Genomic DNA, 102,470 nt, shown 5'->3' on the forward strand with positions numbered 1-102,470 from the left:
GACCGCAGCAGCCAAACCACCTACCCCCCACCGCAATCACGACCCCGCCGCCACCCGCCCACCTGCCGCCCGCAGCCGCCCCAGCGGCCCGGCCACCTGCGGGCGGCATTCGGAGGGTCCCCCGTGCACCACCACCGCCCGCACCACCCCCCACCACGCCGCCTCCGGCAACAACCAACCCCCGCAATCAAGCCCCCGCCTCCACCGCCGCCACCCGCAGGGCCTCCGCCACCCGCCCGGCTGCCTCCGGCTGCGGCCCCGGCATCCGGGCCAGCTGCAGGCGGCGCTGTTCCGACGGTCCGCCGCGCACCGGCAGCACCCGCACGCCCGCCGGCGCCACCGGGGCGAGTGAGGCGGGCGCCGTCGTGATGCCGCATCCCGCCGCGACCAGCTGCAGCTTCGCCAGCCAGTCGCGCGCGGTGTGGGCGATTTCGGGGCGCTCGTCCAGCCCCGGCCAGACCCCCATCACCCGATCGTCGCCCGTGCCCGCGATCCATCGCTGCCCGTGCAGGTCCGCGATGTCCACGAACTCCCCGCGCGCCAGCGGGTGCGCCGCGGGCACGGCGACGCACAGGCCGCGCTCGACGAGCGTCCGCACCACCAGCGCCGGGGTTTCGCTGTCCGGCGGGCGGAACGGCGGCGCGGCCGCGATCACCGCGAGGTCCAGCGTCCCGGCGCGCAGCGCCCGCACCAGCGCCGGTGTGCTGCCCTCCCTGGTCACCACGCTGATCGCCGGGTGCGTCTCCCGCAACGCGGCCAGCGCCCGCGGCACCAGTCCGGCCCCGGCGCTGGCGAACCACCCCAGCCGCACCACGGCGTGCTCGTCCGGCAGTCCGGCCAGCTCGCGTGCGGTGGCGTCGATCTGGTCGATGACGCTCGCCGCGCGGCGCACCACCACCCGCCCGGCCGGGGTGAGCCGCACGCCGTCGTGGCGGCGCTCCAGCAGCGGCGCCCCCGCGGCGCGTTCGAGTGCCGCGATCTGCCGGGACACCGCGGACTGGGTGTAGCCGAGCGCGGTCGCCGCGGCGGTGAGCGTCCCCCGCTCGGCCACCTCGCGGAAGACCCGCAGCGCGGTGAGCGAAGCATCGGTGAAGGCCATGACGAACAGGAATACCCGTAGTGATCTTCTTTCGCTACCCGGATGGCCGCGGCGAGCCTAGCGTCGGGCCCATGAGCAGAGTCGCGGTAGTCACCGGAGCCACCCAGGGGCTCGGCCTCGCACTGGCCGAAGGCCTCGCCCAGCGTCTGTCCACAGCGGACACCGTGTACCTGACCGGTCGCGACGCCGACCGGGTCCGGCAGGCCGTGGACGCCATGCCGGCCGGCGGCGCGCGCGTCCGCGGCGAGATCTTCGACGTGGGCGAGCCGGATTCCGCCGCCCGCTTCGCCGGCCTGGTGCGGGAACGCCACGGCGGGGTCGACATCGTGTTCGGCAACGCCGTCATGCGCGTCGGCCCCGACGACGACCCGCGCGCGATCATCCGGCCCTACACCGAGGTGAACAACTTCGGCACGACGCGGCTGCTGCGGGCGTTCGCGCCGCTGGTGCGCGACCACGGCAGCCTCATCGTGGTCGCCAGTTCGCTGGGCACGCTGCACCACCTCGCCCCGGTGCTGCACCGCCGCTTCGACGGCCTCACCACGCTCGACGAGGTGGACGAGCAGGTCGCCGCGTGGCGGGACGCGGTCGAGGACGGCAGCGCCCGAGCCGGCGCGTGGCCGGGTTTCGTGAACATCCCGTCCAAGATCGCGCAGGTCGCGGCCGTGCGTGCCCTCGCCACACAACGCCGGGACACCGATCTCGCACGGGGGATCCTGCTGGCCGCGGTGTGCCCGGGGATGATCAACACCCCGACCTCCGCGCTGTGGTGGGACGTGCGCGACGCCCCGTCGCCCGCCCAGGCCGCGACGGCCCTGCTGGACCTCGTGCTGGAACCGGTGAAGCCCGAGCACTACGGCGAACTCGTGCGGTTCGGGCAGGTGGTGCCGTTCAATCCGGAAACTGGGCATCCCTAAAGTGCCCCGCATGAACGAGCACGTGCCGCTGGGCGGCTGACCACGGCCACGGCCCGGGACCGCGACGGGCGTGGCGAGCAGTACGCCGTCGTGTTCGCCGCGCCGGACGCGCAATGGCCGCAGGCGATGCTCGAAATCGCCTGGGCCCACCACTTCGCGCGGTTCTGGCGCTTCGACCAGACCGGCAGGCGGGACCGCGAGATCGAGTTCCGCCTCCTGCCTGACCGGCGGTTGTCCTGCCTGCGCTCCACCGCCTGGCACTACGCCGACCCGGACCAGGCCGAGTTCGACGAACGGCACGTCCACCACAGCGCGTCCGCGTTCCGCCCGGACGGCACGGTCCGCACCACCACCCGCATCCCCGGCGGCAGCACGAGCGAGACCATCGAGCGGAAACCGGCCGACGGCCTGCACATGCCCGCTCCCCCGTTCGGCGAGTGGGCGGACTTCCTCGGCCGGCCGGGACACGCGAGCACCACGGCCCGGACGAACCGGCCGACCCGCCATGGCGTCCCGCGGTCCCGCTCCGGCCGCGCCACGCGGACCTGCTCTTCCGGCCAGGACGCTGGTCGCTGCCGGACCGGGAGGTCGAGACCGAAGTACGCCGCGCCGGCACCGTCCGGCTGACCAGCGGCCGGGTGGTCGCCGCGGACCCGGGGTGGCTGGACGGCCGGGTCGAACCGTTCACCGCCACCGTCGCGCCGGGCGAGTACCCCGTGGACCTGGCGGTGGTGCGGTTCGCCGGCGATCCCGGCCACGAGCGCGTGGCCGCGGCCCGGCCGGCCGTCTCCGCGGAGCCCGTCGTGTCGTGGGAACCGGCGCTCGGACCGGGGCAGGATCCGCTGCTGCTCGGCGACGGGCGGTTCTACGGGTTCAGTGTGGACGCGGGCCTGGGGTGCTTCGTCGACGCCGACGCCCTCGGCGCGATGGAGGGCATCCTCCGGGAGTCGGTCAAGGACACCTTCGCCGGGCTCAGCGGCGGCTCGGCGGCGCAGGTGGCCGATCCGGCGTCGGGCGCCACGCTCGTCGGGTTCCCCAGCGGCTGGGGCGACGGCTCGTACCCGACCTGGATCGGCCGCACCGCCGGGGGCGCGATCGCCTGCTTCGTCGCGGACTTCCTCGTCCTGCGCGACGCGGAACCGGCCCCGGCGGCCGCCGTTCAGTAGCGGTAGGCGGTCGCCTTGCCGGTGGCGAAGGAGAACACGATGTAGCCGCCCTGGAAGTCGCTGCGCCGTCCGCCCGCGACGCCGTACTCGTCGCTCGTCGGGTAGCCCAGCCAGGACGTCTCCCAGCCCAGCGAGGCCCAGTGCGAGCGGATCACGCCGTAGATCGCGTGCGCGCCGGTGCCGGGCGACCAGTAGACGGATCCGCCGCCGCTGCCGTTGAAGTGGTTGTACCGCCCCACTCCGTCGGGGGTCACCAGCTCGTTCGTCGTCGGGTAGCCGAGCGGGCCCGCTTCCCATCCGAGCGCGCTCCACCGCGCCCGGATGGCGCCGTAGATCGCGCGGGCGCCGGTCCCCGGCGTCCAGTAGATCGAGCCGCCGCCGCTGCCGTTGAAGTGGTTGTACCGGCCCACTCCGTCCGGCGTGGCGCGCTCGTCGGTCGTCGGGTAGGCCAGCGGGCTGGTTTCCCACCCCAGCGCCGACCAGGTGTCGCGGATCGCGCCCTGGACCGCCTGCGCGCCGGTGTCCGCCGTCCAGTAGATCGACGAGTTCCCGGTGAAGTGGTTGTAGCGGCCCACGCCGTCGGGCGTCACCTTCTGGTCCGTGCGCGGATATCCGAGTCCGCTCTCCCAGCCGCGCGCGGCCCACTTGTCGCGGATCGGCCCGTGGATGCCGTGGGCGCCGGTGTCCGGGGTGAAGTAGATCGAGGCGTTGTCGCTGAAGTGGTTGTACCGGCCCACCCCGTCGGGCGTGCCGCGCTCGTCCGTCGTCGGGTAGCCGAACAGCGACGGCCCGCCCAGCGCGGTGAACGTGCCGTGGATCGCGCCGCGCACCCAGTACGCGCCCAGGTCCGAGCGCCACGCGATCGTCGAACCGCCGGCGCCGAAGGTCGTCGCCCGGCCGCCGCCCGGCCAGTCCGCCTCGACCGCGTACACCGGGCCCGCCGCGGCCGTGCCGACCGCGACCCACTTCTGGTGCACCGGGCTGGACCGCCAGTCCCCGGCCAGCTCCGTGGCGCGCGTGCGCAGCGCGGGCAGCTGGGCGTACCCGGCGTCGCCGGGGCACTCGGTGGCGCCGACGTCCCGGTGCCCGAACACGGTCGGCAGCGTCACCTCGGTGCCTGCCGGGTACTTCGACGTGCCGCCGCCCCGGCTGATCAGCGTGGTCGACCCGGACGGGTCGGTGTAGCCGTTGCCCAGCTTCCACGCCGTCAGGCGCGCCACCGCGTCCAGCGTCGCCTCGGTCGGTACGACCGTGGTGTACGTGCCGAGCATCGAGATACCGAAGGTGGAGGTGTTGAACCCGCCCGCGTGCGCGCCGATCGTGGGCAGGTTCAGCCCGCCCGCGCGGCCCTCGAACACGGTGCCGCACTTGTCCACCAGGGCGTTGTAGCCGATGTCGCCCCAGCCGTTGGTGACCGCGTGGTAGTAGTAGATGCCGCGCACCAGCTCCGCCGACTGGTCGCAGGTGTAGTCGTTGCTGTTGTCGGTGTGGTGCAGCGTCACCGCCTTGACGGTGGGCGCGTACTCCGGCGGCCAGGTCATCAGCGATTCGTCGGCGCCCCACTGCGCCCTGGTCACGACGGCCGGCATCGACGGCACGCCCGTGGCCTGCGCGACCATCGCGTCCGCCGGGGACGTCCCGGGGTCGACCAGCACGGCGGACAGCTCGGCGGTCACCGGGGCGCCGCCGCGTTCGGCGCGCACCTGCAGCCGGTCCGCCGGACCGGTCCAGATCGGCTCGGTGGTGGACGGCGCCGGTGCGCCGTCACGGCCGGAGTCCTGCCGGTCGACCGCGCGCCAGTCGCTCCACCCGCCCACCGCGGACCGCCACCGCACCGACACCGTGTCCGGCGCCGCGCCCCGCCAGGTGAGCCCGGCCAGCGAAAACTCCTCCTGCGCAGGCACTTCCCGCGCGCCCGGCGCCACCTCGGGCGCGTTCGCGAGCGCGACCGTCGACGCCTTCGGCGCGACCGGCCGGGCCGCGGGCTGCGCGGCGGCAGGCGCGGACAGCACGGCGACAGCCGCTGTCAGCACGCACAACAGGGATCCCCAGTGACGAGGGCGCACGCGAACTCCTTGGTGCAGGCCATCAACACAAACGCGAGGAGCCTACGCGACGAAACGGATCACCGGGACACAAAGATCCACGAATCTTTCACACCGGATCGCGCTGATCACGGTTGGGAAATCTCCGGCGTTTGTGTCCATAGTGGACAATTCCAGCCGGCCCGGGCGTCCCGCTCGCGACTCCCCGCCCTGACCGGGGTGCAGCCTGCCTGGGGACGCGGTGAGCGGTATGAACAATCACCCGAAGGGGCGGGAATCATTTCCGGGCCCCCGTTCCCGCAATTTCCCTACCCGCGCCCACCTGCGGAAACCTTCGCGTCCAGGCTAGCCTCACCTAATTCCGCCGAATTGCCGCGCGCACCGCCCGGTGGCATTGTCCTGGGTACCGAACGATATCCCACCACCTGTCGTGAGGAGCGGTAATGACCACCAGCACCGAGATGCCCGCCGTGGCCGAGTGCACCGTCACCGGGTGCTCGTACAACCACGACGGATGCCACGCCTACGCGATCACCGTCAGCGGCGAGAACGGCTCGGCGGACTGCGGCACCTTCGTGCCGCTCAACACCAAGGGCGGCCTGGACCGGGTCGTCGCGCAGGTCGGCGCGTGCTCGCGCGCGGACTGCACCTACAACTCCTCGCTCGAGTGCACGGCCTCGGGCGTCCGGGTGGGGCCCGGTTCCGGCGGTCACGCCGCGAACTGCCTGACCTACACCCCGCGCTGACCGCCCGGGGCGACGAGGGCACGGCCGCACGACGCGGCCGTGCCCTCGTGCATTTCCGGCGCACCAGGGCGAGAATCTCCCGGCGGGCTGTCGAGTCGCGGGCATCCCGTTCGTCATCCGGGAATGAGGACGACCGGGAGGACCGATGCGCTACCTGCTGATGATCTACAACTGCGAGCGGCCGGAACCGTCGGATCCGGGGTTCGCGGAGGCTCTGGCCAGGGTGAACGCCTTCGCCGACGAGTTGCGGCGGCGAGCGGTCCTGGTCGCGGGCGATCCGGTGCAGGACGTGCACACCGCCACGACGGTCGCCGTGCGGGACGGGCGGACGCTCATCACCGACGGGCCGTTCGTGGAGACCCACGAGCACCTCGGCGGGTACTACGTGCTGGACTGCCGCGACCTCGACGAGGCGCTGGAGCTCGCCGCGCTGTGCCCGCTGGCCGAGACCGGCACCATCGAGGTCCGGCCGCTGGCGCACGTGCCCGGCGTCGACCACAGCCCCGCCGGTGCCGTCTGACGTCGTCGGGCGCGTCTACCGGGAGCATCGCGCCCGGATGCTCGCCGCGCTCGTGCGGGTGCTCGGCGACTTCGAGCTGGCCGAGGACGCGCTGCAGGACGCGTGCGCGCTCGCGTTGCGCGCCTGGCGGGACACGGTCCCCGACGATCCGGTCGCGTGGCTGCTCACCGCCGCCCGCAACCGCGCCGTCGACCGGCTGCGGCGCGACCAGGTGGGCCGGGAGAAGGAAGAACGGGCCGGCTCGGGGCGGCCCGCGGTGAGCGAGCTGGGCGAAGACCGGCTGCTCGCCGTCGGCGACGAGCGGCTGAGCCTGATCTTCACCTGCTGCCACCCGGCGCTCGCCCCCGAGGCCAGGGTGGCGCTCACGTTGCAGGCGGTCGCCGGGCTGACCGCGGCGCAGATCGCGCGGATGTTCCTGGTGCCCGAGGCGACGATGGCGCAGCGGCTGGTGCGGGCGAAGCGGAAGATCCGCGACGCCGGGATCAGGTTCGCCGTGCCCGCCGACCACCTGCTGCCGGAGCGGCTGTCCGGGGTGCTGTCGGTGGTGTACCTGATCTTCACGCAGGGCTACACGGCGGGGCAGGCAGGCACGTTGCGGGCCGAGGCCATCCGGCTCGCCAAACTGGTCGCGGCCCTGATGCCGGACGAGCCGGAAGCGCTGGGACTGGTGGCGCTGCTCCTGCTGCACGACTCGCGGGCGGCCGCCCGCCACTCCCCCGCCGGCGAGGTGGTGCTGCTGGCCGACCAGGACCGAAGGCGCTGGGACCGGGCCGCGATCGCCGAGGGGGTCGGGGTGCTGGACCGCGCGCTGCGGCTCGGGGCGCCCGGCCCTTACCAGCTGCAGGCGGCGATCGCCGCGCTGCACGCGCAGGCGCCGTCCGCCGAGGACACCGACTGGCCGCGGATCGCCGCGTTGTACGCGGAGCTGCTGCGGATCGCGCCGTCGCCGGTGGTGGCGCTCAACCACGCGGTGGCCGTCGCCATGACCGACGGGCCCGCTGCCGGGCTGGCACTGCTGGACCGGATCGAGGGGCTCGACCACTACCACCTGCACCACGCCGCGCGGGCGGACCTGCTGCGGCGGCTCGGCCGCCCCGCGGAGGCCGCCGCGGCGTACCGGCGGGCGCACGACCTGGCGGCGAACCCGGCCGACCGGGCGTTCCTGGCCGCGCGGCTGACCGAGCTCGGCACGCTTCGATCCACAGAGGACTGACGCCGCCTGGATTGTCCCGCCGGGGAGGCGCCGCTACTCTCGCGGCCATGCATCCGTTCCGGGAAGCCGTGGAAGCACGCGACCAGACCCGCATGGCGGCCCTGCTCGCCGACGATGTCGTGTTCACCAGTCCGGTGGCCTTCAAGCCGTACCACGGCAAGACCGTCACCGCCGCGATCCTGCGCGCCGTGATGCGGGTGTTCGAGGACTTCCGCTACGTGCGGGAGATCGCGGGCGGGCGCGACCACGCGCTCGTCTTCGAGGCGACGGTCGACGGCAGGCAGCTCACCGGCTGCGACTTCCTGCACCTCGACGAGCAGGGCCGGATCGACGACTTCATGGTGATGGTGCGGCCGCTGTCGGCGGCCACCGCGCTGGCCGCCCGGATGGGCGAGCAGTTCGAGCGGATCAACGCGGAGGTCGCCGCCGAGCTCGGCGCCGGGTGAGCCCACCGGAGTGATGCGGGTGTGCGGTGGGACCGCCCGTACCGCCCCATGCGAGGTTCAGACCAAGTGCGGCAGCGTCAGCCGAGCCGGCGGGTCGTGATGTGCCCGCCGCGGTCGCGGCGAGGCAGGACCCGCTACTCGTAGGGCGCGCCGACGCTGAGCCGGATCACCTCCTCGGCCGGCGGCTCTTCGGCCGCCGCGCGCAGTTGCCTTTCTACCCGCTGGACAGCCTCGCGATCCACCACGGCGGGCCGGGCTGAGCCTGGTTGAACCGAGCCCAGCCGGGAAGCCCGAGTGGGAAACCCGATCGGGAGGCACCATGTCGCACACCCCCATCGCCGCCGGCACCGCCCGCACCGTCACCCAGACCGTCGCCGCGGTCGTCGCCGTCGTGTTCCTGCTCGCCGGGATCGCCGGGTTCATCCCGGGCCTGTCCACGCACTACGACCAGCTCACCGTCGCCGGCCACCACTCGGGCGCGATGCTGCTCGGCGTGTTCGCCGTGTCGGTGCTGCACAACCTGGTGCACCTCGCGTTCGGCATCGCGGGCCTGGCACTCGCCCGCACCGGGCGGGGCGCCCGCGCCTTCCTCGTCGGCGGCGGCGTCGTGTACCTGGTCCTGTGGCTGTACGGCCTGCTGGTCGACCACGGCTCGGGCGCCAACTTCGTGCCGGTCAACGACGCCGACAACTGGCTGCACCTCGGACTGGGGATCGGGATGATCGTGCTCGGGCTGCTCCCGCTGTCGGCGGGCCGCCCCCGCGCCGACACCCGCTGAGCCCCGGCCCGCCGCCGCCGACGGGTGGCAGGATGAACCCATGAGCAACGTCGAGGCGGACCCCGCCGAACTGGTGTGCGGCGACCTGCCCGCGCCCGCGCGCACCGTGACCGTGCTGACGCCCCGGGACGTCCCGCTGGGCGGACCGCGCGCGATGCGAGTGCGCCGCACCCTGCCGCAGCGGCAGCGATCCCTCATCGGCGCGTGGTGCTTCGCCGACCACTACGGCCCGGAGGACGTCGCCGCCACCGGCGGGATGGACGTCGCCCCGCATCCGCACACCGGGCTGCAGACCGCGAGCTGGCTGTTCACCGGCGAGGTCGAGCACCGGGACAGCCTCGGCACGCACGCCTTCGTCCGCCCCGGCGAGCTGAACCTGATGACCGGCGGGCACGGCATCGCGCACTCGGAGGTGTCCACACCGGACACCACCACGTTGCACGGTGTCCAGCTGTGGATCGCGCTGCCGGACGAGCACCGGCACACCGCGCGCGACTTCCGGCACTACGCGCCCCCAGTCGTCGAGGTGCCGGGCGCGACCGTCCGCGTCTTCCTGGGCAGCCTCGCCGGCAGCACCTCGCCGGTGCCGACCTTCACGCCGCTGCTCGGCGCCGAGCTGACCGTGGCGCCCGGCGCGCGCTTGGAGCTGGACGTGGACCCCGGCTTCGAGCACGGCGTGCTGCAGGATGCCGGCCGCGTGACCGTCGCGGGCACGAAGCTGACCAGTGGCGACCTCGCCTACCTCGCGCCCGGTGCGGCCGGCCTGGAACTGGTCAACGACGGCACCGGCCCGGCGCGGGTCCTCCTGCTCGGTGGCACGCCGTTCACCGAGGAGATCGTGATGTGGTGGAACTTCGTGGGCCGCACCCACGACGAGATCGCCGCCTACCGCGAGGCCTGGCAGGCAGGGTCCGACCAGTTCGGCCGCGTCGAGGGCTACCGGGGCGCGGTGTCCTGGCTGCCCGCGCCCGAGTTGCCGCACGCGCGCATCAAGCCGCGCCGGAACCCGACGGCGTAGCGCCGCTGCGGGTTTTCGGCTGGCCGCCGCAGGGTAGACAGCACCAGCCGCCTTGAGCACACAGGGCGGAGAGGGGTGGCGGCACGTGGACATGACGGATCCGGACCGCGCCGCGCTGGTGCTCGACTTCGAGCCCGACGCCGTGCCCCCGCTGGTCGCGGTGCGGCGCTGGGCGGCGTCGGCGCTGGCGGACCTGGGCGAAGACCACCTGACAGCGGTGCTCCTGGCCGCGACTGAGCTGGTCACCAACGCCTACGACCACGGCGGCGGTCCACGGCGGCTGCGGCTGCACCGGGACGAGGACCCCTGCCGGATCCACCTCGAGGTCGACGACGACTCCGCGCTGAAGCCGGTGCTGACGGACAGCACCCCGGGGGACCGGCGCGGGCGCGGCCTGCGCATCGTGAACGCGGTCGCCCACGACTGGGGCAGCAGGCACTCCCCGGACGGCGGGAAGACCGTGTGGGCGACCATCAACTGCGCCGTCTACGGCTGGGACCCCTGCCCCACCCCGCCGTCGCCCGAGGTGTGAGCAGCCCCGCTCGCGCCCGCCCGGATAACCTGGGTGCCATGACGGAAGCCGCGGTCACCCCGGACCCCGAGGTCGTCCGCGCGCTGCGGGCGCTGTCGAACCCGGTGCGCCTGCAGCTGCTGACCTGGCTGCGCGAGCCCGAGCGGCACTTCCCCGTCGACCAGGCGATCGCCGATCCGGCCGAGGTCGGCGTGTGCGTGAGCCACATCCAGGCCAAGGCCGGGCTGGCGCAGTCGACGGTGTCGGCGTACCTGGCCGAGCTGCAGCGCGCCGGCCTCGTGCGCGCCACCCGGGTCGGCAAGTGGACCCACTACAAGCGCGACGAGCAGCGCATCGCCGAGCTGGTCGCCGTCCTCGGCGAGACCCTGTAGCGCTCCGCTGCTCCCTCGTGCCGGAGCCCACACGCGATCATATCGAGAATCTGCGATACTTCGATCCATGGATGATCTGGGCACATTCGGCATCTACACCTTCGACTTCGAACACCAGCCCGCCGGACTGATGCGCGAGTCGGTGCGAGAACTGGAAGAGCAGGGCTGGCGCGCGGTCTGGTTCCCCGAGGTGGGCGGGCGCGAGGCCTTCACGCAGGCTGCCGTCCTGCTCGCGGCCACCGAGCGACTGCGGGTCGTCAACGGCATCGCGCAGATCTGGTCGCACCCGGCCCACTCCGCGCACGGCGCGGCCGCTCTGCTGGCCGACGCCTACCCCGGCCGGCATGTCCTCGGCCTCGGGTTCGGCGGCGAGCCGCACCCCGGCGTCAAGCCCCTCACGGCCATGCGCGAGTACCTCGACGAGTTCGACGCGCGGAAGCCCGCGGCGCCGATCCGCCGCATCCTGGCCGCCTACGGCCCGAAGATGCTCGAACTCGCCCGGGACCGCACCGCGGGCGCGCAGACCTACCACGTCAACGTCGAGCACACCGCGCGCGCCCGTGAGACCCTCGGCCCGGACGCGTTCCTGGCCGTCGAGCACGCCGTGCTGTTCGAGACGGATCCCGCGGTCGCCCGCGCCGTCGCGCGGGAACACCTGCACACCTACCTGACCACGCCGTACAACATCGCGAAGTTCCGGCGCCTCGGCTACACCGAGGACGACCTCGCCCACGGCGGCAGCGACCGGATCGTCGACGACCTCGTCTTCTGGGGCGACCTGGAGACCGTCACGGGCAAGCTGCGCCGGCACGTCGAGGCGGGCGCGGACCACGTCGCCGTGCAGGTCATCGGCATCGAACCGGGCGCGACCGCGCGGCCGTTCTGGCGCGAACTCGGCGAGGCGCTCCTCCGTTAGCGCGATTCCTGTGGACTTCCTCAGGATGGATAGCGTAGCTTCCCGTAGTGGATAGTGGAGCTATCCGATTGGGAGGAGACACGATGACAACCCTGCTCGGCCGGGTCTCGGCCTGGCACCGCCCGATGACGTGGACCGCCGGGATCATGGCCGGCATGACCGTCGTGTCGCTGGGCGGCCTCGCCCTCGACGACCGGGTCCTGCTCGGCGCGCCGATCTGGCTCAAGCCGCTCAAGTTCGCCGTCTCGATCGCGCTGTACTGCGTGACGTGGGCGTGGATGCTCACGCTCCTGCGGCGCGGGCAGCGGCTGGCCGCGCGCGTGTCGACCGCGATCGCCGTGATCGTGCTGGTCGAGTACGCGATCATCGTGCTGCAGGTGGTCCGCGGCCGGGCGAGCCACTTCAACGCCGCCACCGCGTTCGACGCCACGCTGTTCACGGTCATGGGCATCTCGATCGCGGCGCTGTGGACGGGCACACTCGTGCTCACGATCCTGTTGCTGCGCACCGAGATCACCGATGCGGCCGCCCGCTGGGCCATCCGGCTCGGCGCGGTCGTGTCGCTGGCCGGGCTCGGCCTCGGCGGGCTGATGATCGGCCCCACGGACGAGCAGCTGCGCTCGATGCGGGACGGCACGTTCGAAGGTCTCGTCGGCGCGCACAGCGTGGGCGTCGCCGACGGCGGGCCGGGCATGCCGCTCACCGGCTGGAGCACGACCGGCGGCGACCTGCGGATCCCGCACTTCGTCGGCATGCACGCGCTGCAGGTGCTGCCGCTGTTCGCGCTCCTGCTGGCCGTGCTGGCCCGCCGGGTGGCGCGCCTGCGGTCCGAGGCCGTGCGGGCGCGGCTGGTGGCGGTGGCCGGGTTCGGCTACGCGGGCCTGGTCGCGCTCGTGACGTGGCAGGCCCTGCGCGGGCAGCCGCTGATCCACCCCGACGCCCGGACCCTGGCCGCGCTCGCCGGGATCGTGGTCGCCGTGGCGGCCGGCGCGGCCTGGTCGCTGGCCGGCGGTTCCCGTCGTCCGGAAGTGAGCGTGGCATGAGCACGACGACCCTGTTCCAGATCACGTTCTACCTGGCCGCGCCGTTCTGGGCGCTGATGATCCTCGCGCCGGGGTGGTCGTTGACGCGTCGGATCATCGCGTCTCCGTGGATCGTCCTCCCGCCCCTGGTGGTCTACACCGTGTTCGCGGTCGGCGACTTCGGCACGCTGTGGTCGCTGGTGAGCAGGCCGGACCTGGAGACGCTGCGGGCGTTCCTGGGCACGCCGGACGGCGCGGCGGCGATCTGGGCGCACCTGATCGCCTTCGACCTGTTCATCGGCCGGTGGATGTACTCCGACGCGCGGGAGCGCGGCGTACCCCACGCAGTCCTGGCGCCGATCCTGGTGCTGACGATTCTGTTGTCGCCCTTCGGGTTACTGACCTACCTGGCGGTTCGCGCGGTCGCCGCCCGGCGTGCCACGATCGGCTCGTGGCACGTGTCGTCGCCGTCGACTGGTCCGGGCGAGCCGGCCCCGCACAGCGGCGGGTGATCTGGGTCGCCGAGGTGGCCGGCGGTGAGCTGGTGCGGCTGGAGAACGGGCGCAGCCGCGAGGAGGTCGTCGACTGGCTGATCGGGACCGCGACGCCCGATCTCGTGGTGGGGTTGGACTTCGCGTTCTCGCTGCCCGCCTGGTACCTGCGGGAACGCGGGCTGACCGCGCGCGGGTTGTGGGCCGCCCTCGCGGAGGAGTCGCTGACGCCCCTGATGCGGGAGCGCGGCCTGGCGCGGTGGCTCGCCGCGCCGGAGTGGCCGTTCTGGACCACCGGCAAGGCGGGACTGCTGCCGTCGCAGGAGTTCCGGCGCACCGAGGAAGCCGCGCGCGCCGCCGGGTTCCCGGCGAAGTCGGTGTTCCAGCTCGTCGGCGCGGGGCAGGTGGGTCGCGGGTCGCTGCACGGGATGCGGGCGCTGCACCGGCTGGCGGACGCCGGGTTCCGAGTCTGGCCGTTCGACCCGCCGCGGCCGCCGTTCGTGGCCGAGGTGTACCCGCGGATGTTCACCGGCGGCGTCACCAAGAGCGACCCGGCGGCCCGCGCCCGCGCCGTCGCCGGGCTTCCCCCGGCGTTCCGGGAGATCGCAGCGTCCACAGAGGACGCTTTCGACGCGGCGATGACGGCGCTCGGCATGGCGGCGGGCCGTCCGGGCGGCGCCGGGGACGAGCTGGAAGGCGGCATCTGGGGCTGCTAGCTTCGCGGGAGTGGCCACGTTCGCGGAGATCACCCGGCACCACGACCCCGACCCGGACGAGAACCCGTGGGTGCACGGCCCGCCCGCGCCGGCGCCCGTGCGGATCGTGCCGTACGACCCGGACTGGCCGCGCCGCTACCGGGACCTGGCGGCGGGGATCCGCACGGCGCTGGGCTCGGCGGCGCTGGACCTGGAGCACGTCGGCTCGACCTCCGTGGCCGGCCTCGCCGCGAAGGACGTCATCGACATCGACCTGACCGTCGCCGACCCGCGGGCGGAGCACACGTACGTGCCACCGCTGGAGCGGCTGGGGTACGTGCTGACGATCCGGGAGCCGTCCTTCCACGAGCACCGGTGCCTGACACTGGCCGAGCCGCGGGTGAACCTGCACGTGTACGGGCCGGACTGCCCGGAGGCCATCCGGCACCGCCTCTTCCGCGACTGGCTGCGCACGCACCCGGACGACCGCGAGCGCTACCAGAAGGCGAAGCTGGCCGCGGTCCCCGGCGGCGGCACCGTGATGGACTACAACGCCCGCAAGCAGCAGACGATCCGCGACATCTACGACCGGATGTTCCGCGCGGCCGGCATGCTCTAGGCGCGGGCCGTCCGCGGGAGCGGACAAGTGAGCCGGAGCAACCGCATTTCACCCGACCGGCGCGCCGCCGAAGCCGATCTCGTTGCCGTCCGCGTCGCGGTAGGTGATCTTGCGGACGCCGTTGTCGTAGGTCTCCCGCTGGGCCGGTTCCAGGCCCCGGTCGGCGATTCCGGCGACCACCGCGTCCAGGTCCTCCACGAAGATCGTGTGCTGGGCGTGGCCCGCGTGCGCCGGGCGGTGCTCGATGTAGACGTACCGGTGCTCCGCCAGCTCCCACACCGCCTCGACGTCGTTCGGCTCGAAGGCGATGGGGCCGAACAACCGCTCGTACCACTCGCGGGCGGCCGGGTAGTCGCTGACCGGGATGCCGGCGAAGAGATCCATCGGCCCAGCGTAAAACCGGGTGCGCGGCGGCGGCGCGGTGGTGTCTGATCGACGGTGTGGGGACCATGCTGGACGAGGCCGTGCGCGCGCTGCGGACTTGGCAGCACGACGCGGCGCCGGTGCAGCTGCATCCGGGCGACCTCGGCTGGTTCTGGCGCTTCGGCGCGCACGCGACAGCGGAGGCGGTCCGGACGTGGAGCCGGGACGGGCGGATCGTCGCGGTGGGGCTGCTGGACGAGCCCGGCCTGCTGCGCCTCACGGTCGCGCCGGACCTCCGCCGGGACGAGGAACTGGCGCGTCGGCTGGCCGACGACCTGACGCGGCCCGAGCGCGGCGTCCTGCCCGCGGGCGAAGTGTTCCTGGAAACGCCGCCGGGCGCGCTGGTCCGGGACCTGCTGCGGGGCGACGGCTGGCACGACGGCGACGCCTGGACACCGCTGGTCCGCGACCTCGCCGCGCCGGTCGGCGACCCGGGCCTGCGGATCGAGGTGACCGGGCCGGAGCGGGCGCACGTGCGCGCCGCCGTGCAACGGGCCGCCTTCGACGGATCGGCGTTCACCACTGAGCAATGGCGCGACATGGCGTCCGCGCCGTCGTACGCCGACGCGCGGTGCCTCGTCGGCCACGACCAGGACACCCCGGTGGCGGCGGTGACCGTGTGGTCCGCCGGTCCCGGCAGGCCCGGCCTGCTGGAACCGATGGGCGTGCACCGGGACCACCGCGGCTGCGGTCACGGCAGAGCCATCACCCTCGCCGCGGCGGCCGCGCTGCGCGAACTCGGCTCCTCGTGTGCGTTCGTTTGCACCCCGAGCACCAACGCCGCCGCCGTCGCCACCTACCGCTCCGCCGGGTTCCGGCCGCTCCCCGAGCGCCTCGACCTGCGCCGGGCCGCCTAGGCCCGGCGCAGCCCCCAGGCCACGAGGTCCGCCGCCAGCGACAGGAGTTCCGCCAGCCCCTCCTCGTCCTCACGCAGTTCGTCGGGGCGCCAGGCGAGGCTGATGACGCCGTTCCAGCTCGCCCAGAGCACCTTCGCGGCCTTGCGTGCGTCCAGCGGCCGGATCAGCCCGGCCGCGATGCCCCGTTCGATCGCGTCGATCATGCGCGCGTTCTGTTCGTCCACCCGGTGCGCGAGCCGGGCGGCGGTCTCGGCGGCGGCGGAGTAGTTCCCCAGCGGCGCGGGGAAGGCGAGCATCCGGAAGAACTCCGGCTGCTCGAGGTAGAAGCGCAGGTACTGCTCGGCGGCGGCTTCGAGCTGCTCGACCGGCGAGCGGTCCGGCGTGTAGGCGCGGTCCATGTACTCGCGGTCCACGTCCAGCGCCCGCTCCACGACCGCGGCGTGCAGGCCTGCCTTGGACCCGAAGTTGTTGTAGATCGAGCCGACCGCGACCCCGGCGCGCTCGGCGATCTCCTCGACCGTCGCCTCGTCGACCGGGCGGCGGGCGAAGACCTGTTCGGCCGCCGCGAGCAGGGCGTCGATCGTCCGCTGCTTCCGCGGATCGCGCGCCTTGACGTCCCCGGTGGTCATGCCGGACACCCTACGCGTTCCTGCATTCGTTGTAAGAACTCCCCGGGCCTGCTACCGTGAACCCGCTCTTGCAACGATTGCAAGAACAGGGAGGCAACCCATGTCCCAGCGCGCTGAGATGCAGTCAGTGCGGGTCGACGGCGCCCGGATCGCCTACGTGGATCTCGGTGACCCCGCCGCCGAGCCCGTCGTGCTGCTGCACGGCTATCCCGCGAACCACCGCGCCTGGCGCCACCAGATCCCGGCGCTCGCCGAGCACCACCGCGTCCTCGCCCTCGACTGGCTCGGCTGGGGCGTCTCGGAACGGCCGACCGATCTGCGGTTCGACTACGACACCGAGGTCGCCCGCCTCCGGCGCGTCCTGGACGCCCTCGGGATCGGCGACGGCAACCTGTTCGGCCACGACTACGGCGGCTTCCTCGCCCTCGGCTTCGCCCAGCGCCACCCCGAGCGCGTGCGGCGGCTCGCGATCCTCAACAGCCGCGCCCACCGCACCTTCGTGCCCGCCTGGTACGCCGTGTTCTCCCTGGTGGGCCTGCTCGGCCGCAGCCCGCTCGCGAACGCGTTCGCGAAAGTCCTGCCAGTGGCCGGAATCAACTACGCGGCCCTGCGGAAACCGGTGCGGGACGGCGTCTTCGACCGCGAGACCCTGGACGACTACCTCGGCTGGATGCGCGATCCCGAAGGCGCCCGCTGGGTGCTGCACTACTTCAGCCAGTACCGCGTGTCCGCCCGCGCCGACCTCGCCGCGGGGCTGGGCGGCATCCCGTGCCCCACGGCGATCGTGTGGGGCACCGGCGACGACTACCTGCGCACCACGATCGCCGAGGAGCTCGCCGCCGGGATCCCCCGCGCCGAACTCACCCTGATCCCGGGCGGCGGGCATTTCGTCATGGAGAAGGCGCCCGACGAGGTCCTCACCGCCCTGCGCCGGCTCCTGGCCCGCGAGCGCACCGGCGCCCAGGTCTCCAGCGAGTGACCCCTAGGGTTCAGGGCAGCACCGCGACCACGTCGCCGACCGCGCGCTCCCCCGCCGCGTCCGATGGCTTGTTCACCACCGCTCCGGCGACGACCATCGCGCTGGAGCCGCCGCCGTCGAGGTTCAGCGCGTCCACCGCGCCGAGCGACCGCATCAGCCGCGCGCCCTCCACCAGCGTCACGCCCTCGCTCACCCCGGGCTGCCGCCCGTCGACGGTCACCAGGAGCAGACGGCCACGCGCGTCGATGCCGGCCATCGTGCGCGGCTGGCGCTGCTGCGACCACGCGTAGCCGAACGACAGGTCCCGCGGGTCGAGCACGCCTTCGGTCGCGGCGTCGACCGCGAGCCGGCCGTCGCGGAGCAGCAGCGGCGCGGCGCTGACCACCGAGCGCGGCGTCACCGTGGGGAAGCCCGAGGCCTCCCGCACCCGCGAGTCCACCAGCAGCCGCTGTCCCACCACGGCGTGCGCGGCCAGCCAGTCCGCCGACGCCCCGATGCCCTGCACCGCGGACTGCCCGGGCAGCAGCACGCCGCCCCGCGCCCCCGCCGAGACCACCACGCCCGAGGCGTCGAGCACGACCTGCGTGCCCGCCCCGGCAGGCAGGGCCGCGCCGAACGCGTCGGTGAACAGCACCAGCTCGTCCGCGCTGGTGCAGGTGAAGTCCTGGCGCGGCGCGGTCGTCGGCACCGCGCCGGGCCGCCCGCAGTTGCGCAGCACGCCGGGCTTGCGGTTGACGCCCTCCACGGCGTGCGCGGCCCCGCCGGACCGGACGGTGACCGTGGAGGTCAGGTTCGCGATCCGCGCCGGCCCCGGTCCCAGCACGAGCGCCGCCCGCGATCCCGCCGACAGTGACTCCAGCCGCCCGTCATAGGCCGCCAGCCCGGCAGGCACGCCCTGGTACCCGTCGGCGTCGGAGGTCACGAAGAACCCGCCGTTGACCGCCACCAGCGCACCGAGTTTCGAGGCCAGGGTGGAGGTCTTCTCCCGCGTCGCGACCGTTTCGCCGTGGGAGGCCTCGACCGAACCCCGGAACGCCCGCGGGTCGACGACGGCGACGTGCACCCGCTCGGCGTCCGCGGCCTGGTCCACGTCGTAACCGGTCCAGGCCGCCGTCGCGGTCGGGAAGCCCGCCGCCCGCAGCGCCGTCACCGTCGTCTGCGCCTCGGCCTGCGTGGCGAACTTCCCGGTCCGCACCCGCACGCCCGCGACCCCGCGGGGCGTGTCGGTGTAGGACGGCCAGCGCACGACCTCCTGCCGGGCCGGGAATCCCGCTGCCGCAAGGCGATCCGCCATCGCCGAAGCCCACTCCGCGCTGCCCACGTCGGCGACCGTCGCGGCGCCCGTGAGCACGTTCGTCGCGGGCGCGGAGACGGTGACAGTCCAGTACGGCGCGGTCGGCCGCTGCAGCACGCCCGAGCGCACCTCGACGCCCGGCGCGACCGCGGTCGTGGTCCAGGCCAGGCCGTCCCCGTCCCAGCCGGGTTCGGGCGCGGCCTGCGCCGGGGCGGGCAGGGTCGCGGCGACGAGCGCCAGGCAGGCCGCGGCCTTGATCTTCAACGCGAGCACGCGGGGCAGTCCAGCCGCGCCACCCGACCGGCAGCCGACCGCGAGCCGTAGCGCGGGTGAACGTCAGCGGAAGGATCAGCGCGCCGGAGTTGTCACACCCGTGATGGCCAGGATCGCGAAGTCTTGGCGCGACCGCACGAGGGAGCCGGAAAGCCCCTGTCCGGCGCCTTGACAAGCGTTTCGCGGATGCCGGACGATCGCTTACCTACTCGCCAGTAGATTACGGCACCCGCCAACGACGCCCGGGAGACCAGCCATGCCCCGCCGACTCGCCGCGACCCTCGCCGCGGCCACCGCGACCGCCACCCTCGCCGCCGCACCCGCCGCCCACGCAGATTCCCTCGACTACGTGGCGCTGGGCGACTCCTACAGCGCCGCCTCCGGCGTGCAACCGTCCGATCCGGACGCTTCCCCGCTGTGCCTGCGCTCGAGCCGCAACTACCCGCACGTCCTCGCGGACGAGATCGGCGCGAACCTCACCGACGTCACCTGCGGCGCCGCCGAGACCAGGCACTTCACCGCCGCCCAGTACCCGGGCGTGCCCCCGCAGCTGGACGCCGTCGACGCGGGCGCCGATCTGATCACGATGACCATCGGCGGCAACGACAGCGGCGTGTTCATCGGCGCGCTGCTGGCCTGCGGCTCGACCGGCATCCTCGCCGGCGGCAAGGGCAGCCCCTGCAAGGACACCTTCGGGACCAGCTTCGAGGACACCGTGCGGAACAAGACCTACCCGGCGCTCGTGGAGGCGCTGCGAGCCGTTCGGGACAAGGCTCCCGAGGCCGAGGTCGCGATCCTCGGCTACCCGTGGATCCTGCCGGCGACCGGCGGCTGCTTCGACAAGATGCCCGTCGCGGAGGGCGATGTGGCGTACCTGCGCAGCCTCCAGGCCACGCTCAACGACGCGGTCGGCCGCGCCGCCGAAGAAACCGGCGTGACCTACGTGGACTTCTCCGTCGCCTCCGAAGGGCACGACGCGTGCCGGCCCGCGGGCGTCCGCTGGATCGAGCCCTTCCTGCAGGGCACCAACCCGGTGGTGGTGCACCCGAACGCCCTCGGCGAGGCCGAAATGGCCGCCGAGACGCTCGAGGCGCTCGGACTCGACTGACCCGCGATCCGGCCACCCGGGCGCGGGCCCGGGTGGCCGTGGCGGATCAGGTCCGGCGGGCGCGCAGGCGACGGCGCCTGCGCTCGTCGCCGGTGCGCTCCTCGTGGATCTCGGCCAGCGAGCGCAGCATCTCGCGTTCCCGGATCACCATCGGATCGCTGCGCAGGTCCCGGTACAGGGACACGCACAGCCCGATCATCACGACGACGAACGGCACCGCGACCAGGATGGTGAGGTTCTGCAGGCCGGTCAGCCCGTCCTCGCCGCCGACGAGCAGCATCACCGCCGCGACCGCACCGGTCAGCACACCCCAGAAGATCACCGCGTTGCGGTGCGGGTTGACCGATCCCTTCTGCGACAACGTGCCCATCACCACCGACGCGGCGTCCGCGCCGGAGACGAAGAAGATCGACACCAGGATCATCACCAGGATCGCCATGGGCACGAACCACGGCAGGTGCTCGAGCAGCGTGAAGGTGGCGGACTCGGAACTGCCCGCGCCCGCGATGTCCACACCGGACCGTTGCTTCTGGATCGCCGCGCCGCCGAAGATCGCGAACCAGACGAGGCTGACCACGCTCGGCACCGCGATGACGCCGAGGACGAATTGGCGGATGGTGCGGCCGCGGGAGATCCGGGCGATGAACATGCCGACGAACGGGGTCCAGGAGATCCACCAGGCCCAGTAGAAGACCGTCCAGCCGGACAGCCAGGTCTGCATCTCCGCGCCGCCGGTCACGCCGGAGCGACCGGACATCTCGGCCAGCTCGCGGAAGTAGTCGCCGATCGCGCTGGGCACCAGGTTCAGGATCAGCACCGTCGGGCCGACGACGAGCACGAACACCGCGAGCAGCGCGGCCAGCACCATGTTGATGTTGGACAGCCACTGGATGCCCTTGGCGATGCCGGAAACCGCCGAGGCGATGAACGCGACGGTGAGGATCGCGATGATGCCGACCAGCAGGCCGGTGCCCGGGCTGTCGATCCAGCCGACCGACGCCATGCCGCCGCCGACCTGCAGCGCGCCGAGGCCCAGCGAGGCGGCCGAACCGAACAGGGTCGCGAAGATCGCCATCACGTCGATCGCCTTGCCCAGCGGCCCTTCGGTGCGGGGCTTGCCGAGCAGCGGCGCGAACACCGAGCTGATCAGCTGGCTGCGGCCGCGGCGGAACGTGCTGTAGGCGATGGCGAGGCCGACGACCGCGTAGATCGCCCACGGGTGGACGGTCCAGTGGAACAGGGTCGTGGCCATCGCGGTGTGCACGGCCTCGTCGGAACCGGCGGCCGCGGTGCCCGGCGGCGGGCTGGCCAGATGCGACACCGGTTCGTACACGCCGAAGAACATCAGGCCGATGCCCATGCCGGCGCTGAACATCATCGCGATCCACGACGCGGTGCGGAACTCGGGCTTCTCGTCGTCCCGGCCCAGCCGGATGCGCCCGTAGCGGCTGACCGCCAGCGCGACGACGAAGACCACGAAACCGCTCGCGGCGAGGACGAACGCCCAGCCGCCGTACGGGATGACCGCGTCGTTGAGCACGGTGTCCGCGATGTTCGCCAGGCTGCTCGGCGAGGCGACCCCCCAGACGATGATCGCCAGCGCCAGTGCCGCGGCGACCCCGAACACCGTGCGGTCGGTACGCGGCGGGCCCGCCGCGTCGCCGACCGGAGGCACGTGCTCGTCCGGGAGGTGCCCGGCGATACCGGTCTCCTCGGGAACTCTTGCGCGGGCCTCGGTTTCAGAGTCAGCAGACATACGCACGCGCCGTCGCGAGGGGCGCGGCCTCCTTTCGCAAGCGGTAACCCGAACGGGTCAAACCTAAATCATTGGTCGACCTACCGTTACCGATGGGGAGGAAATGGGCAACCTCAAGGCCCGGTTTCCGGGTGCTCTTTGGCGGCACTACCTGCGGAATGGCAGGTTCGACACAGTTCGGACACGACCGGGGTGGGAACGATGTTCAAGAGCACGCGAATGTGATCAATATCACGTTGCGAACGGTCGCTGCGCCGGACGGGTGACGGAGGCGTCGATCAGCACCGTCCGGTGTTGCGCGCCGGGCCCTCCGCCCGACATCGTGAACAACCTGGGGGCCTCCAGGAGAGGAGGAGCCGTTGACGCGCGACAGTTCACCCGCCGCTGATCGAACCCGCAACGCCCTCTCCGGCACCGTGCACAACGCCCTGCAGTTCCGCGACGTCCAGGGCAGCGTCTACATCAACACCGACGCCGCCGCCACTCCGGAAGCGGCGTCACACGGCGGGTTGCACGTGATGGCCGTCGACGACGAACCGCACGGGCTCGACGAACTGGTGCACCTGCTCCAGGAGGACCACCGGATCGCCAAGGTCACGCCCTTCACCGACACCGTGGACGCCGTGCGTTACCTGGGGCGCCCCGACGATGACGAGCCACTGGACGGCGTGTTCCTCGATGTGCGGATGCCCGGACTCGACGGCCTCCACCTGGCTCGCCTGGTCTCCCGGTTCGCCGTCCGGCCGGGCGTCGTCCTGGTCACGGCGTACGAAAGCCACGCGGTCGACGCGTTCGACTTCGAAGCCGCGCACTACCTCCTGAAGCCGGTGGCGCGGGCGAAGGTGGCCCAGGCCGTCGACCGCCTGCTCAAGTGGCGGCCGTCCCGCTGACGGCGCGATCGGCCTTCAAGATCCCTCCGCCGCCACCCCGTCGATCTCCGCCATGTGCGTCTCCGCCCAGTCGCGTACCACCGCGAGCGCCGACTCCAGTGACAGGCCCAGGTCGGTGAGCCGGTAGTGCACGCTGGGCGGCACTGTCGGCTCCACGCGCCGCTCCGCGAGGCCGTCCCGCACGAGGCTCTGCAGCGTCGCGGACAGCATCTTCTGCGACACCCCGGGCATGCGCCGCCGGAGTTCGGCGAAGCGCACCTCGCCCGGGGCGGCCTCGGCGAGGACCTTCACCGCCATCGACGTCCACTTCGTGCCGATCCGGTCCAGCAGCCTGCGCGTCGGGCAGGCCGGGTCGAACAGGTCACCCCTGGACCCCTTGGTCACCTCGAACTCACCACCTGTGCGAGAAGTGCCGTCTTCCCGGCTCACCACCGGTTACCTACGTTGACGTGGTCACCAATGGTAACCAACACGAGGAGCACCATGCCCGTCGCCCTGAGCAGGGTCCGCACCAACGGCATCGAGACCACCGTCGCCACCGCGGGCAGCGGCCCCGCCGTCCTGCTGCTGCACGGCTTCCCCCACACCTGGCAGCTGTGGCGCGAGGTGCTGCCCACACTGGCGCGCACCCACCGCGTCATCGCCCCGGACCAGCGCTGGACCGGCAGCGACGCCACCGGCGGCTACGACGCCGGAACGCTCGCCGCCGATGCGCTGGGCATCCTGGACGCCCTCGGCGAACCGTCGGCGACCGTCGTGGGCATCGACGCCGGCACCCCGCCCGCGGCCCTGCTCGCCCTGCGGCACCCCGGCCGGGTCCGCCGCCTGGTCGTGATGGAGTCGCTGCTGGGCACGCTGCCCGGCGGCGAGGACTTCCTCGCGGCCGGGCCGCCGTGGTGGTTCGGGTTCCACGCGGTGCCCGGCCTCGCCGAGGAGGTCCTCGCCGGTCACGAAGCCGCCTTCCTGGACTTCTTCCTCGCCGCGGGCACCCGAGGGCGGGGCGTCCCGGCCGGCGTCCGGGACGCCTTCGTCTCCGCCTACACCGGCACCGCCGCCCTGCGCCGCGCCTTTTCCTTCTACCGGGAGCTGCCGCGCACCGCCGGGCAGCTCGAGGCGACGGTGCGCGAGCACCGCCTGACCGTCCCCACCCTGGCGGTCGGCGCGCACCCCGTCGGCGACGCGCTCGCCCGCCAGCTGCGGCCGGTCACCGACGACCTGACCAGCCGGCTCATCCCGGACTGCGGGCACATCATCCCGCTCGACCGGCCCGCCGAGCTGCTGTCAGTGCTGGAGCCCTTCTTGCGCGGGTGACGCCGGCGCCACCGCAGCCGCCTCGCGCTTGCCCGAGCCCAGCAGCAGGATCGCGCACAGGCCGAGCGCCGCGACGACCGCGAAGAAGTAGAAGCCCCACGGGTAGGCCACGCCGGCGGTCACCAGCGCGCCGGTCACGAACGGGCCGAGGATCGACCCCAGCCGTCCGATAGCCGACGTCATCCCGAGCGCGGTGCCCCGCGCCTGCGCCGGGAAGGCGTGCGCGACGTAGCCGTAGATCAGCACCTGCGCGGAGAACACGAACACGCCGGTCAGCAGCACCAACGCGTTGAGCACGAAGCTGTTGCCGATCTTCAGGCTCAGCAGCGCCAGCAGCACCGCACCGGCGCCGAACCAGATCCGCGCGATCGGCCGGATCCCGAACCGGTCGGCGATCGTCCCGGCGAGCACCAGCCCGATGACCGCGCCGATGTTGAGGACCAGCAGCAGGGTGATCGACGTGGACAGCGGGTAGCCCGCGGTGCGCATCAGCTGCGGCAGCCAGGTGTTCAGGCCGTACACCAGCAGCAGGCCCATGAACGAGCCCGTCCACACGGCGATGCTGATGCGCCGGAACTTCGGCCCGATCAGGTCGCGGACGCTGAACTTCTGCGCGTCCTGCTTCGCCTCCAGGTAGGCGGCCGACTCCGGCAGCTTCCACCACATGATCGGCACCACGAGCAGGCCGGCGATGCCGCCGCCGTAGAACAGCACGTGCCAGTTCTCCACCGCGGCCAGCGCGAGCAGCGAGGTGAGCACCGCGCCGACGTGGTAGCCGGTCATCGTGAAAGTGGAGGCGCTGGCCCGGCGCCGCGCGGGCAGGTTCTCCGACATCACGGTCAGCGCGACCGGCATGCACGCGCCGAGGCCCAGCCCGGCGACGAAGCGGAACACGCCGAAGGTGGCGACGTTCGGCGCCAGCGGCAGCACCAGCGTGAACACCGAGAACAGCAGCACCGAGCCGATGAGCATGATGCGCCGTCCGAAGCGGTCGGTCAGCGGGCCGAGCGCGGCGGCGCCGACCGCGACGCCGATCAGCGACACGGTGGCCACGGCGGTCGCGCCGGCCGCGGTGAACCCGAGGTGCCCGGTCTTGAGCAGGGTCGGGATCGTGGCGCCGAGCGCGACCAGGTCGTAACCCTCGAGCAGGACGGTCAGCCAGCACAGCACCGCCGTCCAGGCCGAGCGGGTGGGAGACGTCGTCATTGCCGTTCTCCTTGTGGGGTGTGGGGACTAGGGCGTGGTCAGTTCGGTGTCCACCTGGATCAGGCGGGGTCCGGCGGGCGTGGTCTTCAGCTGGGCGCGCAGGTCGTCCACATCGGACACCGTGGTGGCAGGCACGCCGTAGCCGGCGGCGATCGCGGCGAAGTCCAGGCCGGGGATCTCGGTGCCCGGCACGTCCGTGGTGCCCAGCAGGTCCGCGAACCAGCGCAGCGCGCCGTAGGTGCCGTTGCGCAGGATCACGAACGTCACCGGCACCCGGTACCTGGCCGCGGTCCACAGCGCGGTGATGCCGTAGTTCGCGGAGCCGTCGCCGATGACGCCGACCACCGGGCGGCCGGGCAGGCCCATGGCGACCCCGACCGCGGCGGGCATGCCGAACCCGAGGCCGCCTGCGGCGGGCCAGAAGTAGGAGCCGGGGCGGCGCAGGTCCATCTGCCGCCACCACGCCGAGTTGGTCGACGTGGACTCCACCACGTAGGCGGTGTCGGCGGGCTGGGTCTCGCGCAGCGCGGCGAACACCTGCTCCGGGTGCAGCGCCCGCTCCCCGGTGGCCGCCGCCGGGTTCGGCACGAACGCCGTCTCCCCCGGCTCCCGGGCGGGCAGCCGGGCGAGCAGGCCGTCCAGGACCGCGCCCGCGCTCGCGACGAGCGACTCCCCCATCGGCGCGCGGGCCGCCTCGCCCGGGTCGTCGGTGACCTGGACCAGCGTGGCCCCCTCGGGCAGGAACGGGCCGGGCACGTGCTGGTGGTAGCGGAACACCGGCGCGCCCAGCACGAGGACCAGGTCGTGGCCGTCGAGTTCGGCCGACACCGAGCCGATCCCGGCGGGCAGGACGCCGCGGAACAGCGGGTGCCGGTTGGGGAACGGCAGCCGGTGCGGCGACGGCGCCACCCACACCGGCAGGGCGCGGTGCTCGGCGAAGGCCACCGCGCGGTCGAAGAGCCCGAGTGCGTCGATGTCGCCGCCGAGCACCAGCACCGGGTTGCGTGCGGTGTCGAGCCGTCGCGCGAGGTCGTCGAGCTGGCCGTCGTCCGGCGACAGGCCGCGGCGGACCGTGCGGTCGAGGACCGGGTTGTCGTCGATCTCGGCGGCCCAGTCGTCGTAGGGCACCGACAGGTAGGTGGGGCGGCGCTGCAGTTCGGCCTCGAACACGGCATGCGCCAGCGAGCGCGGCACGTCGCCGGGGCAGCTGGGCTCACCGGACCAGCCGACCAGCGGGCGCATCAGCTGGGTGGCGTCGACGTTGGCGAGCATCGCCTCCAGCCCGATCGCCGAGCGGACCTGCTGGCCCGCGGTCAGGACCAGCGGCGATCGGGAGTAGACGGCGTTGGTGAGGGCGCCCATCGCGTTGCCGGAGCCGGCGGCGGCGTGCAGGTTGACCAGCACCGGGCGGCCGGTGGCCTGGGCGTACCCGTCGGCCATCCCGACCACGACGCCCTCGTGCAGGCCGAGGACGTAGGTGAAGCCGTCCGGCAGCCCGGCCAGGAACGGCAGCTCGTTCGAGCCGGGGTTGCCGAAGATCGTGGTGAGGCCACGGCGTTCCAGGAACTCGTGGGCGACCTTCCGGACTGTCGGCATGCGCGGTGTCCTCCTCGGCACTGGGGTTGCCCCGAGGGTGGCAGATCATCCGCCCGTGCTCCAATCAATGTTGCCGACGGCCCTCATAGACGGGATCGATGATGCGCGACTTCGACCTCAACCTCGTGCGGACGTTCGTGCTGCTCTACGAGACGCGCAGCGTCACCGCGACCGCGGAGTCGTTGCACGTCACACAGCCGACGGTGAGCTACAGCCTGCAGAAGCTGCGCCGTCGCTTCTCCGACGAGCTGTTCCGGCGCACCGGCGGCGGCCTGGCCCCGACGACGACCGCGCAGGCCCTGTACCCGTCGCTGCACCACGCGCTGGCCGAGATCGAGTCCACGCTCAGCGGCGCGCACACGTTCGACCCGGCGACGGCGCGCGCCCGGTTCACGCTGTGCCTGTCGGACCTCGGCGAGGTGTCGCTGCTCCCCCGGCTGATGGCGGCACTGCCGTCGCGGGCGCCCGGGGTCACGCTGACCGTGCGGCCGCTGGACGTGGACAGCGCGGTGGACCAGCTCGGCCGCGGCGAGATCGACGCGTTCGTGGCGTCCCCGCTGATCAGCTCGCAGCGGGTGGCGCGGATCCCGCTGTTCGCGGAGGGCTACGTCGGCATGGTGGCCGCCGGCCACCCCCGGCTGCGCGGCACCTCGGCGACGCTCGCCGACCTGACGCGGGAGCAGCACATCGCGGTGTTCGGTCCCACCGGGCACCACGGCCCGCGCCGGGCGCTGGAGGCGCGTGGCCTGCTGGACCGGGTGGTGCTGGAGGTGACGCGGTTTTCGACGCTGCCGTACCTGGTGCAGGACAGCGAACTGGTCGCGATGGTCCCGCGTCTGGTCGCGGACGTCTTCGCGGCCGACCACCGCGTGCGGCTGCTGGAGCTGCCGTTCGACATCGAGCCCGCACAGGTCTCGGTGTACGCGCGGCACGGCCACGCCCGCACCCCGGCGCAGCACTGGCTGACCGGGTTCATGCACGAGGTCCTGTCCGAACCGGCCATCCGGGAATCACTCCGGTCGTGACCGCGTTGCCCGCGGAAAGCGATCTTGACCGGAAGGACCCCGCGGATGCCGCTGACAGGTGAGTACGAGCCCGGCACGATGACGATGTCCCGCAACCAGGTCGAGCAGATCGAGAGCTCGGGCGGCACGCAGGGCGTCGCGATGCACGGGATGCGGGTGATCGTGCTGACGACGATCGGCCGGAAGTCCGGGAAGCTGCGCAAGGCGCCGCTGATGCGCGTCGAACACGACGGGGTCTACGCGGCCGTCGCGTCGCTGGGCGGGGCGCCGAAGAACCCGGTCTGGTACCTCAACGCCCTGGCCGACCCGCGGGTCGAGGTGCGCGACGGCGAGCAGGTGCTCGACATGATCGCGCGCGAGGCGGCGGGCGCGGAACGCGAAGTGTGGTGGCAGCGCGCGGTCGAGGTGTTCCCGCAGTACGCCAAGTACCAGGAGTCGACGGAACGGCGGATCCCGGTGCTGCTGCTGGAACCCGCGGCCGCGCCGCACTGACGACAACCGGCACCGGATCACGTGCCGAAGGCGGTCAGGAACCGGTCCCGGAACGCGCTCATCGGCCACACCGGCGCGTCCGGGGCCGGGCGGAGCCCGTCCTGCCAGCCCCATCCGGTGATGCGATCGAGCACAGCGGGATCGCGCGCCACCAGCGTCACCGGCACGTCGCGGCTCGCGCCCTCGCCGGTCACCGAGGTGTTCGGCTGGTGGTCGCCGAGGAACACCAGGACCAGGTTGTCGTCGCCGAAGGTCTCCACGTAGGAGATCAGCGCGGACAACGAATACTCGACGGCGTCGCCGTAGGCGGCCCGCACACGCGCCGGATCGGACCACACCTCGTCCACCGACGGACCGGTGTGCGTGAACGTCGAGCCGTCGCCGACGGCGCCCCAGTCCACCATCCTCGGCAGCGGCGCCCACGGCCAGTGGCTGGACACCAGGTCGAGCTCCGCCATCAACGGCGCGTGCCCGGGCGTCATCTCGTCGCGGTGGAACGCCGACAGCGTGAACTGGTCGGGCATCGCCGCGTAGGAGTAGTTCGGGCCGCGGTAACCGATGTTGCGCCCGTCGTAGAGCCGGCCGAACCGGTAGACCGCGCCCTCCGGCCAGTCCGCGCCGTTCTCCGGCTGCACGTTGACCGTGCGCCAGCCCGCCCGCGCGAACGCGCCGGACAGGGTCAGCCGGTCGCTGCCCACGAAGGTGCGGTAGCGCTGCTGGTTGTCCACCCACAGCCCGGACTCCATCGTGGAGTGCGCGAGCCAGCTGCCCCCGCCGCTGGTCGAGGACGTGAGGAACGCGCTACGTGCGATGAACCCGGCGGCCCGCAACCGGTCGGAGCCGGAGTCGAGCAACGCGGCCACCCCGGGGTCGTCCAGCGCGACCCGGCCGTAGCTCTCCACGAAGGTGAGCAGGAAGTCCTTGCCCCGCAACGAGGTCAGCAACCGCTCCGGCGGCGTGTCGCGGAAGGCGTCGGTGGCCATCTCGGCCGCGAACTCCTGCTGGTCGGCCAGATCCGAAGCGACGGCGCGCACCTCGCGGTAGGCCAGCGCCGCGGTCGTGCGGGACGCCAGCGGCAACCCGGTCAGCGCGGCCGCGATCCAGACGACCGCCAGCACAGCGACCACCCGCGCCGACACCGTGCGGTGGTCCGCGGCGAGCCGCGCCAGCCGCGTCGCCGCCCACGTCGTCAGCAGCACCAGCGCGACGGCGGCCAGCACCGCGCCGGCCACTGCGGCGACTCGCGCGAACCCGCCGAGCAGGCTCAGCGCCGGACCGGCGAAGCTCCAGTCGAACACCAGGCTGAACGGGCGGTCGAACGCGCGGTGGAACCCGATGTCGGCGATCTTGAACAGCACCAGCACCCCGAGAACCGCACCGGCCACGGCGGCCACGATCCGCCGTCCCCGCGGCGGCAGGACCAGCACCAGCGCGACGCCGGCCACCGCCTCCACCGGGATCCGCAGCAGCGTGGCGGGCCCGAACAGCGCCAGGTTGTTCGGCACGACCAGGGCGGCGACGACGAGCACGCACGCGAGCACGTCCGCCGCCACCCGGCGCGCGGTCACCGGTTCCGCCACAGCGTCCCCACATCCCGGCCGAACGACCACACCAGCGCCGCCAGCGCGCCCCCGGCCACGACCACCGCCGCGGGCCGGGGCAGCACCCCGGCGACCACCACGACCAGGGCGATGCCCTGCGCCGCCGCGACCGCCTTGCGCGCCAGGTTCGGCGCCAGCGACCCGCGCATCCACGGCGCGAGCCACCCGGCCACCACGAACGCGTAGCGCATCGCGCCGATGAGCAGCACCCACGGCCCCAGCGCGAGCGCGACCGGCACGCACAGCACGAGGATCAGGAACGCGTCCACCTCCATGTCGAACCGCGCGCCCAGCGGCGACACGGTCCCGGTGCGGCGGGCGACCCGGCCGTCGACCGCGTCCAGCGCGAGCGCGACCGCCGCCAGCACGACCAGCACCGGCCCGGACAGCCCGGCGGCGACCAGCGCGACGACGCCGCCGACGAGCGTCGCGCGGGCCAGCGTGACCCGGTCCGCGGGCCCCAGCACCTGCCGGCCGGACCGGCGCAGCGCGGCGCCGAGCAGGCCGAGCAACGCCGCGCCGTAGGCGGCGCCGGCGAGCCAGCCCAGCACGCCCAGGCCGAGGGTCATCGCGAGCACGTTCAGCAGCACGATCAGGCCGCACGCCGCCAGGGCCTGTTCCTGGCCGGCGGCAACCGTGCCACGCTGGGTCTGGACGATCATGGTGATCGTGTCCCTTCGCCGGAGGTGTGCCCATGACACGTGCCGCACGGGCCTTCTGGTTCAACCCGCCGGGTCCGGGTGAGGTCCGGACGGTCCCGCTGCCCGCGCGCGGGCCGGACGAGGTCGAGGTCCGGACGCTGTTCTCGGGTGTGAGCCGGGGCACCGAGACGCTCGTCTTCCGCGGCGCGGTCCCGGCGAGCCAGCACGAGCTGATGCGTGCGCCGTTCCAGGAGGGCGGGTTCCCGGGACCGGTGAAGTACGGCTACCTCAACGTCGGCGTGGTCGAGGACGGGCCGCCGGAGCTGGCCGGCCGCACGGTGTTCACGCTCTACCCGCACCAGACCCGGTTCGTCGTCCCGGCGAGCGCGGTCACGCCGGTGCCGGACGCGGTGCCCGCGGGCCGGGCGATCCTGGCCGGCACGGTGGAGACGGCGGTGAACGCGCTGTGGGACGCCGCGCCGCTGCTCGGCGACCGGGTGGCCGTGGTCGGCGGCGGCATGGTCGGCTGCGCGGTCGCGGCGCTGCTGGCGCGGTTCCCGGCGGTGCGGGCGCAGTTGGTCGACGTGGATCCGGCGCGGGCCGCGGTGGGGGCGGCGCTGGGCGTCGAGTTCGCCCTGCCCGATGACGCCGCCGACGGCTGCGACCTCGTGGTGCACACGAGCGGAACGGACGCGGGCCTGGCCAGGGCGCTGGAGCTGGTCGCGCCGGAGGGTGAGGTCGTCGAGCTGAGCTGGTACGGCGACCGGCGGGTCAGCGTGCCGCTCGGCGAGTTCTTCCACTCGCGGCGGCTGACGATCCGCGGCAGCCAGGTCGGCATGGTGTCCCCGGCCCGGCGGTCGCGGCGCGGCTTCGGCGACCGGCTCGCGCTCGCGCTGGAGCTGCTCGCCGATCCCGTCTTCGACACCCTGATCACCGGGGAGTGCGCCTTCGAGGACCTGCCTTCGGTCATGCCGGAGCTGGCCTCGGGCACGATCCCCGCGCTGTGCCACCGCGTCGTCTACCCGTAGGAGGGCCCTTGTTCAGCGTCACCGTCCGCGACCACGTGATGGTCGCCCACAGCTTCCGCGGCGAGGTGTTCGGCCCCGCGCAGCGCCTGCACGGCGCGACGTTCGTGGTGGACGCGACGTTCCGCCGCGCCGAACTGGACGCGGACAACATCGTCGTCGACATCGGGCTGGCGGCCCAGCAGCTGGGCGCCGTGCTGGCCGACCTCAACTACCGCAACCTGGACGAGGTGCCGGAGTTCGCCGGGACCAACACGTCCACGGAGTTCCTGGCGAAGGTGATCGCCGACCGGCTCGCCGACCGCGTGCACTCGGGCGCGCTCGGCGCGGGCGCGCACGGGCTGGCGGGGATTACGGTGACACTGCGCGAATCGCACGTGGCGTGGGCGAGCTACGACCGTGATCTTCATCCTGCCGGGTGACGTCGACGATCCGGAGCTGCCCAGCGGCGGCGACGTCTACGACCGGCGGATCAGCCGCGAGCTGACCGCGCTGGGCAGGCCGGTCCGCGAGGTCGCGATCGCCGGGTCGTGGCCGCGCCCCTCCCCGGCGGCGCGCGCCGCGCTGGACCGCGCGCTGGCGGCCGCCGAGCCGGGGTCGCTCGTGGTGATCGACGGGCTGGTGGCGTGCGGCGTACCGGACGTCGTGGTGCCGCACGCCGCGCGGCTGCGGCTGGTGGTGCTGGTGCACATGCCGCTGGCCGACGAGACCGGGGCGCACGCGGAGCTGGACGCCTTGGAGCGGTCGACGTTGCGGGCGGCGTCGGCGGTGGTCACGCCCAGCGCGCGGACGGCCGCGCGGCTGGTGCGCCACCACGGGCTGCCCCGGGACCGGGTGCACGTGGTCACGCCCGGCACGGATCCCGCGCCGCTGTCGTCGGGTGAGGAACTGCTGTGTGTGGCGTCGCTGACCCCGCACAAGGGGCAGGACGTGCTGGTCGAGGCCTTGGCCGCGGTGGCGGACCTGGACTGGGTGTGCCGGCTGGTCGGGCCGGCGCACCGCTCCCCCGCCTTCGCCGCGCGGGTGCGGGACCTGGTGGCGCGGCACGGGCTGACGGCGCGCGTGACGATCACCGGGCCGCTGACCGGGACGGCGCTGGAGGACGCCTACGCGCGGGCCGGGCTGCTGGTGCTGCCGTCGCGGTCGGAGACCTACGGGATGGTGGTGACGGAGGCGCTGGCGCGCGGGATCCCGGTGCTGACGTCGGTGGAGACCGAGGCGCTCGGCCGGGCGGCGGACGGGTCGCCGCCCGGGATCGTGGTGCCGCCCGGTGACGTGGACGCCCTCGCCGGCGCCCTGCGCTCGTGGCTGACCTCGGCGGGAACGCGGTCGGCCCTGCGCCGGGCGGCGCGGTCCCGGCGCGACGGGTTGTTGCCATGGGGAACCACCGCGCGGGTGATGGACCGGATCCTGTTTGAACCGGAACCGGGTGCGCGCCCGTGACAAGGGTGTGGCACACGACCGATGGGACGGCGCCGGACCCGGCGCACCCGGCAGCACGGACCCGACCCGCTGCGCACCGGACTGGCTGGCGCTGCGCGAACCCGCCGACGCGGCCGCGCGGGCGCCGGAACTGCTCACCCCGCTGCGGCGGTGGCTGACCGGCCGTCCCGCCCCGCTGGTCGTCCGGGACATCGGCACCGGCACCGGGTCGATGGGCCGCTGGCTCGCGCCGCGGCTGGGCGTCCCGCAGCACTGGGTCCTGCACGACCGCGACCCCGCCCTGCTCGTCCGCGCCTCGGTCCGCGGGGCGACGTTCGAGACCCGCTGCGGGGAGCTCGCCGGCCTGGACCTGACCGGCACCTCGCTGCTCACCGCGTCCGCGCTGCTGGACCTGCTCACACCGTCCGATGTGGACACCATCGCCGACGCGTGCGCCGCGGCGGGCTGCGCGGCCCTGCTGACGTTGTCGGTCGCCGGGCGGGTCGAGCTGACCCCCGCGGACCCGCTCGACGCCGACCTCGCCGCGGCCTTCAACGCCCACCAGCGGCGCGGCGCGCTGCTCGGCCCGGACGCGGTCGCGGTGGCGACCTGGGCGTTCGAGCGGCGCGGCGCGACGGTGCACCGCGCGCCCAGCCCATGGCGGCTCGGGCCGGACCAGCGTGAGCTGACCGAGCAGTGGTTGCGGGGCTGGGTCGCCGCCGCCCGGCTGCAGGAACCGTGGCTGGACACCGAGGCCTACACCCGGCGGCGGCTGGCCGCCTGCGCCGCGGGCGAACTGGAGGTGGTCGTGCACCACACCGACCTGCTGGCGATCGGAGCCCGATGACGACCCGCACCCCCGGGATGGCGGCTGTGGCCGTGGCTACGCCCGCTCGCGCCGACGCTCGGAGCCCGATGACCACCCCCACCATCGGGACGGCGGCCCGCCTCTGGCGCCGCCACCACCCTCGCAGGGAAGACCGGCACCGCCGCATCCCTCACCGGGCCGCGGCCCATCGACACTCGGCCGATCGTGCCCACGCCGACGATCAGAGCCCGATGACCACCCGCACCGCCGGGACGGTGACCCGCCTGTGGCCGTGGCTGCGCCTGCTCGCCGCGGCCGGCATCCTCGCCACCCTGATCTGGAAAGTCGGCACCGGCGCGTTTGTCACCGGGCTGGGGCTCATCAACGCGGAATCGGTCGTGCTCGCGCTGGCGATCGGGCTGCTGACCACCGTCACCGCCGCCGGGCGATGGGTCCTCGTCACCCGCGGCCTCGGCCTGCCGCTGCGGCTGCCCGCCGCGGTCGCCGCCTACTACCGCTCCACCCTGCTCAACTCGGTGCTGCCCGCCGGGGTGCTCGGCGACGTCGACCGCGCGGTCAGCCACGGCCGCGACTCCGGCGACGTGGGCCGCGGCGTCCGCGCCGTGGTGCTCGAACGGTTCGCCGGGCAGGCCGTGCTGCTCGTCGCCGGCGTCACCGCGCTGACGCTCCACCCGGACCTGCTGCCGGGCCTGTCCACCGGCCCCGGGCTGCTGGTGCTGCTGGGCGCCGCGCTCGCGGTCGGCGGGCTGCTCGCCGCGAAACCGCCCTGGCGCGGCGCGGCCACCCGGACCCTCACCGACGCCCGCGGCCTGCTCGGCGGGCGTACCGCGGCGGGCATCGTGGCGCTGTCGGCGCTCACCATCGCCGGGCACGTCGCGATGTTCGTCCTCGCCGCCCGGCTGGCCGGGGTGACCGCGCCGGTGACCACCCTCGCCCCGCTGGTGGTGCTCGCGCTGGTCGTGATGGCGCTGCCGCTCAACATCGGCGGCTGGGGGCCGCGCGAGGGGTTCACCGCGGTCGCATTCGGAGCCACCGGCCTCGGCGCGGGCGCGGGCATCACCACCGCAGTCGTCTACGGGGTGCTCTCACTCGTCGCGGCGCTGCCGGGCGTCCTGGCGCTCAGGAGCCGAGAACCGGCAGGTGCGCCCGGAACGCGCGGGCCAGCGCGTCCAGCACCGCCCGGCCTTTTTCCGGCGAAGCCAGTGACGGATGACCGGCCACGCCCGATTCCGTGTAGGGGGCCAGTCCCAGTGAAAGGAGGTGGCGCAGATCGCCGGGTGCCGAGTCCGCCGTCTCGTAGCCCGGTCTGACCACCTCCGGGGCGGTGCAGAGCAGGATCGAGGTCTCCAGTTCGCCGGCGTGCATGTCCTCGTCGTTGGAGGTGCGCACGCCCGCCGCCGCGCGCGCCTCCTGCCACTCGCCGTAGGTGGGGAACAGGACCATCGAGCCGCCGGCCTGCTGCACGACGTTGGCCAGGACGTGGTTGCCGCCGTGCCCGTTGACCAGCACGAGCCTGCCGACCCCGGACGCCCGCAGCGACGCGGCGATGTCCTCGACCACCGCGACCAGCGTGGTGACCGAAATGCTCACCGTGCCCGGCCACGCGGCGTGCTCGTGCGAGCAGGACACCGTGACCGGCGGCAGCAGCCAGAAGCCGTGGTCCTGCGCGATCCGCGACGCGACCGCGCAGGCGATCAGGGTGTCGGTGGTCAGCGGCAGGTGCGGGCCGTGCTGTTCCAGGCTCCCGACGGGCAGCACCGCCACGGCGGCCCCGCGCACGTCGTCGGTGGTGTCCGGCGGCAGCGGATTCATCAGATCAGGTATACCGGGTAGGGCAAGTTCCCGGTCGACGACGAGGGGAACCCATGGAGATCGCCGAATCGACGCTGGTCACCCGGCGCGGCAAGTTCCGCAGCGTGGCGTTCCGGGACGGCGCCGAGCACCTGGCGCTCGCCCACGGACGGCTGCGCCGCGACGACGTGCTGGTGCGGGTGCATTCGGAGTGCCTCACCGGCGACGTGTTCGGCGCGGTGCGCTGCGAGTGCGGTGAACAGCTGGACGCCGCGCTGGACGCGATCGTGCGCGAGGGCAGCGGGGTGCTGGTGTACCTGCGCGGGCACGAGGGCCGCGGGATCGGGCTGGTGGCGAAGGTGCGCACGCACGTGCTGCAGGACGAAGGGCTGGACACGGTCGACTCGGCCACCAGCCTCGGGCTGCCGGTCGACGTGCGCGACTACAGCCCCGCCGCGCGGGTGCTGCGTCACCTGGGCGTGCGGTCGGTGCGGCTGATGTCCAACAACCCGGACAAGATCGCGGCGCTGGAGTCGAACGGGATCCGCGTGTCGGCGCGGGTCCCGCTGCTGGCGCCGGCCAGCCCGGACAACATCCGGTACCTGACCGCCAAGCGCGACCGCCTCGGGCACGTCCTGCCGCAGGTGGACGCCTTCGACGTCGCGGAGCACTGACGTGGACCACCTGAGCCTGCTGCCCGTCGCCAGGGAAGCCGTCGCCATCGGGCGGCGCATCGTCACCTCCCGCGCGCCGCGGTCGGTGACCGCGAAGAGCGAGCGCGACCTGGTGACCGACATCGACGTGGCGGTCGAGGAGGCGGTGCGGGAGTTCCTCGCGCGGGAGACGCCGGACATCGGGCTCGTCGGCGAGGAGCACGGCGGCGAGCGGGGCGCGCTGTGGTGGGTGCTGGACCCGGTCGACGGGACGGCGAACTTCGCCCGCGGCATCCCGCTCACCGGGATCTCGCTGGCCCTGGTGTCCGGCGAGCGCAGCGTCGTGGCGGCGATCGACCTGCCGTTCCTGGACACGGTCTACACCGCGGTCGAGGACTACGGCGCCTTCGCCGGGGACACGCGGATCGGGGTGTCCGGGGCGTCGGCGCTGGCCGAGGCGATGGTGTCGCTGGGCGACTTCGCCGTGGGCGCGGACGCCGGGCCGAAGAACCGGCTGCGGCTGGCGTTGCTGGAGCAGCTGGGCGCGCGGGCGGAGCGGGTGCGGATGATCGGCACCGCCGCGGCCGACCTGGCGTGGGTCGCGCACGGCCGCCTCGACGCGACGATCATCCTGTCGAACCTGCCGTGGGACACGATGGCGGGCGTGCTGCTGGTCCGGGAGGCCGGCGGGCTGGTCCTGGACGCCGACGGCAGCGACCACACGGTGTCCTCGGCGTCGACGATCGCACTGGCGCCGGGGCTGCGGGACGTGGTTCTGGAACTGCTGTGCTGACGACGCGCCTGGACACCGACCGGATCCGGGCCGTCCGCCGGGTGATCGACCCGGTGTTCCTCGATTCGCCGCTGTACCGCTGCGACGCGCTGGAACCCGTCCTCGGGTGCGCGGTCAGCGTCAAGCTCGAAACGGCCAACCCGGTGCGCTGCTTCAAGGGCCGCGGGACCGAGGTGATCGCCGACGGGCTCGGCTCGGGTGCGGTGGTGTGCGCGAGCGCGGGCAACCTCGGGCAGGCGCTGGCCTGGTCCGGCGGCCGGCGGGGGCTCGACGTCACCGTGGTGGCCGCGCGGTCCGCGCCGGCGGCGAAGCTCGACCGGATCCGGGCGCTGGGTGGGCGGCTGGAGCTGGTGGACGGCGACTTCGAGCAGGCGCGGGAGCGGGCGGCGGACATCGCGCGGCACGACGGCATCCGGCTGGTGGAGGACAGCCTGGACCTCGAAACGTGCGAGGGCGCGGCGACGATCGGATTGGAACTGGTGGAGCAGGCGCCGTCGGCCGACGCCGTCCTGATCGCCCTGGGCGGCGGGGCGATGGCAACCGGGGTGGGGCACGTGCTGAAGTCGCTCGCGCCCGGGGTCGAGGTGATCTGCGTGCAGCCGCTGGGCGCGCCCGCGATGACCTTGTCCTGGCGGCAGCGGCGGGTCGTGACGACGGAGTCGATGAACACGATCGCCGACGGAGTCGCCGGGCGCTTCCCGATCCCGGAGGTGCTGGACGACCTGCTGCAGGTGGCCGACGACGCGGTCCTGGTGCGCGAGGAGTCGATCACCACGGGGATGCGGCTGCTGCTCGACCACGCCGGCCTGGTGGCCGAGCCGTCGGCGGCGCTCGGGGTGGCCGCGGTGCTGGAGGACCGCGAGCGCTTCGCCGGGCGGCACGTGGTCACGATCATCTGCGGGAGCAACGTGGACCCGGAGGCGTATCGGCGCTGGACCAGCCGCTAACCGCACCGCCGAGGGGCCGGCCGCCGCATGAATTGCCCACCGGGGCGGCCGGCCACGGGCACCCCTTCGCCGGGCGGCGGTGATCACCATCTGCGGGGAGCAACCTGGCCCCGGACGCACCCACGCCGGACCAGCCGACAACCGCACCGACGAGCGGCCCGGCCCGGCGCGCGAACTGCCCACCGGCAGCTGGCCACGGGCGCCGCTTCGCCGGGCCGCAGTGATCGCGATCTGCCGGAGCAACGTGGACCCCGAGGCGTATCGCGCTGGACCAGCCGCCAACCACACCGGCGAGGGAGCCCTGGCCGCCGCACGAGCTGCCCACCGGCAGCCGGCCACGGGCACCCCTTCGCCGGGCCGCAGTGATCACCACCTGCGCAAGCAACCTAGACCCGGACACGCACCCACGCCGGACCAGCCGCCAACCGCACCGGCGAGCCTCCCTCCCCAGAGCGACGCCGTGAGTCACCAGACTTCGGCGCGGCCCCCTGATAGTCTCGCCAGGAATATTCTTCCGCGCGAGACGTTTTACCGGCCGAACACCAGATCAGCAGGAGGCTGTCATGCAGTTCGGGATCTTCTCCGTCAGCGACGTGACCACGGATCCGACGACCGGCGAAACTCCGGACGACACCCAGCGCGTGCGGTCGATGCTGACCATCGCCCAGCACGCCGACCAGGCCGGGCTCGACGTCTTCGCCACCGGCGAGCACCACAACCCGCCGTTCGTCGCGTCCTCGCCCACCACCATGCTCGGCTACCTGGCCGGCGTGACCAAGGACATCATCCTGTCCACCTCGACGACTCTCATCACCACCAACGACCCGGTGAAGATCGCCGAGGACTACGCCATGCTGCAGGTCATCTCGGGCGGCCGGATGGACCTGATGATGGGCCGCGGCAACACCGGCCCGGTCTACCCGTGGTTCGGCCAGGACATCCGCCAGGGCATCCCGCTGGCGATCGAGAACTACGCCCTGCTGCGCCGCCTCTGGGAGGAGGACGTGGTCGACTGGGAGGGCAACTTCCGCACCCCCCTGCGCGGCTTCACCGCCACCCCGCGCCCGCTCGACGGCGTCCCGCCGTTCGTCTGGCACGGCTCGATCCGCAGCCCGGAGATCGCCGAGCAGGCCGCCTACTACGGCGACGGCTTCTTCCACAACAACATCTTCTGGCCCATGTCGCACACCAAGCAGATGGTGCGCTTCTACCGCCAGCGCTTCGAGCACTACGGGCACGGCCCGGCCGACACCGCGATCGTCGGCCTCGGCGGGCAGGTCTTCATGCGCAAGAACTCGCAGGACGCGTGGAACGAGTTCCGCCCCTACTTCGACAACGCCCCGGTCTACGGCCACGGCCCGTCGATGGAGGACTTCACCGCGACGACCCCGCTGACGGTCGGCAGCCCGCAGCAGGTGATCGACCGGTACGCGAGCATGCGCGAGGACGTCGGCGACTACCAGCGCCAGCTGTTCCTCATCGACCACGCCGGCCTGCCCCTGAAGACGGTGCTGGAGCAGATCGACCTGCTCGCCGAGGAGGTCGTTCCGGTGCTGCGCAAGGAGATGGAGGCCAAGCGCCCCGAGCACGTGCCGGCGAACCCGCCCAGCCACGCCGAGCGGGTCGCGGCCGCGCGGGCCAAGGCCGCCGAGGACAAGACCGAGGCCACGGCCGTCAACTGACCCGCCGGGCAACCGGCCCCGGCGCGGCGACGCCCGCCGGGGCCGGTCCGGTCCTCACGAACTCGGCTGCGCCCGGTGGCGGGCCACGGCGGGCACGGCGTCCCGGCGCCCGGCCACCGGCTGGGCGGCCCACCGCCGCGCCGCCAGCTTGCCCAGCTCCCACAGCACCAGCAGCACCACCGGCGGCACCAGCGCCCAGCCGAACTGCAGCGCCGTCAGCTCGGTGGTGCCCAGCAGGCGCTGGAAGCCGTCCACCTGCGTGACCAGCACCGCGAGCACGAACTCGGCGAACACCGCCCAGTTCAGCTGCTTGCTGTCGAACGTCGAGGTGGTCAGCACCGACGCCGTCTCGTTGCGGCACTCCAGCCCGGCCACGATCAGGCACAACGCGAACGTGGTGAAGGCGATCGAGTTGGCCACCGCCGGGTCGAACCGGTCCGCACCCAGGTGCAGCACGGCCAGCAGCATCGCGCTGATCACCAGCCCGGAGAACCCGACGGTGACCACCACGCCACGGCTGAGCACCGACGAGCCCCGCGGTCGCGGCGTGCGGTTCATCAGCCCCGGGCTCTCCCGGTCGAAGCCCAGCGCGAAGCCGAACGCCGCGTTGACGAAGAAGTGGATCCACAGCACCTGCGCCGGGTTGAACGGCTCCCCGGCGGCGATGCCGAACAGCGCCGCGCCGAGGAAGGTCAGCACGAACACGACCAGCAGGACGAGCACGAACCGGATGTACTTGGTCAGGTTGTCGTAGATCTTGCGGCCCTGTTCGACCGCGAACACGATGGTGGCGAAGTTGTCGTCGGAGAGCACCATCCGGCCCGCGTTCTTCGCCACCTCGGTGCCGCTGCCCATCGCGATGCCGATGTCCGCGGCCTTGATGGCGGGCGCGTCGTTGACCCCGTCCCCGGTCATCGCCACCACGTCGCCCTTCTTCTTCAGGGTTTCGGCGAGCAGCACCTTGTGCTCGGGCGCGACCCGGCCCAGCACTCCGATGTCGTCGATGCGGCTCATCCGTTCCGCTTCGGGCAGCGCCGCGAAGTCCGCGCCCAGCATGGCCTGTCCGGGGATGCCGAGCCGCGCGGCGATCGCCGCGCCGGTGATCACGTCGTCACCGGTGACCATGCGCACCCGGATGTGGGCCGCCCGGGCGCTCGCGACCGCCTCCGCCGACGTGTCCCGCGGCGGGTCCACCATCCCGACCAGGCTCGTCACCTGCAGGCCGGTGACGTGGCCGAGCAGATCGCCGTGCGGGTCGAACCGGGCGGGGTCGATGTCCCGCGTCGCGGCGGCCATCACCCGCATGCCCTGGCCCTCCATCCGTTCCAGGTGCGCCTGCGCCCGCGCGGACAGGTCCGCGTCCCAGGCCAGCGGGCCCGAAGCGGACAGCGCGCTGCCGGCGCGGGACAGCACCGCGGGCGCGGCACCCTTGACGTAGCACCGGACCACCGGTTCGCCTGCCGCGTCGCGTGCCCGGTGGAAGGTCGCCATCAGCTTGTAGGCCGGGTCGAAGGGCAGCGTGGCCAGCCGGGGAAGCGCTTCCCGGGTGCCTTCCACGTCGATCCCCGCCTTGTGCCCCAGCACGAGCAGCGCGCCCTCGGTGGGATCGCCGACGACCTTGCCGTCGACCAGCCGCGCGTCGCTGGCGACCAGGTAGGGCAGGATGGCCTCGCCGATGCCGTCCGCGGCGCCCGCCACCCGGTGGATGCGGCCGTCCAGGTCGTACCCGCTGCCCGAGACGGTGTAGCGGTCGCCGGGGTCCACCACCTCCACCGCGGTCATCTGGTTCATCGTGAGCGTGCCGGTCTTGTCCGAGTTGATCGCCGAGGTGAAGCCCAGGGTCTCGACCGAGGGCAGGTCCTTCACGATCGCGTTGCGCTTGGCCAGGTCCACACCACCGAGCGACAGGATCGTCTGCGTCACCGTCGGCAGCGCCTCCGGGATCGCCGCGATCGCGAGCGACACCGCGCTGACGAACAACGCGTCCCACGCCTGCCCCCGGTTGTGCCCGAGCACGAACATCACGATCATGGTCAGCCCGGCGGCCCCGGCGATCCACAGCGTGAGCCGGTTCAGCTCCCTGGTCAGCGGCGACTGCTCCGGCGCGGTGGCCGACAGCATCCCGGAGATCCGGCCCAGCTCGGTGGCCGCGCCGGTCGCGGTCACCACCACGGTCCCGCTGCCGTGGGTCACCGGCGTGTGCATGAACGCCATGTTCGCCTGGTCCCCCGGTCCCAAGTGGTCACCGGCGAGCACCTCCGCGCTCTTCACCGCCGGCACGCTCTCCCCCGTCAGCGCGGACTCGTCGATCTGCAGCGCGGCGGCCCGCACGATCCGGCCGTCCGCGGGCACCTCGTCGCCCGCCGTGATCAGCACGACGTCGCCGACGACGAGTTCCTCGGCGGGCACGACCGCCTCCTGCCCGTCGCGGCGGACCCGGGCCGTCGCCTTCATCATCGACTTGAGCGCGTTCATCGCGCTGTCGGCCTTGCCCTGCTGCCGCAGCCCGACGACCGCGTTCAGCACGGTCAGGACCACCAGCAGGACCGCCGTCGTCCACTGCTGGATCGCCAGCGACACCGCCGCCGCGGCGACCAGGATCATCTGCATGTAGCTGCGGTACTCCGCGAGGAATCGCAGCCAACCCGGGCGGGGTTTCTCCTCGGGGAGCGCGTTGGGACCGTTCGCGCGCAGCAACTCCGCCGCGCGCGTGGCGCTCAGGCCGCGGTCCGGGTCGACGCCGAAGAACGCGGTGGTGTCCTCGGCCGTGCGGGTGTACCACGATCCGGCGGGCGCGGCCCGCGTGCCGGAGCTCTGCACCATGTCGCCACCTCCGTTCAGGCCCGGCCGGCCGCGGCACGCCCGTGCCGTGCCGGTGCCGGTTCGGTTTCGGCCACGAGTTTCGCCCGCGCGTCCCGCAGCTGGTCGCGGGCTTCGCTGCTCACCCGCGGGTACTGGGGATCGAGCTCGATCAGCGTGTGCGCCAGCACCGCGCCCGCGCACAGCCGCGCGAACCACTTGCGGTCCGCCGGGACGACGTACCACGGCGCCCACGTCGTGCTCGTCGCCGACAGCATCTCGGAGAACGCGTGCTGGTAGTCGGTCCAGTACGCCCGCTCCCGGATGTCGGCCGCGGAGAACTTCCAGTTCCGCTCGGGCACGTCGATGCGCTTGAGGAACCGCGCCCGTTGTTCGGACCAGGACAGGTTGAGGAAGAGCTTCACCACGGCGAACCCGTTGTCGCTCAGGTACCGCTCCCAGTCGTTGATCTCGCGGTAGCGCCGGGCCCAGAGGTCCTTGCCCAGCGACCTGGCGGGCAGGCGCTGCCGGTCCAGGTGCTCCGGGTGCACGCGCACCACGAGGACCTCCTCGTAGTGCGAGCGGTTGAAGATCCCGATCTCGCCGCGCGCGGGCAGACGGCAGGCGTAGCGCCACAGGTAGTCGTGCCCCAGTTCGGCCGCGGACGGCACCTTGAAGCTGCTCACCGCCACGCCCTGCGGGTTCACCCCGCTCATCACGTGCCGGATCGTGCCGTCCTTGCCGCCGGCGTCGAGAGCCTGCAGGCACAGCAGGACACCGTGCGTGCCCTGGGCCGCGAGCCTGCGCTGGTACTCGGCCAGCAGTTCGACACCGGTCCGCAACAGCTCGCGCCCCTCCCGCTTCTTCGTGACCCCGGCCTTGAACGCCGGGTCGAAGTCCCTGTCCAGCTTCACCTTCGAGCCCGGCTCGACGCGGAAGGGCTCGATGAACTTCGCGATCCGCTTCGCCCGTACGTCGTTCATGTCGGTGGCTCCTGTTCCGTCAAGGGTCTTTCGTCTCCTCCGGTGAGGACCGAGGCCCCGGTTCGCCGAACCCGTGTCCGGTTACCATCGGCCGGGGAAGGATTTCCGTCATGTCCCACTGGGTTCCCGGCCTGCGGCAGATCAGGTCGTACGAACGCCGCTGGCTGGCGAAGGATCTCGTCGCCGGTGTCGTTCTCACGACCCTGCTGGTGCCGCAGGGCATGGCGTACGCCGAACTGGCCGGCCTGCCCGCCATCACCGGGCTGTACACGTCGATCCTGTGCCTGCTCGGGTACGCCGTGTTCGGGCCGTCGCGGATCCTCGTGCTGGGGCCGGATTCCTCGCTGGGGCCGATGATCGCCGCGACGATCCTGCCGCTCGTCGCGGCCGACGGCGACCCCGGGCGTGCCGTCGCGCTCGCCTCGATGCTCGCGATCCTGGTCGCCGCCATCATGATCGTCGCATCGGTGGCCAAGCTGGGGTTCATCGCGGACCTCATCTCCAAGCCGACGATGATCGGCTACCTCAACGGGCTCGCGCTCACCATCGTCGTGGGGCAGCTGCCGAAGCTGTGCGGGTTCAGCGTCGACGCCGACGGCCTCGTCGCCGAGATCGGCGCCGTGGCGCGGGGGATCTCCGGCGGCGACGTCAACGGCGCCGCGGCCGCGGTCGGGATCTGCGGCGTCGCCGCGATCCTGGTGCTGCAACGCTGGCTGCCCAAGATCCCCGCCGTGCTGGTCGTGGTGGTGCTGGCGATCGCCGCGGTCCCGCTGTTCGACCTGGCCGCGCGCGGCGTGGACCTGGTCGGCGTGCTGCCGAAGGGCTTCCCGCCGCTGTCCATTCCGGACGTCGGCCTGTCCGACCTCGCTCCGCTGTTCGCCGGGGCGCTGGGCATCGCGCTGGTCTCGCTGGCCGACACGATCTCCACGGCGTCGGCGTTCGCCGCCCGCACCGGGCAGGAGGTCCACGGCAACCGGGAGATGGCGGGCATCGGCGTGGCGAACCTGGCGGCCGGGCTGTTCCAGGGGTTCCCCGTCAGCACCAGCGGATCCCGCACCGCGGTCGCCCAGCAGGCCGGCGCGCGCACCCAGCTGACCGGCGTCGTCGGCGCCGTCCTGATCACGGTCATGATCCTGGTCGCGCCCGGCCTGTTCCGGAACCTGCCGCAGCCGGTGCTCGCCGCGATCGTGATCACCGCGGCGTTGTCGCTCGCCGACGTCCGGGGCACCGTGCGGCTCTGGCGCCAACGGCGGACCGAGTTCCTCCTGTCGGCCGCGGCCCTGCTCGGCGTCGCGCTGCTGGGCGTGCTGCCCGGCATCGCGGTCGCGGTGGTGCTGTCGATCCTCAACGTGTTCCGGCACGCGTGGCTGCCGTACCAGACGGAACTGGGCAAGGCCGACGGGGTGCCCGGCTACCACGACGTCCGGTCCTACCCGGACGCGCGGCGGCCCGCCGGCCTGGTCATCTTCCGGTTCGACGCGCCGCTGATCTTCGCCAACGCCAAGACCTTCCGGGAGGCGGTGCGCCGTCTCGCGGCTCGCGACCCGGCGCCGCACTGGATCGTCGTCGCCGCCGAGCCGGTGACCGATGTGGACACCACGGCGGCGGACATGCTGCGGGACCTCGACGACGAGCTCAACGCACTCGGCACGCACCTCGTGCTCGCCGAGCTGAAGGACCCGGTGCGGCGCAAGATCGACCGCTACGAGCTGACCCGCACGCTGGATCCGGACCATTTCTACCCCACCGTCTCCTCCGCCGTGGACGCGTTCCGCCGCCGCACCGGGAACGGCTGGGTCCCGGTCAGTGCAGGTGCAGCAGAACCAGGTTCTTCATCACGATCATGACCACCCCGAGCAGTGCGGCCGCGCAGGTCGTCACCACGAGCGGAACCCCGCGCAGCCGCGCCGCCCGCGCCGCCGACCAGGCGTGGGCGACCAGGAGGACCACCGCGGTCACGAGCCCGACGTTCGCCGCCGTGAGCGGTGTGGCGCCGGCCAGCCGGGCCAGCAGGAGCGCGGCGAGCGGACCGTAGGAGGCGGTCACCATCGGCCAGGTGGCCCGCAGCTCCGCCCACACCTGGGCCCGGGTCGGCAGCCTCCCGCCGGAGGTCTGCTCCCCCAGGATCTCCGCGAATTCCTCGGCGGACCAGTAGACCAGGAGCGTGACCACGACGGCGACCGCCAGTGCCGCGGTGGGCAGCTGCTCGCCGACGGCGGTCAGGATCGCCGCGGTGACGATCGCCCCGTAGATGCCGGCCGCGCGCCGCCTGCCCGCCGTCCGGACGGTGGTCCGGTCAGCCGGTCCGCCGATCACCGTCCACCTCCGCCCGGTGTCCGAATCGGACGGACAACAGCAGGTCTTCGGTGCGCCGGACCGCCGCCGCCCGCTCCTCGCCGTTGTCGGCCAGCGCGCGCACGACGGGATCGTCCGGGCTGCGGCGCGCCCGCAGTTCCAGCAGCCGCGTGCGGTAGGACACCGGCAGGCCGTCCGGGCTGGTGGTCAGATCGCAGTACCACAGGGCGTCCCGGACCGGTCCGCGTTCGTCGGGGAACTCCGCGAGCCGCGGCCCGAGACCGACCAGCGCGGCCACCGCGTCCGCGCCGGAGTGGTGGGCCACGAGCGCGCACACGCGTGGCGGCACACCCAGACGGCGGAGGTAGCGCGCGCCGTCGAGCTGGTGGAACCCGACGCCCCCGACTGCCGCGGCGTACCCGATGTCGTGCAGCCAGGCCGCGGCGACCAGAACCGGACGGTCGGCGGGCGCCAGCGCGAGCGCCGTGCCTTCGGCCTTGCGCCCGACTCCCTGGCTGTGGGCCCACCGCCGCGGCTGTTCGTCGGCGAGCAGACGGCCTGCCGTGACCCGCGCCCACCGGTCCAGCGGGATGCCGTCGTGGTACCCGGCCACCACGCCGGATCCAGGCCCCATTGACACGCGCGCCATCGCTACTCCTTCCGTCCGGCTGCCGCGCGGTGCGGCCACCGCGAGAACAGCGCCTCCCGGCGCCGGGAATCCGGCGGCCTGCGCGGCCCGGACCGCAGCAGCACGTCCGCCCAGCGGGCGCGCGGATCGAGGTCCACCAGCAGCGCCTTGGCCAGCAGGGTCATCGGGATCGCCAGGATCGCGCCGAGCGGCCCCAGCAGCCACGCCCAGAAGACCAGCGCCACGAACGTCACGGTCACCGACAACCCGACCGCGTCGCCGACGAACCGCGGCTGGATCAGCGACTGCAGCACGAAGTTGATGACGCCGTAGCAGACGATCACCACCACCATCCGGTCGACGCCGCCGGTCAGCAGGCCGAGGATCGCGGGCGGGGCCAGCCCGATCAGGAACCCCACGTTCGGGATGTAGTTGGTGATGAACGACAGCAGCCCCCAGGTCAGGGCCAGCGGGATGCCGATCACCGCGAGCACCAGCGCGTCCAGGGCCGCCACGACCAGCCCGAACACCGTCGTGACCAGGAGGTAGCGCCGAGTGCCGCCGGTGAACCCGTGCAGCGCGGTGCTCACCGCCGGGCGGTCGGTGGCGATCGCGGCGAACCGCTGCCCCGCCCCGCCCGCTTCGACGCTCAGGAACAGCAGCAACGCGAGCAGGAACGCCAGGTTCGACACCAGGCCCGCGACGTCGGCGAGCAGGGCCGTCAGCAGGCCGCTGAGCTTGCCCAGATCGAGGGATTCGGCGGCGGCGCGCAGCTGGTCCGGGCCGATGCCGAGCCGGGACAGCCCCGCCGAGGCGTCGCCGACGACCTCGGCGGCCTGTTCCGTGTACTGCGGCACCAGGCCGGCCAGCCGCCCGAGGGAGACGACGATGCCCAGCGTCAGCAGCGCGAGGACCCCGTAGACCAGGACGACGAGCACGGTCGTCGTCAGCCAGGCGGGCCACCCCCGGCGGCGGAGCCAGTCCTGCACCGGCGACACGGCGATCACGATCACCAGCGCCGTGAACACCGGGGCGACCAGCCAGCCCGCGGCGCGGACCCCGGCGACGACCACGACCACCGCGGCCGCGCCGAGCAGCACCACCAGCGCCCGCGGCAGCAGATCGCGGGACGGCGCGAGGCCGTCGGGCGACAGCCGCGGGTTCCGCTCCTCCATCCGCCGGAGGCTAGAGCGGCGGCACCGGGTGCTGCTCATCCCGGCCGGGCGATCCGGCTCCCGGCGGAGCGGCGAGCCCGCCGGCTCGCGTGCCGCCGTCAGCGCCACCGCTGTGCCCGCCCGGACCGCTGGGGCGGCTGTCCTCACCCGCGCCGGGTGACCCGCCCGGCTGCTCCTCCGGGATGCGGCGGGTGAAGAACACCGCGACGACCGCGGCGAGCGCGAGCACCGCGATCGCGGCGCGCAGGCCCTGGATGCGGGCGTCCCGGTTGGACTCCACGATGCCCTGCGCCGTCGGGGCCGGAACCCCCGCCGCGGCCAGGTTCGCCTCGAGCGCCGCGTCCGAGACGAACGGCGCGCCACCGGCCAGCTGCACCTCGGCCTGCGCGGTCACCTGGGGCGGCACGGCCGGGTTGTCGCGGATGCCGTCGAGGAACGACGACGTGAGGACCGCGATGAGGACCGATCCGGCCAGCGCGGTGCCCAGCGAGGCGCCGAGGTTGGTGAAGGTGTTCTGCAGCCCGCCGACCTCGCTGCTGCGCTCGTCGGGCACCGCCGACACCGTCACGCTGCCCAGCTGGGAGGCCAGTGCGCCGATGCCCAGCCCGGCGAGCAGCATCGGGACGGTGGTGACCTCCGGCCCGGCGCCGGCGTCCAGGGCGGCGAAGAAGGCCACGAGCGCCACGAACAACGTCACCAGCCCGGCCCGCACCACCCGGCGCGGCGAGATGTGCGGCCACAGCCTCGGGATCCCGGCCGCCGCGGCCAGCAACGTGATCGACAGCGGCAGCAACCGCAATCCGGTCTCCACTGTGGACAGACCGAGCGAGATGGACAGGAACAGCGGGACGACGAAGAACAACCCGGCCTGGATCAGGTACTGGCCGGAGAAGACCGTGAGGCCGGCGCGCAACCGCCGGTTGCCCAGCATCGCCGGGTCCACCAGCGGCTCCCGGCCGCGCGCGACCCGCCGGTGCTCCCACAGCAGGAACAACCACAGCACGATCCCGCCGGCCAGCACCAGCCACAGGACCAGGGACAGCCCGAGCAGCGCCGGCGCGCCCGGCCGGGGCAGGATCCAGCCCCACGTCCCCGACCGGAGCACGCCGAACACCACCAGGCCCAGTCCGAGAGCGGACAGGGCCGTCCCGGAGAGGTCGAGCGCGGGCCGTTCGCCGCGCTCGGGATCGGCCATCCGGCGCGCCAGCACCAGGATGACGAGCACGATCAGCACCTCGCCCGCGAACACCCAGCGCCAGGAGAAGTAGGTGGTCACCAGCCCGCCGACGAGCGGGCCGACGGCGACCGCGATCGCGCCGGCGGAGGCGACCAGCCCGTAGGCCCGCGGCCGTTGCGCCTGCTCGAAGTTCGACGCGACCAGGGCCACGATCGCGGGCATGATCAGCACGGCGCCGAGCCCCTCCAGCACCGACCAGCCCACGATGAGCACCCCCAGCCCGGGGGCGAGCGAGGTGGTCAGCGAGCCGCAGCCGTAGACCACGCACCCGATCGCGAACGCCCGGCGGCGCCCGATCAGCGCCCCGATCTTGCCGCCGGTGACCATCAGCATCGCCATCACCAGCGTGTACAGGGTGATCGCGGTCTGGATCCCGGTGACGGTCGTGCCCAGGTCGTTCGCGATGGTCGCGATCGACACGTTCATCACGGAGGTGTCCAGGGTCATCAGGAACTGCCCGGCCGCGAGGGTGAGCAGCACCGTGCCGCCGCGGCGCCGCGTCGCAGCCGTTGTCCGCATCCGGGGACGGTAACCGGGCCGCGGGCGGGTGCGCTCACCCGTCGCAGGCGAAGAGCGGCGTGACGCGAGGGCGCACTGTGGCCGGAGGTTCCCGCGGATCGGAGGCGGCCATGGCGGATCAGGCGTACCTGCGCGACCAGGCATACATGAGTTCCCAGCGGGCCACCGGGCTCGGCCGGGTGACGGAGGAACGCGGCAGCGGGTGGCTGCTGTTCGGCGCCGTGATGGTGGTCCTGGCCGGGCTCTTCACCACGGTGATGGGCATCGTCGCGCTCGCCGCGGACGACCACTACGTCGTCGGCCCCGAGGGCACCCTGGTCGTCGACCTCACCGGCTGGGGCTGGATCCACCTCGTGGTCGGCGTGCTCGCGGTCGCCACCGGGGTCGCCCTCGGGTTCGGGGCGATGTGGGCCCGCGTGGTCGCGGTGCTGCTGGCCGGGTTCAACGCCCTGTCGCACCTGGCGTTCCTCAACGTCGCACCGGTGCAGTCCACCATCGTCATCGCCATCGACGTGCTCGTGATCTGGGCGGTCGTCGCGCACGGCCGGGAGTGAGGACCACCGCCGCGCGTGAGGGGTTCGCCTCGGCGGCGGGCCGGTTCCCCGCGGTGCGGCTCACCGGTCGTCTGCTCCGGCGGGACCTGGAGATCGCCGGCCCGCTGCTGGCGGCCGCGCTGGCCTTCCGGCTCTTCGTGTGGCTGCTGCCGTGCGTCCTGATCCTCGTCGCGCTCCTCGGGTTCTGGTGGTCCGGGACGGCCCTGGGCGAGTTCGTGCGGACCACCGGGCTCAGCCCGCTCACCGCGAGCCTGCTGGAGAACGTGGGGCGGCAGGCGGAACAGAGCAGGCTGATCGCACTCGGGGTGGGCATCGGCTCGCTCGCGATCGCGTCGTTCACGCTCGGGCGGGCGCTGGACGGCGTCGCGAACCGCGTCCGCCCCGGCAGCTGCCCGCGCGACTTCACCGCACTGGCCCGGGCGGGCCGCTACACGGCCGTCCTGCTCGGGATCCTGGTGGCGTGCCTGGGCGGGCCACTGCTGGAAGCCGTCCTGCACATCCCCACGGCGGTGATGTCGGTCGTGATGATCGGCGTGTTCGTCCTGCTGGGGCTGCCGCTGCTGCGCGCGGGACAGCCCGGGCCCTACCGCGCGTACCTGCCCGGGGCCGTCCTGTTCGGGCTCGGGCTGGAAGGCCTGCGTGCCGTCGCCGTCCACTTCCTGCCGGGCAAGCTGTCCCGGGCCTCCGAACTGTACGGAACGCTCGGCGTGGCGGCGGCCGCGCTCGTCTGGCTCATGCTGATAGCACGGTTCGTCGTGCTGGCCCACCTGCTCAACCTCCTGCTGTCGGAGCAGGAGGACCTACTGCCGAGGAGTTCCGATGACAGCACGTCCTGACGGCGCCCCCAAGGCGGCGCCGGCCAAGCGGAAGGTCCCGGTCAAGCTGATCGCCGCGGCGGTGCTGGTGGCGCTCGGCGTGACGTTCGTCCTGCAGAACCGCCAGACCGTGGACATCCGCGTGTTCACCACGACCATCACCGGCCCGCTGTGGGCGGCGCTGGCGGGTGTCCTGGTGCTCGGCCTGCTCGCCGGGCTGCTGCTGGGCCGCGGCGCGCGCCGCGCTAAGCGAGGGCCCGGTCCAAAGTGAGGGCCGCGTCGATCAGCGCGAGGTGCGTGAAGGCCTGCGGGAAGTTGCCGATCTGCTCGCCGGTGAGCGCGATCTCCTCGGAGAACAGGCCGAGGTGGTTGGCGTAGGTGAGCATCTTCTCGAACGCGCCGCGGGCCTCCCGCACGCGCCCGGCCCGCGCCAGCGCGTCGGCCCACGTGAAGGTGCACAGCGAGAAGGTGCCCTCCGACCCCCGCAGCCCGTCGGGTGAGGCGGCCGGATCGTAGCGGTAGACCAGGCTGTCGGTGACCAGCTCGTCCGCCATCGCGTCCAGTGTGGACAGCCACTGTGGATCGCGCCCCGCGACGAACCCCAGCCGCGGCATGCGCAGCAGCGAGGAGTCGAGCACGTCGGTGTCGTAATGCTGGACGAACGCGCGCCGCCCCGGGTGCCACCCGCGGTCGTGCACCTGCTCGTAGATGCGGTCCCGTTCCGCCGCCCACCGCCGCCAGTCGGCCGGCCTGCCGTGCTCGGCGGCCAGCCGGATGCCCCGGTCCAGCGCCACCCAGCACATCAGCCTGCCGTAGGTGAACGGACGCCGCCCGCCGCGCGTCTCCCAGATGCCCTCCTCGGGCTGGTCCCAGTTGGCGCACACCCAGTCGAGCACGTCGCGCACGGCCCGCCAGCCCTGGTGCGGGATCGGCAGCCCGGCCCGGTCGCCCGCGAACAGGCTGTCCATCGCCTCGCCGTAGATGTCGAGCTGCAGCTGTTCGGCGGCGCCGTTGCCGACCCGGACCGGACGCGAACCCCGGTAGCCCGACCAGTGGTCCAGCACGTCCTCCTTGAGATCGCTGGAACCGTCGACCCGGTACATGATGTTCAGCGGCCCGGACGACCCGCCCGCCCGCTCGCGCACGCGGTCGCCGAGCCAGCGGCCGAACCGCTCCGCCTCGCCGTCGAACCCCAGCCCCAGCAGCGCGGACACCGAGAACGACGCGTCGCGCACCCAGGTGTAGCGGTAGTCCCAGTTGCGCTCGCCACCCACCTGCTCGGGCAGCCCCGCGGTGGGCGCGGCGACGATCCCGCCGGTCGGCGCGTAGGTGAGCAGCTTCAGCGTGATCGCCGACCGCTCCACCGCCTCGCGCCACCGGCCGCGGTAGGACGAGCCGGCGAGCCAGTTCTGCCAGAACGTGGTCGTCTCCTCGAACAGCCGCCGGACGTCGGCCACCCGGATCTCCCGCGGCGGCCCGTCGGCGCCCGATTCGAGCACGACCCCGCGGACCTGCCCGGCGGACAGGTCGAGCGACATCTCCAGATCGGAACCCGCCGCCCGCACCTCGGCCAGCCGCTCGTCACCGGGTTCCCGCACCGGGTGGACGGTGAGCACCACCGGACCCCCGTCGAGGACCGCGCCCCCGCCGGCCAGTTCCGTCCGATGTGGACGACGGCCGTAGTCGAACCGGGGCGCCAGCTCGACCTCGAACCGCATCCGGCCGCGCACGCACCGGATCAGCCGCACGATCCGGTGGTTGCCGGTCGCGTGCTCCCCCGCGGGCGGCATGAAGTCGCCGACCTCGCCGACCCCCTCCGCGGTGAAGAACCGCGTGATCAGCACCGCGCTGTCCGGGTAGTACATCTGGCGGCTGGTGAAATCGCCCGCCGGGCGCACCCGGAACCGGCCGCCGCGCTCGTCGTCGAGCAGCGCGCCGAACACGCTCGGCGAGTCGAACCGCGGACAGCAGAACCAGTCGATCGACCCGTCCGTCGTCACCAGTGCGACCGTGTGCAGGTCACCGATCATCCCGTGCTCGGAGATCGCGGTCTCGGTCATCGTCTCCTCCGGTTTTCTCCGCCCGGTCGCGGCCGTGCCGCACGGCGGTGAGGATCACCCGCAGGCCGAGGCCCAGCAGGAGCAGATCACCGAGCATCTGCACGGTGACCAGGATCCGCGCCGCCTCCGCGACCGGGGTGATGTCGCCGAAGCCCACCGTGGCGAACACCGTCACCACGAAGTAGAGGGCGTCGGTCTTGCTGAGCGCGCCGGTGAAACTGCCCGGCCGCACCTGCTCGATGCTGTGGTAGGCCCCGGCGAACAGGAGCAGGAACAACGGGACCACCAGGGCCAGTGCCTGCACACCCTGCAGGAGCGGGTATGGCGACCGCAGGATCGCGCGGACCTCCCACACGACCACCGCCGTCACCACCGCCAGCCCGGCGGCCAGGAACACCGCGCCGCCGCCGCGCACCCGGTCCCCCAGCGGGAGCACGTAGTACGCGGTGACCAGCAGCGCGACGGTCAGCGAGGGGCGGAGCACACCGAGGACGAGGAACCGTCCCCGGTGCGCCCGTACCCGCTCCCCCACACCGGGCGCCATCCCGGACCGCCCCGGTCATCCGGGCGCCGGTCTCACCGGGCCAGTGCCTTCGCCTTGAGGTCCTGGTACTCCTTGTCGTCGATGGCCCCGCTGTCCAGCAGCTTCTTGGCCTCGGCGATCTGGCTCGCCGCGCCGTTCCCGCCGCCGTTGTGGGCGACGTTGCGGACGTAGTCGTCGAACTGGTTCTGCGCGGCGACCGCTTCGGCCCGCCTGCGCTCGCCCATGTGCTTGCCCTGCGCGACGAGGTAGATCAGCACCCCGAGGAAGGGCAGCACCAGCACGAGCACGGTCCAGCCCGCCTTGCCCCACCCGGAGACGTCCGAGCGCCGGAAGAGATCGCCGAAGATGACGACGAGGAGCCAGAACCAGATCACCCAGCCGAAGAACACCAGCATGGTCCAGACCAGGTCCAGGAACGGGTACTCCGATTGTGCCAGTGTCATGACGCCTCCGTTGCTCGACACCCGCTGGGGATCACGCGCCGCGGACGGCGCATCCCGTGGGGCCGGCGTCCCGTCGGCTTCCCCGGGCGCGCCGCCCGCACGTGGTGCCCGCGCCTCGATGCGCACGTCCCGCGCGTGGTCACCCCGGCAGCGTCACTCCGGGTGACCGGTGCGGCATCACCCGGCCGGGGTGAGTTCCCCGCTCCCGCGCGGGAGGACGCTGCCGCCAGGACACGACCGAGGAGGCGCGATGACCGCGAACACCAGCCCGCGACGCGGGACCGTCCACTCACTCGCCAGCGCGGCAGGCTCGTCCGGGGCCGTCATGGCGATCGGCGTCGGGACCATCGCCGCCGGCGCGGTGGTCCTCGCCTGGCCGGAAGCCACGCTGAAGGTCATCGCCGTGGTCTTCGGGATCTCCGCGATCGTCGACGGCGTCGTCCGGCTCGTCTCGGCGGTGTCCGCCGGGGACCGGTCCGCGGCGCAGCGCACGCTGCCCGTGCTGGCCGGCGTGCTGTCGATCCTGGTGGGCATCGTCTTCGTGCGGTACCCGTTCCCGACGCTGGCGGCGCTGACGCTGCTGCTCGGGATGTTCTGGGTGGTCGCGGGCCTGGTCCAGATCGTGCACGGGCTGGCGGAACGGGAGACCGGCAGCGCCTGGCGGGTCGCCAGCGGAGCGCTCGCGCTGGTCACCGGCATCCTCGTGCTCGCCTACACCTCGGCGAGCCTGGTCGTGCTGGTCTGGATCCTCGGGCTGCAACTGGTGCTGGGCGGCGCGCTGCTCTTCGGCTGGGGCTTGGAGGTGCGCCGCGAGGAGCACGGCACGATGCCGCGCCACGGTCACCGCTCAGCCGAGGCCTAGCTCCCGCGCCGCGACCACGGCCGCCCGCCGGTTGTTCACGCCCAGCTTGGCGTAGATGGCCCGCACGTGGGTCTTCACCGTGTTCACCGACACCCGCAGTTCCGAGGCCACCTCGTCGAGGGGCTGCGGTGAGGTCAGGCGGGTCAGCACGACCAGTTCCCGGTTCGTCAGCACCGCCGCGGTCGCCGCGCCGTCCTCGGTCAGGACCCGCCGGAGCCGCGCGGCGAAGGTCTCGGCCGCGCCGAACCCGCCCATCTGGTCCAGCAGCAGCACTTTCACGTCCGGGTCGGCGTAGGCGAACGGGCGGACGATCCCGGCCGGCACGGCGGAGACGAGCGCCTCCTCGAGAGCTCCCCTGGCCTTGGTGCGGCAGCCGAGCCGCAGAGCCGTCGCGGCGTCGAGCAGCGCCAGTTCGGTGTCCGTGCCTGCGGCCAGCCGGGGCATGCCCGGCTCCCGCGAAGCCCGCAGGGCGCGGACGGATCCGTCCACGTCGCCGCGCGCGAACCGGGCTCGCGCCACGGTGAGGTGCACCTCGGCCGCGTGGCCGAGCCGCCGCGCGCCCCACTCGGCGGCGTCGCGGGCGTGCGGGGCCTGCGCCAGGACGAGCGCGCACTGGTGCTCCAGGGCCATCGCCATCGCGGCCAGCGGTCGCGGCACCGGCGCGTCGGCGAGGGCGCTCCGGCTGTCCTGCAGCAGTTTCAGGCCGGCCGTGCGGTCGCCGCCGTCGAACCGGGCGGCGCCTTCGATGACCCCGCCCGCGAAGCGCAGCGCGCTCGGCTCGGCACCGTCCAGGCCGGCCGCGAGATCCAGGGCGCCACGCAGATCGGTCCGCAGCAACCGGGCGAAGCCGAGGATCGCGCGGCACACCGCGAGCCACGGAGAGCGCTTCCAGGTGCCCTGCCCGGCGAGGGTGAGGGCGAGCTCGCTCGCCTCCGCGGCCGCGACGTCGTCGCCCGCGGCCACCGCCAGCAGGGCGTGCGCCGCCTTCGTGTGCACTTCCAGGTAGTGCAGGTCCTGCTCGTCGCTGAGCCGGTCGGCGGCCGCGAGCTCGCCGGCCGCGCCGCCGTGGTCGCCCGCCGCGAGGAGTGCGACACCGTGGTCCAGCCGTGCCCACGCCTCCGCCGCGGCCGACCGGCACACCCCGGCGCCGCCGGGCGCCGGGACCCGGCCGCAGGCCAGCCCGTGCGCGGACACCACGAGCCGCCGGAACGCGACGAGCCGGTCGTCCGGCCGCTCGGGCCACACCCGGCAGCTGCGCGCGATGTCCGACTCGGCCGCGGACAGCTCGCCGAGCTCGAGGTGGGCCAGCGCGGCGAAAAGCAGGAGCCGGGCGTCCCGCGCGACGATGCTCCCCGCGGCGTCCAGCGCGCGCAGCACGAGCCCGGGCCCGCCGTCGAGCAGCACGTCCATCCCCTTCGCGTGCAACAGTTCGGCGGCAGCGCCCTCGTCGCCGGTCTGCTCGGCGTGCAACAGCGCCTCCCGGGGCCGGTCCTGGCCGGCGAACCACCGCGCGGCCCGCTGGTGCAGCATGGTGACCAGGTCCGGCTGGTGCCGCGCGAGCTCGGTCCGCAGATAGGCCCGCAGCAGGGGGTGCAGCTGGTACCACGGCGGCTCGCCCTCGACCGCGGTGACCAGCACGCCCTCCCGTTCGAGCCCGGCCAGCAGACCGCCGACGTCGTCGCGCCCGGTCAGCGCCGCGGCCAGTCGCGGCGTCACCCGGTCGCTCACGCTCAGCATGGCCAGGATCTCCCGCGCGTCTCCGGGCAGGTGCGCGAGCACCTCGCCGGTGAGGAAGTCGGCCATGGCGTGGTCGTGGCCGGCGAAGTACGGCACGAACCGGTCCGGGTCCTGGGTGGTGCGCAGCGAACGCGCGGCCAGGCGCAGCCCGGCGGCCCAGCCGTCGGTCTGGCTCACCAGGCGCAGCAACTGGTCTTCGGGGAGCCGGACACCGCAACCGTCGAGCAGCGCACGCGCCTCGGCCGGCCCGAACCGCAACGCGTCCGCGCGGAACTCCGTCAGGCGGCCCTGCACGCGCAGCTTCGCCAGCGGCAGCAGCGGATCCGACCGCGCGGCCAGCACCAGGCGGAGGTTGCGGGGCTGGTGCCGGATCACCGCGGCCAGCACCCGCAGGACGTCCCGGCCGGGGATCTCCTGGACGTTGTCCAGCACCACGACGAGCCTGCCGGGCAGCGCCTCGATCGCCTGGAGCAGTTCGGCGACCGTCACCGCGGCGTCGCCGGGCGGCGCGGACCGGTGGCGCAGCGCGGGTTCCGCCGTCGCGGGCGCGTGCTCGGCGATCGCGAACCGCAGCGACGTCAGGAAGTGCTGCGCGGTGTCGTCGTCGTGGTCGAGCGAAACCCACACCGCCTCCCGTGCCAGTGTGGACATCCATTCGGCCAGCAGCAACGTCTTCCCGCACCCCGCGGGCGCGCAGACGAGCGTGACCGGGCTGGTGGCCACCGCGTGGGCGAGTTTTTCGCACAACCCCGGGCGATGCACGAAATTTCCCGGCAACCGCGGTGGCACGACCTTCGTGTGCGGGACACCCCACCGCCGCCCGCCGGCGGGATTCGCCGCCTTCTCCTCCATGACTAAGGAAACTATGGGCGGACCGCGAGGCCGGGTAGGGCCAAGGGTCCTCACAGGACGGGTCCTCGTTCCCCTGGTTCCGCGCCGTGCACGTCGAGCAGCCCGCGCGCGATCGCCACCGCGACGGCGTCCCGCCGCCGGTGCACGCCCAGTTTCGCGTAGATCCCGCGCACGTGCGTCTTCACCGTGTTGGGCGACACGGTCAGGTCCTGGGCGATCTCCTCGACGGACCGCAACGTGGGCAGCAGCCGCAGCACGCTGCGCTCCCGTTCGGTGAGCGGCTCGGGCATCGCGCTGCCGCCCAGGCTCCGCCTGCGTTCCAGGAGTTTCGCGGCGAAGGCCTCCCGCCCGCCGAGCCTGCCGAGCAGTCCGATCAGCACGGAGATCACCTCCTCCGGCGCGAACACGAAGGGCCGCCAGACGTCGAGGCGTTCCGCATCGGCCAGCGCCTCGGCCACCAGCCGCCGTGCGGCGTCGAGGTCGCCGTGGTGCAGCACGATCCGGGTGCGGAGCAGGCGCGCCTCGATGCCCGACCACGGCAGCACGGCCGTGACGCTGCCGTCGACGACGGGCTGCAGGGCCTTGGCCGCGGGCCCGTGCCTGCCCAGCGCGATCTGCGCGCGCGCCCGCATCAGCAGGAGCTCGGCGGTCCGCCCGATCTCGTTCAGGCACCAGCCCACCACTTCCCTGGCGTGGTCGGCCGCGCCGGCCAGCAGGGCCGCCCGGTGCTCGAGCACAGCCGAGACCGCGGCGTACTCCGGCTGCAGCGTGCGGCCGCCGAGCCCGAGCCGCACCCGGCGCATCCGCCGCAGGCCGCCCTGCCAGTCGCCGGTGTCGAACTGCGCGGCGCCGCCGAGCATCTCCGCGGCCACCAGCAGGTTCCCCCCGATCCGCGCGGCCACGCCGTCGACCGCGCGGGTGGTCTGCATGACGAGCCGCACGCACTCCTCGGGTTCCGCCCGCAGCAGGGCGCGGTAAGCGCGGACCACACCGGTGGTCGCGCTTTCGATCGTGCCCCGGGCGCTCGCCCCCACGGAGTCGAGACGTTCGCCGATCCGGTCCACGGCCGGGAAATCCCCGTCCAGGACGGCGAGTTCGCCGAGCATCGTCAGCGCGCGGACCTCGACGTGGCGCTGGCCGGTCGCCCCGGCCCGGCTCGCGACCGCGCCGACGTGGTCGCGCGCGCCGCGGCGCTCGCCGGTCAGCAGCACCTCCGTTTCGCGCTGCAGCCCGGCCAGGGTCTCCAGATCCGTGCCGCGGGCGAGTTCCGGGTCCACCTCGCGCGCGGCGCTCGCCATTTCGGCCAGGTCGCCGTCCAGCTGGGCCCGGCGGGACCGGGCGAGCTGCCGGAGCACCACGAGTTCCGGCTGCGGCTCCGCGGGCCACGCGTCCTCGGCGTGGCGCAGGTGCAGCTCCGCCGTGCCGGTCTCACCGGCCTCGAGGCTGAGCGCCGCCGCGAGCAGCGCCAGCCTCGGCTCCCGCGCCACCGGCGTTTCGCCGAGGACCCCGAGCGCCTCCCGCAGCACGGTGTGCTCACCGGCGAGGAACAGCGGCACCGCGTCGGTCCGCAGCAGGGCGGCCGTGCGGGCGGGGTCGGGGGCGCGGGCGGAGTGCAGCAGCGCCTGCGCGGCGTCGCCCCGGCCCTCGAACCACGCCGCCGCGAGCCGGTGCTGGCCCGCCAGCCGGTCCGGGTCGCGCCGCGCGAGATCGGCGAGCAGGTAGGTGCGCAGCAGCGGCAGGATCCGGTAACCGTCCTCCGCGCCCGTTTCCCGCACGACGACACCGGCCCCGGCGAGGTCGTGCAGCACGGCCGCGGCGTCGGACCGGCCGGCCAGCGCGGCGGCCAGCGCGGGTGAGGTGTCCGCGCACACGCTGATCAGCCGCAGGAACTCCCGCACGCCCTCGTCGAACCCGGCCAGCACCTCCTGGTCCAGGTACTCCTCCAGCGCCCGGTCGTGCCCGGCGAAGAACTCGTCGAGACCGCCCTCGCGCACGGCCGCGGCGGCGGCCAGCCGCAGCGCGACCGCCCAGCCCTCGGCCTCCTCGTCCAGCCTGCCGAGAACCGCCGCAGGCACGTCACCGCCGCTGACGGCGAACAACGACCGCATCTCGGCCGACGTGAACCGCAGGTCGTCGGGGCCGATCTCGAAGAGCTGGTCCGACAGCCGCAGGCGGGCCAGCGGCAGCGGGGGTTCGCGACGCCCGGACAGCACCAGCCGCAGGCCGGCCGGCTGGTGCCGCACCAGTGCGTCCAGCGCGGTCCGCTGCCCCGCGCCGACGAGCGCCTCCACGTCGTCCAGGATCAGCAGCGCCTGCCGGGGCAGGTCGTCCAGCGCGTCGAGGACCTCGGCGAGGAAACCCGGGTCGGCGCCGGGGTCCCGGGGCACGCTCAACGTGCGCAACGGGCTGCCGGGCGGGACTCCCGGTCCGGCGGCGAAGGCGTCGAGGACCGCCGACCAGAACCGGTGGTCGTCGCGGTCGTCCGGATCGAGCGACACCATCGCCGCCGGGCCGGCCCCGTAGCCGCGCGCCCATTCGGCGAGCAGCAGGGTCTTGCCCGCGCCCGCCGGCGCGCGGACGACGGTGACCGGAGCGGTGGCGCGGTCGAGCAGGGCCAGCAACCGGGGACGGGATACGAAGTGCGCGGGAAGATCGGGCGCGGTGATCTTGCTCCTCGGCACGCGCCCGCGTTCCTCCCCGCTCCCCGGGTCCTGCATCACACTCCCTCTCGCCGGTTCCCAGTGTGGGCATCCAGCGCGGCCCTTTCCAGCGGCCAGTCGCATCTCACCCAGGGCAGGCGAGGAAAGCGGCCCGCCCGGCACGGAGTGTGGCGCTGCCGGGCCGCGGCCGGATGCCGTCGCCCCACCTGCTCGAGGAGGCGGAGTCGTGCCGGAGATGAACTACGAGTTCCGTGTCCACGGGCGGTGCTCACCGCAGCTGCGGCAGGCGGTGGGCGAGTTCAGCGAGGTGCGCGTCGTCCCCGCTCCGCCGGAGACCATCATCTACGGCGCGGTCTCCGACCAGGCGCACCTGCACGGGTTGCTGTTGCTGCTGGAGGACTTCGGCCTGCAGATCGTGTCGGTGCACCGGATCCCCGAGCTGCCCAGAACGGAGGCCGGTGATGACTGACACCTCGAGCCGCGCCACGCCGCTGACCGACGGCGAGCGCGCGGAACTGGACCGGTTGCGGGCGGAAGTCGCCGCGCTGCGGGAGCGCCCGCCGCGACGGCGGATCCGCTGGCGTTCGCTGGGCGCGGGCGTGATCCTGACGCTGGGGTGCCTGCTGATGCCGGTCGCCCTGCTGACCGTCTGGGTGCACAACCAGGTGGCCAACACCGACCGCTTCGTCGAAACGACCAGCCCCATCATCCGGGAACCGTCGGTGCAGACCGCGATCACCGACCGGGTCACCGCGACCGTGTTCGAGTACGTCAACGTGCCCGAGCTGACCTCCGACGCGCTCGGTGTGCTCAGCGCCCAGGGCGTCCCGCCCGCGGTCACCGACCGGTTGCAGGGGCTCGCCGGGCCGCTGGAGTCGAGCCTGCGCGGGTTCGTGCACGACCGGGTCGCGGGCATCGTGTCCGGCCCCCGGGTCGCCGAACTGTGGGACCGCTCGCTGCGCACGGCCAGCGAGCAGATGAACGCGGTGCTGTCCGGCCAGAGCGAGGCGGTGGTGGTGTCCGACGGCCAGGTGCGGCTGGACCTCGCGCCGTTCATCACCGAGGCCAAGAACCAGCTGGTGCAGTCCGGGTTCGGCGTGGCGAGCCGGATTCCCGACGTCCACCCGACGATCGCGATCACCGACGCCACCACCCTGGAACGGGCGAAGAACGGCTACTCGCTGCTGGACAAGGCGGCCACCTGGCTGCCGTGGGTCGCGCTCGCGCTGATCGCCCTGGGCGTCTACGTCGCCCGGCACCACCGGCGCGCCCTGATCGGCGCGGGCCTGGGCGTGTCGCTGGGGATGCTGGTGATCGCCGCGGCGCTGCTGATCACCCGCGGTGTGCTGGTCGGCGCCGTGCCGCCGCGCGCGACCGTGGCCGCCGGGGTCTCCTACGACCTGATCGTCCGGTTCCTGCGCGACGGCCTGCGGCTGGTGTTCGCCATCGGCCTGGTGGTCGCGCTGGGCGCGTTCCTGGCCGGACCGTCGGCCACGGCCGTGGGCGTCCGCCGGGGCGCGGTGAAGGCGATCGGCTGGCTGCGCCGCGGCGGGGCCAAGGCCGGGTTGCGCACCGGCCCGGTCGGCCCGTGGGTGCACGCGCACCTCACCGCGCTCCGGTTCGGCCTGCTCGGCGTCGCCGTGCTGGTCTTCGTGTCGCTGAGCAGCCCCAGCGGGCTCACCGTGCTGGTGATCGCGCTGGTGCTGGTGTTCGCCCTCGGCGTGCTGCAGTTCCTGGACCAGCCCCGGCCCGCCGACGACGGGCCACCGTCGGCAGACGGCGGGCAGCGGCCCGCCGCGACGGTGTGATCAGCGGCTCGGCGTGCTCGCCTGGCACAGGGTGACGGCCTCGCGCAGGGCCGCGAGCGCGTCGTTCGCCGCGGCCCGCACCTGCGGCAGGTCCGGCGGCTGCGCCGTCAGCGCGGACTGCAGGCGCCCCAGCGCGGCCTTCGCCTCGTCCAGGCGGGCGGCGGTGTCCGCCCCGACCACCGTGCGCACGACCTCGACCGAGGCCACCAGCTCCTGGGCAGCCACGTGCACCTGTTCGCCGGTCGCCTGTCCGTTGGCGAACTGCGTGACCGTGTCGACGAGCGCCTGCCCGGTGGACACGAGAGCGGCGCATTCGGGACGGCTCGTGGGGGTCGCCGAGGCGGTCGTGCCGGCAGCGGTGGTCGTGGCCGGTTGCGAGCCGGACGAGCCGCTGTCCCCACCGCAGGCCGAGGCGAACAGGAGGGCCGCGGCGCCCAGTGCCAGCCCCGCGGACCGCACGCGAGCATCCACCGCGATCGCCTCCCCTCGTCCGGAAACCCCGCCACGATGACTACGCCGGGCTGTCCCCGGCGTCACTCGTTCCGGGTGAGACCGGCCGGAGCCGCGGGTTCCAGTCGTAGACGACCGACGTGCCCAGCAGGAGGTCCTGCAGCGACCGGCGGCGGCCGCCTGCCACCACCCACAGCAGGCCGACCGGGACGAACACGCACGCGACCGCCCGCGCCAGCGCCCGCACGGGGCGGGGCGGGCGGCCGCGGCGGTCCACCACGCGCAACGCGAGCAGCTGGTCGCCGAAGCTGCGGCCGGTCGCGCTCCAGCACACGGCGAGGTAGAGCACCGCGGCCCCGGTGGCCACGGCGACCGTCACGAGCCGGGTCGGCGCGGGGAAGGTGAACCGCACCGGGTCGAGCGAGTAGTCCAGCGCCGCCCACCCGAGGTAGAGGCCGGCGAGCACCAGTGCCAGCACCACGCAGTCCAGGACCGCGGCGAGGGTGCGGCTGACCAGTCCGGCCGGCCTGCCCTGGTGGGCACGCGCGGGTGCGGGCAGCGCGGCGAACCAGGCCGCGCCGGGCCCGCCGTCAGGTGGCGGCGTCATGCCCGGCCGGCAGCGGCCGCCGCCGTGCGGCGAAGATCCGCCCCGCCCATCGGGCCACCGCGTCGTCCGCGGCCATCGCCTGGATCCGCGCGTCGCGCACCGACTCGTTCGCGACCGACCCGGTCGAGGTGCGGATGATCTCCGGCAGGTCGATCTCCTCGATCACGCCGCGCACGATCCCGGCCAGATCCAGTTCGTCGAGCACGGTCACCACCACGGCGGGTGCGACCCGGCGGAACAGGCGCACGCCGTGCGCGACGGCCTCCTGCCGCCGCCGCTGCCCGTCCTCGGCCAGCTCGCGCAGCGGGGGCGGCCAGTTCTCCGTCCGCACGACCGGCGCGAGCACGGGCCGCACGGGCGCGAGGGCCGTGCGCGCCAGCCGCCGCAGCGCGGTGACGGCCAGTGCGCCGCCGCCGAGCACCAGATCCGCGGCGGCCGGACCAGGCCGTGGGCCCTCCGCTGCCACCATGCGGGGATCATGCCGCGGCCCGCGCGCGCCGACCTCACCCGTCCCGGGTGGTGATGCGCCCCTCGTCGATCGCCGCGCGCAGCGCGCCGTGGTCCCGCTCGTTCTGGTCGGCGGCCGCGACGGCGAAGTCGCGCACCGCGTGGTCGAAGACGGGCGAGGACCCCAGGTAGGCGGCGATCGCCACGCAGTCGCCGGACCGCGCGTGCGCCCTGGCCAGCGTCCAGCCGCACAACCGCGCGTAGGCGGCGAGCCCCTCCGGCCGCATGACCGACACGTCCGCCGAGCCCTTCCAGTCCCGCAGCTGGCGCAGGTAGAAGTCCCGGGTGCGGTCGTCGAACCCGCGCACCCGCACCCAGCCGAGGAAGATGTTGCTCACGGTCTGCATCAGGCGCTGGCCGACGACGACGCGCTGCCCGGCGTTGCCGAACCGGCTCGGCCCGGCGAACCGTTCCAGCACCGATTCGCCCGCCTCCTTGGCCTGCAGGAACAGCGGGTCGTGTTCGTCGTTGCCGAGCAGCAGGATCATCCAGCAGCGGGTGCCGACGCTGCCGACGCCCACGACCTTGAGCGCCATGTCCGCGACCGAGTACCGGTCCAGCAGCGCGCGCCGTTCCGGCTCCAGCGAGCGCCGGTACGCCTGCACGATCTCGTCCAGCCGTTCCGCCGTCTCGGCCGGATCCACCCCGCCGCCCGTGACGCGGTCCAGCGGGATGATCCGCGGCTCGTCCGGGACGATCCGCATCCGCCCGCCGTCGGCCGCGGCGAAGCGCCGCAACGAGCCGGTGTGGTCGGCGCTGCGGGCCTTGGCGACGGTCCGGTCCAGGCGGCGGCGCCGCCCGGCCGTCAGTTCGCCGGCGTACACCTCGCGCACGGTCTCGACGTCGGCGTGGGCGTACCAGACCTCCAGCGCGGTGCTCGCGGCGAACTCGCGCAGCGCGCGCCGGTACTCGCCGACCGCCGCGAGCACGGCGGTCGTCCGCTGCCTGCCGGTGTGGCCGTTGTCCCGCCCGGCGACCTCGACGCTCGCCGCCAGCCGCTTGACGTCCCACTCCCACGGCCCGGGCAGCGTTTCGTCGAAGTCGTTGATGTCGAAGACCAGGCGCCGTTCCGGCGAGGCGTAGAGACCGAAGTTCATCAGGTGGGCGTCGCCGCAGGCCTGGACGGTGAACCCGGTGACCGGGGTGCCTGCCAGGTCGGCGGCCATCGGCAGCGCGGCGCCGCGGAAGTAGGTGAACGGCGTGACCGCCATCCGCCCGTAGCGGATGGGCACCAGCTCGGGCACGCGGGAGGCGTCCTGGCCGGCGAGCAGTTCCAGCGGCCCGGGCCCGTCGCGGGTCCAGGCGGCGTGACCGGACCGCGGAACCCGGGTCCGCGCGGCCTTTCCCCGTTCGGCCCGCTCGGCGCGGGTCAGGCCGGCGCCGTCCACGGCGGCCAGTGGCGTCGTCGTGCGTGTCGTCGTGCGTGTCATCCGGGCACGGTCCGCGCCGCCGCCGCCGGACGCCTCCTCCGGGCCGGGTGAGGCCGGTCCCCGGCCCCACGGGGACAGTGGTGGCCCTGCTACGGGAGGCGGTGTGTGGCGATGACCGGGCATGCGGTTCGCTCCCCCGCGGCGCGGCGCTGGTTCGCGCTCGCCGCTCTGCTCGCGGGCGCCGCGGCGCTCGCCGTCACGGTCCTGGTGCTGCTGCGGGACCCGCTCGAACTCGTGCTCGCGGCGGTGCTCGTGGGGATCGCCGTGGCGGCCGCCTGGGCGGCGCTGGTGCGGCGGGGACCGCGGCGCGTCCTGGCCACCGCGGTCGCGCTGCTCGCGCTGGCCGCGACGGTGGCGCTCCCGGACCTGCGCGCCTACCTGTGGTTCCTGGTGGTGGTCGTGCTGGTCGCACTGTCCGGGGCCGCGACACGGGCCGCACTCGGGCACCCCCCGTCCACCGACGGCACGCCCGTCGGCCCCGCCCGGCACGGGGTGCTGATCCTGAACCCCCGGTCGGGCGGCGGGAAGGCGGCCCGGTTCGGGCTGGCGGAGCGGGCCCGCGCGCTCGGCGTGGAGCCGATCGAGCTGCGCCCCGGCGACGACCTGCGGTCACTGGCCGAACAGGCGGCCGCCGGCGGCGCGGACGTGCTCGGCATGGCGGGCGGCGACGGGTCGCAGGCGCTGGTCGCCGACGTGGCCAGGCAGCACGGCCTGGCGTTCGTCTGCGTCCCGGCGGGCACCCGCAACCACCTCGCGCTCGACCTGGGGCTGGACCGGGAGGACGTGCCCGCGGCGCTGGCCGCGTTCGGCGACGCGCTGGAACGCCGCATCGACCTCGCCGAGCTCAACGGACGGGTGTTCGTCAACAACGTCTCGCTCGGCGTCTACGCCTCGGTCGTCCAGTCGCCCGACTACCGCGACGCGAAGGCGGCGACGGTCGCCCGGCAGCTACCCGGCCTGCTCGGCCCGGACGCGCCGCGGCCCGACCTCAGGTTCGGCCTGCCGGACGGGACCCGCAGCGAGTCGGCCGACGTCGTGCTGGTGTCCAACGGCCCCTACCGGCTGGAGCACCTGAGCGGGTTCGGCACGCGGGAACGCCTGGACCGCGGATCGCTCGGCGTCGTCACCGTGACGGTCGACCGGGCCGCCGAGGTCCCGCGGCTGGTCTCGGCCGAGATGGCGGGCCGGATCTCCCGGTTCCCCGGGTACCGGTCGTGGTCGGCGCCGGAGTTCGTGGTCGAGTCGGGGCTGCCCGCGGTCGAGGCGGGCGTCGACGGTGAGGCGGTGCGGCTGGCGCCGCCGCTGCGGTTCCGGATCCTGCCGGGCGCGCTCCGGGTGCGGGTGCCGCGCGACGCGCCCGGAGCGTCCCCGGCGGCGATGCTGCCACCGGGGACGCGGGCCGTGGTCGTGGCCCTGGTCCGGGTGCTGGCCGGCCGGACCACCTGACGGTCACACCCGCTGCGTCTCCTCCGACTCGGCGAAGGCCTCACGCAGCCGGGTCTCCTGCTCGGCGGAGAGGTTGGTGGTGATCAGGGTCGCGCCGGTCTCCTTGAACGGCTCGAGCACCCGGTCGGCCACCACCTCGCTGGTGACGACGAACAGCGCCGACGTCCCCGGCGTCACCTGGCGCTGCACCTCGCGGATGAAGTCCTCGTCGATGCCGCCGTGCCGCATCGACCCGGCCAGCGCGCCCATCGCGGCGCCCACCGCCATGCCCAGCAACGGGATGAAGAAGATCAGCCCGAACAGGAAGCCCCAGAAACTGCCGCCGAGCGCGCCCGCACCGGTCAGCTTGCCCAGTTCCTTGGTCTTCGGCCTCTTCCGCCCCTCGGGCCAGCTGACGTACGCCGCGTCCTGGATCCTGATCAGCTGTTCCTTCTGCAGCCTGGTCAGCAGGCCGAGTGCGTTCTCGGCCCCCTGCGGCGACTCGAACTTCCACACGCTCAACGTGCCCATTCCGTCCTCCTGTTCACCCGGTTCGGGTTTCGACGCCGGGGACTGTGCGCGGCACGCGGCCCGGTGCCATCACCCGCGGGGAATGAGGCGTCCGCGCGGGCGGCGGTGCACCGTGGAACGTCCGGACCCCGGCTTCCGCGGGAGGCGACATGACCGACAGCTACACCTCATCCACCCCACCCCGGACGGCGACCGGCTGGACCGGATGGGTCTCCTTCGGCGGGATCATGCTGGTCCTGCTCGGCCTGTTCCACGCGGTGGAGGGCCTGGTCGCCGTCTTCGACGAGGACTACTTCGCGGTGCCCTCGTCGGGCCTCGTCGTCGAGGTCTCCTACGACGTGTGGGGCTGGGTGCACTTCGGGCTCGGGGTCACCGCCGTCGTCATCGGCTGCGGCGTCCTCGCCGGCAACCGGGTCGCCCAGTACCTCGGCGCGATACTGGCCGGCGCGAGCGCGATCATCCACCTCGCCTTCGTGCCCGCGTACCCGGTGTGGTCGCTCATCGTCATCACGCTCGACGTCTTCGTGATCTACGCGCTCGTCGCGCATGGGCGGGAGATGCGGCTCACCGACTGATCCGCTCAAGCAGGAGGAACAAATGACACAGCAGCATGCGCAGCCCCACGTCGAGCCCCTGGGCGGCACCCGTCCCCCGGAGCAGGCGCCGGCGCCGTACGAGTCACGCTCGGCCTGGCTGGGCTGGGTGTGGTTCGGCGGCGCGATGATGGTGCTGCTCGGGATCTTCAACGTCATCGAGGGACTGGTCGCGCTGTTCAACGACGAGTACTACCTCGTCGGGGCCGCGGGCACGCTGGTGTTCGACCTGACCGGCTGGGGCTGGGTACACCTGATCATCGGGGTGCTCGCCGTCGCCGCGGGCATCGGGCTGTTCACCGGCGCCGCGTGGGCCCGCGTCACGGCGGTCGTCCTGGCCACGGTGAACGCGGTCGCCCAGCTGACGTTCCTGTCGGCCTACCCGGTGTGGGCCACGCTCGTGATCGCGCTCGACGTGGTGGTCATCTGGGCGGTGGTCGTCCACGGCAGCGAGGCGCGACGGTCCCAGCGGTGACGTCCGCGGCCAGTGCGGTGGCGGGGATCCGCGCCCGCCGCCGTGCGGCTGCCTGCCCGGCGACAGTTCTGGAGGAGCCGTGACCGTCCGCCACGCCTCCCGGACCGCCGCGAACCCCAGCCTGTGGCGGCAGGGGTAACTCGTCGCCAAGCACGGCCTGTTCGGCGCCGCTCTGCCGCGGTGCGCTGTGCATGGCCGCAACGGCGTCCTCGTGCAGGCGGAGTCGATCACCGCCGCGGGGGAAGCCGACGCCGCGATCACGACGACCAGGAGCGCGCCCCGGAGACCCGGACGAACGTCACATCCGCACCCTACGCGAAGGTAACCTACGCTCCCGTAACCTGACGGGATGGCAGAGCTCGTGTACCCGCCCGTCGTCCTGTTCGCCAAGACCATGTTCCGGGTCCTGGACCTGAAGCTGCGGGTCGAGGGCAGCGAGCACGTGCCCGGGCGCGGTGGCGCGGTCATCGCCTGCAACCACGTCTCCTACCTGGACTTCGTCTTCTGCGGGCTGGGCGCGCAGCCGGCCAAGCGGCTGGTGCGGTTCATGGCCAAGAAGGAGGTCTTCGACCACCGGATCTCCGGCCCGCTGATGCGCGGGATGGGCCACATCCCGGTCGACCGCAAGGCCGGCCGCGGCGCCTACGACGAGGCGGTCGCCCGGCTGCGCGCCGGCGAGGTCGTCGGCGTCTTCCCGGAGGCCACGATCAGCCCGTCGTTCACCGTCGAGGACGTCAAGTCGGGCGCGGCGCGGATGGCGGCGCAGGCCGGGGTGCCGCTGATTCCGATGGCGGTGTGGGGCTCGCAGCGCCTGTGGACGAAGGGCAGGCCGCGGAACCTGACGCAGCGGCATGTGCCCGTCTCGATCCTCCTGGGCGAGCCGCTGCGCCCTGGCCCGGACGAGGACGCCGACGCGGTCACCGGCGAGCTGCGCGAGCGGATGAGCCTGCTGCTCGACAAGGCGCAGGCGGAGTACCCGGACAAGCCCGCGGGCCCCGGGGACCTGTGGTGGCTGCCCGCCCACCTCGGCGGCACCGCGCCCGCGCCCTGAGTCAGACGTCGATCAGCGCGGTGGCCAGCCACCGGCCGTCACTGGCCGGCTCGCAGCGCAGCCCCGTCGCGGAGACGCGTTTGGGGAGCGCGCCGCGCGGCAGGACCGCGCCCGCGTCGACCGTCGCGCACTCCACCGACAGCCCGGTGGCCGTGGGGACGACCGTGACGGACACCGGGATGCGGTTCAGCACGCGGATGCAGTCGATCGCCCTGGTGAGCAGGGCGCGGAGCAGGTCGGTGTCGCTGCCGCCGGACACGCTGAACCGCACGTCGGAGGACGGCCGCGGCACCCGGCCCAGGAAGCTGCGGACCATCGCCTCCACGGCCTCGGCCAGGCAGGCCTCGCGGCAGGCGGCCCACGCCCGGATCCGCAGATCCGCGGCGTGGACCGGACGGCGACCGTCCCGGTCGGCCAGTGCCCGCGAGCCCACCCGGTCCACGCTGCACCCGCCCCCGGGCCGGCGCACCACCCGCCGGGGATGAACCGTGGTCAACCGGGCACGAGGCGGACGTCCACGGTGATCTCGACGTGACGGCCGATCACGAACCGCGGGACGCGCATCCGCAGCGGGGCCCGGTCGAGGACGCCGGTCGCGATCAGATGCGGAGCCTCCGGGCGGTCGTCCGGGGCGGGCTGGACTGCCAGCGTGACCGGGCAGGTGGTGCCCCGGAGCTCGAGCGCGCCGTCGACGCGCCCGGCGTCGGCGGCGGTGCCGCGGAACCGCAGCACCGGCCGGGCCGCGCTGTCGAGCAGGCCCGGTTTGCGCAGGTCGGCGTCCCGTTTCGGGTGGCCGGTGTCCAGGCCCGCGAGGTCGAGCTCGGCCCGCACGTCCGTGCCCTGCACCGAGCCGCCCCGCACCGGGATGGTGCCGGTGACCCGCTTGAACCCGAGGTCCCGGACGGTGAACCGCGCGGAAGTGGCCGCGGCGACGACGGTCCAGTTCCCGCTGCGCACGGCGGTCATCGGGGATCACCCACCGGCGTGGGCAGGTTCGCCTGGAGCACACGGTGCAGGTCGACGCGGTCCGGGCCGGGGAGCAGGGCCTCGTCCTCCCCCGGCAACAGCTCGCTCGTCATCACGGCTCGCTGCACCGCCTCGATCGTCTCGACGCTGTCCGCGAAGCCCAGCACCAGGCACGCGTTGTCCTCCCCCACCAGCGCGTAGCAGTTGCCGGCCCCGCGCAGCTCGCGGACGGCGGGCCAGATCCGGTCGCGCCCCGCGCGCGCCCCGGCGTCGGCGACCTCCTGCCTGCGCGGCCCGGCGAACCAGGTGGCCTGCGCGAACCGCGGCTCTCCCGGCGCGGCGCCGGTGAACGCGACCTGGTAGACGGCCGAACCGCCGCAGGCCGCGGCGCTGTCGCGGTCCGGCCAGAAAGTGATCTCGGCGCCGGCCGCGCCTGCGATCTCGGCGAGCACGCACCCGCCAAGAGAGCCGGGCCGGGACGTGCCCCAGTCCTCGCCTCCGTCGCGGAACGAGCGCCGGAACTGGTGAACGGTGGCGTACATCGGGTTCTCCTTCCCCGTTGTGGTGACCGCACGACTGTCCGCCCGCCGGCGGGGCCGCCACATCAGTGCCGGCACGGATGCGCGGCACTGAATCGCGTCACGGAGACGGCCGCGCGGGCGATACTCCTGGCGTGGGCACCGAGCCGTTCGTGGGGCGCGCCGCAGCGCGGGGCGAGGTCGCACGCCTGCTCGGCGACGCCGCCGCGGGCGCCGGCGGCCTGCTGCTCGTCGCGGGCCCGGCCGGGATCGGCAAGACCCGGCTCTGCGAGGAAGCCACCGGGGGCGGCCCGGCGCCGGTGCGGTGGGGCAGGTGCGTCGACGATCCGGGTGCGCCGCCGCTGTGGCCGTGGCGCCGCGTCCTGGCGGGACTGGACGTGCCGGAACCGGACCACGCGGGCGACCTCGCCGCCGCACGGTTCCGCTTCGCCGCGGCCGCCACCGACGCGCTGGTGGCCGCCGCCGAGCCGGACGGCCTGGTGCTCGTCCTGGAAGACCTGCACTGGGCGGACGAAACGTCGCTGCGGCTGCTGCGGCACCTGGCCGGCGAGCTGCACCGGTCCCGGCTCGCCGTCCTCGCGACCTACCGGGACACCGAGCCGGGGCGTCTCGACGCGGCGCTGCCGGATCTCCTCTCCCGTCCGGGAGCGCACGGCGTCACCCTGCCGCCGCTGTCCGAAGCGGAGGTGCGGGAGTTCCTGGCGCACCACGGTTCCGGCCTCGACGCCCGGCACGCGTTGCGGCGCTCCGGCGGCAACCCGCTGTACCTGCGGGCGATCGCGCGGTCCGGCGACGGCGTGCCGCTCGGGCACCTGGTGCGCACGACGGTCGCGGCGCTGCCGGCGCAGGCGCGGGAACTGCTGGAGATCGCCGCCGTGCTCGGCGAGGAGGTCGACAGCGCCGTCCTCGCCGAAGTGTCCGGAGTGGACGATGTGGCTCGCGTGCTCGATCCCGCGGTGCGGGCGGCGGTGCTGGTGCCGGTCGGCCCCGGGCTGCGCCGTTTCGCGCACGCCGTCGTGCGGGACGCGATCTACGCCGGCCTCGAACCCAGCGTCCGCGAGTCCCTGCACGGCCGCGCCGCGCGGGCGCTGGAAGACCGGGCGCGGCGGGATCCGGCGCTGGCCGGGTTGGTCGCCGGGCACTGGCTGCGGTCCGCCGCCGACGCATCCGCCCTGTCGCGCGCGGCGGACTGGGCCCGGCGAGCGGCCGCGGAGGCGACGCGGTCGCTCGCCTTCGCCGAAGCGGCCCGGTTCCTGGGATTCGCGCACGACGCGCTGCGCCGGGCGGGCGAGGTGTCCCGCCTGCCCGGGCTGCTGATCGAGCTCGCCACCGCCGAGTACCGCGCGGGCCGCTTCCGGCAGGCCTACGAGCACGCCAGGGAGGCCGCGCGGGGCCGCCCCGACCTCGCGGCCGCGGCGGCACTGGTGGTGCGGGACATCGCCGCCCCGGATCTGGTGCCCGGCCTCGCCGAGTTGGCCACGGCCGCGCTCGGGGTGGTGCACGAACCCGCGCTGCGATCCCGGCTGCTGGCGCAGTCCGCGTCACTGGCGGCCGAGGCCGGGAGCACCGCGGAGGCCACCCGGCTCGCCGCCGACGCGCTCGCGCTCGCCGAGTCCAGTGGTGACCCGGAAGCGCTCGTGGACGCGGTGCGGGCGCGGTTCAAGGTGTGGCCGATCGAGCTGCCGCTGCCGGAACGGCTCCGGCTCGCCACACTGGCGATCGACCTCGCCGCCCGCACCGGCCAGCCGCTGCTGGCGTTGTGGGGGCACAAGTGGCGGCTGGACGCGGCCTTCGAGGTCGGCACGATGACCGCCGTCGACGTCGAACTGGCCGCGATCTCCGAGCTGGCGCGCGCCACCCGGCTCCCCCTGGTGCGCTGGCACGAGCTGCGGCTGCGCGCGTCGGTGCTGGCCTACCGCGGATCGTTCGCCGAGGCGCGGCAGCTGGACGAGCTGGCCACCGAAGTCGCCACCGCCGACCTCGCCGAGGACGGAACCACGGCCGGGCTGTCGTTCGCGTTCCGCCAGCAGCTGGCCATCGTCACCGGCGACCCGGGTGAGGTCCCCGACGCCGCCGACGCGGTGCTGGAGCAGACCCCGGCGCTCGCGATCGCCGTGGTCTCGGGCCCGGTCGTCGCGCTCGCACGCGGGCAGCGGGCGGAAGCGGCCGCCCGGTACGAGTCGGTCCGGCCGAAAGTGGACACCGCGTTCCTCGCCCAGAACCCCGCGACCGCGTTCCAGCTGCTGTTGCTCGCGGACGAGTTCGGCGACCGCGAGGTCGCCGCGCTGGTGGCCGATCACCTCGCCACACTGCCGCCGATGGTCTCCGGCGGCGCCGGGGTGTTCTGCTCGGACACGTTCGTGGCGTGGCGGGCGCGTGCCGCGGCGCTGCTGGGGCGGGACGACGACGCGCGGCGCTGGTTCGCCGAGGCCATCACGATCGACACCCGCACCGGCGCGCGCCCGTACGTCGTGCTGAACCGGCTCGCGCTGGCCGAGCTGACCGGCGACGAACCGCTCGCGCGGGACGCGCTGGCGGAAGCACGGCGCTTGCGGATGCCCGGCGCCGTCCGGCGCGCGTCGGAGCTGCTGGACCGGCTGCGGGCGGCTGATCCGCTGACCGCGCGAGAACGGGAGATCGCCGGCCTGCTGGCCGCGGCGCTGTCCAACCGGGCCATCGCCGAGCGGCTGGTGCTCTCGGAGCGGACCGTGGAGAGCCACGTGCGCAGCATCCTGAACAAGCTGGACCTGGCCAACCGCACGCAGATCGCGGAGTGGGCGCGGACGGCGGGCGTCGGCTGACTGCCCGGCGGACCGGTCACGTCCGGTCCGCCAGGCGGGTGGTCAGGCCTTCCGGCGGGCGCGGACCACGAACACCAGCGCCGCGCCGCCGAGGACCAGCGCCGCGCCGAGGGCGATCAGCCAGCCGCCGTCGAAACCGGTGTAGGCCAGGTCCTCGGCGTTCTGCGTGGTGGCCTTCGGGCCGCCGCTGGTGGTCGCGACGGCGCCGCCGGCCGCGGAGCTGCTGCTGGTGCCCACGCTGGACTGCGACGTCGTGCTCACCACGGTCGAGGAGGTGGCCGAGGACGCGGTCGTGGTGGTGGTCTCCGTCCCCGTCGTGCTGGTCGCGGTCGTGGTGGTGGTGGTCGTCTTCTCGGTGCCGCAGACGAACCAGTGGCTCAGCTGCGGGATGTTGTCGTTCTGACCGGTCACCGGGGCGCGCAGGTCCGTCCACGGCGGACTGTCCGGCAGGCCGAGCTTGCCGGGCTCGTAGACGTTGTAGGCGTTGCCGCCCTTGACGACGATGCCGGTCACCGTGATGTCCGGGGAGACGGTGAGGATGTCGAGGTACTGGTCGTCCTCGAGCTTGCCGCGCGTGTAGGTGTAGTCGTCCGGCGAAGTGAGGATCGAGCCGGCGAGCTTGGCATCGGCGCAGGTGCTGGCATTGCCCTCGTGCCGCGTGGCGCGGGGGTCTTCGGCGGCCGCGTGGGCCGTCACGGTGCCGAGAACGAAACCGGTGGCCAGCAGGGCCCCGGCGACGGCCGCACGCAGCGACCGGCGTCCGATGAACGTCATCGTGGGAACTCCAGGGAGGTCGGGGATTCCGCGCGCCGGTGCCCGGCGCGACGAGCAGGCGCACGCTACCCCGGATGGCGGAACCTGATCACGCCGGAATGCGCACGGTGACCGTTTCGAGTCCGTTCGGTGCCCGTTCCGAAGTAGAACACCGGTAAACGCGAGTGTGTTTCAACCACGGTGTAGAGCAGTGGTGGGTGATTCTTTGACTGAACGCCGCGAAACGACTTCCACCGGCGGTGCGATTCCTCCACCGTGGATCCGGGGGAAACCGTGCTGTGGACCGGCGAGGCGGGTCCGGTGCCGCCCTGGTACCGCCGCCGGAACGCCGTCATCGCAGTCTGCGTCTACGCGACACTGGCGGCCGTGATCGTCGGGCCGTCGATCCTGGTGTCCGGTTGGAACGGTCTGCTCAACGCGGCGGTACTGGCGCTGCTGAGCGTCCTCACCCGGCCGCTGTGGGCGCGGTGGTCGCTGACCCTCGGCCACTACACGGTGACCTCGCGGCGGATCATCGTCGAGCGGCGGGTCAACGGTTTCCGGGTGCGGCGCAGTGAACTGCTCACCGACCTCACCACGCCCAAGCTCCTGGAGGACGGCTCGATCGCCTTCGGCGACCCGCGCGAGCAGGAGAACCCCGGGCACCGCGCCAGCGGCCTGCTCGTCCCGCCGCTGGTGCTGCACAAGGTGCCCGACGCAGAGCACGTCCTCGACCTCATCCGCCAGGCACAGCGGGACGCCCGGGGCTAGGACGCACGGCGAACCCGCCCGATCCGTCGACCTCCACTTCGTACAGTTCGTGTCGCGAACAGGCCCATCTCCGGCACGCGACGGGCGCGGAAAGCATTGCGCCGAAGGATCGCGGTCCGGCGGGAACCAAGAACGTCGTCTTGCCGGCCGGCACGGCGAGCCGGGTCAGCGCGGCGCCTCCCGGCGGTGCAGCGCCGACACCGCGGCCGTCAGCAGCTCCCCCGGTCGCGGCAGGCGCCCGACCGCCCGGCTGAACGCGCTGCCCCGGAAGACCCGTCCGGGCTCGCTGCCGTGCACGCTCCCGGTCTCCGCCACCGGACTGTCCACATTGTCCACGCCGTTGTCCGGTCGCTCGTTGCGGAACGCCCGGGCTCCCAGCCGCCGCACCGAGAGGACCGCGTCGGTGAACGCGGGTGACAGCCGCTGGCCCAGGAAGAACGCCAGCGCCGCCCCGCCGACCGGGATCTCCCGCCGCGGGTGCTCCGCGGCGAACACGACACTGTCGGCCACGCTTTCCGGCGCGTACACCGGCGGCGGCGGCTTCGGCAGGGCGCCCATCTTGCTGCGCGAGTGCTCGAAGAACGGGGTGTCGACCCCAGCGGGCAGGATCGTGGACACCGCGATCAGGTCGCCGCGCTGGGCCAGTTCCATCCGCAGGCAGTCGTAGAACCCGCGCAGCGCGAACTTGCTCGCCGTGTACGGCGCGTGCAGCGGCACCGCGCGGACGCCCTCCACCGAGGCGATCCCGACGACGACCCCGCCACCGGCCCGCCGCAACGCGGGCAGCGCCGCTTTCGCGCCGTGCACGTGGCCCAGGAAGTTCACCCGCATCACGCGCTCGAACTCCGCGTCGCTGATCTCCTCGACGTACCCGAACACGGCCACCGCCGCGGCGTTCACCCAGGTTTCGATCCGCCCGAACTCGCGCTCGGCCTCGTCGGCCAGCCGCCGGACCGCGGCCGGGTCGGCGACGTCGGCCGACACCGCCATGGCCTGGCCACCGCCGTCGCGGATCCCCCGCACCAGCGACTCCAGCGCCTCCGCACCGCGCGCCGCGCACACCACCCGCGCGCCCCGCGCCGCGAAGGCGAGCGCGCTCGCCCGCCCGATCCCGCTGGAGGCCCCCGCGATGACGACCACCTGCTCGGACACCGGTTTCGGCATGGCTTCTCCTTCCGTCCCCGGGGCGGTACCCGCTCGGCCGGGGCGGCAACCGAACGCCACCGGCGCGCGTCGAAGCCGTGACGGCGACGAGGAGGACCGGCATGACGACGAGCACGCGGAGCCGCTGGACCGGCTGGTGGTACCTGCCGGTGACGATCCTGTCGCTCGGCCTCCTGGCGTGGGTGCCGTTCGTGCACGCCGCCGTGCGGTTGCGCCGGCCGCGGATCCACCTGTGGGCGGTCCTGTACTTCGCGCTGATGGTGTTCGTGCTGGTCGTCCTGCCGCCCTACACCGAGACACCGACCCCGGCCGAGGACGCCCGCGCGAACATCGGTGTCGCGGTGATCCTGGCGGTCGCCGGCGTGGCTTCGGTGCAGCAGTTCTTCCTGCGGCGCACCCGCACGGCACCGCCTCCCGCGGAGGACCCGGCGGTGGCCCGGGTGAAGGCGGCCCGCGAACGCCGCGGGCAGGCCCGCGAGCTCGCGGCGAACGATCCGGCGATGGCGCGCGAGCTGCGCATCGGACGGCCCGACCTGCCCCGCGACTACGACGACGGCGGCCTGGTCGACCTCAACGCCGCCCCGGCCTCGGCGATCGCCCAGACCTGCGCCCTCGACCCCGCGGTCGCGCAGCAGATCGTCGACGCCCGCGCCGGCGCCCGCTTCTCGGCCGTCGACGACGTCTTCGCCCTCACCGAGCTGCCGCTGGACACGTGGGACGCGATCCGGGAACGGGGCATCGTCATCTGAGCTACCAGGTGCGCGCCTCGCGAAGGAGGAGGTCGCGCACGCGCTCGACCGCGGGATTCACTTCGGCGCCGGGCCGCTGCGCCAGGAACACCGTGTTGAACGGCGCCTCCTCCGGCTCGTGCAGCTGGACGAGGGCGCCGGCCGCGAGCTCGGCGGCACACAGGTACCGCGGCAACACGCTGTACCCGGCGCCGGCGGCCACCGCGGCCACCACCCCGCGCAGGTCGGGCATGGTCACCGCCGCCTCGGCGGTCAGCCGCTTGCCGAACACGTCCCGCCAGTACCGGCGCGCGATCGGCAGGTCCTCGGCGTAGGTCACCAGCGGCAGGCCCGCCACCGCGCCGCACGGGTCGTCACCGGCCCGCGCGGCCCACGACGGCGCGGCGACGAGCACGTAGTCCTCGTCCATCAGCGGGTACGCCACCAGCGCACGGCCGCGGGGACGTCGGGTCGAGATCACCAGGTCGTGGTGCCCGGCGCGCAACTGCTCCAGCAGCGGATCGGTCAGCCCGGTCGCCACCCGCAGCCGCACGCCCCCGGCGACCAGCGGCGCGAGCGCGGGCATCACACGCACGCAGAGCAGCTCGGCCGGGCCGGCCAGGTACACCGGCTCCGGCGGTCCGGAGTGGACGGCGGCCGTCGTGGCGACGGCGGCCAGCGCGTCGACCGGCCCCGCGACCCGGCCCGCCAGCTCGTGCGCCAGATGGGTGGGTTCGGCGCCGCGCGGGAGGCGGGTGAACAAGGCGCGGCCCAGCTGCTGCTCGAGGGTGCGCACCTGCGCGGTCACCGTCGGCTGGGACAGGCCCAGCAGGGGCGCGGCCGCGGTGAACGAGCCCGACCGGTAGACGGCGAGGAAGGTGCGCAGCAGGTTCAGGTCCACACCGGCCAAGGTATCGGAAAACCGATCGCACCAATTGCCCTTTCTATTCGATTTCCGATGGCTTCCCGCCTACCGTCGCAGGCATGGCGAACATTCTTTTCGTGATGACCGGCGCCGACCGCTGGACACTGGCGGACGGCACCCAGCACCCGACGGGCTTCTGGGCCGAGGAGGCCGTGGTCCCGTTCGAGGCCTTCACCGCGGCCGGGCACCAGGTCACCGTGGCCACGCCCGGCGGTGTGGTGCCGCCCGTCGACGAGGCCAGCCTGAGCCCGGAGGCCACCGGTGGCGCCGAGACCGCCGCCCACCTGCGCGAGGCGGCCGCCTCCGCCTTCGCCGACCCGGTCGCGCTGGCCGACGTCGATCTGGACGGGTTCGACGCGGTGTACGTGCCCGGCGGGCACGGCCCGATGGAGGACCTCGCCGCCGACGCCGACTCCGGTCGGCTCCTCGCCCGCGCCCTGCGGGAGGGCAAGCCGCTCGGCGTGGTCTGCCACGGGCCGGCCGCACTGCTGGCCGCCACCACCGACGAGGGCGGCAACGCCTTCGCCGGGTACCGGATCACGGCGTTCAGCAACGCCGAGGAGGAGCTGGCCGGCAACGCCGCCAAGGCGCGCTGGCTGCTGCAGGACCGGCTCACGGAGGCGGGCCTGAAGGTGGAGACGGGTGAGCCGTTCGCGCCGCACGTGGTGACCGACCGCACCGTGGTGACCGGGCAGAACCCCGCCTCGTCCGCACCGCTCGCCGCGGAACTGCTGAAACTGCTGTCCGCCGGGCGCGCGTCCTGACGCAGGAGCCGATGCGCACCAGCCACCAGGACCGGCTGGTGCGCGCGGAGTCCACAGCGGACCGTGGCAGCATGGGGTGGTGACCGAATCCCGCGCCGAGGACGCCCCGCTGACCCTCTACCTGGTCAAGCGGCTGGAGCTGGTGATCCGCTCGCTGATGGACGACGCGCTGCGCCCGTTCGGGCTGACCACCCTGCAGTACACCGCGCTGACCGCGTTGCGGCACCGCAACGGGCTGTCGTCCGCGCAGCTCGCGCGCCGCTCGTTCGTCCGGCCGCAGACCATGCACACCATGGTGCTCACGCTGGAGAAGTACGGGCTCATCGAGCGCGCGGAGGACCCGGCCAACCGCCGGGTCCTGCTCGCCACCCTCACCGAGCGCGGCAAGCAGGTCCTCGACGAGTGCACGCCGCTGGTCCGGGAGCTCGAGGACAGGATGCTGTCCGGCATGGACGACGACCGCCGCGCCGGGTTCCGCCGCGACCTGGAGGACGGCTACGGCATTCTCGCCTCGCACGCCAACGCTCAGCGCGCGTTGACGAACGGCGGCGGCGAGTAACGCGCGAACGCCGCGTCCCCGATCGTCGAAGCCACCTCCTGCAGCCGTTCCGGCCGCGCCGCGTCGGACCACGCGCCGGTGCGGATGCGCTGCTGCACCGCGAACAGCCCGGCGAGGTACTCGGCCGGGGTGAACGCACAGTGCCCCACCCGCTGCACATACGCCTGCCGCAACAGGGCGCTCTCCCCCGCGCGGGCCACGCGCCGCGCGTAGTCCGCTTGGTACTCCACCGGCGCGAGCTGGTCGGCGATCGTGTGCAGGGTCAGCTCCGGCACCCGCAACTCCCCCGTCGGCGTCGACGTGCGCCGCATCCAGGCCAGCGCCCCGGCGTCCGGGGCGATGTCCGCGGCGCGGGTGAGCGTGTCCAGGTCGGCGTGCAGGTCCAGGCCGGCCACCCGGTATAGCGCGGCGACCTGCGGCATCTGCGCCGACCGGTGCACCAGCCGCGCGTAGTCCACGCCGGTGTTCCAGCCGCTGTCGCCGCCGGCCACCGAGACGATGCTGACGCGCGACGGGATCACGAACGGCAGCGTCTGCGACAGCCACGTGTACTGGGCCTGTTGCTGCTGGGCGAAGTCCGTGGGCGGCCGCGGCCCCGTGTCCCACGTCGGCATGTTCATCAGCGATGCCGCGAGCGCGATCCGCGCGCGGCCGTCGGAGGTGGCCTGCGCCTGCCGCACCGCGGTGGTGAGGGCGGTGACGGTGGCGGCCGCCTGCGCCGGCGTGGTGAACCCGGTGAGCTGGAGGTCCTGGCCGGGCAGCAGCAGCTCGGCCAGGGCGTGCATGCCGTCGAGCTGGTAGTTGTTCAGGTTGACCCCGCCGCCGACGAGACCGCACGTGGTCAGCGCCCCGTCGACGCGACCGCCCTCGGCGAGCAGCGCCGACACCAGGCCGCCCATCGACTGCCCCAGCGCGACCACCTCGCGCGCCGCCCCGATGCGTTCCTCGACCGCGGCGAGCGTGCCGAGCTGGTCGGCCACCGCCGTGTCGAGTGCCCAGCCCGCGTGGGCGTAGGACGATCCGGCGAGCGCGTAGCCGCGGTCCAGCAGCGCCTGCGCGGTCGCCGCGTCGGGCGCGTCGGCGGGCGGGTTCTCCGGGCCGGGGCGGAAACCGTGGCTGAACAACACGAGCGTGCCGTTCCAGCGGGCGGGCACGTCGGCGATCCAGGTGGCGCCGTTCGGCAGCGTCCCGGTGAGCCGGGTCGCGGCGCTCGCCGGCGCCGCGGGCAGGACGACGGCCAGCGCCAGCGCGAGCAGGAGGACCCCGAGACGGCGGGTCAAGGTCACGCCGCACCCCGCGGGGTCAGTGCGACGGCGACCAGCGCCAGCAGGGCCATCCCGGCCAGGTAGACGCCCACCAGCAGCGAACTGCCGGAGGCGGTGAAGATCGCGGTCGCCACCACCGGCGCGAGGCCGCCGCCGACCACGTTGCCCAGCTGGTAGCCCAGCGACACGCCGCTGTAGCGGATGCGGGTCGGGAACTGGTCGGACAGCAGCGCGGGCAGCGGCCCGTACTGGGCGGACACGGTGATCACCGTGACCACGCACGCCACCAGAGCCAGCACGAACACGCCGGTGTCGAACACGAGGAAGAACAGCAGCGCCGCGACGGCCTGCGCGATCGCGCCCGCGGCGATCACCTTGCGGCGGCCGAAGCGGTCGGCCAGCCCGGACAGCCCGTAGATCGCGCCGAGCTGCACCACGCTGGTGAGGATCACGACGATCAGCAGCTCATTGCGCGAGTAGCCGACTTCGGCGGTGCCGTAGGACAGGATGTAGGTGAGGATGATGTAGCCCATCGCGGTCGACGCGCCGGTCACGAACACCGCGCGCAGCACGGCCAGCGGGTGGTCGCGCAGCACCTCCAGCAGCGGCACGCGCGCCGGGCGGTGCCGCGCCGCCTCCTCGAACAGCGGGCTCTCGGTGAGGCGGCGCCGGATCACCAGACCGAAGATCACCAGCACGAAGCTGATCAGGAAACCCAGCCGCCAGCCCCACTCGACGAACGCCTCGCGCGTGGAGGTCGAGGCCACCAGCAGCACCAGGTTCGCGACGATCGCGCCCGCCGGGACGCCGAGCTGCGGCGCGGCGCCGTAGAGCCCCCGGCGGGACGGCGGTGCGTGCTCGACGGCCATCAGCGCCGCGCCACCCCACTCGGCGCCGACGCCGACGCCCTGCGCCAGCCGCAGGACCACGAGCAGGATCGGCGCGGCCACGCCGATCTGGGCGTAGGTGGGCAGCAGCCCGACCAGCACGGTGGCCATGCCCATGATCAGCAGCGAGATCACCAGCATCCGCTTCCGGCCGATCCGGTCGCCGAAGTGGCCCGCCACGATCCCGCCGACCGGGCGCGCCAGGAACCCGACCGCGAACGTGGTCAGCGACGCGAGCTGGCTGACCGCGGGGTTGCTGGAGGGGAAGAACTGCGGCCCGAAGACGAGCGCGGCGGCCGCGCCGTAGAGGAAGAAGTCGTACCACTCGATGGCGGTGCCCACGAAACTCGCGACGGCGACCCGCCGGGCTTCGCGGGTGCCCGAGGCCTGCACGGAGACGGCTGGCTGGTGCGTCATCGAACCACCAATCATCAGAGACCCTGATATGGAGAGGAAGGATGGCATCGGGGCACGAACCCGTCAAGGCTCTTGACTGAGTACTCACTCAGGGGCAGTGTCGGCGGAGACCCGCGACGGCGCGGGAGACGAGGAGACTCACCATGGCGGGACGGGTTGCGGGCAAGGTCGCGTTGATCACCGGCGCGGCACGGGGTCAGGGCCGGGCGGACGCGGTGCGGCTGGCGCAGGAGGGCGCCGACGTGATCGTGGTGGACATCGCCGCCACGCTGCCCAGCGTCACCTACGCCTCCCCCACGCCCGCCGACCTGGACGAAACCGTGAGCCTGGTGGAGAAGACCGGGCGGCGGGCGGTCCGGGTGCAGGCGGACGTGCGGGACCTGGCGGCGCTGCGGGCGGGCGTGGACGCGGGCGTCGCGGAGCTGGGCGGGCTCGACATCGTGGTCGCCAACGCCGGGATCTGCGTGCCCGCGCCGTGGGACGACGTCACCGAGGAAATCTTCGACGACACGATCGGCGTGAACGTGCGCGGCGTGTGGAACACGGTGATGGCGGGCGCGCCGCACCTGATCCAGCGGGGCGGCGGGTCGATCATCCTGATCAGCTCGGCGGCCGCAATGAAGGTCCAGCCGTTCCTGGTGCCGTACACGACGAGCAAGTGGGCGGTGCGCGGCATGGCGAAGGCCTTCGCGACCGAGCTGGCGCGGCACGACATCCGGGTCAACAGCGTGCACCCGACGGGCGTGAACACCGGGATGACCGGCGAGGGCCTGCAGGCCGCGTTCGCCAAGGGGTTCGAGCGCGACCCGAAGCTCGCCGGGATGCTGACGAACCTGCTGCCGGTGGCGATCACCGAACCCGAGGACGTCGCCGACATGGTGCTGTTCCTCGCCTCGGACGAGTCGAAGTACGTCACCGCGCACGAGCTCGCCCCGGACGCGGGGGTGACCGAGTTCTGACCGCCGTGGACGAACCCGCCGGCTCCGGCCGCGACCGGATCCTGGCCGCGGCGGAGGAGCTGTTCGCCGAGCGCGGGTACGCCCGCACGTCGACCGCGCGGCTGGCGACCGCGGCCGGGGTGCCGCAGGGGCTGATCTTCTACCACTTCGGCACGAAGGAAGGCCTGCTGCTGGCGCTGATCCGGGAGCGGTCGACGCGCACGCTCGCGGACCTGGTGCCGGCCACCGTCCCGCCCGACGCGCACGCCGCGGTGGCCGAGCTGTGGCGGCGGCTGGCGCGGCACCTCGGCGAGCAGACGCCGATGCACCGGATCGTGTTCCGGGAGAGCGAGCACCACCCCGAGCTGCAGGACCGCGCCCGCGAAATCCACGACTCCATCGTCACCGCGGTGAGCGCCTACCTGGCACGGGTGACCGGGGACGCCAGGCCGGCGCCCCGCCACCAGGCCGCCGCGCGGATGCTGGTGGCGACCTCGTCGGCGGCCTCGGTGACCCCGGGGGCACCACCCCTGGCCGCGAAGGTGGTGGCGGACCTGCTGCTGAACGGGCTCGGCTGAGCTTCGGCTCGCGTAGGGCGGCGGGACGGCGGGACAGTAGTCACCATGACCGACAACACACTGCGGCGGATGGACAACATCGCCATCGTCGTCGACGACCTCGCCGTCGCCAAGGCGTTCTTCACCGAACTCGGCATGGAGCTGGAAGGCGAGGCGACGCTGGAAGGCGGCCTGGTGGACCGCCTCATCCGGCTCGACGGCGTCCGGACGGACATCGCGATGATGCGGACCCCCGACGGCCACGGACGGGTCGAGCTGACCAAGTACCACTCGCCGGCCAGCCCGGACGGCGCCCAGCCCGTGCACGCGCTGGGCGCGCACCGCATCATGTTCGCCGTCCACGACATCGACGACGTGCTCGACCGCCTCCGGGCACACGGCGCGGAACCGGTCGGCGAAGTGGTGCGGTACGGGGACAGCTACCGGCTCTGCTACGTCCGCGGTCCCGCCGGGATCTTCGTCGCGCTCGCCGAGGAAATCGGCTGAGCGGCGACCCGCGCCAGCACGTCGACCGCGCGCGCCCAGCGTTCCTCGTCCAGCCCGGCGTGCGTCGTGACCCGCAGGCGGGAGATCCCGTCGGGCACGGACGGCGGCCGGAAACAGCCCACCCGCACCCCCGCCGCGAGAGCCTCGGCCTGGGCGGCGACCGCGACGTGCGGCGAGGGCATCGGCACCGACAGCACCGCGCCCGCCGAGCGCGGCACGTGGAGCCGCTCGGCCAGTGCCGCGCCGCGCTCGTGGATCCGGGCCGGCAGGTCCGGCCGGGCGCGCAACGTGCGCAACGCCGCCAGAGCGCCGGCGGTGGGCGCGGGCGCCAGACCGGTGTCGAAGATGAACGGGCGCGCCCGGTTGACCAGGTGGTCGATCAGCGCGGCCGAACCGAGGACCGCGCCGCCCATCGCGCCCAGCGACTTGGACAGCGTCGCGGTCATCACCACGTGCGGGTGACCGGACAGGCCGAGGCCGTGCAGCAGACCCCGCCCACCGTCACCGGCCACGCCGAGCCCGTGCGCCTCGTCCACGACGAGCAGCGCGTCGTGCTCGGCGCACACCCCGGCCAGCTCGGCGAGCGGCGCGGCGTCGCCGAGGACCGAGAAGACCGACTCGGTCAGCACGAGCGCCCGCCGTCCACCGGCGGCCGCCAGCGCGGCCCGGACGGCGGCGACGTCGTTGTGCGGGACCACCCGGACGGCGGCGCGGGACAGGCGTGCGGCGTCGATCAGCGACGCGTGGACGTGGGCGTCCGAGACGATCACCGCGTCCCGGTCCGCCAGCGCGGTCACCGCGGACAGGTTGGCGTGGTAGCCGGTGGAGAACACCAGCGCCGCCTCGCGGCCGGTGAACTCGGCCAGTTCCCGCTCCAGCTCGGCATGCAGCGTGGTCGTGCCGGTCACCAGGCGGGACGCGCCGGCGCCTGCGCCCCAGACGAGCGCTGCTTCGGCCGCCGCGCGGCGGACGCCGGGGTCACCGCTCAGCCCGAGGTAGTCGTTGCTGGCCAGGTCGATGAGGTCATCGCCGGCCGCCCGCGGGCGCAGGATGCGCTGCAGGCCCGCGGCCTCGCGCGCGGCGCGCTGCGTGGCGAACCACTCCGCCCAGCTCATGCGACCGCCGCCGCGGCCGCGATGCCACGGCAGATCGTGGCGATGTCGTCGTCGGTGCACACGTACGGCGGCATGGTGTAGATCAGGTCGCGGAACGGCCGCAGCCACACGCCCTCCGCCAGCGCCGCCTCGGTCGCCTTGGCCACGTCGACCGGGTGGTCGAGCTGGACCACGCCGACCGCGCCGAGCACGCGCACGTCGGCGGCCTCGATCCGGTGCAGCGCCTGCAGTCCCGCGTTGATCCGGCGCACGTCGGCCGCCCAGTCCACACTGGACAGCAGGTCGAGGCCGGCGGTGGCGATCGCGCAGGCCAGCGGGTTGGCCATGAACGTGGGCCCGTGCATGAGCACCCCGGAGTCGCTGGCCGACAGTCCCCTGGCGACCTCGGTCGTGCACAGGGTGGCGGCCAGCGACAGGTAACCGCCGGTGAGGGCCTTGCCGACGCACATCACGTCCGGCGCCACGCCCGCGGCGTCGGCGGCGAAGAGCGTGCCGGTGCGGCCGAAGCCGGTGGCGATCTCGTCGAAGATCAGCACCAGCCCGTGCTCGTCGGCCACCTCCCGGAAGACCGGCAGGCAGCTCGCCGGGTAGGGGTGCATGCCGCCGGCGCCCTGCAGCAGGGGCTCCACGATCAGCCCGGCCAGCAGGCCGGCGTGCTCGGCCGCGAGCGCGCGGAAGCCCGCCGCCCACGCGGCGACGTCCACTTCGGACCGGGGCGGGCGGTCGCCGAACACCTGCTCCGGCAGCATCCCCGACCACATGGCGTGCATGCCGCCGTCCGGGTCGCACACGCTCATGCAGTCGAAGGTGTCGCCGTGGTAGCCGCCGCGGACGGTGAGGAACCGGGTCCGCTCCGGGTGGCCGGTACCGCGCTGGTACTGCAGCGCCATCTTCATCGCCACCTCGACGCTCACCGAGCCGGAGTCGGCGAGGAACACGTGCTCCAGCCCGGCGGGGGTGAGGTCGACCAGCCGCGCCGCCAGCTCGACGGCGGGTTCGTGGGTGAGACCGCCGAACATCACGTGGGACATCTTCGCCAGCTGGCGCCGCGCCGCCTCGTCGAGCACCGGGTGCCGGTAGCCGTGGATCGCCGACCACCACGACGCCATCCCGTCGACCACGTCCCCGGCGCCGTCCACGGTGATCCGGCTGCCGGACGCCCCGGTGACCAGCCGCACCGGGGCCGGGTCGGTCATCGACGTGTACGGGTGCCACAGGTGCCCGCGGTCGAACGCGAGCAGTTCCGCGGGTGTCATCACGCGTTGGGGACCACGGCGGTGCCCGCGCCGCGCCGACGGATCGCCGGGTCGGCGGGTTCCCGTGCCGCACTGTCCTCTTCGGAGCCAAGCACGACGAACCCGTTGTCCCGGATCATCTCCAGGTCCGCCTCCGCGGCCTGCCCCTCGGAGGTGAGGTAGTCGCCGAGGAAGATCGAGTTGGCGACGTGCAGCGCGAGCGGCTGCAGCGAGCGCAGGTGCATCTCGCGGCCACCGGCGATGCGGATCTCCTTGTCCGGGCAGACGAACCGCGCCATGGCCAGGATCTTCAGGCACCGCGACGGGGACAGCTCCCAGGTGTCCGCGAGCGGGGTGCCGTCGAAGGGCATCAGGAAGTTGACCGGGATCGAGTCGGCGTCCAGCTCCTTGAGCGCGAACAGGGCTTCGACCAGCTGCTCGTCGGTCTCCCCCAGCCCGGCGATGAGACCCGAGCAGGGCGACAGCCCGCCGCGCTTCGCCTTCTCCACGGTGTCCACCCGGTCGGCGTAGGTGTGGGTCTGGACGATGTTGTGGTGGTGGCTCTCGGCCGTGTTGATGTTGTGGTTGTAGGCGTCCACCCCGGCGTCTTTGAGGCGCTCGGCCTGTCCGTCGGAGAGCAGCCCGAGGCAGGCGCAGACCTCGACGTCCGGGTGCTCGGCCTTCAGCGCGCCGACCATCTCGGTGACGCGGTCGATGTCCCGGTTGGACGGTCCCCGCCCGGAGGAGACCAGGCACACCCGGCCGGCGCCACCGGAGATCCCCGCGCCCGCCTGCTTCAGGGCCTCCTCCGTGGACAGCCAGGAGTACTTGAGGATGGGCGCCGCCGAGCCGAGCGCCTGGGAGCAGTAGTTGCAGTTCTCCGGGCACAGACCCGACTTCAGGTTCACCAGGTAGTTCACCTTGACGGTGTTGCCGAAGTGCGCGCGGCGCAGCCTGCCCGCCGCGGCGACGACGGACAGCACCTCGGCGTCGTCGGCGCCCAGCACGGCGAGTGCGTCGCCGGGTCCGGCGGGAACCCCGGCGAGGACCGCGTCGGCGAGCTGCTCGAACCTGGAGTCCATCCACTTTCTCCTGACTCAGAGTGACTAGTTGATTACAACCTGAACGGTGTTCGGGTGAGCGGCGCTGACGGTACACTGGGCGCGCCGAACAGGTCAACGGGAGGAGTCCGGCGTGCGCTACCAGCGGCGCGATGTCGTCGAGCGCGCGATCGAGGTCCTCGACGAGTACGGCCTGGAGTCGCTCACCATGCGCAGGCTGGCCGCCGAACTCGGGCTGCAACCGAGCGCGCTGTACCACCACGTGCCGAACAAGCAGACGCTGCTGGCCGCGGTCGCCGACGAGATCCTGGCACGCGGCCGGCGTGAGCGCCGCGCCGCCGAGTGGGACCGGCGGGCGGTGGAGATCTGCGCCGAACTGCGCGATTCGATGCTGGCCTACCGGGACGGCGCCGAGGTGGTCGCCACCGCGCACACCTTCGGCCTCGGCGCGGGCGAACCGGCCGCGCAGTTGCGGGAAGCCCTGCGCGACGGCGGCCTGCCGGACGACCTCGTCGACGTCGGCACGCGCGCGCTGCTGCACCTCGTCTTCGGCCACACCGCGGACGAGCAGGCCGCGCTGCAGGCCTCCAGCGCCGGGGCGATCGACCGGGAACCCGGCGGCCCAGGCGACTTCGAGCGGGGCATCGAACTCCTCCTGGACGGCATCCGCTCCCGCGTGCGCAGCTGACCGCCCGGACGCGTCCGCGCCGCACTGGGGCGGCACTGCTCCCCGGCGGCCGATCCGGCATCCTGATCAGCGAACCGCACGAGGGATCGGGAAGGACGGCCATGGCCGAGCTGCCGGAGTTCGTGGTGCCGCAACGGGTCGACAGCCCGGTCCGGCCGACAGCGCCGTCGACCCGGCTGGGCCGGTGGCTGCTGCAGCACCGCGTCCAGCCGGTCGGCCCGGAGAGCGGCGAGCAGCACACCGAGCCGCAGGCCTGGTGGAAGGTCATGTGCCTGACCGGCGTGGACTACTTCTCCACGCTGTCCTACCTGCCGGGCATCGCCGCGCTGGCCGCCGGCGCCCTGTCGCCGCTGGCCACCCTGCTGATCGTCGCGCTGACCCTGCTGGGCATGCTGCCGATGTACCGGCGGGTGGCGAAGGAGAGCCCGCACGGCCAGGGGTCGGTCGCGATGCTGGAGGACCTGCTGCCGTTCTGGCGCGGCAAGATCTTCGTGCTGGTGCTGCTCGGGTTCGTGGCCACGTCGTGGATCATCACGATCACCCTGTCCTCGGCCGACGCCACCGTGCACGCGCTGGAGAACCCGCACGTCCCGGCCTTCCTGCACGGTCACGAGGTGCTGGTCACCGTGGTGCTGCTGCTGATCCTGGGCGGGGTGTTCCTGCTCGGGTTCTCCGAGGCCGTCGGGGTCGCCATCCCGCTGGTCGCGGTGTTCCTGCTGCTCAACGCCGTGGTCGTGGCCGCGGGGGTGGCCGAGGTGCTGACCACGCCCGCCGCGCTGGACCGCTGGGTGGACGCGCTCACCTCCGGTGGCGGCGGGATCACCGGTGTGATCGGCCCCGCGGTCCTGGCGTTCCCGCTGCTGGTGCTGGGCCTGTCCGGGTTCGAGACCGGCGTGAGCATGATGCCGCTGGTCGCCGCCGACGGCGAGACCGCCGAGCAGCGGCTGGCGAACCGGATCCGCAACACCCGCAAGCTGCTCACGGTCGCCGCGCTCATCATGTCCGTGTACCTGATCGCGACCAGTTTCGTCACCACGGTGCTCATCCCGGAGGACCAGTTCGAGGCCGGCGGGGAAGCCAACGGCCGCGCCCTGGCCTACCTGGCCCACGAACTGCTCGGGGAATGGGTCGGCACGGCCTACGACATCAGCAGCATCCTGATCCTGTGGTTCGCCGGCGCCTCGGCGATGGCTGGGCTGATCAACATCGTGCCCCGCTACCTGCCCTCCTACGGCATGGCCCCGGAGTGGACGCGCGCGGTGCGGCCGGTGGTGCTCGTCTACACCGGGATCTGCGTCCTGGTCACGATCATCTTCGGCGCCGACGTCGACGCGCAGGCCGGCGCCTACGCCACCGGCATCCTGGCGATGATGGTCTCCGCCTCGGTGGCCGTGGCCATCTCCGCGGCGCGCGCCCGCCGCCGCCCGGCCGCCACCGGGTTCACGATCCTGACCCTCATCCTGCTCTACGCCCTGGTGGAGAACGTGATCGAGAAGCCGGACGGCCTCACGATCTCGGCGTTCTTCATCCTCGGCATCATCGCGGTCTCCCTGGTCTCCCGCGTCAGCCGGACCACCGAGCTGCGCGTGGAGCACATCGAGTTCGACGAGGAAGCCCGGCGGTTCGTCACCGACTCGATCGCCTACGACGGCGCACTGACCATCATCGCCAACCGCAGGCAGGCCGGCGACATCGCCGAGTACCGGGCCAAGGAGAGCGAGCAGCGCGGCATGAACCCCGTGCCCGGCTCGGCCGACGTGCTGTTCCTGGAGATCGAGGTCGTCGACCCCTCCGACTTCAGCGACGTGCTGCATGTGCGCGGCGTCGACGTCGACGGTGTCCGCGTCCTGCGCGCGGAAAGCCCCGCCGCGCCCAACGCCATCGCCGCGATCCTGCTGGCCCTGCGCGACACCACCGGGGTCCGGCCGCACTGCCACTTCGAGTGGAGCGAGGGCAACCCGCTGGGGCACCTGTTCCGCTACCTGATCCTCGGCCGCGGCGACACCGCACCGGTGGTGCGCGAGATCATCCGCACCAGCGAACCCGACCCGGCGCGCCGCCCCGGCATCCACGTCGGCGGCTGAGCGCGCCGCCGCGGACCGCGGGCCGGGCGGCTCTCGAGCGACGGCCCCGCCGAGGGCGCCGCCTGCGCGCTGCTGGTCAGGGTCGAGCAGCGCGGCTACGTCGACGTGGAAAGGTCCCGTCCGCCTCGGAAAACTGGAGGACCTGTTCCTCGCGCTCGTCGACACCGGCAGCGCGGAAGGGACGATCAACACGCACTTCACCGGCGACGCCGCAGTCCTGTTTGGACGGTCGTTGCGGCACATCACGCGCAGCCTGGACACGATCATCACCACCGCGATCATGCCAATCGCCTTCACGCTCCTGTTCGCCCACGTGTTCGGCCGCGCGATCCGGTCCGGCTCGGACTCCTACGTGAACTACCTGCCGCCTGACCTACGACCGGCACGGCCTCGTCCTCGGCTACCCGGGCATCGCCACCCGGGTTCAGTGACGTCCCGGCCCGCGTGACCGGCTGATCCGCCCGTCGCGCCGGCGGCGGCCAGCCGTTCCACTGTGGAGACGATCTCCGCCCAGTCGTTTGACTACGGTACCCCCCTAGGGTATAAATCTCGGTGTCGGCGCCACCGGGGCCGACGTAAGGAGAAGGAACGATGCGGGGTTACACCAGCGACAAGGACGGCTACCTCACCCGGCTGCGCCGGATCGAAGGGCAGATCCGGGGCCTGCAGCGGATGGTCGAGAACGACGAGTACTGCATCGACGTGCTCACCCAGATCGCCGCGGCCACGAAGGCCCTGCAGTCGGTGTCGCTGGGCCTGATGGACGAGCACCTCAAGCACTGCGTGGCCGAAGCGATCGCCGTGGGCGGCGACACGGCCGACGCGAAGGTGCGCGAGGCCAGCGAAGCCATCGCCCGGCTGGTCCGTTCCTGACCAGGAGAAGGGAAGAGACAGATGACTCAGCAGACCTACACCGTGACTGGCATGACCTGCGGGCACTGCGTGGCTTCGGTGACCGAGGAGGTCGGCGAGATCGACGGCGTCACCGACGTGGCCGTCGACCTGCCCACCGGCCGGGTCACCGTCACCAGCGAGAAGGAGCTCACCACCGACGCGGTGCGCGCCGCCGTCGAAGAAGCCGGTTACCAGCTGACCGCGTAGCGGCCGGCCCGAGGACAGGAATGTCATGAACACTGCAGGGAAGCTCTCCGCCTACGGTGCGGCGCTCGTCCTGGTCGCCGGTGGCGCCTGGGCGATCGGCACCGCTGTCGGTCCCGTCACCAGCGAAGCTGGCACGCGTGGCGCCGAGGACGCCGCGCACGGGGACAGCCACAGCGGCACTGTCGCGGAGACCACGCAACCCGACCAGCCCGCGGGGCTGGCGTCGTCCAGGGGCGGTTACACCCTCACGCCCACCCGCATGACGCTGACCACCGGGACCACCAACCAGTTCGCCTTCCGGATCACCGGACCCGACGGCAACGCGGTCACCGCGTTCGACGTCGAGCACGACAAGCGCATGCACCTGATCGTGGTGCGCCGCGACACCGCCGGGTTCCAGCACGTGCACCCGGAAATGGCCGCCGACGGCACCTGGACGGTACCGCTGGCCGTCGCCGACGCCGGCAGCTACCGCGCCTTCGCCGACTTCACGCCCACCGGCGGCCAGGCCACCACCCTCGGCGTCGACCTCGCCGCGGCCGGCGACTTCCAGCCACGGGCCTACGCGCCCTCGCGGGTGGCGGAAGTGGACGGCTACCAGGTCCGGCTCGACGGCGAACTGACCCCAGGACAGACGTCGAAGGTGACGGCCACCGTCACCAAGGACGGCCACGACGTCACCGACCTGCAGCCCTACCTCGGCGCCTACGGGCACCTCGTGGCCCTGCGCGAAGGCGACCTCGCCTACCTGCACGTCCACCCGGACGGCAGCCCGGGCGACGGGACGACGAAGCCGGGGCCGGGCGTCACGTTCCACGCCGAAGTCCCCTCCGCCGGCACCTACCGGCTCTTCCTCGACTTCCAGCACGCGGGCCAGGTCCGCACGGCCGAGTTCACCGTGCCGACCGCGGGCAGCGCGCCCACCGCACCGCCCGCCACCGGCCACGGCCACAGCCACGGTTGATCGAGGGGAACGACGATGACTTCGGATGTGCAGAACCTCCCGCAGGCCGCGGCCCAGGACATCGAGCTGGCGATCGGTGGCATGACCTGCGCCTCGTGCGCGATGCGGATCGAACGCAAGCTCAACAAGCTCGACGGCGTCACCGCGACCGTCAACTACGCCACCGAGAAGGCGAAGGTCAGTTACCCCGCCGGCCTGGACCCGGCCACGCTGGTCGCCCAGGTCGAGGCCGCCGGCTACACGGCCACCGTCCCCCAGCCCGAGACGGCGGAACCGGAGGCCGCCGAGGAGGACCCGACCCGGCCGCTGCGGCAGCGGCTGATCGGCTCGCTGGTGCTGTCGGTGCCGGTGATCGTGCTGGCGATGGTCCCGGCGCTGCAGTTCACCTACTGGCAGTGGATCTCGCTCACGCTGGCCGCGCCGGTGATCGTGTGGGGCGCGTGGCCGTTCCACCGCGCCGCGTGGGCGAACCTGCGCCACGGCGCGGCCACCATGGACACGCTCGTCTCGATGGGCACGCTCGCCGCGTTCGCCTGGTCGCTCTACGCGCTGCTGTTCGGCAGCGCCGGAACACCCGGCATGACGCACCCGTTCGAGCTGACCATCCAACGGATCAGCGGAGACGGCAACATCTACCTCGAGGTCGCGGCCGGGGTGACCACGTTCATCCTCGCCGGCCGCTACTTCGAGGCCCGCTCCAAGCGACGGGCCGGGGCCGCGCTGCGGGCGCTGCTCGAACTCGGCGCCAAGGACGTGGCCGTGCTGCGAAACGGCCGGGAGGAACGCATCCCGGTCGAGCAGCTCGCCGTAGGCGACCGCTTCGTGGTCCGGCCCGGCGAGAAGATCGCCACCGACGGTGTGATCACCGAGGGCAGCTCCGCGGTCGACGCGAGCATGCTCACGGGCGAGTCCGTGCCGGTCGAGGTCGGGCCCGGCGACCCGGTCACCGGCGCGACCGTGAACTCCGGCGGCAGGCTGGTCGTGCGGGCCACCCGCGTCGGCGCGGACACCCAGCTGGCGCAGATGGCGAAGCTGGTCGAACAGGCCCAGACCGGCAAGGCCGCCGTGCAGCGGCTGGCCGACCGGATCTCCGCGGTGTTCGTGCCAATCGTCATCGCCCTCGCCACCGGCACCCTGGCGTTCTGGCTCGGCGCCGGCGGCACCGTGTCCGCGGCGTTCACGGCGGCGGTGGCGGTGCTGATCATCGCCTGCCCCTGCGCGCTGGGCCTGGCCACCCCGACCGCGCTGCTGGTCGGCACCGGCCGGGGCGCCCAGCTCGGCATCCTGATCAAGGGCCCGGAAGTGCTGGAATCCACCCGCCGCGTCGACACCGTCGTGCTCGACAAGACCGGCACCGTCACCACCGGCAAGATGGCCCTGACCGACGTGCACACCGACGGCGCCGACACCGCCGAGGTGCTGCGCCTGGCCGGAGCGCTGGAAAGCGCCTCCGAGCACCCGATCGCCCAGGCGATCGCCACCGGAGCACGCGATCGCGTCGGTGACCTGCCCGGCGTCGAAGGCTTCACCAACATCGAAGGCCTCGGCGTGCAAGGCATCGTCGACGGCAAGGCCGTGCTCGTCGGCCGCACCGCGCTGCTGGCCGACTGGAGCCAGCACCTCTCCCCCGACCTCGCCGATGCCAAGGCCGCGGCCGAACGGCAGGGCAAGACCGCGGTCGCCGTCGGCTGGGACGGCCGGGCGCGGGCGGTGCTGGTGGTCGCCGACACCGTCAAACCCACCTCCGCCGAGGCAATCCGGCAACTGCGCGGGCTCGGGCTCACCCCGATCCTGCTCACCGGCGACAACCGGGCCGCCGCCGAGGCAGTCGCCGCCGAGGTCGGCATCGACCAGGTGATCGCCGAGGTCCTGCCGAAGGACAAGGTCGACGTGGTCAAGCGCCTGCAGGGCGAGGGCAAGGTCGTGGCCATGGTCGGCGACGGGGTCAACGACGCCGCCGCCCTCGCCCAGGCCGACCTCGGCCTCGCCATGGGCACCGGCACCGACGTCGCCATCGAAGCCAGCGACCTCACCCTCGTCCGCGGCGACCTCCGGGTGGCGGCGGACGCGATCCGGTTGTCCCGGCGCACGCTGCGCACGATCAAGGGCAACCTGTTCTGGGCCTTCGCCTACAACATCGCCGCCCTCCCCCTGGCCGCGGCGGGCCTGCTCAACCCGATGATCGCCGGCGCCGCCATGGCATTCAGCTCGGTCTTCGTGGTGAGCAACAGCCTCCGGCTGCGCGCCTTCCGCAGCTCGATCACCGAAGCCGGCCCGGGCGAGGACATCGCGCGGCGAGCGGCGGAGGAACCGGTCGCGGTCGGCTGAATCGTGACGAAGACCGCGGCCGGCGCCCGCCGGCCGCGGTCTTTCGCTGCGCCACCTCCGGTTTCCTGGATCGCGAAGATCCCCGCAGCGGTACGCACGCGGCCGGCGAACCGGAGCAGGGCCCGGTCGCCCGTGGCGATCTCGATACCCCCGGGGGTACCGTGGATGCCAGCGGAACCAAGGAGGTTCACCGATGTGTCGTCGTGTGACGTGTGCCCGGTGCGGCAAGGCCACCTACGCCGGGTGCGGCCAGCACGTGGAAGAAGTGCTCGCGGACGTGCCCGCCGGGCAGCGCTGCCAGTGCGAGCCCGAGAAGCGGGGCGGGGCGTTGCGGCGCCTGTTCGGGCGATGAGCGTGCGGAAGGCGGAGGTGGCCTGATGGAGATGGGACCCGAACTGACCGGCGACGCCCTGGTGCGGCTGCGCCGCGCGCAGGGCCAGCTGGCCGCGGTGATCAGCATGATGGAGAACGGCGGGGACTGCCAGGAGGTGCTGACCCAGCTGGCCGCGGTGTCCCGCGCCCTGGACCGCGCCGGGTTCAAGATCGTCGCCAGCGGCATGCGGCACTGCCAGGCCGCACGCGACCGCGGGGAAGAGCCACCCATGACCGAAGCCGAGCTGGAAAAGCTTTTCCTGGCCCTGGCCTGACCCCCGGCGCCGTCCGTGCGGCGCCGGGGTGTCGTCGCCACATACCCCCCGGGGTACGACCAGGCCGAACGAAGGAGAAAGGCCATGCTGGATGTACGGGTGATCGAGACGTCGTCGCTGGGCGACCGCAGCTACCTCGCCCACGACGGAGAACTCGCGGTGGTGGTGGACCCGCAACGCGACATCGACCGGATCGCCGCGCTGGCGGGCCGGCTCGGGGTCCGCGTCGCGTGGGTGCTGGAAACCCACGTGCACAACGACTACGTGTCCGGCGGGCTGCACCTGGCCCGGCTCACCGGTGCGCGCTACGGGCTTTCCGCGGCCGACGACGTGCCGTTCGAGCGCGTTCCGGTGCGCGAGGGGGACGTGATCGAGGTGTCCGGGCAGATGCGGATCCGGCCGGTCGCCACCCCGGGCCACACCTTCCACCATCTGTCCTACGTCCTCGACGGACCGGACGGGCCGGAGGGCGTGTTCACCGGCGGGTCGCTGCTGCTGGGCACCACCGGCCGCACCGACCTGCTCGGCCAGGACCACGCGCACGAACTGGCCCGCCACCAGCACTCGTCCGCCCGCCGCCTCGCCGACCTGCTGCCCGACGGCGCGGCCGTCTGGCCCACCCACGGGTTCGGCAGCTTCTGCTCGGCCGGGCGGGCCGACGGCGAAGCCTCCACGATCGGCCGCGAACGGCGGCACAACCCGGCACTCACGCTGGCCGAGGGCGAGTTCGTCGAGCAGACCCTGGCCGGCCTGGACGTCCACCCGGCCTACTACGCGCACATGGGGCCGCGCAACGCCGCCGGACCCGAGCCCATCGACCTCACCCCGGCCCGCACCGCCGGACCGGACGAACTGCGGCAGCGCATCGACGACGGCGAGTGGGTGGTGGACCTGCGCTCCCGCAAGGCGTTCGTGCACTCGCACCTGGCCGGCACGGTCAGCCTCGGCCTCGACGGTCCGATGGCGACGTGGCTGGGCTGGCTCATCGACTGGGGCGCCCCGATCACGCTGCTCGGCGAGACCCCGGTAGATGTCGCCCAGGCGCAGCGGGAGCTGGCCCGCATCGGCATCGACCGGCCCGCCGCCGCGGCCAGTGGGAGCCCGGAGAAGTGGGCGGGCGGCCGGTCCGGGCGGCTGGCGAGCCTGCCCGCGGCGTTGTTCGCCGACCTGGCCGCCGCGCTCCGGCACGGGCATGCCGGCGCCTACCCGCCGCCGGCGGTGGTGCTGGACGTCCGCCTGCCGCACGAGTGGCGGGACGGCCACGTGCGCGGCGCCGTGCACATCCCCCTGCCCGAACTCCCCCACCGGATCGGCGAACTCCCCGCGGGCCCGGTGTGGGTGCACTGCGCCAGCGGCTACCGCGCGACCGCCGCGGCCTCCCTGCTCGCCAGGGCCGGGCGGAGAGTGGTCCTCATCGACGACGTCTTCACCGGCGCCGCCGACGCGGGCGTGCCGATGGCGGCCTGACCGGCGCTCGTGCCGCCCCGGAGTCCCTTCCGGTGGGCCGGAAATCGGAAGCCCCTCACGACCGAACGGGTGCTCGCACACTGCGAAATCCACCTGCGGGAAGGGCCTCCGGCCGGCACCCGAGGCCCTTCCCCTGTCCTCACTCCGCTTCGAGCACCGCGCGCGCCCGGTGCAGGGTCAGCGGGATCAAGTGGTCGGTTATCTTCGCGGCGGCGGCGAGCTTGCGGTACGTGCCGTCGACGATCGCACGCACCCGCGCCGGGTCCGCGCCGGGGCAGACCCGCCGCAGTTCGCCGACGACGGCGGCCAGCTCGTCGGCGGCGAGATGGATGCCGTCCGGGGTGTGCGGGCGCTGCCGGTAGGCCTCACCGGTGACGTCGCGGCGCATCGACGCCTCGGCCAGGTCCGACGCCGGATGGCCGGTCCAGGACGCCGCGCTCGGCCGCGCTTCCGGGGCCGCCGTCCTTCGTTCCATGTCGTTCATGGCGTCGTCTCCTCACGCGTCTTCCGGATCTTCGGGCACCACCGCGACCGGGCAGGGCGCCCGGAAGGCCAGGGACTGGCTCGTCGAGCCGAGCAGCAGCCCCGCGAACGCGCTGCTGCCGTGGGTGCCCACCACGAGCAGGCGGGCGTGCTGACCGAACTCCAGCAGGGTGTGCCCGGGGCGCCCGCGCAGCACCAGGTGCTCCACCGGCACCCCGGGGAACTCTTCGGCCAGCGGGGCCATCCGGGCGACCAGCGCGCGGTGTTCCGCGTCGTGCCGGTCCACCGGGTCCCCGGGAGCCGCGTGCCAGGTCCGCACCGCCGTCACCGAGGTGCCGTGCAGCGCGGCCATCTTCATGGCGTAGCGGGCCGCGGTGATGGTGCCGTCGACGCCGACGACGATCGAACCCCGGTCGGCGACGCGGCCGCGCACGACCACGACCGGGCGGTGGCCGTGCACCGTCAGCGCCAGGCCGCAGGAGCCGAACACGAGCCTGCTGAGCCCGCCCGCGCCGTCGTGCCCGAGGACAACCGACGCGGCGTGCTCCGACTCGCGGCGCAGCACGACCCGGGGATCGCCCTCGTGCAGCCGCAGCTCCACCGTCACCCCGGGGGCGGTCTCCCGCGCCACCGCTTCGGCGGTCCGCAGCCGGTCGGCGCCCCAGGCGCGCAGTTCCGCGCGGATCTGGCCGGCGTTCATGCTCAGCGCGGGGTAGTCCCGGTCGCTGCGCGGGTAGGCGTGGACCAGGCGAACCGGCACGCCCAGCCGGGCGGCGTCCCGGGCGCCCCAGCGCACCGCGTCGAGCGCCGAGCCGGATCCGTCGACGCCGACCACGACCGGCCTCGCGCGATCACCGGGGCGGGCAGGGGTTTCCTGGGCGTGTTCCCGCACGGTCATCGTTTCCTCACCACCGGGTCTTGTCGCTGCCGAGCTCGGACCATTCGCGCTCCCAGGCCGCCAGCCGCAGCCGGCCGAGGCCGGCGCGCACCAGCGCGACGAGCAGCCCCAGCGCCGCCACGACGCCGAGCCACGCGAGCAACCCCGCGGCGAGTGCCACGGTCAGTGCGCCGCTCGCGGTCAGCGGCGCGGGCACGGGCTCCCCGGCCGGGTCGACCCAGACGGGGACCCGGTCGCCAGGCCCGGTGCCGCGGCCGGCCGGCACGGTTCCGGTGCGGTCGCTGCCGTCGGGCAGGCGCCACACCGCGGTGGCGGTCCCGTCGTCGCTGTCGGGGCTGGGCGGGGTCACGTCCAGCACCAGCGCGTCCACCTCGCGCCGTTCGGCCTGCTGCTGCCGGGAAACCGCCATCTGGGCGGCCCGGACCTCGGAGACGACGACACCGGCCACCGGGACCGCGAACAGCGCAGCGAGCACCGCGGTGGCGAGCACGGCCGCCTCGGCGCGGTCCCAGCTCCGGGCAAGCGAGCCGCGGCCGGGGCGGATCAGACGCCACTGCCTGCTCAGCCACAACGTGAACGGTGACATCGACGCTCCTCCCCCAGCACGCGCTCACACCATCGGGCCGGACTGGTAGTCCACTTCGGCCAGTGGGTGCCGGGCCGTGCGTGCGGCGGGCACGATCACCACCGGGCAGTGCGCCCGGCGCAGGCATTGCGCGCCGACGGAACCGACCAGCGCGCGCATGAGCCGCCCGTAGCCGTGGCTGCCGAGCACGAGCATGGCCGCGTCCTCCGCGGCGGACAGCAGCACCTGCGCCGGCTCGCCCTCGGTGACCTCCGGCCGGATCTTCGCCTCCGGCTGGTCGCGGTGCGCGCGGTCCACCATCTCGCCGAGGGCCCGCCGGTGCGCGCTGAACACCGCCTCGGCCGTCGCCCCGCCTCCCGCGTAGCTCCAGGCGTGGACCGCCACCACGTCTCGGCCGGTCCGCGCCGCTTCGTCCGCCGCCCACCGCAGCGCAGCGGCGCTGCCCGCGGAGCCGTCCACCCCCACCACGATCGCGGCCATGACGCCGTCCTCTCGCCGGTCGTTGTCCCTGTGTCCCAGCCTGGTCCGGCGACGGCCGGTGGTGAAGGGCCGATGGTCCCCGTCGTGCGGGCCTTGCGGCGGTATCCGGCCGTCACGGCGGGGGTCAGGGCGCCGGCGGACCTCGGCCGGCGCCGCCGCCACGTCCTGTCCTGCCGTCATCGCGGTTCCCCGCCGGGGCGGACGACCATCACCGGGCACTCCGCGTGGTGGATCAGCGCCTGGCTGGTCGACCCCAGCAGCAGCCCGGCGAACCCGCCGCGCCCCCGGCTGCCGACAACGACCAGCTGCGCCTGCCTGCTCCAGTCGATCAGCTGATGCCGCGGCCGATCGCGCACCACGACGCGGTCCACCTTCACGTCGGGGTAGCGCTCCTGCCGGCCCGCCATCCGCTCGGCGAGCACCAGCTCCTCGTCCTGTCGCACCGCGTCCCAGTCGACGACCAGCGGGAAAGACCCGAGACCACCGAGGAGGTCGTCGTCGCTCCACGCGTGCACCGCCACCAGTGGCGCCCCGCGCCGGCAGGCCTCCTCGAAAGCCGCCGCCAGCGCCCGCTCGCTGAACGGGCTGCCGTCGACACCGGCCACCACCGGTCCCGCCGGCGGGCCGTGCTGCCCGCGCACCACCACGACCGGGCAGTGTGCGTGGGAGACCACCTGCACAGCCGTGGTCCCGGCGAGCACGCCGTCCCCGGACGCGCCCAGCACGAGCGCCCGGGCGCCGCGGGACGCCGCGTTCAGCGCCTCGGCCGGGTTCTCCTCCGGCATCGCCGTGGTGACCGCCAGTTCCTCACCACCGGCGTCGCGGGCGACCCGGACCGCCGCGGCCAGGAAGTCCCTCGCGTTGTCCGCCAGATCGTCGTGCATCGCGCGCAGGGCGGGCATCGCTTGGCCGTAGCGGCCGGTGAACGGGGAGAACCCGTGCACGAGGTGCAGCAGGCCGTGATGCCGCGCCGCGTCGGCCGCGGCCCAGCGCACCGCCGCGGTGGAGGCCTCCGACCAGTCCACCCCGACGACCGTCACCCCTGCGCTGTTCGGCATATCGTTCCTCCCCGAATCCGGAACCCGGTCGTCCACAATGGAATTGAGCCGGTCGGCCACGGCGACCACACCCGGGATCGCCTCGGCCGGCCGCACTGCCCGGTCCGCGTCACCGCGGCCGGTCGACGGTGCCGGTGAGCGTCCCGACCCCGTCCACGACTCCGGCGCGCGCCTGCTGCGGGGCCGCCCACAGGCGGTGCCGCAGCACCTCCTGTTCGACGGTGCGGTCGAGCAACCGGGCCACGTTCTTGAACGGCATCGCGGGCACCACGGACGCCACCGGGTGCGTCATCAGGTCGGCCACGACCGGCCTGCGCACCTGACTCACCCCTGGCGGACGATCAGCAGCGGGCACAGCGCGAAGGTGATCAGCGACTGGCTGGTGGACCCGAGCACCATGCCGGCGAACCCGCCGCGGCCGCGGCTGCCCACGACGATCAGCTGGGCGTGGACGGCCTGGTCGAGCAGCCGGTCGGCCGGGGCGCCGCGCACCACGATCCGCTCGACGGCGACGTCCGGGTACTTCTCCTGCCAGCCCGCCAGCCGCTCGGCCAGCAGCTCGCGCTCGCGCTCCTCGATCGCCGGCCGGTCGAGCGTCCAGCGCGTGTCCTCGAACAGGGCGCCCAGGTAGGAGTCGTCCCACGCGTGCACCGCGACGAGCGCGGCGCCGCGCCGGGACGCCGCGTCGAACGCGGCCGCGATCGCCTCGTCGCTCGTGGGCGAGGCGTCGACCCCGACCACGACCGGCCCCTCGACGGGCGGCTCGTCGTCCGCCGCGTGCGGCCGGACCACGGCGACCGGGCAGTCCGCGTTGGCGGCCAGCGCGATCGTGACCGACCCGGCCAGGAAACGGCCGAGGAACCGCACGGGCGGGGTGCCCAGGACGAGCATGCTCGCCGCGCGGGACTCGTCCAGCAGCGCCGCGCCGGGCCGCTCCTCGCGCAGGCTCCGCCGGATGTCCACATCGGACTCGGTGTCGCGGGCGACGTCGCTCGCGGCGTGCAGGATCCGGTGGCCCCGCTGACGCGCGAGACCCGTCAGGTCCACGTGCACCGGCAACGGCTGGGGGTAGCCGAGCGAGGCTTCGTCCAGTGCGTGCACCAGTTTCAGCGGCACGTTCCGGCGGCGCGCCTCGGCGGCGGCCCAGCGGACCGCGCCGAGCGACGCTTCGGAGCCGTCGACCCCGACGACGACCGGGTTCGCGGAGTTGGACATGGCTGTTCCTCTCGGGTCCGGGTTCACGCCGCGGCCGTGGCACGCTGGACGAACGCGGTGAGTTCCGGGATGGTCAGGGTCCGGTTCGCCGGCTGCCGGCGCGGTCGCGGGACCGGTGCGCGGCCTTCGGCCGGGGACAGCCCGAGCATGGCGAGGAGCTCGCGGAGCTCGTCGGCGTCCTTCGCCTGGCCGGCGACGGCGCGCGCGGTGCGGTGACGTTCTTCCGGGGTCGGTTCGTGCGAGCTGATCTCCATGCCAGGAACGCTATTCGCGGACGGAGACCCGGGACGACGGGCGGAGGGCCCGTCGTGGCGGGGCGGAGGTCGCCGACGGCGGGGACTTTGTGCCCTGTCCTCAGCCGCCCGAGGCCAGCAGCCGGGCCAGCGCGAAGCCGGTGATCGCGGAGGTGGTGGCGGCCATGAGCAGCCCGCCGCCGGCGCCGATCAGCACCGTCACGGCCAGGGCTTGCCCGTCGTGCCACAGCGGCATGGTGACGGCGAGGAACACGCCCAGCCCGGCCAGCCAGGCCGCGGCGGTGACCGGGATCCACCGCCATGCGCGGGACAGGTGCGAGCGCAGGAGCGGCCATTGGGCCGTGCCGAGTGACGCGAGCAGGACCAGCCCGAGCGCCACCACGGCCGCCGCGGCCTGCACCGGCGGCCGGCGGTGGATCTCCGCCGCGGCCGGGAGCGTGCCGGCCAGGTAGGCGACGACCGCGCCGGCCGAGGTCGCCGCGATCCAGCGCCGCCCGGGCAGGGCCGGCAGCGCGTGCCGCAGCACGAGCGCCTGCCCGCAGCCGAGCGCGGCCCCTTCGACCGCCCCGGCGGCCAGCAGGACGGGCACGGCGACCGCGGGTGCGGACCCGGCGGTGAGCGGGCCGACGACGGCGGGCACGGCGAACCCGGCGAACTCGGCCAGGGTGACGATCCAGAACCAGCTCCACGCGAACGCCTTGCCGCGCAACGGTTCCGCGGGCGGCAGGTCGATGGTGACCAGCGGCGCCTCTGCGGGCACGTGGGGCCGGTGGTGCCGGTACACGGCCAGGGCTGCCTCGCGCTCGGCGCCGTGCAGCACCCGGCCCACACCGGCCGACCACCCGCCCGGCAGCCGCACCTCAACGGGCGCCGGGGTGCGGAAGTGCCGCCACCACGTTTTGCGGGCGGCCCGTCCGGCCATCACCAGCACGTGGTCACCGTCCCGGACGTGGCCCACCGGGAACTCGACCACCTCACCACCACACCGCGCGCGGTAGCGCAGCACACACAACCGCCCGCCCGCCAGCGGAGCGAGCGCCGAGCCCAGCAACCCGAGGACCACACGGTTGCCGATCCCGCGGCGAGAGCTCGCCCGCCGATGGCGCCCAGGTGCGGTGGTGCTCATCCCCACCTCCCCACCCAGCCGCCGCCCCGGATCCGGCCCACCCGGAACTCGACCACCTCACCACCACACCGCGCGCGGTAGCCCCGCAACCGCCCGCGAGCCGGCCACACCACCACCCCGTCACCCAAGCAACGGCGAGCCACCCGCCGATGGCGCCCAGGTGCGGTGGCGCTCATCCCCACCTCCCCACCCAGCCGCCGCCCCGGATCCGGCCCACCGGGAACTCGACCACCTCACCACCACACCGCGCGCGGTAGCCCTGCAACCGCCCGCGAGCCGGCC

At 73.7% G+C, this 102,470-nt stretch carries 107 protein-coding genes and 1 pseudogene; 60 read left to right on the forward strand and 48 right to left on the reverse strand.

The window, feature by feature from the left end; translation table 11 throughout:
* Positions 1 to 187: 187 nt before the first annotated feature.
* On the reverse strand, positions 188 to 1,099 hold the full coding sequence (locus ACCP09_RS37560; protein WP_027929645.1) for a LysR family transcriptional regulator: 912 nt from the start codon (positions 1,097 to 1,099) through the stop codon (positions 188 to 190).
* Positions 1,100 to 1,170: 71 nt separating this feature from the next.
* Here ACCP09_RS37560 and ACCP09_RS37565 point away from each other — a divergent pair, with 71 nt between their 5' ends.
* The 3 genes from ACCP09_RS37565 (at position 1,171) to ACCP09_RS37575 (ending at position 3,182) form a co-directional block, all read left to right on the forward strand.
* Positions 1,171 to 2,016 (forward strand): SDR family NAD(P)-dependent oxidoreductase, encoded by an 846-nt coding sequence (locus tag ACCP09_RS37565; RefSeq protein WP_433753705.1) that lies wholly within the window; start codon positions 1,171 to 1,173, stop codon positions 2,014 to 2,016.
* A 90-nt stretch (positions 2,017 to 2,106) separates the two neighbouring features.
* On the forward strand, positions 2,107 to 2,643 hold the full coding sequence (locus ACCP09_RS37570; RefSeq protein WP_433753707.1) for a hypothetical protein: 537 nt from the start codon (positions 2,107 to 2,109) through the stop codon (positions 2,641 to 2,643).
* Positions 2,644 to 2,654: 11 nt separating this feature from the next.
* Positions 2,655 to 3,182, forward strand: coding sequence for a DUF4241 domain-containing protein (locus ACCP09_RS37575; protein ID WP_433753709.1), 528 nt, complete (start codon positions 2,655 to 2,657; stop codon positions 3,180 to 3,182).
* Here the strand turns inward: ACCP09_RS37575 and ACCP09_RS37580 are convergent.
* On the reverse strand, positions 3,176 to 5,248 hold the full coding sequence (locus tag ACCP09_RS37580; RefSeq protein ID WP_433753711.1) for an N-acetylmuramoyl-L-alanine amidase: 2,073 nt from the start codon (positions 5,246 to 5,248) through the stop codon (positions 3,176 to 3,178). The two genes, ACCP09_RS37575 and ACCP09_RS37580, sit on opposite strands and share 7 nt — an antisense overlap.
* A 422-nt stretch (positions 5,249 to 5,670) precedes the next feature.
* Here ACCP09_RS37580 and ACCP09_RS37585 point away from each other — a divergent pair, with 422 nt between their 5' ends.
* The 13 genes from ACCP09_RS37585 (at position 5,671) to ACCP09_RS37645 (ending at position 14,594) form a co-directional block, all read left to right on the forward strand.
* Complete coding sequence (locus ACCP09_RS37585; protein ID WP_020419862.1) at positions 5,671 to 5,973, forward strand: DUF1540 domain-containing protein; 303 nt, start codon at positions 5,671 to 5,673, stop codon at positions 5,971 to 5,973.
* Between the two features lie 145 nt (positions 5,974 to 6,118).
* Positions 6,119 to 6,493, forward strand: a complete 375-nt coding sequence (locus ACCP09_RS37590; RefSeq protein WP_027929641.1) for a YciI family protein — start codon at positions 6,119 to 6,121, stop codon at positions 6,491 to 6,493.
* Positions 6,483 to 7,706: an RNA polymerase sigma factor gene (locus ACCP09_RS37595; protein ID WP_431903087.1), complete on the forward strand. Its 1,224-nt coding sequence runs from the start codon at positions 6,483 to 6,485 to the stop codon at positions 7,704 to 7,706. Before ACCP09_RS37590 ends, ACCP09_RS37595 begins: the two co-directional genes overlap by 11 nt.
* A 47-nt stretch (positions 7,707 to 7,753) precedes the next feature.
* Entirely contained in the window at positions 7,754 to 8,152 is a 399-nt protein-coding gene (locus ACCP09_RS37600; protein WP_433753714.1) for a nuclear transport factor 2 family protein, read from the forward strand.
* 319 nt (positions 8,153 to 8,471) lie between these two features.
* Positions 8,472 to 8,930 (forward strand): DUF4383 domain-containing protein, encoded by a 459-nt coding sequence (locus ACCP09_RS37605; protein WP_433753715.1) that lies wholly within the window; start codon positions 8,472 to 8,474, stop codon positions 8,928 to 8,930.
* Between the two features lie 40 nt (positions 8,931 to 8,970).
* Complete coding sequence (locus tag ACCP09_RS37610; protein WP_433753717.1) at positions 8,971 to 9,948, forward strand: pirin family protein; 978 nt, start codon at positions 8,971 to 8,973, stop codon at positions 9,946 to 9,948.
* 91 nt (positions 9,949 to 10,039) lie between these two features.
* On the forward strand, positions 10,040 to 10,480 hold the full coding sequence (locus ACCP09_RS37615) for an ATP-binding protein (protein WP_037323465.1): 441 nt from the start codon (positions 10,040 to 10,042) through the stop codon (positions 10,478 to 10,480).
* A gap of 38 nt (positions 10,481 to 10,518) precedes the next feature.
* Positions 10,519 to 10,851 (forward strand): ArsR/SmtB family transcription factor, encoded by a 333-nt coding sequence (locus ACCP09_RS37620; protein ID WP_027929634.1) that lies wholly within the window; start codon positions 10,519 to 10,521, stop codon positions 10,849 to 10,851.
* Positions 10,852 to 10,918: 67 nt separating this feature from the next.
* The gene (locus tag ACCP09_RS37625) at positions 10,919 to 11,767 is read left to right on the forward strand and encodes a TIGR03620 family F420-dependent LLM class oxidoreductase (protein WP_433753720.1); all 849 of its coding nucleotides are present in this window, start codon (positions 10,919 to 10,921) and stop codon (positions 11,765 to 11,767) included.
* A gap of 83 nt (positions 11,768 to 11,850) precedes the next feature.
* Positions 11,851 to 12,810 (forward strand): hypothetical protein, encoded by a 960-nt coding sequence (locus ACCP09_RS37630; protein WP_433753722.1) that lies wholly within the window; start codon positions 11,851 to 11,853, stop codon positions 12,808 to 12,810.
* Positions 12,807 to 13,301, forward strand: a complete 495-nt coding sequence (locus tag ACCP09_RS37635) for an ABA4-like family protein (protein ID WP_433753723.1) — start codon at positions 12,807 to 12,809, stop codon at positions 13,299 to 13,301. Before ACCP09_RS37630 ends, ACCP09_RS37635 begins: the two co-directional genes overlap by 4 nt.
* Positions 13,241 to 13,996: a hypothetical protein gene (locus ACCP09_RS37640; RefSeq protein ID WP_433753724.1), complete on the forward strand. Its 756-nt coding sequence runs from the start codon at positions 13,241 to 13,243 to the stop codon at positions 13,994 to 13,996. The genes ACCP09_RS37635 and ACCP09_RS37640 overlap by 61 nt, the downstream gene beginning before the upstream one ends.
* Positions 13,997 to 14,006: 10 nt before the next feature.
* A complete protein-coding gene (locus ACCP09_RS37645; RefSeq protein ID WP_433753725.1) occupies positions 14,007 to 14,594 on the forward strand; it encodes a GrpB family protein in 588 nt (195 codons plus the stop codon).
* Positions 14,595 to 14,642: 48 nt separating this feature from the next.
* Here the strand turns inward: ACCP09_RS37645 and ACCP09_RS37650 are convergent, their stop codons facing one another.
* Positions 14,643 to 14,978, reverse strand: a complete 336-nt coding sequence (locus tag ACCP09_RS37650) for a VOC family protein (protein ID WP_433753729.1) — start codon at positions 14,976 to 14,978, stop codon at positions 14,643 to 14,645.
* 65 nt (positions 14,979 to 15,043) lie between these two features.
* On the opposite strand from ACCP09_RS37650, the gene ACCP09_RS37655 reads away from it, so the two are divergent.
* Positions 15,044 to 15,874: a GNAT family N-acetyltransferase gene (locus ACCP09_RS37655; RefSeq protein ID WP_433753843.1), complete on the forward strand. Its 831-nt coding sequence runs from the start codon at positions 15,044 to 15,046 to the stop codon at positions 15,872 to 15,874.
* Here ACCP09_RS37655 and ACCP09_RS37660 read toward each other — a convergent pair.
* A complete protein-coding gene (locus tag ACCP09_RS37660; RefSeq protein ID WP_378334310.1) occupies positions 15,871 to 16,503 on the reverse strand; it encodes a TetR/AcrR family transcriptional regulator in 633 nt (210 codons plus the stop codon). The two genes, ACCP09_RS37655 and ACCP09_RS37660, sit on opposite strands and share 4 nt — an antisense overlap.
* A 100-nt stretch (positions 16,504 to 16,603) precedes the next feature.
* Between ACCP09_RS37660 and ACCP09_RS37665 the strand changes: the two genes are divergently transcribed.
* Positions 16,604 to 17,482 (forward strand): alpha/beta fold hydrolase, encoded by an 879-nt coding sequence (locus ACCP09_RS37665; protein WP_433753731.1) that lies wholly within the window; start codon positions 16,604 to 16,606, stop codon positions 17,480 to 17,482.
* A gap of 10 nt (positions 17,483 to 17,492) precedes the next feature.
* Here ACCP09_RS37665 and ACCP09_RS37670 read toward each other — a convergent pair whose 3' ends face one another.
* On the reverse strand, positions 17,493 to 19,049 hold the full coding sequence (locus tag ACCP09_RS37670; RefSeq protein ID WP_433753733.1) for a phosphodiester glycosidase family protein: 1,557 nt from the start codon (positions 19,047 to 19,049) through the stop codon (positions 17,493 to 17,495).
* Positions 19,050 to 19,305: 256 nt separating this feature from the next.
* Between ACCP09_RS37670 and ACCP09_RS37675 the strand changes: the two genes are divergently transcribed.
* Positions 19,306 to 20,157, forward strand: a complete 852-nt coding sequence (locus tag ACCP09_RS37675) for an SGNH/GDSL hydrolase family protein (RefSeq protein ID WP_378334307.1) — start codon at positions 19,306 to 19,308, stop codon at positions 20,155 to 20,157.
* Between the two features lie 46 nt (positions 20,158 to 20,203).
* Here ACCP09_RS37675 and ACCP09_RS37680 read toward each other — a convergent pair whose 3' ends face one another.
* Positions 20,204 to 21,913 (reverse strand): BCCT family transporter, encoded by a 1,710-nt coding sequence (locus ACCP09_RS37680; protein WP_433753735.1) that lies wholly within the window; start codon positions 21,911 to 21,913, stop codon positions 20,204 to 20,206.
* Positions 21,914 to 22,272: 359 nt separating this feature from the next.
* Here ACCP09_RS37680 and ACCP09_RS37685 point away from each other — a divergent pair, with 359 nt between their 5' ends.
* Positions 22,273 to 22,803 (forward strand): LytR/AlgR family response regulator transcription factor, encoded by a 531-nt coding sequence (locus ACCP09_RS37685; protein ID WP_433753737.1) that lies wholly within the window; start codon positions 22,273 to 22,275, stop codon positions 22,801 to 22,803.
* A 15-nt stretch (positions 22,804 to 22,818) separates the two neighbouring features.
* Here the strand turns inward: ACCP09_RS37685 and ACCP09_RS37690 are convergent, their stop codons facing one another.
* Positions 22,819 to 23,187 (reverse strand): winged helix-turn-helix transcriptional regulator, encoded by a 369-nt coding sequence (locus ACCP09_RS37690; protein WP_433753739.1) that lies wholly within the window; start codon positions 23,185 to 23,187, stop codon positions 22,819 to 22,821.
* A gap of 99 nt (positions 23,188 to 23,286) precedes the next feature.
* Here ACCP09_RS37690 and ACCP09_RS37695 point away from each other — a divergent pair, with 99 nt between their 5' ends.
* On the forward strand, positions 23,287 to 24,114 hold the full coding sequence (locus tag ACCP09_RS37695; protein WP_433753741.1) for an alpha/beta fold hydrolase: 828 nt from the start codon (positions 23,287 to 23,289) through the stop codon (positions 24,112 to 24,114).
* Here the strand turns inward: ACCP09_RS37695 and ACCP09_RS37700 are convergent.
* Positions 24,085 to 25,320 (reverse strand): MFS transporter, encoded by a 1,236-nt coding sequence (locus tag ACCP09_RS37700; RefSeq protein ID WP_027929618.1) that lies wholly within the window; start codon positions 25,318 to 25,320, stop codon positions 24,085 to 24,087. The two genes, ACCP09_RS37695 and ACCP09_RS37700, sit on opposite strands and share 30 nt — an antisense overlap.
* A 27-nt stretch (positions 25,321 to 25,347) precedes the next feature.
* Positions 25,348 to 26,916 carry a benzoylformate decarboxylase gene (mdlC, locus tag ACCP09_RS37705; RefSeq protein WP_433753743.1) on the reverse strand — a complete coding sequence of 523 codons (1,569 nt, stop codon included), beginning with the start codon at positions 26,914 to 26,916 and terminating at the stop codon, positions 25,348 to 25,350.
* Between the two features lie 98 nt (positions 26,917 to 27,014).
* On the opposite strand from mdlC, the gene ACCP09_RS37710 reads away from it, so the two are divergent.
* Both ACCP09_RS37710 and ACCP09_RS37715 read left to right on the forward strand, forming a co-directional pair.
* Entirely contained in the window at positions 27,015 to 27,941 is a 927-nt protein-coding gene (locus tag ACCP09_RS37710) for a LysR family transcriptional regulator (protein WP_228684612.1), read from the forward strand.
* Between the two features lie 45 nt (positions 27,942 to 27,986).
* Positions 27,987 to 28,433 carry a nitroreductase family deazaflavin-dependent oxidoreductase gene (locus ACCP09_RS37715; RefSeq protein ID WP_027929615.1) on the forward strand — a complete coding sequence of 149 codons (447 nt, stop codon included), beginning with the start codon at positions 27,987 to 27,989 and terminating at the stop codon, positions 28,431 to 28,433.
* A gap of 17 nt (positions 28,434 to 28,450) precedes the next feature.
* Here the strand turns inward: ACCP09_RS37715 and ACCP09_RS37720 are convergent, their stop codons facing one another.
* Both ACCP09_RS37720 and ACCP09_RS37725 read right to left on the reverse strand, forming a co-directional pair.
* Positions 28,451 to 30,013 (reverse strand): sulfatase, encoded by a 1,563-nt coding sequence (locus ACCP09_RS37720; RefSeq protein WP_433753746.1) that lies wholly within the window; start codon positions 30,011 to 30,013, stop codon positions 28,451 to 28,453.
* Positions 29,998 to 30,696: a CDP-alcohol phosphatidyltransferase family protein gene (locus tag ACCP09_RS37725; RefSeq protein WP_433753748.1), complete on the reverse strand. Its 699-nt coding sequence runs from the start codon at positions 30,694 to 30,696 to the stop codon at positions 29,998 to 30,000. Before ACCP09_RS37725 ends, ACCP09_RS37720 begins: the two co-directional genes overlap by 16 nt.
* Before the next feature lie 32 nt (positions 30,697 to 30,728).
* Between ACCP09_RS37725 and ACCP09_RS37730 the strand changes: the two genes are divergently transcribed.
* The 5 genes and pseudogenes from ACCP09_RS37730 to ACCP09_RS37750 form a co-directional block, all read left to right on the forward strand.
* Complete coding sequence (locus ACCP09_RS37730; RefSeq protein ID WP_433753750.1) at positions 30,729 to 31,703, forward strand: zinc-dependent alcohol dehydrogenase; 975 nt, start codon at positions 30,729 to 30,731, stop codon at positions 31,701 to 31,703.
* A gap of 8 nt (positions 31,704 to 31,711) precedes the next feature.
* Positions 31,712 to 32,122 (forward strand): 6-pyruvoyl trahydropterin synthase family protein, encoded by a 411-nt coding sequence (locus ACCP09_RS37735; protein ID WP_433753752.1) that lies wholly within the window; start codon positions 31,712 to 31,714, stop codon positions 32,120 to 32,122.
* A complete protein-coding gene (locus tag ACCP09_RS37740; RefSeq protein ID WP_433753754.1) occupies positions 32,100 to 33,143 on the forward strand; it encodes a glycosyltransferase family 4 protein in 1,044 nt (347 codons plus the stop codon). Before ACCP09_RS37735 ends, ACCP09_RS37740 begins: the two co-directional genes overlap by 23 nt.
* 7 nt (positions 33,144 to 33,150) lie before the next feature.
* Positions 33,151 to 33,969 carry an SAM-dependent methyltransferase gene (locus ACCP09_RS37745; RefSeq protein ID WP_433753756.1) on the forward strand — a complete coding sequence of 273 codons (819 nt, stop codon included), beginning with the start codon at positions 33,151 to 33,153 and terminating at the stop codon, positions 33,967 to 33,969.
* A gap of 212 nt (positions 33,970 to 34,181) precedes the next feature.
* Positions 34,182 to 35,000 (forward strand): annotated as a pseudogene (locus tag ACCP09_RS37750) (lysylphosphatidylglycerol synthase transmembrane domain-containing protein); the annotation flags it as partial.
* A gap of 70 nt (positions 35,001 to 35,070) precedes the next feature.
* Here ACCP09_RS37750 and ACCP09_RS37755 read toward each other — a convergent pair.
* Positions 35,071 to 35,763, reverse strand: coding sequence for a creatininase family protein (locus tag ACCP09_RS37755; RefSeq protein ID WP_027929607.1), 693 nt, complete (start codon positions 35,761 to 35,763; stop codon positions 35,071 to 35,073).
* Between the two features lie 53 nt (positions 35,764 to 35,816).
* Here ACCP09_RS37755 and ACCP09_RS37760 point away from each other — a divergent pair, with 53 nt between their 5' ends.
* The 4 genes from ACCP09_RS37760 (at position 35,817) to ACCP09_RS37775 (ending at position 39,817) form a co-directional block, all read left to right on the forward strand.
* Positions 35,817 to 36,416: a GTP cyclohydrolase II gene (locus ACCP09_RS37760; protein WP_027929606.1), complete on the forward strand. Its 600-nt coding sequence runs from the start codon at positions 35,817 to 35,819 to the stop codon at positions 36,414 to 36,416.
* A 1-nt stretch (position 36,417) separates the two neighbouring features.
* The gene (locus ACCP09_RS37765; protein WP_433753759.1) at positions 36,418 to 37,188 is read left to right on the forward strand and encodes an inositol monophosphatase family protein; all 771 of its coding nucleotides are present in this window, start codon (positions 36,418 to 36,420) and stop codon (positions 37,186 to 37,188) included.
* Entirely contained in the window at positions 37,182 to 38,135 is a 954-nt protein-coding gene (locus ACCP09_RS37770; protein ID WP_433753761.1) for a threonine ammonia-lyase, read from the forward strand. The genes ACCP09_RS37765 and ACCP09_RS37770 overlap by 7 nt, the downstream gene beginning before the upstream one ends.
* Positions 38,136 to 38,698: 563 nt before the next feature.
* Positions 38,699 to 39,817: an LLM class flavin-dependent oxidoreductase gene (locus ACCP09_RS37775; protein WP_378334291.1), complete on the forward strand. Its 1,119-nt coding sequence runs from the start codon at positions 38,699 to 38,701 to the stop codon at positions 39,815 to 39,817.
* A 54-nt stretch (positions 39,818 to 39,871) separates the two neighbouring features.
* Here ACCP09_RS37775 and ACCP09_RS37780 read toward each other — a convergent pair whose 3' ends face one another.
* Positions 39,872 to 42,640: a cation-translocating P-type ATPase gene (locus tag ACCP09_RS37780; protein ID WP_433753763.1), complete on the reverse strand. Its 2,769-nt coding sequence runs from the start codon at positions 42,638 to 42,640 to the stop codon at positions 39,872 to 39,874.
* Positions 42,641 to 42,654: 14 nt separating this feature from the next.
* The gene (locus ACCP09_RS37785; protein WP_433753765.1) at positions 42,655 to 43,599 is read right to left on the reverse strand and encodes a polyphosphate kinase 2 family protein; all 945 of its coding nucleotides are present in this window, start codon (positions 43,597 to 43,599) and stop codon (positions 42,655 to 42,657) included.
* A 110-nt stretch (positions 43,600 to 43,709) separates the two neighbouring features.
* Between ACCP09_RS37785 and ACCP09_RS37790 the strand changes: the two genes are divergently transcribed.
* Positions 43,710 to 45,446, forward strand: a complete 1,737-nt coding sequence (locus ACCP09_RS37790) for a SulP family inorganic anion transporter (protein WP_123686674.1) — start codon at positions 43,710 to 43,712, stop codon at positions 45,444 to 45,446.
* Here the strand turns inward: ACCP09_RS37790 and ACCP09_RS37795 are convergent.
* The 4 genes from ACCP09_RS37795 to ACCP09_RS37810 are packed head-to-tail and all read right to left on the reverse strand — an operon-like array spanning position 45,403 to position 49,453.
* Positions 45,403 to 45,915, reverse strand: a complete 513-nt coding sequence (locus ACCP09_RS37795) for a hypothetical protein (protein WP_378334288.1) — start codon at positions 45,913 to 45,915, stop codon at positions 45,403 to 45,405. The genes ACCP09_RS37790 and ACCP09_RS37795 overlap by 44 nt on opposite strands.
* Positions 45,896 to 46,543: an HD domain-containing protein gene (locus ACCP09_RS37800; protein WP_378363570.1), complete on the reverse strand. Its 648-nt coding sequence runs from the start codon at positions 46,541 to 46,543 to the stop codon at positions 45,896 to 45,898. The genes ACCP09_RS37795 and ACCP09_RS37800 overlap by 20 nt, the downstream gene beginning before the upstream one ends.
* Positions 46,544 to 46,545: 2 nt before the next feature.
* Positions 46,546 to 47,697 (reverse strand): AI-2E family transporter, encoded by a 1,152-nt coding sequence (locus ACCP09_RS37805; RefSeq protein ID WP_433753769.1) that lies wholly within the window; start codon positions 47,695 to 47,697, stop codon positions 46,546 to 46,548.
* 10 nt (positions 47,698 to 47,707) lie between these two features.
* Positions 47,708 to 49,453, reverse strand: coding sequence for an MFS transporter (locus tag ACCP09_RS37810; RefSeq protein WP_433753771.1), 1,746 nt, complete (start codon positions 49,451 to 49,453; stop codon positions 47,708 to 47,710).
* A gap of 110 nt (positions 49,454 to 49,563) precedes the next feature.
* Between ACCP09_RS37810 and ACCP09_RS37815 the strand changes: the two genes are divergently transcribed.
* The 3 genes from ACCP09_RS37815 to ACCP09_RS37825 are packed head-to-tail and all read left to right on the forward strand — an operon-like array spanning position 49,564 to position 51,093.
* Positions 49,564 to 50,007: a DUF7144 family membrane protein gene (locus tag ACCP09_RS37815; RefSeq protein ID WP_027929597.1), complete on the forward strand. Its 444-nt coding sequence runs from the start codon at positions 49,564 to 49,566 to the stop codon at positions 50,005 to 50,007.
* Positions 50,004 to 50,843, forward strand: coding sequence for a YhjD/YihY/BrkB family envelope integrity protein (locus tag ACCP09_RS37820; protein WP_431904444.1), 840 nt, complete (start codon positions 50,004 to 50,006; stop codon positions 50,841 to 50,843). The genes ACCP09_RS37815 and ACCP09_RS37820 overlap by 4 nt, the downstream gene beginning before the upstream one ends.
* Positions 50,827 to 51,093, forward strand: coding sequence for a lipopolysaccharide assembly protein LapA domain-containing protein (locus tag ACCP09_RS37825; protein ID WP_123686669.1), 267 nt, complete (start codon positions 50,827 to 50,829; stop codon positions 51,091 to 51,093). Before ACCP09_RS37820 ends, ACCP09_RS37825 begins: the two co-directional genes overlap by 17 nt.
* Here the strand turns inward: ACCP09_RS37825 and ACCP09_RS37830 are convergent.
* The 3 genes from ACCP09_RS37830 to ACCP09_RS37840 are packed head-to-tail and all read right to left on the reverse strand — an operon-like array spanning position 51,068 to position 53,869.
* Positions 51,068 to 52,882: a glycoside hydrolase family 15 protein gene (locus tag ACCP09_RS37830; RefSeq protein ID WP_433753774.1), complete on the reverse strand. Its 1,815-nt coding sequence runs from the start codon at positions 52,880 to 52,882 to the stop codon at positions 51,068 to 51,070. The genes ACCP09_RS37825 and ACCP09_RS37830 overlap by 26 nt on opposite strands.
* Complete coding sequence (locus ACCP09_RS37835) at positions 52,842 to 53,414, reverse strand: potassium channel family protein (RefSeq protein WP_378334282.1); 573 nt, start codon at positions 53,412 to 53,414, stop codon at positions 52,842 to 52,844. The genes ACCP09_RS37830 and ACCP09_RS37835 overlap by 41 nt, the downstream gene beginning before the upstream one ends.
* 44 nt (positions 53,415 to 53,458) lie before the next feature.
* Positions 53,459 to 53,869 carry an SHOCT domain-containing protein gene (locus tag ACCP09_RS37840; protein ID WP_017982193.1) on the reverse strand — a complete coding sequence of 137 codons (411 nt, stop codon included), beginning with the start codon at positions 53,867 to 53,869 and terminating at the stop codon, positions 53,459 to 53,461.
* Positions 53,870 to 54,119: 250 nt separating this feature from the next.
* On the opposite strand from ACCP09_RS37840, the gene ACCP09_RS37845 reads away from it, so the two are divergent.
* Positions 54,120 to 54,731, forward strand: a complete 612-nt coding sequence (locus ACCP09_RS37845; RefSeq protein WP_433753777.1) for an HdeD family acid-resistance protein — start codon at positions 54,120 to 54,122, stop codon at positions 54,729 to 54,731.
* On the opposite strand, the gene ACCP09_RS37850 is transcribed toward ACCP09_RS37845, so the two are convergent.
* Entirely contained in the window at positions 54,717 to 57,320 is a 2,604-nt protein-coding gene (locus ACCP09_RS37850; protein WP_433753779.1) for a LuxR C-terminal-related transcriptional regulator, read from the reverse strand. The two genes, ACCP09_RS37845 and ACCP09_RS37850, sit on opposite strands and share 15 nt — an antisense overlap.
* Positions 57,321 to 57,370: 50 nt before the next feature.
* Positions 57,371 to 60,037: a LuxR C-terminal-related transcriptional regulator gene (locus ACCP09_RS37855; RefSeq protein ID WP_433753781.1), complete on the reverse strand. Its 2,667-nt coding sequence runs from the start codon at positions 60,035 to 60,037 to the stop codon at positions 57,371 to 57,373.
* 178 nt (positions 60,038 to 60,215) lie between these two features.
* Between ACCP09_RS37855 and ACCP09_RS37860 the strand changes: the two genes are divergently transcribed.
* Positions 60,216 to 60,449: a hypothetical protein gene (locus tag ACCP09_RS37860; protein WP_037323454.1), complete on the forward strand. Its 234-nt coding sequence runs from the start codon at positions 60,216 to 60,218 to the stop codon at positions 60,447 to 60,449.
* Positions 60,442 to 61,788 carry a hypothetical protein gene (locus ACCP09_RS37865; RefSeq protein WP_433753783.1) on the forward strand — a complete coding sequence of 449 codons (1,347 nt, stop codon included), beginning with the start codon at positions 60,442 to 60,444 and terminating at the stop codon, positions 61,786 to 61,788. Before ACCP09_RS37860 ends, ACCP09_RS37865 begins: the two co-directional genes overlap by 8 nt.
* Here the strand turns inward: ACCP09_RS37865 and ACCP09_RS37870 are convergent, their stop codons facing one another.
* From ACCP09_RS37870 to ACCP09_RS37885, 4 genes are read right to left on the reverse strand one after another with little or no spacing between them, the layout of a single operon-like run.
* Complete coding sequence (locus ACCP09_RS37870; RefSeq protein ID WP_433753785.1) at positions 61,789 to 62,259, reverse strand: hypothetical protein; 471 nt, start codon at positions 62,257 to 62,259, stop codon at positions 61,789 to 61,791.
* 40 nt (positions 62,260 to 62,299) lie between these two features.
* On the reverse strand, positions 62,300 to 62,845 hold the full coding sequence (locus ACCP09_RS37875) for an RDD family protein (RefSeq protein WP_123686664.1): 546 nt from the start codon (positions 62,843 to 62,845) through the stop codon (positions 62,300 to 62,302).
* Complete coding sequence (locus ACCP09_RS37880; RefSeq protein ID WP_431904426.1) at positions 62,829 to 63,314, reverse strand: hypothetical protein; 486 nt, start codon at positions 63,312 to 63,314, stop codon at positions 62,829 to 62,831. The genes ACCP09_RS37875 and ACCP09_RS37880 overlap by 17 nt, the downstream gene beginning before the upstream one ends.
* A 34-nt stretch (positions 63,315 to 63,348) precedes the next feature.
* On the reverse strand, positions 63,349 to 64,782 hold the full coding sequence (locus ACCP09_RS37885) for a DUF2252 domain-containing protein (protein ID WP_433753788.1): 1,434 nt from the start codon (positions 64,780 to 64,782) through the stop codon (positions 63,349 to 63,351).
* Positions 64,783 to 64,893: 111 nt separating this feature from the next.
* On the opposite strand from ACCP09_RS37885, the gene ACCP09_RS37890 reads away from it, so the two are divergent.
* Complete coding sequence (locus tag ACCP09_RS37890) at positions 64,894 to 66,228, forward strand: diacylglycerol/lipid kinase family protein (protein ID WP_378363562.1); 1,335 nt, start codon at positions 64,894 to 64,896, stop codon at positions 66,226 to 66,228.
* Positions 66,229 to 66,231: 3 nt separating this feature from the next.
* On the opposite strand, the gene ACCP09_RS37895 is transcribed toward ACCP09_RS37890, so the two are convergent.
* Entirely contained in the window at positions 66,232 to 66,738 is a 507-nt protein-coding gene (locus ACCP09_RS37895; protein WP_027929584.1) for a DUF1269 domain-containing protein, read from the reverse strand.
* A 149-nt stretch (positions 66,739 to 66,887) separates the two neighbouring features.
* On the opposite strand from ACCP09_RS37895, the gene ACCP09_RS37900 reads away from it, so the two are divergent.
* The 3 genes from ACCP09_RS37900 (at position 66,888) to ACCP09_RS37910 (ending at position 68,857) form a co-directional block, all read left to right on the forward strand.
* On the forward strand, positions 66,888 to 67,313 hold the full coding sequence (locus ACCP09_RS37900) for a DUF7144 family membrane protein (RefSeq protein ID WP_123686660.1): 426 nt from the start codon (positions 66,888 to 66,890) through the stop codon (positions 67,311 to 67,313).
* A gap of 22 nt (positions 67,314 to 67,335) precedes the next feature.
* Entirely contained in the window at positions 67,336 to 67,806 is a 471-nt protein-coding gene (locus tag ACCP09_RS37905; protein WP_123686659.1) for a DUF7144 family membrane protein, read from the forward strand.
* 349 nt (positions 67,807 to 68,155) lie between these two features.
* Complete coding sequence (locus ACCP09_RS37910) at positions 68,156 to 68,857, forward strand: lysophospholipid acyltransferase family protein (RefSeq protein ID WP_433753791.1); 702 nt, start codon at positions 68,156 to 68,158, stop codon at positions 68,855 to 68,857.
* Position 68,858: 1 nt separating this feature from the next.
* Here the strand turns inward: ACCP09_RS37910 and ACCP09_RS37915 are convergent, their stop codons facing one another.
* The 3 genes from ACCP09_RS37915 to ACCP09_RS37925 are packed head-to-tail and all read right to left on the reverse strand — an operon-like array spanning position 68,859 to position 70,365.
* The gene (locus ACCP09_RS37915; RefSeq protein WP_228684598.1) at positions 68,859 to 69,290 is read right to left on the reverse strand and encodes an archease; all 432 of its coding nucleotides are present in this window, start codon (positions 69,288 to 69,290) and stop codon (positions 68,859 to 68,861) included.
* A gap of 59 nt (positions 69,291 to 69,349) precedes the next feature.
* The gene (locus ACCP09_RS37920) at positions 69,350 to 69,823 is read right to left on the reverse strand and encodes a YceI family protein (protein WP_378363560.1); all 474 of its coding nucleotides are present in this window, start codon (positions 69,821 to 69,823) and stop codon (positions 69,350 to 69,352) included.
* Positions 69,820 to 70,365, reverse strand: coding sequence for a hypothetical protein (locus ACCP09_RS37925; protein WP_433753794.1), 546 nt, complete (start codon positions 70,363 to 70,365; stop codon positions 69,820 to 69,822). Before ACCP09_RS37925 ends, ACCP09_RS37920 begins: the two co-directional genes overlap by 4 nt.
* A 131-nt stretch (positions 70,366 to 70,496) precedes the next feature.
* On the opposite strand from ACCP09_RS37925, the gene ACCP09_RS37930 reads away from it, so the two are divergent.
* On the forward strand, positions 70,497 to 73,163 hold the full coding sequence (locus tag ACCP09_RS37930) for an AAA family ATPase (RefSeq protein ID WP_433753796.1): 2,667 nt from the start codon (positions 70,497 to 70,499) through the stop codon (positions 73,161 to 73,163).
* A gap of 42 nt (positions 73,164 to 73,205) precedes the next feature.
* Here ACCP09_RS37930 and ACCP09_RS37935 read toward each other — a convergent pair whose 3' ends face one another.
* On the reverse strand, positions 73,206 to 73,937 hold the full coding sequence (locus tag ACCP09_RS37935; protein WP_433753798.1) for a hypothetical protein: 732 nt from the start codon (positions 73,935 to 73,937) through the stop codon (positions 73,206 to 73,208).
* A 255-nt stretch (positions 73,938 to 74,192) separates the two neighbouring features.
* Here ACCP09_RS37935 and ACCP09_RS37940 point away from each other — a divergent pair, with 255 nt between their 5' ends.
* A complete protein-coding gene (locus ACCP09_RS37940) occupies positions 74,193 to 74,687 on the forward strand; it encodes a hypothetical protein (protein WP_433753800.1) in 495 nt (164 codons plus the stop codon).
* 165 nt (positions 74,688 to 74,852) lie between these two features.
* Here ACCP09_RS37940 and ACCP09_RS37945 read toward each other — a convergent pair whose 3' ends face one another.
* Complete coding sequence (locus ACCP09_RS37945) at positions 74,853 to 75,851, reverse strand: SDR family oxidoreductase (protein WP_433753802.1); 999 nt, start codon at positions 75,849 to 75,851, stop codon at positions 74,853 to 74,855.
* Positions 75,852 to 75,952: 101 nt separating this feature from the next.
* Between ACCP09_RS37945 and ACCP09_RS37950 the strand changes: the two genes are divergently transcribed.
* Positions 75,953 to 76,600: a ComEA family DNA-binding protein gene (locus tag ACCP09_RS37950; RefSeq protein WP_433753804.1), complete on the forward strand. Its 648-nt coding sequence runs from the start codon at positions 75,953 to 75,955 to the stop codon at positions 76,598 to 76,600.
* Position 76,601: 1 nt separating this feature from the next.
* Here ACCP09_RS37950 and ACCP09_RS37955 read toward each other — a convergent pair whose 3' ends face one another.
* Entirely contained in the window at positions 76,602 to 77,480 is an 879-nt protein-coding gene (locus tag ACCP09_RS37955) for a LysR family transcriptional regulator (RefSeq protein ID WP_123686651.1), read from the reverse strand.
* Positions 77,481 to 77,563: 83 nt separating this feature from the next.
* Here ACCP09_RS37955 and ACCP09_RS37960 point away from each other — a divergent pair, with 83 nt between their 5' ends.
* The gene (locus ACCP09_RS37960; protein ID WP_431904395.1) at positions 77,564 to 78,268 is read left to right on the forward strand and encodes a type 1 glutamine amidotransferase domain-containing protein; all 705 of its coding nucleotides are present in this window, start codon (positions 77,564 to 77,566) and stop codon (positions 78,266 to 78,268) included.
* A 76-nt stretch (positions 78,269 to 78,344) separates the two neighbouring features.
* Positions 78,345 to 78,827, forward strand: coding sequence for a MarR family winged helix-turn-helix transcriptional regulator (locus ACCP09_RS37965; RefSeq protein ID WP_027929571.1), 483 nt, complete (start codon positions 78,345 to 78,347; stop codon positions 78,825 to 78,827).
* On the opposite strand, the gene ACCP09_RS37970 is transcribed toward ACCP09_RS37965, so the two are convergent.
* The gene (locus tag ACCP09_RS37970; RefSeq protein WP_433753807.1) at positions 78,794 to 80,113 is read right to left on the reverse strand and encodes an alpha/beta hydrolase; all 1,320 of its coding nucleotides are present in this window, start codon (positions 80,111 to 80,113) and stop codon (positions 78,794 to 78,796) included. The two genes, ACCP09_RS37965 and ACCP09_RS37970, sit on opposite strands and share 34 nt — an antisense overlap.
* Positions 80,110 to 81,396, reverse strand: a complete 1,287-nt coding sequence (locus tag ACCP09_RS37975; protein WP_378363552.1) for an MFS transporter — start codon at positions 81,394 to 81,396, stop codon at positions 80,110 to 80,112. The genes ACCP09_RS37970 and ACCP09_RS37975 overlap by 4 nt, the downstream gene beginning before the upstream one ends.
* Positions 81,397 to 81,539: 143 nt before the next feature.
* Here ACCP09_RS37975 and ACCP09_RS37980 point away from each other — a divergent pair, with 143 nt between their 5' ends.
* Genes ACCP09_RS37980 through ACCP09_RS37990 form a run of 3 tightly spaced genes read left to right on the forward strand, consistent with a single transcriptional unit; the run spans position 81,540 to position 83,398 of the window.
* Entirely contained in the window at positions 81,540 to 82,355 is an 816-nt protein-coding gene (locus ACCP09_RS37980) for a mycofactocin-coupled SDR family oxidoreductase (protein ID WP_433753809.1), read from the forward strand.
* A 5-nt stretch (positions 82,356 to 82,360) separates the two neighbouring features.
* Positions 82,361 to 82,912 (forward strand): TetR/AcrR family transcriptional regulator, encoded by a 552-nt coding sequence (locus ACCP09_RS37985; RefSeq protein ID WP_027929567.1) that lies wholly within the window; start codon positions 82,361 to 82,363, stop codon positions 82,910 to 82,912.
* A 45-nt stretch (positions 82,913 to 82,957) separates the two neighbouring features.
* Positions 82,958 to 83,398 (forward strand): VOC family protein, encoded by a 441-nt coding sequence (locus ACCP09_RS37990; RefSeq protein WP_433753811.1) that lies wholly within the window; start codon positions 82,958 to 82,960, stop codon positions 83,396 to 83,398.
* On the opposite strand, the gene ACCP09_RS37995 is transcribed toward ACCP09_RS37990, so the two are convergent.
* Genes ACCP09_RS37995 through bioB form a run of 3 tightly spaced genes read right to left on the reverse strand, consistent with a single transcriptional unit; the run spans position 83,344 to position 86,830 of the window.
* The gene (locus tag ACCP09_RS37995) at positions 83,344 to 84,513 is read right to left on the reverse strand and encodes an 8-amino-7-oxononanoate synthase (protein WP_433753813.1); all 1,170 of its coding nucleotides are present in this window, start codon (positions 84,511 to 84,513) and stop codon (positions 83,344 to 83,346) included. The two genes, ACCP09_RS37990 and ACCP09_RS37995, sit on opposite strands and share 55 nt — an antisense overlap.
* Positions 84,510 to 85,769 (reverse strand): adenosylmethionine--8-amino-7-oxononanoate transaminase, encoded by a 1,260-nt coding sequence (locus tag ACCP09_RS38000; RefSeq protein WP_433753815.1) that lies wholly within the window; start codon positions 85,767 to 85,769, stop codon positions 84,510 to 84,512. The genes ACCP09_RS37995 and ACCP09_RS38000 overlap by 4 nt, the downstream gene beginning before the upstream one ends.
* The gene (gene bioB / locus ACCP09_RS38005; protein WP_433753817.1) at positions 85,769 to 86,830 is read right to left on the reverse strand and encodes a biotin synthase BioB; all 1,062 of its coding nucleotides are present in this window, start codon (positions 86,828 to 86,830) and stop codon (positions 85,769 to 85,771) included. Before bioB ends, ACCP09_RS38000 begins: the two co-directional genes overlap by 1 nt.
* Positions 86,831 to 86,942: 112 nt before the next feature.
* On the opposite strand from bioB, the gene ACCP09_RS38010 reads away from it, so the two are divergent.
* The 9 genes from ACCP09_RS38010 to ACCP09_RS38050 all read left to right on the forward strand — a co-directional run bounded on the left by ACCP09_RS38010 (position 86,943) and on the right by ACCP09_RS38050 (position 96,088).
* Positions 86,943 to 87,497: a TetR family transcriptional regulator gene (locus ACCP09_RS38010; RefSeq protein WP_027929562.1), complete on the forward strand. Its 555-nt coding sequence runs from the start codon at positions 86,943 to 86,945 to the stop codon at positions 87,495 to 87,497.
* A 101-nt stretch (positions 87,498 to 87,598) separates the two neighbouring features.
* Positions 87,599 to 89,581 (forward strand): amino acid transporter, encoded by a 1,983-nt coding sequence (locus ACCP09_RS38015; RefSeq protein WP_433753820.1) that lies wholly within the window; start codon positions 87,599 to 87,601, stop codon positions 89,579 to 89,581.
* Positions 89,582 to 90,172: 591 nt separating this feature from the next.
* Positions 90,173 to 90,454, forward strand: coding sequence for a metal-sensitive transcriptional regulator (locus tag ACCP09_RS38020; protein WP_020422877.1), 282 nt, complete (start codon positions 90,173 to 90,175; stop codon positions 90,452 to 90,454).
* A 21-nt stretch (positions 90,455 to 90,475) separates the two neighbouring features.
* Positions 90,476 to 90,682, forward strand: a complete 207-nt coding sequence (locus ACCP09_RS38025) for a heavy-metal-associated domain-containing protein (RefSeq protein WP_433753822.1) — start codon at positions 90,476 to 90,478, stop codon at positions 90,680 to 90,682.
* A 25-nt stretch (positions 90,683 to 90,707) separates the two neighbouring features.
* Positions 90,708 to 91,646, forward strand: a complete 939-nt coding sequence (locus ACCP09_RS38030; RefSeq protein WP_433753824.1) for a hypothetical protein — start codon at positions 90,708 to 90,710, stop codon at positions 91,644 to 91,646.
* A 15-nt stretch (positions 91,647 to 91,661) separates the two neighbouring features.
* Entirely contained in the window at positions 91,662 to 93,974 is a 2,313-nt protein-coding gene (locus tag ACCP09_RS38035; protein ID WP_433753826.1) for a heavy metal translocating P-type ATPase, read from the forward strand.
* A gap of 193 nt (positions 93,975 to 94,167) precedes the next feature.
* Complete coding sequence (locus ACCP09_RS38040; protein ID WP_167344574.1) at positions 94,168 to 94,326, forward strand: hypothetical protein; 159 nt, start codon at positions 94,168 to 94,170, stop codon at positions 94,324 to 94,326.
* A 25-nt stretch (positions 94,327 to 94,351) separates the two neighbouring features.
* A complete protein-coding gene (locus tag ACCP09_RS38045) occupies positions 94,352 to 94,621 on the forward strand; it encodes a metal-sensitive transcriptional regulator (protein ID WP_027929553.1) in 270 nt (89 codons plus the stop codon).
* Positions 94,622 to 94,705: 84 nt separating this feature from the next.
* On the forward strand, positions 94,706 to 96,088 hold the full coding sequence (locus ACCP09_RS38050) for an MBL fold metallo-hydrolase (protein WP_433753829.1): 1,383 nt from the start codon (positions 94,706 to 94,708) through the stop codon (positions 96,086 to 96,088).
* Between the two features lie 139 nt (positions 96,089 to 96,227).
* On the opposite strand, the gene ACCP09_RS38055 is transcribed toward ACCP09_RS38050, so the two are convergent.
* From ACCP09_RS38055 to ACCP09_RS38095, 9 genes are all read right to left on the reverse strand, one after another.
* Complete coding sequence (locus tag ACCP09_RS38055; RefSeq protein WP_027929551.1) at positions 96,228 to 96,572, reverse strand: three-helix bundle dimerization domain-containing protein; 345 nt, start codon at positions 96,570 to 96,572, stop codon at positions 96,228 to 96,230.
* A 12-nt stretch (positions 96,573 to 96,584) separates the two neighbouring features.
* Positions 96,585 to 97,469: a universal stress protein gene (locus tag ACCP09_RS38060; protein WP_433753831.1), complete on the reverse strand. Its 885-nt coding sequence runs from the start codon at positions 97,467 to 97,469 to the stop codon at positions 96,585 to 96,587.
* 7 nt (positions 97,470 to 97,476) lie between these two features.
* The gene (locus ACCP09_RS38065) at positions 97,477 to 98,055 is read right to left on the reverse strand and encodes an Rv1733c family protein (protein WP_433753833.1); all 579 of its coding nucleotides are present in this window, start codon (positions 98,053 to 98,055) and stop codon (positions 97,477 to 97,479) included.
* Between the two features lie 24 nt (positions 98,056 to 98,079).
* Positions 98,080 to 98,535: a universal stress protein gene (locus tag ACCP09_RS38070; protein ID WP_027929548.1), complete on the reverse strand. Its 456-nt coding sequence runs from the start codon at positions 98,533 to 98,535 to the stop codon at positions 98,080 to 98,082.
* A 176-nt stretch (positions 98,536 to 98,711) separates the two neighbouring features.
* Entirely contained in the window at positions 98,712 to 99,593 is an 882-nt protein-coding gene (locus ACCP09_RS38075) for a universal stress protein (protein ID WP_433753835.1), read from the reverse strand.
* 109 nt (positions 99,594 to 99,702) lie between these two features.
* Positions 99,703 to 99,912 carry a hypothetical protein gene (locus ACCP09_RS38080; RefSeq protein WP_433753837.1) on the reverse strand — a complete coding sequence of 70 codons (210 nt, stop codon included), beginning with the start codon at positions 99,910 to 99,912 and terminating at the stop codon, positions 99,703 to 99,705.
* Between the two features lie 5 nt (positions 99,913 to 99,917).
* Entirely contained in the window at positions 99,918 to 100,808 is an 891-nt protein-coding gene (locus ACCP09_RS38085; RefSeq protein WP_433753839.1) for a universal stress protein, read from the reverse strand.
* Between the two features lie 23 nt (positions 100,809 to 100,831).
* Positions 100,832 to 101,062, reverse strand: coding sequence for a hypothetical protein (locus tag ACCP09_RS38090; RefSeq protein ID WP_051362575.1), 231 nt, complete (start codon positions 101,060 to 101,062; stop codon positions 100,832 to 100,834).
* A 100-nt stretch (positions 101,063 to 101,162) separates the two neighbouring features.
* Complete coding sequence (locus tag ACCP09_RS38095; protein WP_433753841.1) at positions 101,163 to 102,188, reverse strand: hypothetical protein; 1,026 nt, start codon at positions 102,186 to 102,188, stop codon at positions 101,163 to 101,165.
* Positions 102,189 to 102,470 lie beyond the last annotated feature (282 nt).

Source organism: Amycolatopsis sp. 3B14, assembly GCF_050958625.1.
In the GTDB taxonomy this organism is placed as follows: Bacteria; Actinomycetota; Actinomycetes; order Mycobacteriales; family Pseudonocardiaceae; genus Amycolatopsis_E; species Amycolatopsis_E thermoflava.

Coding starts and splice junctions, on each gene's coding strand:
- ACCP09_RS37830 (WP_433753774.1), bottom strand. CDS start 52,882: ATGACCGAGACCGCGATCTCCGAGCACGGGATGATCGGTGACCTGCAC.
- ACCP09_RS37935 (WP_433753798.1), bottom strand. CDS start 73,937: ATGACGTTCATCGGACGCCGGTCGCTGCGTGCGGCCGTCGCCGGGGCC.
- ACCP09_RS38055 (WP_027929551.1), bottom strand. CDS start 96,572: ATGAACGACATGGAACGAAGGACGGCGGCCCCGGAAGCGCGGCCGAGC.
- ACCP09_RS37615 (WP_037323465.1), top strand. CDS start 10,040: ATGACGGATCCGGACCGCGCCGCGCTGGTGCTCGACTTCGAGCCCGAC.
- ACCP09_RS37910 (WP_433753791.1), top strand. CDS start 68,156: ATGGCAGAGCTCGTGTACCCGCCCGTCGTCCTGTTCGCCAAGACCATG.
- ACCP09_RS37625 (WP_433753720.1), top strand. CDS start 10,919: ATGGATGATCTGGGCACATTCGGCATCTACACCTTCGACTTCGAACAC.
- ACCP09_RS37610 (WP_433753717.1), top strand. CDS start 8,971: ATGAGCAACGTCGAGGCGGACCCCGCCGAACTGGTGTGCGGCGACCTG.
- ACCP09_RS37730 (WP_433753750.1), top strand. CDS start 30,729: ATGACACGTGCCGCACGGGCCTTCTGGTTCAACCCGCCGGGTCCGGGT.
- ACCP09_RS37805 (WP_433753769.1), bottom strand. CDS start 47,697: ATGGAGGAGCGGAACCCGCGGCTGTCGCCCGACGGCCTCGCGCCGTCC.
- ACCP09_RS37565 (WP_433753705.1), top strand. CDS start 1,171: ATGAGCAGAGTCGCGGTAGTCACCGGAGCCACCCAGGGGCTCGGCCTC.
- ACCP09_RS37850 (WP_433753779.1), bottom strand. CDS start 57,320: ATGGAGGAGAAGGCGGCGAATCCCGCCGGCGGGCGGCGGTGGGGTGTC.
- ACCP09_RS37860 (WP_037323454.1), top strand. CDS start 60,216: ATGAACTACGAGTTCCGTGTCCACGGGCGGTGCTCACCGCAGCTGCGG.
- ACCP09_RS37790 (WP_123686674.1), top strand. CDS start 43,710: ATGTCCCACTGGGTTCCCGGCCTGCGGCAGATCAGGTCGTACGAACGC.
- ACCP09_RS37905 (WP_123686659.1), top strand. CDS start 67,336: ATGACACAGCAGCATGCGCAGCCCCACGTCGAGCCCCTGGGCGGCACC.
- ACCP09_RS37600 (WP_433753714.1), top strand. CDS start 7,754: ATGCATCCGTTCCGGGAAGCCGTGGAAGCACGCGACCAGACCCGCATG.
- ACCP09_RS37840 (WP_017982193.1), bottom strand. CDS start 53,869: ATGACACTGGCACAATCGGAGTACCCGTTCCTGGACCTGGTCTGGACC.
- ACCP09_RS37960 (WP_431904395.1), top strand. CDS start 77,564: ATGGCGAACATTCTTTTCGTGATGACCGGCGCCGACCGCTGGACACTG.
- ACCP09_RS37710 (WP_228684612.1), top strand. CDS start 27,015: ATGATGCGCGACTTCGACCTCAACCTCGTGCGGACGTTCGTGCTGCTC.
- ACCP09_RS38045 (WP_027929553.1), top strand. CDS start 94,352: ATGGAGATGGGACCCGAACTGACCGGCGACGCCCTGGTGCGGCTGCGC.
- ACCP09_RS37950 (WP_433753804.1), top strand. CDS start 75,953: ATGACGACGAGCACGCGGAGCCGCTGGACCGGCTGGTGGTACCTGCCG.
- ACCP09_RS37675 (WP_378334307.1), top strand. CDS start 19,306: ATGCCCCGCCGACTCGCCGCGACCCTCGCCGCGGCCACCGCGACCGCC.
- mdlC (WP_433753743.1), bottom strand. CDS start 26,916: ATGCCGACAGTCCGGAAGGTCGCCCACGAGTTCCTGGAACGCCGTGGC.
- ACCP09_RS37755 (WP_027929607.1), bottom strand. CDS start 35,763: ATGAATCCGCTGCCGCCGGACACCACCGACGACGTGCGCGGGGCCGCC.
- ACCP09_RS37715 (WP_027929615.1), top strand. CDS start 27,987: ATGCCGCTGACAGGTGAGTACGAGCCCGGCACGATGACGATGTCCCGC.
- ACCP09_RS38050 (WP_433753829.1), top strand. CDS start 94,706: ATGCTGGATGTACGGGTGATCGAGACGTCGTCGCTGGGCGACCGCAGC.
- ACCP09_RS37780 (WP_433753763.1), bottom strand. CDS start 42,640: ATGGTGCAGAGCTCCGGCACGCGGGCCGCGCCCGCCGGATCGTGGTAC.
- ACCP09_RS38035 (WP_433753826.1), top strand. CDS start 91,662: ATGACTTCGGATGTGCAGAACCTCCCGCAGGCCGCGGCCCAGGACATC.
- ACCP09_RS37775 (WP_378334291.1), top strand. CDS start 38,699: ATGCAGTTCGGGATCTTCTCCGTCAGCGACGTGACCACGGATCCGACG.
- ACCP09_RS37760 (WP_027929606.1), top strand. CDS start 35,817: ATGGAGATCGCCGAATCGACGCTGGTCACCCGGCGCGGCAAGTTCCGC.
- ACCP09_RS37560 (WP_027929645.1), bottom strand. CDS start 1,099: ATGGCCTTCACCGATGCTTCGCTCACCGCGCTGCGGGTCTTCCGCGAG.
- ACCP09_RS37880 (WP_431904426.1), bottom strand. CDS start 63,314: ATGGTGGCAGCGGAGGGCCCACGGCCTGGTCCGGCCGCCGCGGATCTG.
- ACCP09_RS37700 (WP_027929618.1), bottom strand. CDS start 25,320: ATGACGACGTCTCCCACCCGCTCGGCCTGGACGGCGGTGCTGTGCTGG.
- ACCP09_RS37900 (WP_123686660.1), top strand. CDS start 66,888: ATGACCGACAGCTACACCTCATCCACCCCACCCCGGACGGCGACCGGC.
- ACCP09_RS37925 (WP_433753794.1), bottom strand. CDS start 70,365: ATGTACGCCACCGTTCACCAGTTCCGGCGCTCGTTCCGCGACGGAGGC.
- ACCP09_RS38030 (WP_433753824.1), top strand. CDS start 90,708: ATGAACACTGCAGGGAAGCTCTCCGCCTACGGTGCGGCGCTCGTCCTG.
- ACCP09_RS37980 (WP_433753809.1), top strand. CDS start 81,540: ATGGCGGGACGGGTTGCGGGCAAGGTCGCGTTGATCACCGGCGCGGCA.
- ACCP09_RS37635 (WP_433753723.1), top strand. CDS start 12,807: ATGAGCACGACGACCCTGTTCCAGATCACGTTCTACCTGGCCGCGCCG.
- ACCP09_RS37650 (WP_433753729.1), bottom strand. CDS start 14,978: ATGGATCTCTTCGCCGGCATCCCGGTCAGCGACTACCCGGCCGCCCGC.
- ACCP09_RS38015 (WP_433753820.1), top strand. CDS start 87,599: ATGGCCGAGCTGCCGGAGTTCGTGGTGCCGCAACGGGTCGACAGCCCG.
- ACCP09_RS37815 (WP_027929597.1), top strand. CDS start 49,564: ATGGCGGATCAGGCGTACCTGCGCGACCAGGCATACATGAGTTCCCAG.
- ACCP09_RS38085 (WP_433753839.1), bottom strand. CDS start 100,808: ATGTCCAACTCCGCGAACCCGGTCGTCGTCGGGGTCGACGGCTCCGAA.
- ACCP09_RS37995 (WP_433753813.1), bottom strand. CDS start 84,513: ATGAGCTGGGCGGAGTGGTTCGCCACGCAGCGCGCCGCGCGCGAGGCC.
- ACCP09_RS38070 (WP_027929548.1), bottom strand. CDS start 98,535: ATGGCCGCGATCGTGGTGGGGGTGGACGGCTCCGCGGGCAGCGCCGCT.
- ACCP09_RS37865 (WP_433753783.1), top strand. CDS start 60,442: ATGACTGACACCTCGAGCCGCGCCACGCCGCTGACCGACGGCGAGCGC.
- ACCP09_RS37695 (WP_433753741.1), top strand. CDS start 23,287: ATGCCCGTCGCCCTGAGCAGGGTCCGCACCAACGGCATCGAGACCACC.
- ACCP09_RS37660 (WP_378334310.1), bottom strand. CDS start 16,503: ATGACCACCGGGGACGTCAAGGCGCGCGATCCGCGGAAGCAGCGGACG.
- ACCP09_RS37825 (WP_123686669.1), top strand. CDS start 50,827: ATGACAGCACGTCCTGACGGCGCCCCCAAGGCGGCGCCGGCCAAGCGG.
- ACCP09_RS38060 (WP_433753831.1), bottom strand. CDS start 97,469: ATGACCGTGCGGGAACACGCCCAGGAAACCCCTGCCCGCCCCGGTGAT.
- ACCP09_RS37890 (WP_378363562.1), top strand. CDS start 64,894: ATGACCGGGCATGCGGTTCGCTCCCCCGCGGCGCGGCGCTGGTTCGCG.
- ACCP09_RS37875 (WP_123686664.1), bottom strand. CDS start 62,845: ATGACGCCGCCACCTGACGGCGGGCCCGGCGCGGCCTGGTTCGCCGCG.
- ACCP09_RS37990 (WP_433753811.1), top strand. CDS start 82,958: ATGACCGACAACACACTGCGGCGGATGGACAACATCGCCATCGTCGTC.
- ACCP09_RS37630 (WP_433753722.1), top strand. CDS start 11,851: ATGACAACCCTGCTCGGCCGGGTCTCGGCCTGGCACCGCCCGATGACG.
- ACCP09_RS38040 (WP_167344574.1), top strand. CDS start 94,168: ATGTGTCGTCGTGTGACGTGTGCCCGGTGCGGCAAGGCCACCTACGCC.
- ACCP09_RS37845 (WP_433753777.1), top strand. CDS start 54,120: ATGACCGCGAACACCAGCCCGCGACGCGGGACCGTCCACTCACTCGCC.
- ACCP09_RS37800 (WP_378363570.1), bottom strand. CDS start 46,543: ATGGCGCGCGTGTCAATGGGGCCTGGATCCGGCGTGGTGGCCGGGTAC.
- ACCP09_RS37945 (WP_433753802.1), bottom strand. CDS start 75,851: ATGCCGAAACCGGTGTCCGAGCAGGTGGTCGTCATCGCGGGGGCCTCC.
- ACCP09_RS37680 (WP_433753735.1), bottom strand. CDS start 21,913: ATGTCTGCTGACTCTGAAACCGAGGCCCGCGCAAGAGTTCCCGAGGAG.
- ACCP09_RS37605 (WP_433753715.1), top strand. CDS start 8,472: ATGTCGCACACCCCCATCGCCGCCGGCACCGCCCGCACCGTCACCCAG.
- ACCP09_RS37585 (WP_020419862.1), top strand. CDS start 5,671: ATGACCACCAGCACCGAGATGCCCGCCGTGGCCGAGTGCACCGTCACC.
- bioB (WP_433753817.1), bottom strand. CDS start 86,830: ATGGACTCCAGGTTCGAGCAGCTCGCCGACGCGGTCCTCGCCGGGGTT.
- ACCP09_RS37590 (WP_027929641.1), top strand. CDS start 6,119: ATGCGCTACCTGCTGATGATCTACAACTGCGAGCGGCCGGAACCGTCG.
- ACCP09_RS37885 (WP_433753788.1), bottom strand. CDS start 64,782: ATGACACGCACGACGACACGCACGACGACGCCACTGGCCGCCGTGGAC.
- ACCP09_RS38075 (WP_433753835.1), bottom strand. CDS start 99,593: ATGCCGAACAGCGCAGGGGTGACGGTCGTCGGGGTGGACTGGTCGGAG.
- ACCP09_RS37655 (WP_433753843.1), top strand. CDS start 15,044: ATGCTGGACGAGGCCGTGCGCGCGCTGCGGACTTGGCAGCACGACGCG.
- ACCP09_RS38025 (WP_433753822.1), top strand. CDS start 90,476: ATGACTCAGCAGACCTACACCGTGACTGGCATGACCTGCGGGCACTGC.
- ACCP09_RS38000 (WP_433753815.1), bottom strand. CDS start 85,769: ATGACACCCGCGGAACTGCTCGCGTTCGACCGCGGGCACCTGTGGCAC.
- ACCP09_RS37620 (WP_027929634.1), top strand. CDS start 10,519: ATGACGGAAGCCGCGGTCACCCCGGACCCCGAGGTCGTCCGCGCGCTG.
- ACCP09_RS38020 (WP_020422877.1), top strand. CDS start 90,173: ATGCGGGGTTACACCAGCGACAAGGACGGCTACCTCACCCGGCTGCGC.
- ACCP09_RS37855 (WP_433753781.1), bottom strand. CDS start 60,037: ATGCAGGACCCGGGGAGCGGGGAGGAACGCGGGCGCGTGCCGAGGAGC.
- ACCP09_RS37895 (WP_027929584.1), bottom strand. CDS start 66,738: ATGGGCACGTTGAGCGTGTGGAAGTTCGAGTCGCCGCAGGGGGCCGAG.
- ACCP09_RS37920 (WP_378363560.1), bottom strand. CDS start 69,823: ATGACCGCCGTGCGCAGCGGGAACTGGACCGTCGTCGCCGCGGCCACT.
- ACCP09_RS37975 (WP_378363552.1), bottom strand. CDS start 81,396: ATGACGCACCAGCCAGCCGTCTCCGTGCAGGCCTCGGGCACCCGCGAA.
- ACCP09_RS37725 (WP_433753748.1), bottom strand. CDS start 30,696: ATGATCGTCCAGACCCAGCGTGGCACGGTTGCCGCCGGCCAGGAACAG.
- ACCP09_RS38090 (WP_051362575.1), bottom strand. CDS start 101,062: ATGGAGATCAGCTCGCACGAACCGACCCCGGAAGAACGTCACCGCACC.
- ACCP09_RS38095 (WP_433753841.1), bottom strand. CDS start 102,188: ATGAGCACCACCGCACCTGGGCGCCATCGGCGGGCGAGCTCTCGCCGC.
- ACCP09_RS37665 (WP_433753731.1), top strand. CDS start 16,604: ATGTCCCAGCGCGCTGAGATGCAGTCAGTGCGGGTCGACGGCGCCCGG.
- ACCP09_RS37810 (WP_433753771.1), bottom strand. CDS start 49,453: ATGCGGACAACGGCTGCGACGCGGCGCCGCGGCGGCACGGTGCTGCTC.
- ACCP09_RS38065 (WP_433753833.1), bottom strand. CDS start 98,055: ATGTCACCGTTCACGTTGTGGCTGAGCAGGCAGTGGCGTCTGATCCGC.
- ACCP09_RS37785 (WP_433753765.1), bottom strand. CDS start 43,599: ATGAACGACGTACGGGCGAAGCGGATCGCGAAGTTCATCGAGCCCTTC.